The sequence below is a fragment of the Mesorhizobium quangtriensis genome, from assembly GCF_040081925.1.
Classification (GTDB): domain Bacteria; phylum Pseudomonadota; class Alphaproteobacteria; order Rhizobiales; family Rhizobiaceae; genus Mesorhizobium_K; species Mesorhizobium_K quangtriensis.
On sequence record NZ_JBEBMF010000001.1, the window covers coordinates 614473 to 723455 of the forward strand.

The following is a 108983-nucleotide window of genomic DNA, read 5'->3' on the forward strand; positions in this document are numbered from 1 at the left end:
ATAGCAGAGATCAGGGGCTCGCCCACCCCTCGCGAACGAGCCGGTCGGATATACTGGTACGACCGATACCGTATCGGCACCGAAACCCACGAGCGCTATCTCGGCGAGGACTCTCCCGCGTTGCGCGACAGGATCGATCAACATGACGCGCTGAAGTCGCAGCGCGAGTTGCGTCGCCGCGAGCGAGCAAGACTGGTGAGACTGCTTCGCAGCGAACGCTTCCTGGGCATGGACAATGCCACAGGCAGTTTGGTTGGAGCGCTAGCCAAGGCGGGCGTCTTTCGGCTCGGCGGCGTCATGGTTGGTACGAACGCCTTCCGGATGTATGAAGGCGAACTCGCTGTCCATTTGAGATTCGATCAGACGGCGATGACCAACGACATAGACATCGCGAGCTTCGAAAAGCTTTCTCTGGCGCTCGGAGAGACCATTCTGCCTTCCATGGAAGAGATTTTGACGGACTTCGAGTTTTCTCCGGTCACCAGCCTGGATAAGGGAAAAGTTTGGCGGTGGAAGCAGTCGAGGAGCCAGACGCTAGTGGAGTTTCTCACGCCGTCCTTCGACGCAAAAGAAGACTTGCGTGAGCTTGCTGCACTTGGCGTCAGTGCGCAATCCCTGCATTTCCTGAACTACCTCATCGCTGACCCGATCCACGCAGCAGGCGTTTACCGCGACGGCATCCCAGTCCACGTCCCGCGCCCCGAAAAATTCGCGATACACAAACTTATCGTCGCCGACCGACGGCGTGATGGACAAGATGGATTGAGAGCGCGAAAAGACCTGATGCAGGTTGAGTTTCTATTGACCATCCTTGTGGAAGACCGACCGACCGATCTCCTCGTCGCCTACGAAGACGCGCTATCTCGTGGGCCTGCTTGGCGTGAGCGGATAGATCGAAGCCTGGGTCGGTCTCGAAAGTCGGCCGAATTGCTTGAATCCCTCAAATGATGTCTTCGAAAAGGCAACGTCCATGATCCGTCACACCGTCGCCTTTCGCCTGAAGCATCCGCGCGGCTCCGCGGACGAAAAAGCCTTTCTCGATGCGGGCAAGGCGCTGGCTGACATACCGGGGGTGGAGAAGTTCGAGCGGCTGAACCAGGTCAGCCCGAAGAACGACTTCCATTTCGGCTACTCGATGGAGTTTGCCGACCAGAAGGCCTACGACGCCTACAACGACCATCCCCTCCACGTCGCTTATGTACGCGACCGCTGGATTCCCGAAGTGGAAGCGTTTCTGGAGATCGACTACACGCCGCTTGCCTGACCGGGGATCGACGCCGGCATAGAAGCGGTCGTCAGTCGGAAACCTTCCATTCCTCGCGCGACGAACTGCGGGGATAAACGCCGACAATTCGAACTTCCTTGGAGAAGAAGCGAAGTTCGTCAAGCGCGAGCTTGACGTTCGCGTCGTCCGGGTGGCCCTCTATGTCCACGTAGAACAGCGTCGCCGTGAAGGCGCCAAGCTGGTAGCTCTCCAGCTTCGTCATGTTGACTCCGTTGGTGGCGAAGCCGCCCATCGCCTTGTAAAGCGCTGCCGGGACGTTGCGGACGCGGAAGATGAACGTCGTCATCATCTTGGCGTCAGGCGTCGGACGTTCGGCCCATTGCTTGGACTTCGTCAGCACGACGAAGCGCGTGACGTTGGTGTCGGTGTCCTCGACATTCTCTTCCAGGATGTCGAGACCGTAGAGGCTGGCGGCCAGCTTCGGCGCCAGCGCCGCCATCGTCCTGTCCTGCATCTCGGCCACCAGTTTTGCCGCGCCGGCCGTGTCGCCTGCGACCATCGGCTTCCAGCCATTCTTGCGGATGTATTTCCGGCACTGCCCGAGCGCATGGATATGGCTGTGCACGGTCTTGATCTCCTTGCGGGAGACGCCGGGCAGGACCATCAAGTGAAAATGGATCGGCAGGAAATATTCGCCGATGATATGCAGCTTCGATTCGGGCAGCAGGTGGTGAATGTCTGCGACACGGCCGGCTATCGTGTTCTCGATCGGGATCATCGCCAGATCGGCCTTGCCGCTTTCAGCTGCGTTGAACGCATCCTCGAAGGTCGGGCAGGGCAGCGGCTCCATCGAGGGAAACATGTTCCGGCAGGCGGTGTCGGAATTGGCCCCCGGTTCGCCCTGGAACGCTATGCGGTTGGTTCGCTCTGGCGACATGTTTAATCCTGTTATTTCGCAAGCATGGCGCGGGCGCGCTCGAGATCTTCCGGCGTGTCCACGCCGAGCGGAACCGACCGAACGATCTCGGCATCGATTCGCATGCCGGCCTCCAGCGCACGAAGCTGCTCCAGCTTCTCGCGTTGTTCGAGCGGGGAGGGCGCCAGCGCGACGAAGCGCTCCAGCGCGCTGCGGCGATACGCATAGAGTCCGATGTGGTGATAAAGCGGACCCTCGCCCCATGGCGCGGTCGCGCGGGTGAAATAGAGCGCCCTCAGCCGCGTCGCGGAAAGCGCCGAACCGACGAGCTTGACCACGTTCGGATTGGTCTTTTCGTCTTCACGGACGATTTCGACGCAAAGCGTGGCGATGTCGACAGCGTCGTTTTCCAGGGGCCTGATCGCGGCTCGCACGGTGGCCGCCTCGATCGTAGGAAGATCGCCCTGCACATTGACGACGATATCCACAGCCCGGTCCGGGTCGAGCGCGCTCAGCGCCTCATAGATGCGGTCCGACCCGGACTGATGATCGGAACGGGTCATCGCCGTCTCGAAACCGGCGGCACGCACGGCGTCGGCGACCTCGACGCTGTCGGTAGCCACCACGACCCTGCCGAGCCCGCTTTCCTGCGCCCGCGCAGCCACATGCACGATCATCGGCCTGCCGGCGATATCGGCGAGCGGCTTGCCCGGCAGCCTTGTGGAGGCCATGCGGGCGGGGATCAGGACAAGGGTCGACATCTCGATCGGGCGGGTTGAAACTGGACGCGTCAAAAAGTGGCAAAAGGTCTCATGGACGAGGCCCTTATAGGTGTTGCAACGACCAAGCAAAAGCCCTAGTTTCCGCCCAAATCGGCCGGCCCGGTCGATCAAAGCAGCATGCCGTCCAGCCGACAGCCGGCTCGGAGGACAAGGGAGCCAGGGGCGGATGGATTCATTCGAATACAACAAGTTGATCGGCGCATTTCTCGGGACCGTATTTGTTGTCTTTTCCCTGAGCATCATCTCCGACTCGATCTTCGCGGCTCCGCATCCTGAGAAGGAAGGCTTCATCATCGAGGCGGTCGAGGCCCCCGCTGCTGGTGGCGCTGAAGCGCCTGCCGAAGAGCCGATCGCCGTGCTGCTGGCTTCAGCCGACGCGACCGCCGGTCAGGCCGTCGAGAAGAAGTGCTCGGCCTGCCACACCATTGACAAGGGTGGCGCCAACAAGGTCGGGCCGAATCTCTGGGGTATCGTAAATCGCCCCGTCGCCTCGCATGAGGGCTTCGCCTATTCCGGCGCGATGAAGGAGTTCTCGCAGGGTGGTTCCGTCGTGTGGGACTACCAGCACCTGAACGACTTCCTCCTGTCGCCGAAGGGCCTCGTCAAGGGCACGGCCATGGGCTTCGCGGGCCTGAAGAACCCGACCGAGCGCGCCAATTTGATTGCCTTCCTGCGGACGCTTTCGGACAGTCCCGCACCGCTTCCCGAGGCAACTGCTCCGGCAGCCGAACCCGCGTCCGCCCCGGCTGGCGAGGCGCCCGCCGCCGAACCGGCTGCACCGGCTGAAGCCGCTCCTGCGGAACCAGCCCCGGCCGAACCGACGCCTGCGGAACCCGCGCCGGCACAATGACGAAATTGTAATGCGATCCATCACGAAAAAGCCGGGTTCAGCCCGGCTTTTTTGTTACAAGGGGTTGCCCCATTTCACCGGCAAGACCGGTTTTTCGTTGTTTTAGTACGAGGCCCGCATGCGATCCACCGCCGCCCTGCTTCTCGGAACCTTTGCCGCCGTGGCTTTGTCAGTCGGCTCTGCCGCTGCGCAGGAATGGCATACGACCAGTTCGCTGATGGGCAAGTCGAAGTATGGCGAAAACTTCGAGCGCTACGACTACGTCAATCCCGATGCACCCAAGGGCGGTACCCTCAATTCGGTCGTGCAGGGCTCCTTCGACAGCCTGAACCCCTACATCGTGCGCGGAACCCCGGCAGCGGGTCTGGCGCCCTTCGGCGGCGGGCTGCTCTACGACACGCTCATGGAGCAATCCATCGACGAACCGAGCGTCAGCCACCCGCTGGTTGCGGAGGCATTCAAATACCCTGACGACTACTCCTCCGCCACCTATCGGCTGGATCCCCGCGCCAGATGGCATGACGGTCAGCCGATCACGGTTGAGGACGTGATCTGGTCCTTCAACATCCTGAAGGAACACAGCCCCTGGTATCGCCGCTACTATGAAAATGTGACGGAGGCCGTGGCAGCAGGCGACCGCGAGGTCGAATTCCGATTCGATCAGAAGGGCAATCGCGAATTGCCCAAGATACTCGGCGATATGGCCATCCTCCCGAAACACTGGTGGGAAGGGACGGACGCAAAGGGCAAGAAGCGCGATATCACCCAGCCCACCTTGGAACCGCCGCTCGGTTCGGCGGCGTACAGGATCGAAAGCGTCAGGCCCGGCCAGGACATCGTCTGGGCGCGCGTGCCCGACTACTGGGGTGCGAAGTTGCCCGTGAAGATCGGCCGGGAGAACTTCGACAAGCGCAAATACATATACATCCTCGACACCGAGGCGGCTTGGCAGGCTTTCACCAAGGGCGGTTTCGAGGACATCAACCGCGAACCGAGCGCCCGCGACTGGAAGACGAAGTACGATTTCCCGGCGCTGAAGGCGGGTGACGTCATCCAGAAGGAGTTCCAGTCGATCAGCGGCGCGAAGTTCCAGGGCTTTGCCATGAATGCGCGGCGGCCGCTTTTCGCCGACCGCAAGGTGCGCCAGGCGTTGACGCTCGCCTACGACTTCGAGACCCCCAACCGTATGTTGTCCTTCGGGCTCAACACCCGCGTGAACAGCTATTTCATGGGCAGCGACCTCGCTTCGTCCGGCCTGCCGCAAGGCAAGGAACTCGAAATCCTCGAGCAGTTCAGGAGCGAACTGCCGCTGGAGTTGTTCACGCAGGAATTCAAGCTCCCGGTCTACGCGACCCCTCAGGACGAGCGGACGCATCTGCGCGAGGCGCTCAAGCTGCTGTCCGAGGCCGGCTGGACGTTGAAGAACGGCAAGCTTGTCGATGTCAGCGGCAAACCCTTCGAGTTCGAGGTGCTCAGCGCCAACGACGGGCTTGAGGCGCCGTTCAATTTCTATGCTGAAACGCTGCGAAAGATCGGCATCACCGCACGCATGCGGATCGTTGACACGTCCCAATACACGAACCGCCTCAACGACTACGACTTCGACATGATCTTGGCGCCGCTCGCCCAGTCCGAGTCGCCCGGCAATGAGCAGCGCGAATTCTGGTCCGCGAAGGCAGCCGACACGCCCGGCTCGCGCAACTATTCCGGCATCAAGAACCCTGTGGTCGACAAGCTGGTGGAGCGCGTCATTTTCGCGACCGACCGCGACGACCTTCTGGCGGCGACGCATGCGCTCGATCGCGTGCTGCTCTGGAACTACTACTACGTGCCGCAACTGACCCGCGACGTCGATTTCTATGCCTACTGGAACAAGTTCGGCATACCGGAAAAGCAGCCCACCTATATCGGCCCCGACACCGAGTCGTGGTGGATCGATGTCGAGAAGGAAAAGGCGCTGGCCGCCAAGTACGGACGATCGAACTGATGAGCCGCCCGGGGCAGGGTATAAGTCGCCGGGAATTCCTGGCGCTCGCGGCAGGTGCGGCGCTCGCGCCCGCTTTGCCGTTCCGAGCCTTCGCGCAAAGCAAGACCGGCACGCCCCTGCATGGCGTTTCAGCCTTCGGCGACCTCAAATACGCTCCCGACTTCACGCATTTTGGCTACCTGAACCCCGACGCCCCAAAGGGCGGCACGTTGAACTTCTCGCCGCCGAACTGGCAGTTCAACCAGAACGTCACGACCTTCAACACCCTCAACACCTTCGTCCTGACCGGCGATGCGCCGCCGCGCATGGAGATGTGCTACGACGCGCTGATGACGCGCGCGCTGGACGAACCGGACGCGCTCTATGGCATGCTGGCCGAGACGGTCGAGATTTCGGCCGACCGCAACAGCTTCGCCTTCCGGCTGCGCCCGCAGGCGCGCTGGCACGACGGAACGCCTGTTACCGCCGAAGACGTTGCCTTCACCTATTCGACCTTCAAGGAGAAGGGCCATCCGGTGCTCATGCTGCCGCTCGCCGAGATGACGGCGGCCGGAGCGATCGATCCGCGCACCGTGCGGCTGACCTTCTCGGGCAAGCAGGCGCCCACCACGCTTCTGTCGGTCGCCACCTTCCCGATCGTCTCAAAGGCCTGGTTCTCGCAGAACCCCTTCGACAGCTCCCAACTCGTCGCGCCGCTCGGCTCGGGTCCCTACAAGGTCGGCCGGGTCTCTGCGGGCCAGAGCATCGTCTACGAACGAGTAGCCGACTATTGGGGTCGCGATCTCTCGGTGAACAAGGGGCGCGCCAATTTCGATACGATCCGCATCGACGTCTACCGCGAACGGCAGGCCGGCTTCGAGGCCTTCAAGAAGGGCGACGTGACCTACCGCCAGGAGTTCACCTCCCGCGTCTGGGCGACTGGCTACGATTTTCCGGCCATCAACGACGGCAGGGTCGTGAAGCGCGAGTTTCCGGGCGAGAAGAACCCGAGCATGCAGGGCTGGGCGCTCAACCAGCGCCGGCCGCAGTTTGGCGATGCGCGTGTGCGCCGCGCGGTCGCACTGTGCTTCGATTTCGAATGGACGAACCGCAACCTCTTCTACGGCCTCTATGACCGTTCGCAGTCCTGCTTCCAGACGTCGGAATTCGTCGCCGAAGGCCTTCCGTCGCCGGAAGAACTGGCGCTGCTTGAGCCATTTCGCGCCGAGATTCCCGAAGAGGCGTTCGGCGAGGCCGTCATGCAGCCGGTCTCCAATGCCTCGGGGCGCGACCGCAAGCTGCTCGGCGAGGCGTCCCGCCTTCTCGCCGATGCCGGCTGGAAACGGAACGGTGCTTTCGTCGTGAACGAGAAGGGCGAGCGGCTGAAGCTCGAAATACTCGTCAACGACGAGGTCTTCATCCGCGTCGATTCTCCCTTTGTCGAAAACATGCGCGCGGTGGGCATCGATGCATCGATACGCCAGGTCGATCCCGCGCAATACGCGGTGCGCCAGAACGACTTCGACTTCGACATGATCAGCCTCGCGCTGTCGCTTTCCGCCACCCCGACCTTCGACACGCTACAGAACATCTTCCATTCGAATGCCGCCACCACGCGGGGATCGCGTAACCTGCCGGCGACCGCCAGTCCGGCAGTGGACGGCCTGATCGCGAAAGCCGGCGAGGCAAAAAGCCGGGACGAGCTCACTGTGGCCTTGCGCGCGCTCGACCGGGTCTTGCGCGCGCGCATGGACTGGATTCCAAATTGGTTTTCGGCGAATCACCGGGCCGCCTATTGGGACATGTTCGGATTCGTCGAGCCGAAGCCCGATTACGGCTTCCCGATTGAGGCGATGTGGTGGTTCGACAAGGACAAGGCGGCGGCGATTGGCAAGGCCTGAACTGATTTCGGCGCGGCGGGGGCAGCCATGCGGCATCATGGTTTGACGAAAGGCTCCCACTGATGGGCGCCTATATCCTTCGGCGTGTCCTGCTGATGGTCCCGACCCTGCTCGGGATCATGGCGATTTCTTTTGTCGTCATCCAGTTCGCACCCGGTGGTCCCGTCGAGCAGGTCATCGCCAGGCTGACCGGTCAGGCAGGCGGCGACCCGTTGAGCGGCGGCGGCGCCGGCGATGCGGTCGGCTCGCAGGACAATCTCGGCTCCGGCGAGGGGTCGTCGCGCTATCGCGGTGCGCAGGGCCTCGATCCCGAATTCATCGCCAAGCTCGAAAAGCAGTTCGGCTTCGACAAGCCGCCGCTCCAGCGCTTCGGCATGATGATCTGGAACTACGCCCGCTTCGATTTCGGCGAAAGCTATTTCCGTGACATCTCGGTTATCGACCTCATCCTGGAAAAGATGCCGGTGTCGATCTCCATCGGCCTCTGGATCACGCTGATTTCCTATCTCATCTCCATCCCGCTCGGCATCCGCAAGGCGGTCAAGGACGGCTCGACCTTCGACGTCTGGACGAGCGCCATCGTCATCGTCGGCTATGCCATCCCGGGCTTCCTGTTCGCGATCATGCTGATGGTGTTCTTCGCTGGCGGTTCTTTCTTCGACTGGTTCCCGCTGCGCGGCCTGACATCGGACAATTTCGACCAGCTCACCTGGTGGCAGAAGATTCTCGACTATTTCTGGCATCTGGCGCTGCCGCTAACGGCGATGGTGCTGTCGGCCTTCGCCACCACGACGCTGCTGACGAAAAACTCCTTCCTCGACGAGATACGCAAGCAGTATGTGGTGACCGCCCGCGCCAAGGGTCTGTCCGAGCGGCAAGTCCTCTACGGACACGTCTTTCGTAATGCGATGCTTATCATTATCGCCGGCTTTCCCGGCGCCTTCATCGCCGCCTTCTTCACCGGCTCGCTGCTGATCGAGAACATCTTCTCGCTCGACGGGCTCGGGCTGCTCGGCTTCCGCTCGGTGATCGACCGCGACTATCCGGTCGTCTTCGCCAACCTCTACATCTTCTCGCTCATCGGCTTGTTCGTCAGCCTGATCTCCGACCTGATGTACACCTGGATCGATCCCCGCATCGATTTCGAGCGGAGGGACGTATGACGGCTGTGGTCGAGGCGACGCCCGTCTCGGAAAAGCGGTCCCGGCTGTCGCCGCTGAACCAGCGGCGCTGGGCGAACTTCAAGGCCAACCGGCGGGGCTACTGGTCGCTCTGGATATTCCTCGTCCTGTTCGTGCTCACGCTGTTCTCGGAACTGATCGCCAACGACCGGCCGATCCTCGCCATGTACAAGGGCGAACTCCTGTTCCCGGTCTTCGTCGATTATCCGGAAGAGAAGTTCGGCGGCTTCTACGCCGTCACCGATTATCGCGACCCGGTTATCCAGGAGGAGATCCAGGCCAATGGCTGGATGGTCTGGCCGCCGATCCGCTACTCCTATCGCACCGTCAACAACCAGATACCGGAAGCAGCGCCCGCCAAGCCGTCCTGGCTCTACGACAAGCAGACGCGCTGCCAGGCATTTCCGCAGGGGGTCGACGATCCCAACTGCGTCATCGGCAACTGGAACTGGCTTGGCACAGACGACCAGGCGCGCGACGTACTTGCCCGCGTCATCTACGGCTTCCGCGTCTCGGTGCTGTTCGGCCTGATACTGACCCTCGGCTCTGCCGTCATCGGAGTCTCGGCGGGAGCCGTGCAGGGCTATTTCGGCGGCCTGACCGACCTTCTCTTCCAGCGCTTCATCGAGATCTGGACGGCGATCCCAGTCCTCTATCTCCTGCTGATAGTCGCCGCCGTGCTGCCACCCGGCTTCTTCATCCTGCTCGGCCTGATGCTTCTGTTCTCGTGGACGGCCTTCGTCGGCGTGGTCCGCGCCGAATTCCTGCGCGCCCGCAACTTCGAATACGTGAACGCGGCGCGCGCTCTCGGCGTCTCGAATGGCACGATCATGCGCCGCCACCTGCTGCCCAACGCCATGGTGGCGACGCTGACCTTTCTGCCGTTCATCCTCAATGGCTCTATCACGACGCTGACCTCGCTCGACTTTCTCGGCTTCGGCCTCCCGCCCGGTTCCGCCTCGCTCGGCGAACTCCTGCGCCAGGGCCAGCGCAACCTCAACGCGCCTTGGCTCGGCATCTCCGGCTTCGTCGTCATCTCGCTGATGCTGTCGCTGCTCATCTTCGTCGGCGAAGCCACCCGCGACGCCTTCGACCCGCGGAAGACCTTCCGATGACGGAGGCTCCCCTCCTTTCCGTGCACGATCTCTCCGTTGCCTTCTCGCAGGGCGGCAAGGTGACGACCGCCGTCGATCACGTTTCCTTCGACATCGCCAAGGGCGAGACGCTGGCGCTGGTCGGCGAATCCGGCTCCGGCAAGTCCGTCACCGCGCTTTCCGTGCTGAAGCTCCTGCCCTATCCCCCAGCCAGCCATCCGTCGGGAAAGATCCTGTTCGACGGGAAGGACCTGCTGGCGCTCGGTGAAAACGACCTTCGCAAGGTGCGCGGCAACAAGATCGCTATGATCTTCCAGGAGCCGATGACCTCGCTCAACCCGTTGCACACGATCGAGCGGCAGGTCGGCGAAATCCTCTCGATCCATCAGGGCATGCGAGAGAAGCAGGCGCGCGAGCGCACGCTCGAACTGCTGCATGAGGTCGGCATCCGCGACCCCGAGAAGCGGCTCGGCGCTTATCCGCACCAGCTTTCTGGCGGCCAGCGCCAGCGCGTCATGATTGCCATGGCGCTCGCCAACGAGCCCGACCTGCTGATTGCCGACGAGCCGACGACGGCGCTCGACGTCACCGTGCAGGCGCAGATCCTCGAACTGCTGGCGAAGCTGAAGGCCAAGAAGGGCATGTCGATGCTCTTCATCACCCACGACCTCGGCATCGTGCGCAAGATCGCCGACCGGGTGTGTGTGATGACGAAGGGACATATCGTCGAGAGCGGCCCGACCAGGGAGATATTCGCGCATCCGCAGCACGAATACACCCGTCATTTGCTGGCTGCCGAACCGAAAGGCCGCCCGCCCGCCGCCGACCTGTCCGCGAAAACGGTCATGTCCGGCAGCGACATCAAGGTCTGGTTCCCGATCAAGCAGGGTTTCTTCCGCAAGGTGGTGGACCATGTGAAGGCGGTCGACGGCATCGATGTCACGGTGCGCGCCGGGCAGACGCTGGGCGTGGTCGGCGAATCCGGCTCGGGCAAGACGACGCTGGGCCTCGCGCTCGCCCGCATGATCTCGTCGCAGGGCCGTATCCAGTTCAACGGCCGCGACATCGACAAGCTTTCCTTCAGCGCCATGCGTCCGCTGCGCCGCGAACTCCAGATCGTCTTCCAGGACCCGTTCGGCTCGCTCAGCCCGCGCATGTCGGTGTCGGAGATCATCGAGGAGGGGCTCGCCATTCACGAACCGTCGCTGTCGGCCGGTGAGCGCGACCAGCGCATCGTCGCTGTGCTGGGGGAGGTCGGCCTCGATCCGCAAACCCGCTTCCGCTACCCGCACGAGTTCTCCGGCGGCCAGCGCCAGCGCATCGCCATCGCGCGGGCCATGGTTCTGAAGCCGAAATTCGTCATGCTCGACGAGCCGACATCGGCGCTCGATATGAGCGTGCAGGCGCAGGTCGTCGACTTGCTGCGCGACCTCCAGAAGAAGCACGACCTCGCCTATCTCTTCATCAGCCACGACCTGAAGGTCGTCCGCGCGCTCGCCAATGACGTCATCGTCATGCGCAACGGCAAGATCGTCGAATACGGGTCGGCCGAGCAGATCTTCGAGCATCCGCAGACCGACTACACGAAGGCGCTGATCTCTGCCGCCTTCAGGATCGAGACCGCGAATGCGGGCGCGGTCAGCGAATAGCCAGACACCAGCGAATTCGGAGGAAAAATGGCTGCGAAGGACAAGGGGCGCATCCTGCTCGCGATGACGGGTTACAACCCCCGCCCCTGGTACGACCTGCTGTCGAAGGAACGCACGGTCGTCACGCAGTCCGATGGTCCCGCCGATCCGACGATCCATTATGCCGTTGCGTGGAAGCAGAAGCCGAACCTGCTGTCGAACCTGCCCAACCTGCGCGCCATCTTTTCGGTCGGCGCAGGGGTCGACCACATCCTGTCCGATCCGACGCTTCCGGACGTTCCCATCGTGCGCGTCGTGGCGGACAACCTGACCGAGCAGATGACAAACTATGTCCTGTGGCGTGTCCTCGATCACTACCGCCGCGGTCTCACCTATCGCGCCCAGCAGAAGCGCAAGGTCTGGCGCGAGGCGCCGCCAGCCGGCGACATCACCGTCGGCATCATGGGCTTTGGCGAACTCGGCCGCGCCGCCGCGAAGGTCCTGATGGCCTGTGGTTTTACGACGAGGGGCTGGAGCCGCACGAAACAGTCATTCGATGGGGTGGAGACCTACCACGGCGAGGAGGGGCTCAAGCCGTTCCTCAACGGCACCGATATTCTTGTCGTGCTCCTGCCGTTGACGCAGCAGACGACCGGCATCGTCAATTACCGCCTGCTGAGCCAGTTGCGCCGGAACAACGGCCTCGGCGGCGCCGTCCTCATCAATGCCGGGCGTGGCAGGCTGCAGAAGGACGCCGATATCCTGCGCGCGTTGGACGACGAGACACTGATCGAAGCGAGCCTCGACGTGTTCGAGGTCGAGCCGCTGCCGAGGACCAGCCCGCTCTGGAACCATCCGCGCGTCTTCGTGACACCGCACGCCGCGGCCGTGTCCGACCCCGCCCATCTCGTCCCGCTCATGCTCGATCAGATGGACGCCTTGGAGCGCGGCAAGCCGCTGAAAAACCTGGTCGATCGCAAGGCGGGATACTGAAGACAGTCAGGCAGCCTTCGAGAGCGATTGGTTGACCTCGGCGAGGATTTCAAAGGATTTGACGCGCGCGGCATGGTCGAAGACCTGTGCGGTCACCATCAGTTCGTCCGCGCCGGTACGATTTACGAAGGCGTCGAGACCACTCTTGACGGACGCCGGCGATCCGACGATGGCGCAGGAGAGCGCGCTGGCGAGCATGCCCTTCGCCATCGGGTCCAGCGTTGCCGCATAGTTCTCGACGGGAGCAGGCAACTTGCCGGGTCTGCCGGAGCGCAGGTTGACGAAGGCCTGTTGCAGCGAACTGAAATGAAGCTCCGCCTCCGCATCAGTGTCGGCCGCGACCACGTTGAGCCCAAGCATCAGCCGGGGCTTTGACAGCCGCTCGGAGGGCTGGAAGCGCGACCGGTAGATGTCGATCGCATGCTCCAGCTCAGCCGGCGCGAAATGCGAGGCAAACGCATAGGGCAGGCCGAGCATCGCGGCGAGCTGAGCACCATAGGTGGACGACCCCAGAACCCAGACTTCGACCTGTTCGCCCTCGCCCGGCACGGCGCGCACCCGCTGGCTCGGCTCGGCGGGGGCAAAATAGTTCATCAGCTCGATGACATCCTGTGGGAAGGTGTCCACTCCAGCCTCCATGTTGCGTCGAAGCGCCCGCGCGGTCAGCATGTCGGTGCCCGGCGCGCGGCCGAGGCCGAGGTCAATACGTCCCGGATGCAGCGCCGCCAGGGTCCCGAACTGCTCTGCGATGATCAGCGGTGCGTGGTTGGGGAGCATGATACCGCCCGCGCCGACCCGGATTGTGGAGGTGCCGGCCGCGACATGGCCGATGACGACTGAGGTCGCCGCGCTCGCGATGCCCGGCATGTTGTGGTGCTCGGCCAGCCAGTAGCGGTGGTATCCCAGCCGCTCGGCGTGACGTGCCAGATCGAGCGTATTCTTGAGAGACTGGGCGACGGTGCTGCCCTCGGGTACGGGAGACAGGTCGAGGACGGAAAGCGTTGCCATGGCGTTCTCCCGCGGCGGCGTTGGAACCAGCCGTCGATATAGGATCGCCGAGGGCAGCCCGCAATGAAGCTGTATGTCTACCGCGCAGTCGTCGCGTCCGCTGGGACGTTTGCCTGCACATCGTCACCGGGGCTCGGGTTTTCCGCCGACAGGAAATTGCCGACATGTTTCCAGCTCTCGAAATGATCGCAGAAGACCTTGAAGATGACCAGTAGCGGAACGGCGATCAGCGCGCCAACGAAACCCCATAGCCACGACCAGAAGGCGACGGCGATGAAGATCGAGACCGCGTTGATCTCCAGCCGCCGGCCGACAACGAGCGGCGTGACAAATTGGCCCTCGATAATGTTGCAGATGATCACGAAAGCAGGCGCAAGCAGGGCGTAGGACAGAGAATCAAAGGTGATGAGCGAGATGCAGGCGACAAGCACGATGGTCGCCAGTGCGCCCACATAGGGAAGGAAGTTGAGCGCGGCCGCCGCCACACCCCACACGGCAGGGTTGGGCATGCCCAATGCCCACAGGCCGAGGCCGATAGCGGTACCCAGCCCGGCGTTGATGATGGCGACCGTAAGCAGATAGCGCGAGATCTCGCGCTCGACGTCATAGACGATGCGCAGCGCGCGCTTCTTTTCACTCAGCCGGGCGAAGGACTGCACGATCTTCTCGTAGAACATGGTGCCGGAGGCAAGCAGGAAGAGTGAAAGCACGAAGGTGATTGCCGCGGTTGTCGCCCCCGAGAGCACGTTGCCCGCCGCCTGCGATACTATGCCCGGTTGGGCGACGACGACGCGTTGCACACCCGGCTCCTGCGTGGTTTCGGCGACTTTTTCGACCTGCTGCGACGCCTGCATGAAGCGCTCGAAGGGGTGGCGGAATTCGGCGAGTCTCTCGCTGATACGCCGGCCTATCTCGGGTGCCTGGTTCACGAGATCACTTGCCGGCCCTGACAGGAAATAGCCGGCGCTGACGATGGCCAGAACGGACGCTAGCACGAGCAGCGTGGCTGAAATCCCTTCCGGTATGCCGCGCTTCCTCAAGAAGCGGACGATCGGCGTCAAAGTCAGGGCGAGAAGAAAAGCGAGGATCACCGGCATGACGAAATCACGGCCGAAATAGAGCGCATAGATCGCCGCCAGGATAAACATACAGATCAGCAGTTTTCGCATCAGCCGCGTATCCGAACGTATCCGGCCGAGTTCATTTTCGGCCCCTTCCGACGGAATGGCCGTCTCGGCAGGTTGCACTTCGGCCATGGTATCCCCCGTCACGCGCCCAAATCGGGCAAGGCAGTAATGCGTAAGCAGGGGCTAAAGTTCCGTCCCTGGTCAGAAATGCGGCTGGATAGGCCAATTTTCATGGGAGTCATGCAGCAAAGCGACTTGAACTCTGTCCCCCGATGCGTATTTAAGCGACGCTTGGAATATTTCAGGGACTGACATTGGCTATATACAGAGAGAAGGACGTCTTCGAGCGCCGTAACGCGGCGAACGAAGCGAAGAAGGCTTTGCTTGCTCGTTACAACTCCCGGCCCTCGGAAGACGACCCGGCGGTCGTCGCTCGCAAGGCCGAGCGGCAGCGCATCCTCGAGGAGCGCGAGAAGCGCAACATCGAGAAGGAAAAGCTGAAGCAGGAGCGGCTTGCCCGCGAGGCTGAGGAACGCGCGGTCCGCGAAGCAGCGGAATTGGCTGCTCGGCTCGAGGCGGAGGCCCGTGCGGCCGAAGAGGCAAAGGCGCGCGAAGCCGAGGAAAACGACCGTATCGCACGCCTGCTGGCCGACGAGGCCGAGCGCAAGGCAAAGCGCGACGCGCGCTACGCGGCCCGCAAGGCACGCGCCGGCCGGCACTGAGCTGCCACCACGCATGTAGCTGTCGGCATCGAGCCGGCAGCTAGGCTATTGATCATCGTTCGGGATGAGTGGCCGTTGACAGACGGTCACTTGTCCTTTTGGCGCGTCGCTGCCACAGGCGCTGCCTTCAGGGCGGGAGCGGCCACCGCCGGCTTCTTCGCATCCTTCTTCGGTTTGCGCGTTTCCTTCTTGGCTTTCATCTGACCTTTAGCCATGATTCGCTCCCTTGGATTGAGGACGCGGGAGTGAAACAAGACTTCTGCCACAACGGCAAGGGTCTGCTGCCTCTTTGACCAACGCGCGCATTCCATTTTTCCTGCGTCAAAGGGAGAAGGTATATGAAAATCGACGGTGGATGCCATTGCGGCGCAATCGCCTACGAGGCCGAGGTCGACCCTGAGATGGTCAGCATCTGCCATTGCACGGATTGCCAGACCCTGTCGGGAACGGCGTTCCGCGTCGTCGTGTTCACGCCGGCGGACAAATTCCGTCTTAACCGCGGCGAGCCGAAAATCTACGTGAAGGTCGCCGAAAGCGGCAACCGGCGCGCACAGGCGTTCTGCCCGGATTGCGGCTCCCCGCTGTACGCTGCCTCTGCCGATGAGAAGCCGACGGCCTATGGCCTGCGTGTCGGTACCATCCGCCAGCGCGATCAATTGCCGCCGAAGCGCCAGATATGGCATCGCTCCGCCGCGTCGTGGCTGCCAGACATGGAAGGGCTGGCGACGAAGGAAACCACCTGAAGCCTGTCTGACTTCAGGCTCCCTCGTCCACCACACGCAGGCGCAACTGTCCGCTCTTTGTCCCCACCGACGCGCTTTCGTTGGCAGCCGGTAGCTGACGCGACGGCGTGTCACCGGCCGTTTCCGCGCCGAGTTCCAGCGCCTCGATCTTCTGCCCGCGCTTCACGACCTTGGAGGACGACACGAGGATATCGTCGATATCCTTCGACGCCTGTCCAAAATGCCCCTGCAGCTTGCGCACACGATCATCGAGTCGGCTGACGTCCTCCATCAGCCGCACGACCTCGCCCTGTATGAGATGCGCCTGTTCGCGCATGCGCGCATCCTTCAGGATCGCCTGCACCACCTGGATCGACAGCATCAGAAGCGACGGCGAGACGATGACGACACGGGCGCGGTGCGCCCGCTGGATGACGGCTTCGAAATTCTCGTGGATCTCTGCGAAGATCGATTCCGAGGGCACGAACATGAATGCGGTGTCCTGCGTCTCGCCGCTGATCAGATATTTCTCCGAAATCGCACGGATATGCACTTCCATGTCACGTCGGAAGAGCTGCGCGGCGCGAACCTTGTCCGCGTCCGTTCCGGCATCGCGAATGGCGTGCCATGATTCCAGCGGAAACTTGGCGTCGATCACCAGCTTCGGCGCATCATTCGGCATATGGATGACACAGTCCGGACGGTTGTTGTTGGACAGCGTCCATTGGAACTCGTAGCCGCCCTGCGGCAGGCCGTCGGCGACGATCGCCTCCATGCGCGACTGGCCGAACGCGCCGCGCGTCTGCTTGTTGGAGAGGATCGCCTGCAATTGCACGACCTGGCCGGCAAGCGACTGGATGTTGTTCTGCGCGCTGTCGATGACAGCGAGCCGCTCCTGCAGCTTGGCCAGCGAATCGTGAGTCGACTTCGTCTGCTCGGTCATCGTCTGGCCGATGCGCCCGGTCATGGCGTCGAGCCTCTGGGTCAGCGACTGGGTCAGCTCGGCCTGCCGCGCGCCGAACACATCGGCCACTGCGCCGAGCCGCCCCTGCATCTCGGCCTGCGCCTGCACGATCGCGGCCAGGCGTACATCGGCTTCGCGCGCCCGTTCGGAAGCCTCCATGGCGGAAAGCGACCGGGCTCTCGACGACCGCCACAGCGCGACGCCGAGCGCCAACAGCAGCAGGACGACAATGCCGGCGGCGGTGGCGAGCGCCTGCCCGAACGTGATCGTGGTCGCGCCGAGGCGCGCGACCGGTTCGGAGAGAATCGCTGCGAGCTGTTCCATGCGACGAGCATAGCTGATTCATTCCACGGATCAAAACGAGAACATGAGCCGTTCCGCGGTGTTGACGGCTTGAAAGCGAGGTCTTAGGTGAGGCGCATGTCGATCAAGCCCCTTGTTATCCTCCCCGATCCCGTCCTGCGCCTGGTGTCCAAGCCGGTCGAACGTGTCGATGCGCCGCTGCTGAAGCTCGCCGACGACATGCTGGAAACGATGTACAACGCGCCCGGCATCGGGCTTGCGGCGATTCAGATCGGCGAACCGCTGCGGCTGCTCGTCATCGACCTCGCCAAGGAAGGCGAGCCGCCCGCGCCACAGGTCTTCATCAACCCGGAAGTGCTTGATACCAGCGACGAGCGTTCCGTCTACGAGGAAGGCTGCCTGTCGATCCCGGATTATTATGCGGAGGTCGAGCGGCCCGCCAAGGTGCGCGTGCGCCACCTCGACCGGTCAGGCAAGGAACAGGAGATCGAGGCCGACGGCCTGCTCGCCACCTGCCTGCAGCACGAGATGGATCATTTGAACGGCGTGCTGTTCATCGACCATATCTCCAAGCTGAAGCGCGACATGGTGGTGAAGAAATTCAAGAAGCTCGCCAGGGATCGCCAGCCCAAGAAGATGGTTAGCTGAGCGCCGCCAACGATGCCGCTCCGCATCATATTCATGGGCACGCCGGATTTTTCGGTGCCGACGCTGCGCGCCCTGGCGGAAGCCGGGCATGAGATCGCGGCCGTCTATACGCAGCCGCCGCGCCCGGCCGGCCGGCGCGGGCTGGAACTGACTCCCTCGCCGGTGCAGCGGGAGGCCGAGAGGCTCGGCATCGAGGTGCGTTCGCCGCTCTCGCTGAAAGGCGAGGCCGAGCAGGAGGCGTTCGCGGCGCTGAAAGCCGATGCCGCCGTCGTCGTCGCCTACGGCCTGCTGCTGCCCAAGCCCGCGCTCGACGGCACGAGGCTCGGTGCCTGGAATGGCCATGCCTCGCTGCTGCCCCGATGGCGTGGTGCGGCGCCCATCCAGCGGTCGATCATGGCCGGCGACCGTGAAACCGGCATGATGGTCATGAAAATGGACATAGGACTTGATACCGGTCCGGTTGCGCTCACTGAGCGCATCGCGATCGGACCCGACGAAACATCAGGCGAACTGCACGACCGGCTGATGCAGGCTGGCGCGGCCCTGATGGTGAAAGCTCTGGATAAACTCGAAGCCGGCACGATTGAACTGACGCCACAGCCAGAGGATGGCGTTATTTATGCAAGCAAGATTGACAAGGCTGAGACACGCATCGACTGGCGCCTGCCGGCTTCCACAGTGCATAATCACATTCGCGGTCTTTCGCCTTTCCCCGGCGCGTGGTGCGAGATGACGGTCGGCGGCAAGGTCGAAAGGCTGAAGATCCTGCGCTCGACGGTGGCGGAAGGGCGCGGCAGGCCCGGCGAGATCGTCGATGGGAATCTCACAGTCGGCTGCGGCGAGGGCGCCGTCCGCCTGCTGGAGTTGCAAAGGGCCGGTGGCCGGCCGGTTACTTCGGACGAATTCCTGCGCGGCATAAAGACAGAAAAAGGAATGACACTCTCATGAGCATGATGTCGATCAGGACAGCGACGCCCAAGGATCGCGAAGCCATCCGCCTCGTCGAGGAACACGCGTTCGGCCAGCAGACGGAGGCCGGACTGGTCGACGCACTGGTGGACAGCGGCGACACGGTGCTGGAACTGGTGGCCGAGGAAGATGGCCATGTCGTCGGTCACATCCTGTTCTCCCGGCTTTATGTCGAAAAGGGCGGTGTGCGCCATCCGGCCGTCGCACTCGCGCCGCTGGCGGTCGAGCCGTCCTTCCACGGCACCGGCATCGGCGGCGCGCTGGTGCGGGAAGCGCATCTGCGCCTCAAGCAATCCGGCGAGACGCTTGCCATCGTCCTCGGCGAGCCCGCCTATTACGGCCGCTTCGGCTACGCCCATGGGCGGGCTGCGCAGTTCGACAGCGACTACCAGTGCGAAGCGCTGCAAGCGCTGGCGTGGGGCGAAGCGCCGGAAAGCGGCAAGCTTGTCTACGCGCCTGCCTTCAGTGCGGACCTCGCGGCCTAGGCCTTGCCGCGCTATCGCCTCGACATCGAGTATGATGGCACGCGCTATGCCGGCTGGCAGCGGCAGGCCGGACCGCCTTCGGTTCAGGCGGCGCTCGAGCAGGCGATCCTGAAATTCAGCGGCGAGACCGTCACGCTACGGGCGGCCGGGCGCACCGATTCCGGGGTCCACGCGACCGGGCAGGTGGCGCATATCGATCTCGAAAAAGCCTGGTCCAACGACAAGGTTCGCGACGCCGTCAACGCGCATCTGCGGCTCGCTACCGAAGCCGTGTCGGTGACGGCGGCACGTCGGGTATCCGACGCGTTCGACGCGCGCTTTTCGGCGACCGCCCGGCATTATCTCTACCGGATCCTCAACCGCCGCGCCCATCCGTCACTTGAGAAGGACCGCACCTGGTGGGTGCCAGCCCCGCTCGACGCCGCAGCGATGCACGAGGCGGCAAGACACCTGCTCGGCCGGCACGACTTCACCACCTTCCGCTCATCCCAATGCCAGGCGAACAGCCCGGTGAGGACGCTCGACCGGCTGGACGTCACCCGCACCGGCGACCTGATCGAGGTCCGCACCTCTGCGCGCTCCTTCCTGCACAATCAGGTCCGCTCGATGGTTGGCACGCTGAAGCGCGTCGGCGAGGGCGGCTGGAGCGCGGCGGACGTGAAGGCTGCCTTGGAGGCAAAGGACCGCGCCGCCTGCGCTGGCATCGCGCCGCCCGAAGGGCTCTACCTGACAAAGGTGGACTACGGAGACGTGGACTACAGTCCCGACGCCTGATCGAGAGGCGCCAGCCCGAACGCGCTCTGCAGGATGAAGAGCGTCAGCAGCGATACGATGAACATGCCGGCGAAGACTGCCGACGCGACGCCCGCGCCCTTGCCCAGCGCCGCATTGGTCATGCGCCATGTCAGCACCATGGCGGCGACGAAGAACACCAGCGAAAGCATGTCCTCGAGTGGCCTGACCTCAGGCAGAACAAGCCCGATCAGCGCCGGCGGCAGTATGATCCAAGCGATCAGCGCGGACGCCCAGTTGCTGGCGACCACGAGATGGACGAAGCGGTCGGCGATGCCTGCGGGCTTCGCCACCGCGGCAAGCACCAGCAGCGGGACCACCCAGGCTGCGAGGTCGATTGTCGCCAACCGCAGCACGATGGACAACCGCCCGTCGAAACCGTCACCCAGCGCGCTGAGGTCGTTGGCGAAGCCGACCCAACCGACCACCAGCGCCGGCAGAGCTATGAGCATCGCATAGAACGAGTTCCAGAAGCCGTCGGCGCTGATGTCTAGCAATTTGAGGCCATCGGCCTTGCCCAGCATCATTTGCCAGGCGCCGGTCAGGTATTGCTGGATTTGTTCGCCGGATGGCATGCGCTACCCGAACCAGTCCTCGAGGAAACGGCTGTAGATGTCAGCCAATGTCTCGAGGTCGACAAGAGACACGCGCTCGTCGACCATGTGCATGGTCTTGCCGACGAGGCCGAACTCGACAACCGGGCAATAGTCCTTGATGAAACGCGCATCCGACGTTCCGCCCGAGGTTGAGAGCGCCGGCGTCTGGCCCGTCACGGCGTGGACCGAGGCCGATAGCGCCGAGATCAGCTTCTCGTCGTGTGTCAGGAACACATGGCTCGGCCTGTCGCGCCAGACGAGGTCGAAGGCGACCGGCTCCTTCCGTCCGGGGCGATACTTGCTCCGGCTACTTGCCCGGTCGAGGCGGTTGTGGATTTCCGCCTGCAGCGTCTCGGCGGTCCATGTGTCGTTGAAACGGATGTTGAAGGCGAGCGTCGCCTTCGCCGGAATGACGTTCGTCGACGGGTTGCCGACATCGATGGACGTGATCTCCAGATTCGTAGGCTGGAAGTCCTTGGTGCCGGCGTCGAGCACCGGGCTGAGCAGCGCATCGGCTAGCGTCAGCAACCCGCGCACGGGACTGTCGGCGAGGTGCGGATAGGCCGCGTGGCCCTGCACGCCGTTGACGGTCAGCAGTCCCGAGATCGATCCCCGCCGACCGATCTTGATCATGTCGCCGAGCCGCTCGGGATTGGTCGGCTCGCCGACGACGGCCGCATCCCAGCGCTCACCCTTGGACGCCGCCCATTCCAGCAGCTTGGATGTCCCGTTGATCGACGGGCCTTCCTCGTCCCCGGTGATCAGCAGAGACACCGACCCCTTGAGGCTGCCCTTCTTCTCCACATGGCGGGCCACTGCGGCGACGAAGCAGGCGATGCCGCCTTTCATATCGACCGCGCCGCGGCCGTACATCTCGCCATTATGGATCGCGGCCGAAAAGGGCGGGTGCGTCCAGGACGTCTCGTCGCCCGGGGGCACCACGTCGGTATGGCCCGCGAACATCAGGTGCGGCCCGTTGCCTGAGAGCCGCGCATAGAGGTTCTCGATGTCCGGCGTGCCATCTTCCGAGAAGACCGGCCGTTCCACCGAAAAGCCGAGTGGCTTCAGCATGGTTTCCAGCGCCGACAGCGCGCCGCCCTCGGCGGGCGTCACCGACTGGCAGCGGATCAAGGCGGCGAGGTTCTCTGCCGGATCGGTCGATAGGCTCATGCGCGCGGGATAATCCAAAGAGCGAAAAATGTCACTTGGCGGAAATGCGCCATGCCCCGATCAGCCGCCGGCGGGTGCGTTCGGACGTTGCCCGTACTGGTTCGGTCCGGGATTGCCCGGGATGAGGCAGAGCGCGATGAAGGCGACAATGGAGATGACCGGGATAAACAGCGCCGCCGCGATGATGCCGGGCTTGCCGATGTCATGCAGCCGCTTCACGGACAGTGCGATGTTGGCCCAGACCGCCACGACCATGACGATCCAGAATGCTGCGGCCCAGCCTTGGCCGGCCGAGCTTTCTTCCGGCACGAGCGTGAACCGATAGAGCAGGAAGGCCTGGATCACCGCCAGTAGAAGTCCCGCAAGGAAATAGGCCGCGCGGCTGACGCGGCCCGAAAAGCGGAAGAAAAGCCAGATAAGCTTGTCTTTTTCAGGCAAGGGGGTCCGGTCCGAATCTGTTGGCGCCCCGGTTGCCTTCGAGGATGCCGAGTTCGATGAGCATCCAGAGGCCGCCGATGATGGGAACCAGCCCGATCAGGCTCCACCAGCCCGACTTGTCGCGGTCGTGCCAGCGCTTGGCGTAGAGCGCCAGCGCGAAGTAGATCGAGCCGATGGCGACGATCGCGCCGAGGATGCCGAAGCCGCTGTCGCTGATCTGCAGGCCGAGGATTGCGTCGAGGATCGAGGCGACGATGCTGATGGCGATCAACACGCCGATGCCCGCCCAGAACTTGGCCCTGTTGATACGGCCTTCGAAGCTTGTGAAGAGATATTTCCAGTCCATTCAACCCCTCCATCCGGATATCGCGCCCAGAGACCGGCGCGCGCCGGAAAGTGCGTCGGTTTCAGGCAAAGATCAATCTCTCAGCAGCTCGTTGATCGAGGTCTTGGAACGTGTCTGCGCATCGACCTTCTTGACGATGACGGCGCAGTAGAGGCTGGGACCGGGCTCGCCATTGCCCATCGGCTTGCCGGGCAGCGCGCCGGCGACGACCACGGAAAAGGGCGGCACTTCGCCATAGGTGATCGCCCCGGTGGCGCGGTCGACGATCTTGGTCGACTTGCCGATGAAGACGCCCATGCCGAGCACCGCGCCCTCGCGCACGATGCAGCCTTCCACCACTTCGGAGCGCGCGCCGATGAAGCAGTCGTCCTCGATGATGGTTGGGCTAGCCTGCATGGGTTCCAGCACGCCGCCGATACCGACGCCGCCCGACAGATGCACGTTCTTGCCGATCTGGGCGCAGGAGCCGACCGTCGCCCAAGTGTCGACCATGGTGTTCTCGCCGACATGGGCGCCCAGATTGACGAAGGACGGCATCAGGACCGCGCCCGGCGCGATATAGGCCGAGCGGCGCACGACCGCCGACGGGACCGAGCGGAAACCGGCCTTCTCGTGGTCGGCGGCGGTCCAGCCGTCGAACTTGGAGGGGACCTTGTCCCACCACGTGGCGTTGCCCGGCCCACCCTTAACGATGTCCATCGGGTTGAGCCGGAAGGACAGCAGCACCGCCTTCTTCAGCCACTGGTTGACGGTCCAGACACCGTCCGCCTGCCGCTCGGCGACGCGCACCTCGCCCTTGTCGAGAAGGCCGAGCGCCGTCTCGACGGCGTCGCGAACCTCGCCTTTCGTGGCGGTCGAAATCGTGTCCCTGGCGTCGAACGCCTTTTCGATTGTGCTTTCGAGCCCGGACAGATTGGCCTTCGCCATGAAATTCCCCTATTACAACGTGCCGTTAAGCCTGTGGCCGATAAGCTCGGACAAGGTCGCGCGGGAACCTATGTCAACCCTCCGGGAGGGTCAATCGCGCATGCGGCATGGCACGGCGTGGAATGGCCGGACATCCGGTGTAGAGCAAGGGGTTTGGGAAATTGAGCATGAATCCGACCCAGAAGGCGGGATGGACCCCGCTGCCGCATGCGGATGAGGATCTGGAGCGCGCCAAGAGTGTGCCGGAGACGCCGCAGACGGTAGCTCCGACCTACCGCCTGGCCTGGAACGACGAGGACTTCATGACCCGCCGTGAGCTGCGCCCGGTCCGGTTGCAGCTCGAACTGATGAAGCCCGAGCTTGTCCTGTCCGAACGCGGCATCCGCTCGACGGTTATCCTGTTCGGCGGCGCGCGCATTCCCGAGCCGGGCGGAGCCGCATGGGCGGCCAAGAACGAGACGCAGAAGAAGAACCTCGAGGCCAACAGCCGCTATTACGAGGAAGCGCGGGCCTTCGCGCGCATATGCTCGCAGCACTCCGCCGCGTCATACTATCGCGAATTCGTCGTCGTGACCGGCGGCGGCCCCGGCGTCATGGAGGCTGGCAATCGCGGCGCGGCCGATGTCGGCGCGCCGTCGATCGGGCTGAACATTGTCCTGCCGCACGAGCAGGCGCCCAACCCCTACGTCTCGCCGGAGCTCTGCTTCAACTTCCACTATTTCGCCATTCGGAAGATGCATTTCATCATGCGCGCCAAGGCCATTGCCGTCTTCCCGGGCGGCTTCGGCACGATGGACGAACTGTTCGAGACCCTGACGCTGATCCAGACCGGCCGCATGGAACGGGTGCCGATCATCCTGTTCGGCGAGGAGTTCTGGCGGCGTTCGATCGACCTCGACTATCTCGCCGAGCAGGGCACCATCTCTCCCGGCGACCATGACATCATCGACTTCGCCGACACGGCCGACGACGCCTGGAAGGTCATCCAGAAGTTCTACAGTCTCTGAGAAAGCTGCGTTCCGGGGGAACGCTTCGCCGGCCGGAGCAGTTTCTCCCGCCCGTGGAGAACGACGATGGCCCGCAAACCCGAGACGCCGAGCAAGCCCGACACCGAGAAAGCGGCAGGCAAGTCACCGAGTCCGAGCGAGACGCAGGAACTGCGCGAGCGCATCGAGCGGCTCGAGGAGCGGCTGGATGAAAGCATCCTCGGCGACGACGGGCTGGCCGAACTCGATCACGGCATCGACAAGACCCAGTCCGCCGATCCCTTGCGCAAGGCTGTCCAGCGCTCCAACGTCAAGCGCGGCAGCCGCAAGGCCTGAGCCTATTCGGCGGTCTTGTCTGCTCCATCGAGCGGCTGCGGCCGGTGCACCAGCGTCACCAGCACGAAAGAGATGATCATCAGCAGGTACCATGCGCCCAGCTTGTGGATCGACACAGGCGTCCATTCGTCACCCTGCCCGGGATAGAGCCAGGCGCGCGACCACGTTCCTATGTTCTCGGCAAACCAGATGAACAGCGCCACCAGCAGGAAGCCGACCAGAAGCGGCATGCGGTGGCGGAAGCGGAAGACGCGGTAGTGCACGGTCGTGCGCAGGAACAGCACGAACGTCGCCGCGAACAGCACATAGCGGACATCCACCACGAAATGATGGGCGAAGAAATTGATGTAGATTGCCGCCGCCAGCAGAATGGTCGCCCATAGCGGTGGGTAGCGCGTGTAGCGCATGTCGAAGATGCGCGTGATGCGCGCGATGTAGGAACCGACGGCCGCATACATGAAGCCCGAGAAGAGCGGTACGCCGCCGATCCGGAAGAAGGCTTCTTCCGGATAGATCCACGAGCCGGCGGAGGTCTTGAAGATTTCCATCACCGTGCCGACGACATGGAAGATCAGGATGACCTTGGCTTCCGAAAGCGTCTCCAGCCGGAAGGCCAGCATCGCAAGCTGGATGGCGAGCGCGGCCAGGAACAGGAAGTCGTAGCGCGCCAGCCCAAGAGGCTCGGGCGACAGATACTTGGTGGCGATGATGAGGAACAGCATCGCGCCGCCGAACAGGCAGGCCCAGGCCTGCTTCAGGCCGAAGACGAGGAATTCGACCAGCGCGCCTGAGATGCCATGCGCCGGCAGCCGGTCCAGCACCTGACGCGCGGCATGGTCGATGCGCGCTTCGAGGGAGGTGAAGCGCTTCAAGTTTTCTCGACGATCGCGGCGAGGAAGGAGCCGAGGTCGTCGGTAACGAAATCCACATCGTCCTCGTAGTTCTCGTCTTTTTCCCAGATTTCGGAGAAAGTCGGCTCGAAATTGCGCGGCACCACCAGAACGGTCGTCATACCGAGCGACTTCGGCACCGAAAGGTTGCGCGCCAGGTCCTCGAACATCACCGCCTTGGGTCCGGTCACTGCGTGCAGCGCGGCGAAGCGTTCATAGGTCTGCCGTGCCGGCTTCGGCGTCAGCCCGGCTGCGACGATGTCGAAGATGTCGTCGAAATGGTCGAGGATGCCGAGTTGGCGCGCGGCGCGCTCGGCGTGGCTGCGGTTTCCGTTGGTGAAGATGAACTTGCGGCCGGGTAGCTGGTGGATCGCAGTTCCCAGCGTCGGATCGGGCACCAGCCAGGTGTAGTCGATGTCGTGCACTTTCTGCAGGAAGTCGTCCGAATCGATGCCGTGCCGCTGGATAAGCCCGGCCAGCGTCGTGCCGTATTCGCGATACAGCTCCTTCTGAAGCTTGCGCGCCTCATCGCGGGGCAGTGACAGCAGCTCGGACACATAGGCCGTCATCCGCGCATCGATCTGAGAGAACAGGTTCGAGTGATGCGGATAGAGCGTGTTGTCGAGGTCGAACACCCAGTCGGTGACATGAGAGAAGCGGGCGGTGTCGGGCAGCTGTGTCATGCGGGTTCTATGTCACAAATCCGTGTGAGCAACCACAGGCCGATCACGGCGGATTTATGTGCCCAACTGTCGCGAAAGGGTCCATCGCATAAAATTTTAAGAGAGCAGGAAAGCACGCATTCACGGCCGCCTGTCATTGACGCTCCTGGGACGCGGGAGCAGTGCATGAATCGAATTTTTCTGAAGTCCATGGCCGTTGCCTTCTCGTCGCTGGCGGCCTCTGTCCTTCTCGCCTTGATCATCGTTCCGGCAATCGGCGGCTCAATCGACGGCAACGCCTGGCTGATGCTGACCATATGCCCGCTCGCCATCGCCTGGCCTGCCAGCGCCTTCACCTTCTGGCAGGGTGAGAAGTTGAAGCGCGCCCATGGCGACCTCGCCCGCGCCCACGCGGAACTCGCCGACGCTCATGCCAAGCTGGAGGAGAAGTCGCGGCGCGATCCCATGACGGGCATGCTCAACCGTGAAACCTTTTTCGCTGCCCTCGATCGCTCGCGTCGCAAGAGCGATCGCGGCGCGCTGCTCATCATAGATGCCGACCACTTCAAGAAGATCAACGACAGTTTCGGCCATCTCACCGGCGACAAGGCGCTGCTGGAGATCGCCGCCGCGATCAGCCGCGCGGTCCGCTCCGGCGACATCCTTGGCCGCATCGGTGGCGAGGAGTTCGCCGCCTTCCTGATGGGGGCGAGCGATCAGGAGGCGATCCGCGTCGCCGAGCGCGTCCGTCACGAGGTCGAGCTCATCCGGTTTCAGCCGATGGACGAACGGGTCGTGCCACTCACCGTGTCGATCGGCGGAACGATCTGCAGGAGCGAAGCGAATGTCTCGGAACTCATGCGCGCCGCCGACAAGCACCTCTACGAGGCGAAGAACCGCGGCCGCAACCTCGCCATTTTCGATGTTCACGCTGCGGCCTGACGCATGTCTCCCGAAAGTGGTCACCGGTTTGGGATGAGGACATGCGCAGAAACCGTCAGTACGCATAAACCGGCTGCAGCCCCTCAAAACCCTTAAAGGCGGCCTCCGCGACCAATCTCGGCGGCAGGCAGAGATGTTCGAGCGCGGCCGCCGAAGCAACGCGCGGCTGGTCGAGTTCGGACGCGGCCGCGAGAAGGCGCGCGGCGTAGTTGACCGGCTGGCCGATCGCCGTGAAATCCAGCCGGTTGGCGCCACCGATATTGCCGTACAGAAAACGACCAGCGTGTATGGCAGAGCGGAAACCGACCATCTTACCGACCTCGGCCTCGGCGAGCGCCTTCTCGCCTTCCATCACCGTCTCGCTGGCCGCCTTCACCGCGCCGGCAAGCGAGATGTCCTTGCCATAGGGAAAGATCGCAAAGAAGCCGTCGCCAAGGAATTTCAGAATCTCGCCGCCATGCGCTTCCACCGGCGGCACCATAACGTCATAGGCGGCGTTGAGCAGCGTCACCAGTTCAGCGCCTGAACGCGTGCTGGAAAGCCCCGCGAAGCCGATCAGGTCGGTAAACAGGATCGCTGCGTCGATCTCCTCGCCGTCGCCGCGGTGGATGCGGCCCTGAAGGATCTGCTCTCCACTGTTGCGCCCGACATAAGCCGAGATGATCGAGGCCGCGTTCAGCCTGAGCAGATAGGCCTCCACCAGCCGCGCGAACGGCCTGCGGATGCGCTCGAAGACGGCGATAGCATCGTCGCTCCAGCCATCCGGATGTTTGGTCGACCAGGTTACGGCATGCGTCTCGCCGGTCGTGAAGATCAGCGGCTGCGCCACATAGTCGGTGAAACCTTCTGCCACCAGCTCCCTGAGGATAAGGTAATCCGACAGCATGTTGGGATTGGTCAGCCGGCGGCGGATCGTGACCTGCTTCGACGTGACCACGGGCAGCGGATTCTTGACGTATTCGTCGCGGGAATAGAGGTCGATGCCTCCCTCTGACATCGCGACCCCGCCCTCCGGCGTCCACAGCAGGCGCCGCCCGGCGATATTGGGGTGCAGGGTTCCGACAAACAGCGCGAAGCGGCCGATCGGCAGTCCCGCGCCCACGAGGCGGCGGCCGATCACGTCCAGCGTCCGGGTCATGCCACCCGGCCGCGCACCGTCGATCATCCAGTCGACCAGTTCCTCGATCGCGACCGTGTCGATCATCCGCCGTCCCGAATTGCGCCGTCGACCGAAGCCTAGCATGCCGTCGCGTTTCCGGAAGCGTTATGCAGCTTTATCTCGAACCTGATAGTCCTTGATCGCCGCGAAGCGGATATCCTTCCAGCGGTCGGCCTCGTAGTTCAGGCCGAACTCGTGGGGGGCGAGGAACACCGGGTCGCCGTCGAGGTCGCGTGCGATGTCGCCGCGATGGCTCTCGATGAAGCGCTCCACGTCGAGCTTGTTGTCGCCGGAAATCCAGCGGCAGACCGAGAAGCGCGCCACCTCGAAGTCGACCGGCAGGCCGTATTCGACGTTCAGCCGCTCCTTCAGCACGTCGAGCTGCAGCGCGCCGACGACGCCGACGATGGCCGGCGAGCCGTCTTCCGGCTGGAACAGCTGCACAACCCCTTCCTCGGCCATCTGCTGCAGCGCTTCCTTCAGCTTCTTGGCCTTCATGGCGTCGCCGAGGCGCACGCGCCGCAGGATTTCCGGTGCGAAGTTGGGCACGCCCCGGAACAATATGTCTTCGCCTTCGGTCAGGGTATCGCCGATGCGCAGCGTTCCGTGGTTCGGAATGCCGACCACGTCGCCGGCATAGGCCTCGTCGGCGGTGATGCGGCTGCGCGCGAAGAAGAACTGCGGCGCACTCAGCGACATCGGCTTGCCGGTACGCACCAGCTTGGCTTTCATGCCGCGCTCCAGCGTGCCCGAGCACACGCGCACGAAGGCGATGCGGTCGCGATGGTTCGGGTCCATGTTGGCCTGGATCTTGAACACGAAGCTGGTCATCTTCGGTTCGGTGGCATGCACCACGCGCGTGTCGGCTTCCTGGTCGCGCGGCGGCGGGGCGTAATCACCCAGCCCTTCGATCAGATCGCGCACGCCGAAATTGCGCAGCGCCGAGCCGAAATAGACCGGCGTCAGGTGGCCCTCGCGAAACGCTTTCATGTCGAAGGGACGGCAGGCCTCGCGCGCCAGTTCGAGTTCCTCGATCAGCGTCGCCCGCTCGTTTTCCGGCAGCAGGCCGGCGACATTTTCGGAATCCGCGCCATTGACCTTGGTGCGCTCGGCCTCGGCATCGCCGCGCCGCACAGCGTTCTGCGCAAGGTGGTAGGTGCCGGCAAACGTCTTGCCCTGTCCGATTGGCCAGGTGATCGGCGCGGTATCGAGCGCCAGCTTCTGCTCGATCTCGTCGAGGATCTCGAACGTGTTGCGGGCCTCGCGGTCCATCTTGTTGACGAAGGTGACGATCGGGATGTCGCGCAGGCGGCAAACCTCGAACAGCTTCAGCGTTCGCGGCTCGATGCCCTTGGCCGCGTCGATGACCATGACTGCCGAGTCCACCGCCGACAGCGTGCGATAGGTATCGTCGGCAAAATCCTCGTGGCCTGGCGTGTCGAGCAGGTTGAAGACGTTATCGCCATATTCGAAGGTCATCACGGAGGTGACGACCGAGATGCCGCGCTCCCGCTCGATCTTCATCCAGTCGGAGCGCGTGTTCATGCGGTCCTTCTTGGCCTTAACCTCGCCGGCGAGCTGGATCGCGCCGCCGAACAGCAGCAGCTTCTCGGTCAGCGTCGTCTTGCCGGCGTCAGGATGCGCGATGATCGCAAAGGTGCGGCGGCGGGCAACCGCCCGGCTGAGGTCTTCGGCCATATCGGGATTCCATTGGATGGCCGGCTATATAGCCATGCGCGACGGCCCTGTCGAGAAAGGGCAGCGCCTCTTTCCAGGCGGCCCTACCGCCGCGCCTTGTCCGCCGCCGACCGTATCGCCTCGATATTGGCGCGGTAGCTCGCTTCCGTACCGCCTTTGAAGATCGCGCTGCCGGCGACCAGCACGTCGGCCCCGGCCGCCACCACCAGCGGCGCGGTGTCGGGCGCGACGCCGCCGTCGATCTCGATCCGGATCGGCCGGTCGCCGATCAGCGCCTTGACGCGCCGCACCTTGTCGACCACCGCGCTGATAAAACTCTGCCCGCCAAAGCCCGGATTGACCGTCATCACGAGGATCAGGCTCAGCCGGTCGAGCACATATTCGATCGCGCTTTCGGGCGTCGCCGGGTTGATCGCCACGCCCGCCGTCTTGCCGAGTTCGCGGATGGCGTGCAGCGAGCGGTCGAGATGCGGCCCGGCCTCGGCATGCACCGTGATGTTGTCGCAACCCGCGTCGGCGAAGGCCGCGAGATAGGCGTCCGTCGGCGCGATCATCAGATGCGCGTCGAAAAGCTTCTTCGTCCGCCCCCGGATCGCCTTGATGATCGGCGGCCCGAAAGTGATGTTGGGCACGAAATGGCCGTCCATCACGTCGAGATGGATCCAGTCGGCGCCGGCGCGGTCGATCGCCTCGACCTCCTCGCCCAGCCGCGAGAAATCCGCCGAAAGCACCGACGGCGCAATGATCGTTTTGCTCATGCCTTCCCATGTCGCCGTCCTGCCGCCGCGTCAAGGCCTGCGCCCGGCTTTCCAGCGCGCGCTTGTGGAACAAAAGCCCGCCTGCTAAAGCGCCGGCCATGTCCACGCCCATCAAGAACATCCGCAACTTCTCCATCGTTGCCCATATCGACCACGGCAAGTCCACGCTGGCCGACCGGCTCATCCAGCTCACCGGCGGGCTGGACGAGCGCGAGATGGCGGGCAAGGAGCAGGTTCTCGACAATATGGAGATCGAGAAGGAGCGCGGCATCACCATCAAGGCGCAGACCGTGCGCCTGACCTACAAGGCCCATGACGGCGAGACCTACATCCTCAATCTCATCGACACCCCCGGCCATGTCGACTTCGCCTACGAGGTGTCGCGCAGCCTCGCCGCCTGCGAGGGCTCGCTGCTCGTCGTCGACGCGTCGCAGGGCGTCGAGGCGCAGACGCTCGCCAACGTCTACCAGGCCATCGACAACAACCACGAGATCGTCGTCGTCCTCAACAAGGTCGACCTCCCCGCCGCCGAGCCCGAGCGCATCCGCGAGCAGGTCGAGGAGGTCATCGGCATCGACGCGTCGCAGGCCGTCATGATCTCGGCCAAGACCGGCCTCGGCGTCCCCGACGTGCTCGAGGCGATCGTCAAGCAGCTGCCGCCGCCGAAAAGCGAGGGCGGCGAGAAGGCGCCGCTCAAGGCCATGCTGGTCGATAGTTGGTACGACGCCTATCTCGGCGTCATCGTGCTGGTGCGCGTCATCGACGGCGTGCTGAAAAAGGGCCAGACGGTGCGCATGATGGGCACCGGCGCGAAATACCCGGTCGAGCGCACCGGCTTCTTCACGCCCAAGATGATCCAGGCCGACGAGATCGGCCCCGGCGAGTTCGGCTTCATCACCGCCTCGATCAAGGAAGTGGCCGACACCCGCGTCGGCGACACCATCACCGAGGACCGTCGCCCGACGGCTTCCGCGCTGCCCGGCTTCAAGCCCGCGCAGCCGGTCGTCTTCTGCGGACTCTTCCCGGTCGATGCGGCCGACTTCGAGGACCTGCGCGCCGCGATGGGCAAGCTTCGCCTCAACGACGCCAGCTTCTCCTACGAGATGGAGACGTCGGCCGCGCTGGGCTTCGGCTTCCGCTGCGGCTTCCTCGGCCTGCTGCATCTTGAGATCATCCAGGAGCGGCTGGAGCGCGAGTTCGACCTCGACCTCATCGCCACCGCGCCCTCGGTCGTCTACCGGCTGAACCTGCGCGACGGCACGCAGCGCGAGCTGCACAACCCGGCCGACATGCCCGACGTGATGCAGATACTGTCGATCGAGGAGCCGTGGATCCGCGCCACCATCCTCACGCCTGACGACTATCTCGGCTCGATCCTGAAACTCTGCCAAGACAGGCGCGGCATCCAGGCCGACCTCTCCTATGTCGGCAAGCGCGCCATGCTGGTCTACGACCTGCCGCTGAACGAGGTCGTGTTCGACTTCTACGACCGGCTGAAGTCGATCTCCAAGGGTTATGCCAGCTTCGACTACCACCTCACCGACTACCGCGAGGGCGACCTGGTCAAGATGTCGATCCTCGTCAACGAGGAGCCGGTCGACGCGCTCTCCATGCTGGTCCACCGCACGGCCGCCGAAAAGCGCGGCCGCGTCATGTGCGAGAAGCTCAAGGAGCTGATCCCGCACCATCTGTTCAAGATCCCGATCCAGGCTGCCATCGGCGGCAAGGTCATCGCCCGCGAGACCATCTCGGCGCTCCGCAAGGACGTGACCGCCAAATGTTACGGCGGCGACGTCTCCCGCAAGCGCAAGCTGCTCGATAAGCAGAAAGAGGGCAAGAAGCGCATGCGCCAGTTCGGCAAGGTCGACATCCCGCAGGAGGCGTTCATCCAGGCGCTGAAGATGGGCGACTAACCCCTGATCCTCCCCCGTTCACGGGGGAGGGGGGCCATGCGAAGCATGGTGGAGGGGGTATCTGATCCTCCCCCGTTCACGGGGGAGGGGGACCATGCGCAGCATGGTGGAGGGGGCATCTGATCCTCCCCTGCGAAGCGGGGGAGGGGGACCGCCGAAGGCGGTGGAGGGGGCAGGCATGCGAAGGAGGAGCGGGCACAGCTCAACCTCCCGCCGCCTCTGCAATCATGACCAGCATTCCCTCCAGCGCCCGCTCATCCAGAATGTCGGTCGCCGCGATGCGCATCACACGAATGCCGCGCTCCGCCAGCCACCGGTCCCGTCGCAAATCGTGCAGCATCTGCTCGGGCAGGTCGTGATGCGCCCCGTCAACCTCCACCGCCAGCCTTCCTTCCGCATGAAAGAAGTCGAGAACATAGGGGCCGACCGGATGCTGCCGTCGGAAGCGCAGCCCGTTCAGACGCCGGCCGCGAAGGCAGTCCCATAGGATCACCTCCGGCAGGCTCAATTCCCGGCGGAGCCGTTTCGCGCGCTGGAATGTCCGTCGTTCCGCCCTCATCGACCGCCTGGCGCCCCCTCCACCATGCCCCCTCCACCATGCTTCGCATGGTCCCCCTCCCCCGTAAACGGGGGAGGATCACGCAAGCTTCGACAAGCAGAAAGAGAACAAGAAGCGCATGCGCCAGTTCGGCAAGGGTGAGGAGCGGTCTGCCGAAGGCAGATCGATCGACAACGATTTGTCGATTGAAGCGACGAACGCCCGGAGCCATGGCGAAGGGCCGATCCCGCAGGAAGCGTTCATCCAGGCGCTGAAGATGGGAGATTAGGGGGGCGCTTGACGTGTCACGGTCTATCGCTGCCAACGAACAACTTGACCCGGCCTAAGACCAAGGACATCCTTTCTTCAGTGTGAACTCGGGGCTGAATGAAATGAAAATTGAATCGCACGATTCAAACATAGAATCCCTCCTGACTTCCAACTTCTTTTTCATCCCAACCTTTCAACGACCGTACTCGTGGGACGACGAGAATTTGGATGACTTCTGGAAAGACGTCGCTCAATCCGATGAAGATGACTACTTCATCGGATCGATGGTTCTTTATAAGAGTGGACGTCAGCAATTTGGCGTTGTCGATAGCCAGCAACGGCTAACAACCATAACCATCCTTCTTTGTGTGATTCGGGATTTCTTCCTGACGCTAGGTAGCGATGACCTCGCGAGAGGCCTACATCAGCTTATCGAGCGAACCGACAGAGACAATCGTCGTACTTTCGTTCTCCGCACCGAAACGTCGTATCCATACTTTCAGGACGAGATTCAAAACTTTAACAACCCAGAACTTACCCACGAACCACAGCAGGAGGAGATAAGGATTAAGGCCGCATATGATCTGTTCAACGGCCGGATACTCGAAATAATGGGATCAATAGACGGGGATCCTCAAATTGCATCAAAAGACAAAATCGATAATAAGTTAAAAAGACTCAGAAATCTTAGGGACTCTGTTCTCTTTCTGAAAATAATACTTGTAGAACTTGATAACGAGGATGATGCATATCTTATATTTGAAACTTTAAATACACGTGGAAAGGACCTTTCTCTTTCTGATTTACTTAAGAACCTATTTACTAAGCTGGTAAAAGGAAAAGGCGACGTCGATGTCGTCAAAGAATTGTGGACCCGCTTGATGTCCGAGTTGTACAATTCCTCCGCCGAAATTGACCCCGATGTATTCTTCACTCATTCTTGGGCATCAAGATTCGATGCTACGACGCAACAAAAGGCTTTTAAGAAAATAAAGGCAGAAATCAATAAAACGAACGCAAAAGCTCATCTTGATGACCTAGTGGAGGATAGTATCTACTATCGTGCGATATTTGAGCCTAGTTATCTATGGGATAAAAGTGAAAAAAGTATCGCCAAATCTCTTTCAGCGTTGCAGATGTTCAAGGTCACACAACAAACTCCGGCAGTTCTTTCTTTGGTAAGAGCATACAAGAGAAAACTTATAAAGAACTCCAAAGTTCGTGATAGCGTTCATAATATCGAAAATTTCCACTTCGTATTTACCGCAGTGACATCGTCTCGCTCCTCTGGAGGCATTTCAGCGATGTATTCATCATTTGGACGAAAGTTGTTTGAATCAGAAGACTCCAATGAGGCCGGTATCCAGATACGAAATTTGACAGATCGGCTACGCGAAAAGAGGCCATCCGAAAGCGAGTTTGTCGCGTCGTTTAAAGAGCTTTCTTACACGACGGCCAACTCGAAACAGGGGGCTCTTGTGCGCTATATTTTGGAAAAGATTTCTCGTCACACTGGTCTCACATTTTCAGATGATTTTGCTGACCTCACGATTGAGCACATTTTTCCTCAATCGCAGATAGGGGAAATCTGGACTGATAGGGTTGTCGGCCAATTGGGGAATCTTATCTTTCTAACTTCGGCGCAGAACGAGCAGCTCAAGGCCACAGCATTTGATCGTAAGGTTGAATACTATAAACAATGGGACCAAACCGTTCCGCTTTTCGTACGCGAGCAGGCTGTCTGGACGCCAGAGATAGTTGCGCTGCGAACGCAGGAAATGGCGGAACTTGCTTATCGAACGGTGTGGAACATCTAGTAGGCCAACGCCTAGCCGTTTCGGGCATTCAGTAATTCATCATCCGTCTCGGCGCTGTCGCGCCGATCCACCTTCTCCCTCAAAGGGGGAAGGGCCACCACCCCTCCCATCCACCGCCCCCCAATGCTACCCTCCGCCCAACCGGAGGCCGATCTTGCGCAATTTCGATTTCACCTCATGGCAGGCGGTCCTGACCTCGGTCCTCGGGCTGCTTCTGTTCACGCTGGTCGGCATGGGGATCAGGCTCCTCATGATGATGACGATCCAGGCGCGGCGCGAGCGCCAGAACCGCCAGATCAACGAACGGCTGAAGGTGCTGATCGCGGCCTACAAGACGCTGGGCGGCTCCTTCACCGGCACGCTGTCGGTCAATCCCGCCCACATGCGCGACCTGCGCGCCGCGCCGCCCGAGGGAGCGGAAGACGCAACCGGCGAGCCCTCCGGTTCGGGCGCCACCCCCTCCGAGCGGGCGCGGCGCATCCGCGACGCGGTGGAGGCCGCGCTCTCCGATATCGTCCTGTTCGGCACCGAGGAGCAGGTGGCGCTTGCCGCCGCCGCCATGCGCGACATGGCCGCCGGGCAGCCGGTGCTCGTCCACGACCTCGTCATCTCGCTCCGCAACCACATCCGCGAAGTCCTCGACCTCCAGCCCATCCCGGCCGGCATCGTCATCCCCAACCAGGGCCCGGCGCGCCCGTCAGGCGCGGGTGGCGGTCGCGAGCGCGGCGGCGATCAGGGAGCCGGGCGCGGGGGAGCGGGCATGGGCGGAGGGATGGCCGGGGGAATGGCTGGCGGCATGGCCGGTGGTGGCATGGCCGGCGGCGTCGCGCTCGGCCTCGATACCGACGACAGACCCGACAAGGGCTGAGCCCTTCCCCCGCGCGGCGCAATCCTTTATGGCGTCCGGACAATTCTTCCGGACGCCATGAACCAGACCTCACCTGCATCCCAAACCCGCTCCCTCGGGCCCCTCTTCCTCGGAATCGACACCGGCGGCACCTACACCGACGCGGTGCTGTGGGCCGAGGGGTCAGGCTCCAATCCCGGCCGTGTCGTCGCCAAGGCAAAGTCGCTAACCACCCGCCACGATTTGGCGGTCGGCATTTCCGGCGCGGTGGACCGTGTGCTGGAGGAAGCCACGATCGACCCGGGCGCTATAAAACTCGCCTCCATGTCGACAACGCTCGCCACCAACGCGCTGGTCGAAGGGCAGGGCGGCCGCGCGGCGCTGGTCATGATCGGCTTTTCCGAATCCGACCTCGACCGCGACGGCCTGCGCACGGCCCTCGGCTCCGACCCCGTCATCTTCTGCCCCGGCGGCCATGACGTCCACGGCCGCGCCGCCGAGCTCGACCTGTCGGCTCTGGAGGCAGCACTGCCCGAACTCGGCCGCGGCGTCTCCGGCTTCGCCGTCTGCGCCTATTTCGCGACCCGCAACCCCGCCCACGAGATCGCCGCCCGCGACCTGATCCGCGCCGCAACCGGCCTGCCGGTCACCGCCAGCCACGAGCTCTCGTCAAAGCTCGGCGGCCCCCGCCGCGCGCTGACGACGCTGCTCAACGCGCGCCTCATCTCCATGATCGACCGCCTCGTCGCCGCCACCGAAGGCTTTCTCGCGGCGCGCAACATCGCCTGCCCGCTGATGGTCGTGCGCGGCGACGGCGCGCTGGTCTCCGCTGCCTTCGCCCGCCAGCGTCCCATCGAGACCATCCTCTCCGGCCCCGCCGCCAGCCTCGTCGGCGCCCGCCACATGACCGGCCTCGACAACGCCATCGTCTCCGACATCGGCGGCACCACCACCGACGTCGCCGTCCTCGATCGCGGCCGCCCGCGTCTCGACCCGGAAGGCGCGACCGTCGGCGGTTTCCGCACCATGGTCGAGGCGGTCGCCATGCGCACCTTCGGCCTCGGCGGCGATTCCGAAGTGCAGCTCGAAGCCGGCGCGCTCGATCCAAAAATCCTGCTCGGGCCCCGCCGCTTGTTGCCGCTGTCGCTTTTGGCGCTCACGCACGGCAACGACGTTGCGACCGAACTGGAGCGCCAGCTCCGCTCCCCGAACCCCGGACGGCTCGACGGCCGCTTTGCCGTGCGCACCGGCGTGCCCGAACGACTTGCCGCCGGCCTCACCGCGCCGGAGGCAAAGCTCTACGAGGCGATCGGCGCGGTTCCGTTGGCTCTCGACAGCCTGCTATCGACCACAGCGCAGCTTGCGACGCTCAACCGTCTGGTGGCGCGGGGCCTTGTCCATGTCGCCGGCTTCACGCCCTCCGACGCGGCTCACGTGCTCGGTCGCCAAGCCAACTGGGATGCCGCTGCCGCAGAACTCGGCGCTGAGCTCATGGCGCGCCGCCGCGACGGACGCGGCCAGCCGGTCGCGCAATCAGGGGAAGCCTTCTCGGAGCGCGTGCTCGCGGCACTGACCCGACAGTCGGCGGAAGTCATCCTCGAAACCGCCTTCACCGAGGACGGCTTGGACGGCGCGGCGACCGTCGCGCATGCGCTGGTGCAGCGCGCGGTCGATAGCCAGCATGGCATCGCGCGGCTGACGGTCGCGCTCGACCGGCCGGTGATCGGCCTCGGCGCTTCCGCCGGCCTGCACTATGCCGGGCTTCCGCCGCTTGTCGGCAACGCCTGCGAGGTTCCGTCCGATGCAGACGTCGCGAATGCGCTCGGCGCGGTCGTCGGTCAGGTTCGCGTCTCGGCGGACGCTACCGTCAGCCAGCCGTCGGAGGGCGTCTTCCGCCTCACGGTCGGCGACGACGCGCCACGCGATTTCGGCTTTGAGGAGGAGGCGCTGGCCGAGGCCGAGACGCGCATCCGCGTCATGGCCGCCGAACGCGCGCTTGCAGCCGGCACCGACACCGCCGAAGTCGACATCGAGCGCGACATCCAGGCAACGATCGTGGAAGGTCGGCGCATGTTCATCGAGGCGCGGCTCGTGGCCACCGCCTCAGGTCGTCCACGAATTGCGGACTAAAGCAAGCCGGCGGCTTGCGCTTCCTGCCTGAGATTCTGGCGCGGGCGCGGACCGATCTGCTGTATCACTAGCGCGGCAGCCAGTGAACCAAGGTCGCCGCAGTGCTTCAGGTCGAGGCCGGCTGTGTAGCCGTAGAGGAAGCCGGCGGCATAAAGATCGCCCGCGCCTGTCGTGTCGACCAGTTCGCGGATCGGAACCGCGTCGATCCACACCGTCTCGTCGCCGCGTACAATCACCGAACCCTGCTCAGAGCGCGTTACAGCAGCTATCGTGCAATCTTTGCGGATCGCCTCCAGCCCTGCTTCGAAGGACGATGTCTGGTAGAGCGACTTCAATTCATGGTCGTTGGCGAAGACGATATCCACGGTGCCCGACCGCATCAGGTCGAGGAACTCGTCGCGGTAGCGATCGACGCAGAAGCTGTCGGACAGCGTCATGGAAACCTCGCGACCGGCCTTGTGGGCGTAGTCGGCCGTCAGGCGGATCGCTTCCTTGGCGCGCGGCGGATCCCAGAGATATCCCTCGAAATAGGTGACCTTCGACCCGGCAGCTTTGTCAGCCTCGACATCCTCCGGGCCCAGTTCCACGCAGGCACCGAGATAGGTGTTCATCGAGCGCTCGCCGTCCGGCGTCACGAAGATCATCGAGCGCGCCGTCGGCGGCTCGCCGGTCAGCGGCTTGGTGTCGAAAGCGACGCCCTGCGCGCGGATGTCGTGTGTGTAGATATGGCCGAGCTGGTCGCTCGCGATCTTGCCGAAATAGGCTGCGCGTCCGCCGAAACTGGCGACGCCGGCCGCCGTGTTTCCCGCGCTGCCGCCTGAGGCCTCGGTCGCAGGTCCCATGCGGCTGTAGAGCAGCCCGGCGCGATCCATGTCGATCAGGTTCATGGCGCCCTTGATGATGCCGTTCTCGGCGAGAAACGCATCGTCGCACTGCGCGATGATATCGACGATGGCGTTGCCGATGCACAGGACGTCGTAGTCGCTCATGAAGGTCCCCGAAGTGAATTCCACCGCTGTTGTGGCACGGCGGCCCGAAAAGGGTCTAGCCGCTGCGGGTCTTTTTGCCTACCCGCGGCAGCGTCGTTCTTGTCGCATGCGGCTTTGCCGCCTATCTCCCTGCGGAACCGGAATGACCAGATGATATTCGACTCCGCCCGCGCCGCCGCCAGCCAGCTTTTCCTGCCGGAATTCCGCTCGGTCTTCTGGAAGACACTCAGCCTGACCCTGCTTGCGCTTGCCGCCCTGTGGTTGGGCCTGAAAGAGCTTTTCGACTGGCTTGCCCTGCCCTGGATCGATGCGCTGTTGCCCGGTTTTCCCGGCTGGGCCGGTTGGATAGGCTTCATCGCCGCGATTGTTGCCGGGATCGGTCTGGCGCTCGGGCTTGCCCTGCTGATCGCGCCGGCGACCGCCATCGTGGCCGGCCTGTTCTTGGACGATATCGCCGAGACTGTCGAGCGGACCGACTATCCCGCGGACCCGCCCGGAACTCCGGTTCCACTCCTGCGGTCGATCTTGCTGGCATTGAAGTTCTTCGCCATCGTTGTCCTCGGCAATCTGATTGCCTTGATCCTGCTGCTGGTACCGGGCGTCAACATCGTCGCCTTCTTTGTCGTCAACGGCTACCTTCTCGGCCGTGAGTTCTTCGAATTCGCGGCGATGCGTTTTCGCCCGGAGGCCGAGGCGAAGGCGCTCAGATCAAAACATGCGTGGGCGATCTTCCTGGCCGGGCTTGTCATCGCCGGCGTTCTTGCAATTCCGCTCGTCAACCTGCTGACGCCGTTGTTCGCAGCGGCCATGATGGTACATCTGCACAAGGCGATCAGCGCGCAGGAAAGCGCGGCTGGCAGACGAGCGTTGGAAGTTGCAAGTTGAGATCACCCCGTCCCGGTAGAACCGAAGCCGCCTGCTCCGCGCTCGGTGGAACCGGCAAGGCTGCGCTCCTCGACGGTCGCCCGCTCGACGGCCGCGAAAAGAATCTGGGCGATGCGGGTGCCGCGGGTGATTTCGAAGTCGTCGTTGCCGAGATTGACGAGCAGCACCTTTACCTCGCCGCGGTAGTCGCTGTCGATCGTGCCGGGTGTGTTGAGGCAGGTGATGCCGTGCTTGAAGGCAAGGCCGGAGCGCGGGCGAACCTGCCCCTCGAAGCCCTCGGGTATTTCCATGACCAGCCCTGTCGGCACCAGTGCACGTCTTCCCGGCACAATGACCAGCGGACGATCCTCCGGCACGGCCGCGCGCAAATCCATTCCGGCGGCGCCTGGCGTCTCGTAGGAAGGTAACGGCAGGCCTTCGCCATGCGGGAGACGCACCATGCCGACGACAGGGCCGGAAACGGGAGTTTTGCGGAGGGCGGTATTCATTAAAGCCGACCTATCGAAGAAACCGCCGGGCGGGTCAACATCGACGTCATGCCAATCAACTGCTTTCTTCGCACAAACTGCCCGCGAAAGGGTTCGTAACGCATGCATGTGACATGCTGACAGGATCTGTCAGGACCGCTGTGCCATAGGGAAGAAAAGGAGAGATCATGGCCGGCGAATCGACCGAACGCGCCCCCGCGCTCAAGGAAATCTTCAATCGCGAGCGTCTTGCCCATATCGCCCGCGAAACGGCTGGTGTCTGGCCGGCCTTTGATCGCAAGCGGTTCATGAAGCTGGCCACCGAAGGGCCGGACGATCTCGGCATCATGCAGCGCATGCGGCTGGTGGCGACAAGCCTGCACGAGACGTTTCCTGAGGATTTCGCGAAGGCGGTGCCGATCCTGGAAAAGCTCGCCCCGCGCATAGGACACGCCTTCACGGCGATATCGCTCTCCGAATATGTCGCACTCTACGGTCAGCAACATTTCGACCGGTCGCTGGATGCGCTCAAGCTGTTGACGCGTTTCGGTTCATCGGAATTCGCGATCCGCCATTTCCTGGTCGCCGATTTCGAAAGGACCATCTTCGTCATGCGCGGATGGGCGGATGACGACAACGAACATGTCAGGCGTCTGGCCAGCGAGGGTTCACGACCACGCCTGCCGTGGTCGTTCCAGTTGAAAAACCTGATCGCCGATCCGTCGCCTACCGGGCCGATCCTCGACGCCTTGAAGGCGGACCCCAGCCTCTACGTGCGCAAATCCGTCGCCAACCATCTCAACGACATCGGCAAGGACCATCCAGATATGCTCGTCGAGCGCGTTTCCAACTGGGAGAGGTCCGACAAGCACACGGCGTGGATCGTGCGACATGCGCTGCGGACCCTGATCAAGAAAGGTGACCCGCTCGCGCTGGCGCTGATCGGCACGACGGGCAGGGCCGAGGTCAAGGTTCTGGACTTCAGCGTCGACCCCAAGAAGATCAACCTCGGCGACCGCATCACGACGCGGGCCAAGCTGGTGTCCGCTTCGAAAACGGCGCAAAGGCTCGTCGTCGACTACGCGGTTCACTACGCGAAGAAAAACGGTCTCTCCCGCAAGGTGTTCAAGCTCAAGGAGATCGATCTCGCGCCGAAGGCGACCGTCGATCTCGCCATCAGTCAGACCGTCAGGGATTTCACCACCCGAAAACACAATGCAGGCTTCCATCGCGTGGAACTTCTGGTCAACGGTGCGGTCCTTGCAGAGAGCGGTTTCGACCTCCGCATCGGGGATAGCCGGACCCGCTAAAAAATACCGGCAGCCATGCGCCGGGCGCTCTTTACAATCGCGCGGAGTCGGCGTTCCGTCCTTACTTCAGCCAGGTTTGAGGGAGCCGAGCGATGGTTCTGGGAATGACGCTTACCGCCTACACGATCCTGCATGTCGTCCTCAGCATCATCGGCATCGCCACCGGCCTTGTCGCCGTCGGCGGCCTGCTTGCCGGCCACCGGCTGAGTATCACGACGGCGATCTTCCTGATCACCACGCTGGCGACGACGCTCGGTGGCTTTCTCTTCCCGTATAACGGCTTCACGCCTGCAATCGGTGTCGGCATCGTGTCGACTATCGTCCTGCTGATTGCGATCGCGGCGCGGTACGTATTTCGCCTGCGTGGAGCGTGGCGGTGGGTCTATGTCGGCACGGCGGTGCTCGCGCTCTACCTCAACGCCTTCGTGCTGGTGGTGCAGTCTTTCTTGAAGGTGCCTGCGCTGAACGTCTATGCACCCACAGGATCGGAGACGCCCTTCGCGGTCACGCAAGGCATCGTACTCGCCGTTTTTATCGTGCTCGGCATCGTGTCGATCTGGCGGTTCAGGCCGGCAACCGCCTGACGGTTCCCGGCCTGCCCGGCGAAGAACGGTCTAGCTGCCCAGCCCCTCGAACAGGATAGTGGACAAGTACCGTTCGGCGAAGGACGGGATGACGACAACCATGTCCTTGCCGGCATTTTCCGGCCGCGAGCCGACGACGATCGCCGCCTGTAGCGCAGCGCCCGAAGAGATGCCGACCGGCACGCCTTCGAGGCGGGCGACGAGGCGCGCATTGGCGACCGCGTCGTCATTGGAGACCTTGACGATCTCGTCATAGACGGTGGTGTCGAGGATTTTTGGTGCGAAGCCAGCGCCGATGCCCTGGATCTTGTGCGGGCCGGGCTGGCCGCCCGACAGGACCGGCGAGGCTTCCGGCTCCACGGCGACGACATGCACGGAGGGCTTGCGCTGCTTCAGCACCTGGCCGACGCCGGTGATGGTGCCGCCGGTGCCGATGCCGGCGATGAAGATGTCGACCTTGCCGGCGGTGTCGTTCCAGATCTCCTCTGCGGTCGTGCGGCGATGAATCTCCGGATTGGCAGGGCTCTCGAACTGCTGCGGAATAACGGCGCCCGGAATGGACTGGGCAAGCTCGTTGGCCTTGGCGATGGCGCCCTTCATGCCCATCGGGCCTTCAGTGAGCACCAATTCCGCACCGAGCAGCATCAGCATCTTGCGGCGTTCGAGCGACATGGTCTCCGGCATGGTGAGGATGAGCTTGTAGCCCTTGGCGGCCGCCGCGAAGGCGAGCGCGATGCCGGTGTTGCCCGAGGTTGGCTCGATCAACGTGTTCTTGCCGGGTGCGATCCTGCCATCGGCTTCCAGCGCCTCGATCATGGCGACGCCGATGCGGTCCTTGACGCTGGCAATGGGGTTGAAGAACTCCAGCTTGGCCATAAGGTTGGCGACGATGCCCTTTTCGGCCGCAAACTTGTCGAGCCTGACCAGCGGCGTGTCGCCAATCGTCTCGGTGATGGAATTGTAGACGCGACCGCGGCCGGGAACGTGAGTGGTGACGGGCTTGTTCATCGAAAGCTCTCCTCTTCGCGGGCGAAGATAGAACTTCGGATCGGGAAATCCGAGCGAAAATCTTGCTTTTTTGCGTGATCTATTGCCGCGTCGCGATCGCCGCAGCCGCGCCAGCCATGAAGGCGGCGGCGGTTCTGCTCAAACCCTTCAGCGCGCGCGGCGTTTTCAGGAACCAGCGCGCCCGCGCCGCCAGCACGAGATAGGGCAAAAGCACGACGAGCAGCACGGCGATGGTGAGCAGCACCAGAATGCCGTAGTCCGCCACCGTTATGGTGCGCAGGTCGACGATGGTCGGCGTGATGGCGAGGTAGAAGATCATCGTCTTCGGATTGCCGAGCGTCAGCGTCAGCCCGGCAAGGAAGTTGCTCAGGAAGCCGCTCTTCGCCTTGCGCGCCTCGATGCTTTCAGGCGTGATGCCCTTCGTCCAGAAGGTCCAGGCGAGATAGCCGAGCCAGGCAACGCCCAGCCATTTGACGACAAGAAAGACCGTTCCGAAGGTCTGTGCCACGAGGGCAAGCCCGAGCACCACCGCCGTCAGGTAGACAAGGTCGCCAAGGATGAGGCCGAGCGACATGTAGAGCGACGAACGGAAGCCGGAGCCGAGCGCGCGGGCGACCAGCGCGGTTATGCCGGGGCCGGGAATGGCGGCTGCAACGGCTAGGGCGCCGCAATAGGCGATGAAACCGGCAAGGGTCATGGAGGTCGTCCGTGAAATTCGGCTCTGCCGATATCAGATGCGGAGCGCGTATTCACGCGAATTGACGTGATCGATGCATCAGCGTCTTTGATGGGCGTCTTGCCTGTCGACAAACTGGCTTTGTCCGTGTATCGGGCACGTCCCTTCCGTTCCGCCACATATGAGGAAACTGCCATGCGCCCGTTTTTCGGCGGCATCGATTTCGGCACGTCCAATTCTACGGTCGGCGTCATCGAAGGCGGCCGGCCTCGGCTGACGCCGCTCGAACAGGGCCACGTCACGCTTCCCAGCGCGATCTTTTTCAACTTTGAGAACAACGGCGTGCTCTTCGGCCGCAACGCCATCACGCACTATGCAGACGACGTGGAAGGCCGCCTGATGCGCGCGCTGAAAAGCGTGCTCGGCAGTTCGCTGGTGCATGAGAAGACACGGTTGAAGGCGCGCTCGGTCACCTTTATCGATATCGTCGGCATGTTCATCGGCCACCTCAAGGGCAGGCTGGACAGCCATGCGGGTGAGGATGTGGATACTGTCGTGCTCGGACGCCCGGTTCAATTCGTGGACGACGATGCCGAAGCAGACATGGCTGCACAGGACGAACTGGAGAAGGCGGCACGCGCCCAAGGGTTCAGGAATATCGCCTTCCAGTTCGAGCCGATCGCCGCGGCGCTCGACTACGAGCAGGGCGTGACGGCCGAGGAACTGGCGCTGATCGTGGACATGGGCGGCGGCACGTCGGACTTTTCCGTCGTGCGCGTGTCGCCTGAAAGGGCGAAGGCGGCCGACCGCAAGGCCGATATCCTTGCCAATCGCGGCATCCACATCGGCGGTACCGATTTCGACCGCTTGCTCAGCCTGCAGCATGTCATGCCGGAACTCGGCTATCTGTCGGCCACGAAGGACGGCAAGCGCAACCTGCCGGCCGGCTATTTCGTCGACCTCGCGACGTGGCAGCGCATCAACCTGCTCTATACGGCCAAGGCGATGTCTGACCTGCGCCAAATCCGCTATGAAGCGTCGCGGCAGGACCTGGTGGATCGGTTGATCGCGGTGGTCGAGCATCGGTACGGCCACGCGCTGGCGACGCTGGTGGAGCGGGCCAAGATCGAGCTGACCGACCGGAGCGAGGCGACGGTGGCGGTTCGCTTGCCGGGAGCCTCGTTCGAGGCGGTCATCAGCCGCGCCGGGTTGGAGGAGACGATCCATGCCGACATCGACAGCGTCACGGCGACGGTGGCGCGAACGATCGCGGACGCGGGCCTTCGGACGGACGATATAACCGCCGTGTTCCTGACCGGCGGCTCAACTGCGGTGCCGCTGGCACGCCGGAGCATCCTGTCGCTGGTGCCGCAGGCAAAGGTGGTGGAAGGCGACGTGTTCGGCTCAGTCGGGCTGGGCCTGGCGCTCGACGCGCAGAAAAAGTTCGGATGATTACGGCGTCGCTGCCGCACGTTCGGTAATGAACTGCTTTATCCGCTCGGCCATGAACGGGTGAAACGGGTTCCAGCGCTGGCGCGTCATCATGGTCGGCGGGATGGACAGCGTGTTGTTCTCGCCGTGCAGCGCCAGCCGTCCGAGCCTGATGCCGGGGTTCTCGGAATTGGGGTCTTCGCCATAGAGCGGATCCTCCTCCGAAAAGGGCAGCGCGATGTGCGACAGCGAATAGATATCGTCAGGCCACGACAGACCGAGTTCAGTCGTAGTGGCGGTCTCTGTGCCGGCTGAGCGGCTGCGCAGGACCGCGTCGAAGCTGGTCGCGTTGCGGTTGGTGACGATATCGACGGAATAGGCTCGCGGAGGCCCGGCGACGAGACGCTCGGTCTCTATCGACCGGCGAAGCAGGCCTTCGGCCTCGTAAAAGCGGTTGACGTCGAACACCACCAGATCATGCTGTCCCGACGGCAGCCGGTCGAACAGATTGGTGACGACGGCGTTGGCGATGACCGTGGCGTCGGCCGCCGACTGGAAGGCAAGGATCGGTGCGACCTCGCCCAGTCGGCCAGTCTGCGCCAGCCTGTTAAGTCCAAGCTGGACCTTCTGTGTCATCTGCCAAGCCTGCTCGCCCGCGTTGACGGCGAAGGAATTGTATTTGTACGGGTCGAACTCGGGCAGCACCGACGACCAGGCGAGCTTTTCGAGGCCGAGGAGGTCGCTGACGCGGGCCTGCCAGTTCGAATAGGCGGCGGCGCGGGTTATGCCAATCTCCGGCTACATCAGGACGAGGCCGGCGGGAACGGGCAGGGTCGGGTCCTCGATCGCCTCGATGTCGTAGTTGAGCGCCAGGGCCGCGCCGTTGGAATAGCCGATGATGAAGATCGGCTTGTCGCCCAGCACCTCCTTCATGTGCCGCATGGCGAGGCGGACAGCGGCGGTCATGTCGTCGGCGACCGTGTATTTGAGCGCGGAGGGCGCGGTCCCGTGGCCGGGTATGCGCAAGCCGACCACATGGGCGCCGGCGTCGCGCATCATGGCGCCGAAACCACGCAGGCTGTAGGGGCTGTCCGAATAGCCGTGCAGCATGAGCACGCCGAAGGGCGCGGTGCTGTCGCCATACTCGAAGGTGTGGTTCCAGTTGGGCGTCCAGATTCCAGGATCGGAGCGGCTGCCGGTGGTGTAGCGGTTGAAGAAGGAGCGCTCGGCCTCCGGGACCTTGTCGTAGACCTCGGTCTTGAGCTCGGCGAACAGCGCGTCCTCCAGCTCCAGATATTCGCGGAAGGTCGAGATATTGGATTTCGCCGTGAATTCGCCGTCGAGGTCGGCCTTGTGCCAGACCGACAGGTCCGGCTGCGCGTTCATGTAAAGGATACCGGCGACGGCGATGGCGATGACCGCGCCGGAAACGAACAGCACGATCGCGTAGGAGGTCAGCAGGAGATAGCGCCAGATACGGCGCCTCACGCGCGGCGGAAGTTCGTCGATGACGTTGCTCATCGGGCGGTCAGGCTTGCTTGCGGGCGGGGGCGGGGAGATGCGCGATCACGTCGCGCTCCCCGGAAACCGGTCCTCGAGCTGTTTCTCCAGTTCGATCAGGTCTTCGGGCAGCGGCATGCCCATGGCGCGCAACTCGTTGAGTTTTTCGCGCACCTGTTCGAGCAATTCATGCTCGTCCTCTGGCTGGTTGACCATCTCCTGCAGCAGCAGGCTGATCTCGGCCTTGATATCTTCGAATGCCATTCTGTCGCCCCTCCGACGAGAAAGGCAGACTACATCAGGCTTGCGCCTGCCGCTAGCGCAGCATGCGAGAGATGAGCTGGGCGGTGTAGTCGACCATCGGCACGATGCGCGCGTAGTTGAGCCGGGTCGGGCCGATGACGCCGAGCGCGCCGATGACGCGCGCGTCCTTGTCGCGGTAGGGCGCGACGACGAGGGATGAGCCGGAAAGCGAGAAAAGCTTGTTCTCCGAGCCGATGAAGATGCGCACGCCCGAGCCTTCCTCGGCGAGGCCGAGAAGCTGGACGAGGCCTTCCTGCGTCTCGAGATCCTCGAAGAGGCGGCGCAGCAGCTCGATGTCAGCCTGCGCGGTGATGTTTTCCAGAAGGTTGGCGCGGCCGCGCACGATGAGGCGCGATGGCAGCCCGCCCTCCGTGCCGGCCCAGACGGCGAGGCCCCTCTCGACCAGATCCTGCGAAAGTGTGTCGAGCGCGGCGCGGGTTTCTTCCTGGATGCGCGCGATCTCGGTCTTGGCCTCGGCGAGCGTGCGGCCACGGATATGGGCGTTGAGGAAGTTCGATGCTTCGTGCAACTGCGAGACTGTAACGCCTGCCGGCAGATCGATGACGCGGTTTTCCACGTCGCCGTTCTGGGAAACGAGGACGACAAGCGCGCGCGCCGGTTCGAGCTGGATGAACTCGATATGCTTGAGCGCGACCTCGTTGTTGGCGGTCAGCACGAGGCCCGCGCCGCGCGACATGCCCGAAAGCAACGAACTGGCCTCGGTCAGCATCTGTTCGAGGCTGGCGCTGTTGCCGGAAGCCTTGACCTGCGCCTCGATGACCCGGCGCTCTTCCTCCGACAGGTCGCCGATCTCCATGAAGGAATCGACGAAGAAGCGCAGACCCTGCTGGGTTGGCAGGCGGCCGGCCGAGATGTGCGGCGCGTAGACGAGGCCGAGCTGTTCGAGGTCGCTCATCACGTTGCGTACGGTGGCCGGCGACAGCGAGGAGGGCATCATGCGAGACAGGTTGCGCGAGCCGACCGGCTCGCCGTCACGCAGGTAGGATTCGACGATGCGCCGGAAGATGTCGCGCGAGCGCATGTCCAGCATCTGCAGATTCTGATCGAGGACTGCTTTTGTCATCGCGTCCGAAACCTCCAAGGTCCAAGATATAGACAGCCTGTGCCGGAACGCAAAGTGTTGGCTAAGCATGCCGTGTGGGTAAGGTGGACGGGCAGGCTTTTCCTTTGCGCTGGTGGAAGTGGAGGGCTAAAAGCCGCCAAACAGAGATTCCAGCGGGGAAGTGCCCTTCATGCGTCCATCCAAGCGCCAATTCGACGAAATGCGCGCCGTTTCCTTCGAACGTAACGTCTCCAAGCATGCTGAAGGCTCGTGTCTCGTGAAGTTCGGCGACACCCATGTGCTGTGCACGGCAAGCCTGGAGGAGAAGGTGCCGGGCTGGATGCGCAATTCCGGCAAGGGCTGGGTGACCGCGGAATACGGCATGCTGCCGCGCTCGACCGGCGACCGCATGCGCCGCGAGGCATCATCCGGCAAGCAGGGTGGCCGCACGCTGGAGATCCAGCGCCTGATTGGCCGATCCCTGCGCGCCGTCGTGGACCTGCAGGCGCTGGGCGAGCAGCAGATCACCATCGACTGCGATGTGATACAGGCCGATGGCGGCACGCGCACGGCGTCGATTACTGGCGGCTGGGTCGCGCTCTACGATTGCCTGCGCTGGATGGAGGCGCGCCAGATGGTGAGCGTACAGAAGGTGCTGCGCGACCACGTGGCGGCGATCTCCTGCGGCATCCATGACGGGCAGCCTGTGCTCGACCTCGACTATGTCGAGGATTCGTCCGCCGGTACCGACGCGAATTTCGTCATGACCGGCAAGGGCGGCATCGTCGAGGTGCAGGGCACGGCGGAAGGCGTACCGTTCAGCGAGGCGGAGTTCCTGTCGCTGATGGAGCTTGCCAAGAAGGGTATTTCGCGGCTGGTCAGCCTGCAGCAGATGGCGGTGGCCTGAGCGACATGAAACCGTCCGCCATCCTCGAATCGGCGCTTTATGTGACCGACCTCGATGCGGCGGAGGCGTTCTATCGCGATGTGATCGGGCTCGAGCGGATCGCGAAGGTGGACGGCCGTCATGTCTTTTTCCGTTGCGGGCAGGGCATCCTGCTGCTGTTCGACGCGGAGGCGACACGGCACGCACCGCCGCCGGATGCGAAGCTGCCGGTGCCGCCGCATGGGACTGTCGGCCAGGGACATCTCTGCTTCGCAGCGACTGCGGCGGAGATCGAAGCTTGGAAGGCGACATTGGAGGCGCATGGCGTCGCCATCGAGGCTGATTTCGAATGGCCGTCGGGAGGTAGATCGATCTATTTTCGCGATCCGTCCGGCAATTCGATCGAGTTCGCCGAACCGAGAATATGGGGACTGTGATGCGCGCGCTCGAAGGCAAGAGAATCGTCGTGGCGAGCCATAATGCCGGCAAGCTGAGGGAGTTTGCCGACCTGATGGGACCTTTCGGGCTCGAGGCGAAGTCGGCCAAGGAATATGGTTTGCCGGAGCCCGACGAGACCGGCACGACCTTCGAGGAAAACGCCTATATCAAGGCTTTTGCCGCGGCCAACGCCACCGGCCTGCCAGCGCTGTCGGACGATTCGGGACTGGTGATCGACGCGCTTGACGGGCAGCCCGGCGTCTACACGGCAAACTGGGCAGAACTGCCTGATGGCACCCGCGATTTCGGCATGGCCATGCAGAGGGCCGAGGTAGCGATGCAGGAAGTCGGCGCCACGGAGCCCGCACAGCGTACCGGCCGCTTCGTGGCCGTGATCTGCCTCGCATGGCCCGATGGCGAGGCAGAATATTTCCGCGGTGAGGCGGAAGGCACGCTGGTCTGGCCGCCGCGGGGCGAAAGCGGCTTCGGCTACGATCCGGTGTTCCTGCCGGAGGGGCACATGCGTACCTTCGGCGAGATGACGGCCGAGGAGAAGCATGGCTGGAAGCCGGGACAGGCGCAGGCCCTGTCGCACCGGGCGCGGGCGTTCCAGAAGTTTGCCCGCGCCAAGCTCGGATCGGCATAAGATCAGGATGGGCGGAAGAAGCGCGTGGCCGCGATGACGCACGACAACGCACCCGGCTTCGGGGTCTACGTCCATTGGCCGTTCTGCGCGGCGAAGTGCCCCTATTGCGACTTCAACAGCCACGTCCGGCACCAGCCTGTGGACCAGGAGCGGTTCGTGGCCGCCTTCGAGACTGAACTGGCGACGATGCGCGAACGTACTGGAGCGCGCACGGTCACGAGCATTTTCCTCGGCGGCGGTACGCCGTCGCTGATGAAGCCGGAGACGGTCGGCGCGGTGCTCGACGCGGTGGCACGAGAATGGGTTGTGCCTGACGGTATCGAGGTGACGCTGGAGGCGAATCCGTCCTCGGTCGAGGCCGAGCGGTTCCGCGGATACCGCGCGGCCGGTGTGAACCGCGTCTCGCTCGGCGTGCAGGCGCTGCACGACAGAGACCTGCGGTTCCTCGGCCGGCTTCACAATGTCGAGGAAGCGCTGGTCGCCATCGATCTCGCGCGCAAGACCTTCCCGCGTCTGTCCTTCGATCTGATCTACGCGCGGCCGGGCCAGACGCCGGAACAGTGGGAAGCGGAACTGAAGGAGGCGATCGGATATGCCGTTGACCACCTGTCGCTGTACCAACTCACCATCGAGGAAGGCACGCGGTTCCACGCGCTGCATGCTGCTGGCAAATTCGAGATTCCGGATGGCGACCTAGCGGCCGAACTTTATGCTGCGACACAGGAGGTGACGGCGGCGCGCGGCCTGCCGGCCTACGAGATTTCGAACCATGCCAAGCCGGGCGCGGAAAGCCGTCACAACCTGACTTACTGGCGCTACGGCGAGTATGTCGGGGTCGGGCCCGGCGCGCATGGACGGTTCGTCGAGAATGGCCGGCGCGTAGTCACGATTGCGGAGAAGATGCCCGAGACATGGGCGAATCTCGTCGAGGCGCGGGGTCATGGCGTGGTGGACGGCGAAGTGTTGACGCGCTCGGAAGAGGCCGACGAATTTCTGCTGATGGGACTCCGGTTGGCCGAGGGCATAGACCTGACGCGCTACGAGGCGCTGTCTGGACGGGGCTTTGCGCCGGGAAGGCTGTCTGTGCTGCAAGATGAGGGGCTGGTCGCACCGATCGGCAATTCGCGGTTGCGCGCGACGCCGTCCGGCATGATCGTGCTGGACGCAGTGGTCGCCGACTTGGCGCGCTGACGAATGCGCCTGCCGTCGAGGCGGGCAATCTAGATGTCGAACCGACTCGCCACCACTGAATCAGTGAGCGATCGCGCGCCGGTCGCGACGTCTTATGATTGCGACTGGCGTTGTAAGCGGGGACGGCAGAACGATTTCGACGTCACGCGCCTGGGGCTGCTGTTTGGCGGCCGAACGCTTGTTCGTCTCACGAGACTCGTCCTCGCGCCCCGCATAGTAAGGTTCGAACGTATCGTGGATGATGAGGTTGGACATCGCGTCCTCCCCGGACGTTGTTCTTGTCGTTCATTCAACCCGCCAGCCGAACTTTCGTTCCCGATCATGGCCAAGCGATGGCAGCTTTTCGAGAAAACGAAAGGCCCAACGCGACAGGCGCTGGCGGGCCTGCATCGTAGGACGGAGCAACTCCTTACTTCGACTAAAGAGACTTGCCCGGCATGGCCGCCGGCTGATTAATGCGACGATGGACAATCAGCAGAAAACATACATTGTCGGACAGGCCGAAATTCCTGCGCGGCCGCTGGATCCGGCGCTCTATCTGGTGGCGACGCCGATCGGTAACCTTGGCGACATCACGCTGCGCGCTCTGGAGACGCTTGCAGCTTGCGACGTGCTTGCTTGCGAGGACACGCGCGTGACGCGCGTGCTGCTCGACCGCTACGGGATAAGGCAGCGGCCTGTTGCCTATCACGAGCACAACGCGGGCGAGGCCGGACCGAAACTGATCGCGGCTCTCGAGGCAGGAAAAAGCGTGGCACTGGTGTCGGACGCCGGGACACCGCTGGTTTCCGATCCCGGATTTCGCCTCGTGGAGCAGGCACAGGCTGCGGGGGTGCGGGTCGTGCCTATTCCCGGACCTTCGTCCGTGCTGGCAGCGCTGACGGCATCGGGATTGCCTTCCGATTCGTTCCTGTTTGCCGGCTTCCTGCCGGTGAAGGACGGACAGCGTAAGTCACGGCTGATGGAATTGGTTGCCGTGCCGGCGACCCTGATCTTCTTCGAGTCGCCCCGTCGGCTGGCAGATATGCTTGTTGCGATGGCCGAAGTCTATGGTGACCGGCGCGCCGCGATCGGGAGGGAACTGACGAAAACCTTCGAGGAAATCCGAACAGGGACGCTTGGCGAACTCGCAACCCACTATGCGGATGCCGCGACGCCAAAGGGCGAGGTCGTCGTCTGCGTCGGACCGCCCGAAGAAAAGGCGGACGCGCCTGAGGATATCGACCGACTGCTGGTTTCGTTGGCCGGGGAGATGCCGGCCTCGAAGGCGGCGGCCGAAGCGGCGAGGATGACCGGCCAGCCCAAGCAGGCGCTCTACCGACGGCTGATGGACCTCAGGGATGGCTGAACGGTCCGGCGACGACCTGCTGCGCAAGCGGCGGAAGGCTTATCGGCGCGGTCACTCCAGCGAATGGCTGGCTGCGGCCGCCCTGATGCTGAAGGGATACCGCATCGTGGCGCGGCGTTATCGCACGAAACTCGGCGAGATCGACCTGATCGCGCGGCGCGGCAATCTCGTGCTGATCGTCGAGGTCAAGGCGAGGAAGACGCTGATCGAGGCGATGGAGGCGATCGCCCGCGAGTCCGAACGGCGCATCGATGGTGCCGCCGACCTGTGGCTGGCGAGGCAGCGGGATTACGCGAAACTGTCGCTGCGCTTCGACATGGTGGCGGTTCTGCCGTGGCGTTGGCCCGTGCATGTTAAGAATGTGTTTTACGGCAGAATCTGAGCTTCTTCTCGCGACGCACCCAGTTATTTCGCAGACAAGTCAACTACCGACCTGCGTCACTGCGCCCATTGGGCGACCCGTCTCCGCCCCCGTTGCCCTTTCCGTTGTTACCCTTGCCTATTGACGGCGAAGGGTCAGGCGAGGGGTCGGGGGAAGGGCTGGGTGCAACGCCAGGCGTGGGTGGAGATACCGCACGCGCCCTCCTTTCAGGCGTTACCGATGCAGTAGTGACGCAGCCGGCGCCAACCCTGAACCGGCTAGACAGGCGCTGCTTGCCCGTTATGAACGGAAAAGCTTGTGCGCTTCGCATCTTTTGAAGCGCGTCCCTATCGAGGCGTTTCGGATCGGAAACGCCTTTCCCAGGCGTCGCCATGATGTAGTCGCAACGTTTGCGCAGGTCACGGCAGCCATTTGCACCGCAAAACTGAACCGACCCCTTGAGGAGCACAACGGCGGTCACGCCGCCCTGACCGATAAAAACATCGAAAGCGGTTCCACGAATGCCAATAGTGCCGGCAGGCGTTGCGATTTTGTACGCTGATGAATTGGAACCACCGCTTATCCAGCGGAAACTGCCTCTTGCAGCATTTATGGTCAGGTTCTTGACCGAACTGTCGCCGGCGTAGACAAACTTGTCTATGACGACCGAAGAGTTGGACCCAACCGCAAACTTCGTGCCATCGTTAAACAAGAACTCGCCAAGTCCAGTGTTGGAAGTCTTTATACGTTCGTTTCGATGGACGGGAGACTTGGTCGCAAGCGATGTACCGTCGCCGGTAACCGATGTAGCGATAAGCGTCGCTTTTCCGACAGGCTCAGAGAGGACAACCGAAACGGTTGCTACCATCCAAGCCACGCCGACACCAACGATGTGCATCAATCGTAGACGCATGGCCTCAACCCAACGAGACACGATACAGATCAGGGCAGGCACGACATACTTAATAAACTCCTAACGTAACCTAACGGCAGATTTTGTCAATGGACGAGCTGGTCGTGGCTCGCTATCGGAACGCTGTGCGATTTTTTGCTTTGGAGAAAGAAATGACGCTTCCCGACCGCCTGAGCAATGACCCGCGCAGCCCCTTCTATAATGAAGAGTTGCTGCTGAACGGCATTGGCATCCGGTTCAACGGCAAGCAACGGACGGACGTCAGCGAATATTGCGTCAGCGAAGGCTGGATCCGCGCGCAGGCGGGCAATTCCAAGGATCGTTTCGGCCAGCCGATGACCATCAAGCTGAAGGGAACGGTCGAGCCGTTCCTGGAGCAGGAATAGTCACCGCTTCCTCGGACTTACCCGCATGGGCAGGCCGCCCTGCGGCTGGGTTGTAAGCTTCTGCACCGGCCATGGCTTCGTTTCGGAGGTCGTGTCGAAGCGGAAGCGGTTCATCAGAACGGCGAGCGCGATGATCGCTTCCTGCATGGCGAAAGACGCGCCGATGCAGACGCGGGGGCCTGCGCCGAAAGGCAGATACTGGTAGCGGTCCATCTTCTGGCGGTTTTCGGGATGGAAGCGGGACGGCATGAAGGCGTCCGGCTTCTCCCAGAGCTTGCGGTGGCGATGCACCGTCCATGGCATGACCAGCACCGCGGCCTTTGCCGGAATATCGAGGTCGCGCCATCTTTCCGGAACGATCGGTTCGCGATTGATGGAAGGCGCCGGCGGATAGAGGCGCAGCGCCTCCTCGAAGGCGGCGCGCGTCAGCGGCATGGCGTCGAGCCATTTCGTCGGGTCGGGCTCGCGGGCGAGCACCGCATCGATCTCGGCCTCGATCGCGTCGCGTTCCCACGGCGCCTCGGCGAGGCAGAACAGCGTCCAGCCCAGCGCCCGTGCGGTCGTCTCGTGGCCAGCGCCGATGAAGGTGATGATGTTGTCCTCGATCTCGCCGCGCGTCAGGCCGTCCGGGCCTTCGGCGCGCAGGAGCAGCGTCAGGAAATCTTCGGGCACGTTGGCATCCTTCGCCATGCTGGCGCGCCGCATCTCCATCGTGTCCGCGACGATCTGGCGGAAATAGGCCATTGTCTTGCGGCCCCGGATGCGGGTGACGCGCGGCAACCATTCGGGAGCGCGCAGCAGGTCGAGCGGATCGACACGACCCATCGTCTCGAACAGGCGATCGATCTGGTGGGCGAAGCTGCCCGGCTCGCCGGCAATCTCGCCTGAGAAAAGCGTCTCGGCGAGGATGTCGTAGGTGAGGTTTGTCATGTCGACGGCCATGTCACGGACGCCACCGTCGTCGTAGCGCTCCGCGAAGGCTTCAGTGCGCTTCAGCATGGGACCGGCGAAACCGAAGATGTGGCGCGGCGTGAAGATCGGCGCCATGGCCTTGCGCGAACGTTTCCAGACGTCGTTCTCGGCAGTCAGCAGCCCATCGCGAAGGATAGGCCGGAGGACCAACTGGCGCACCGTTGCCATCCGGTAATTCTTCGCATTGTCGACAAGCACGTGCTTGATCAGAGCCGGATCATTGGCGATGACCAGCGGCCCGCCCACGCCGGTGACCGAGATATAGGGCTCGTTGTAGGAGGGCTCGCCCCATAGCTCGAGCGGGTTGCGATAGACGATCCGCATCATTTCAAGCATGGAGGGCGGTTTTGCTCGCGGCGCTGGTGCCGGCGGCACGAAGGGGGCGGGCTTTGTATCCATCACATGCTCCGTTCAGACACATGTAGTACGAGCCTCGAACCGTATCCATACGCCGGGTGATCAAACACGGTTTATCGCATCCCGAGGGCGGATGCCTCGAACGCTGCGGACTGGCGATTTTAATCACGGCCACGCGGCGCATAAATCATTGACAAGGCAGCCGGATTATTGTGCCGATCCGGGACTGCGTTGTCCCAAGGCGAAATGGCCGCAAACCTTGGAAAAACCACCATTCCGACCTATATCTCAGGCATGCCGAAGCGCGCGATTCGGGGCAATGGATCGGCGCTTTTTTCGCAGTAGTCAGACGAAAGCATTTCATGAGCGACCAGACCGAGAACACTCCCGGCGCTGCAGCCGAGTACGGGGCCGATTCCATCAAGGTTTTGAAGGGGTTGGATGCCGTCCGCAAGCGGCCGGGCATGTATATCGGCGACACCGACGACGGCTCTGGCCTGCATCACATGGTCTATGAGGTGGTCGACAACGCCATCGACGAGGCGCTGGCTGGCCATGCCGATCTCGTGACGGTGACGCTCAACCCCGACGGCTCGTGCACCGTGATCGACAACGGACGCGGCATCCCGACCGATATCCACCCCTCGGAAGGCGTTTCCGCTGCGGAAGTCATCATGACGCAGCTTCATGCGGGCGGAAAGTTCGACCAGAACTCCTACAAGGTTTCCGGCGGCCTGCACGGGGTCGGCGTTTCCGTGGTCAATGCGCTGTCGTCCTTCCTCAAGTTGAAGATCCGCCGCGACGGCAAGGTCCACGAAATGAGCTTCACGCATGGCAATGCGGACGCACCGCTTGCGGCGACAGGAACTTATGTTCCGGACAAGCAGCCGGGCACCTATGAAGGACGCTCGGGCAGTGCGATCACCTTCCTGCCGTCCACCGAAACCTTCACCAAGGTCGAGTTCGATTTTCAAACGCTGGAGCATCGTCTGCGCGAACTCGCCTTCCTGAACTCGGGCGTGCGCATCGTGCTGACCGACGCGCGCCACGCCGACGTGAAGTCGACCGAACTGCTGTATGACGGAGGGCTGATCGAGTTCGTGAAATATCTCGATCGTGCCAAGAAGCCGCTGATCGGCGAGCCGGTCGCGATCAAGGCGGAGCGCGACGGCATCACCGTCGAGGTCGCGATGTGGTGGAACGACAGCTACCACGAGAACGTACTCGCCTTTACCAACAACATTCCCCAGCGCGACGGCGGCACGCACCTGGCCGGGTTCCGTGGCGCATTGACGCGGCAGGTGACGGGTTACGGCGAGTCGTCGGGCCTGACCAAGAAGGAAAAGGTCGCGTTGACCGGCGACGACTGTCGCGAAGGTCTCACGGCCGTACTGTCGGTGAAGGTTCCTGATCCGAAATTCTCGTCACAGACCAAGGACAAGCTGGTCTCGTCCGAGGTGCGTCCGGTCGTGGAAAGCCTCGTCAACGAGGCGCTTGGGACCTGGCTGGAGGAACATCCGGCCGAGGGCAAGATCGTCGTCGAGAAGGTGATCCAGGCTGCGGCCGCCCGCGAGGCGGCACGCAAGGCGCGCGACATCACCCGCAAGACGACGCTCGGCGTCACGTCGCTGCCGGGCAAGCTGGCCGACTGCCAGGAACGCGATCCGGCGAAGTCCGAACTGTTCATCGTCGAGGGTGATTCCGCTGGCGGCTCTGCCAAGGGCGGGCGTTCGCGCCAGAACCAGGCCATCTTGCCGCTCCGCGGCAAGATCCTGAATGTCGAGCGCGTGCGCTTCGACCGCATGCTGTCTTCGGAGATGATCGGCACGATGATCACGGCGCTCGGCACCAGCATCGGGAGCGACGAGTTCAACCCTGACAAGCTGCGCTACCACAAGATCATCATCATGACCGACGCCGACGTGGACGGCGCGCACATCAGGACGCTGTTGCTGACTTTCTTCTTCAGGCAGATGCCGGCGCTGATCGAGCGCGGCCACCTCTATATCGCGCAGCCGCCGCTCTACAAGGTGAGCCGGGGCAAGAGCTCACAATACCTGAAGGACGAGCAGGCGTTCGAGGAATACCTGATTGAAACGGGCACCGACGACGCATCGCTGACGCTGTCGTCCGGCGAAGTGCGTGTCGGGCAGGACCTGCGCAGCGTGATCGACGACGCGCTCGCAGTGCGTTCGCTGATCAACGGGCTGCACACGCGCTACAGCCGTTCCGTCGTGGAGCAGGCGGCGATCGCCGGTGCGCTGAATGCGGCCTTGCTCGCCGACCTCGGCGCAGCGGGCGACATGGCGCAGGCCGTGGCGAAGCGCCTTGACGCGATCGCCGAAGACACAGAGCGCGGCTGGATCGGCAGGCTTTCGACCTCGAATGAGGGGCCGGGTGGCTATGTGTTCGAGCGGACCGTGCGCGGCGTGAAGGAGTCCGCAAGCATTGATGTCGCGCTGGTCAACTCGGCTGATGCGCGCGCCATCGATCGCTATGCCGGCAAGCTCGGCGAGGTCTATGCGCAGTCGCCGGTGCTGCGGCGCAAGGACGAGTCGCAGGCCATCTCCGGTCCGACGGCGCTGTTGGATGCGGTGTTCGCGGCCGGTCGCAAGGGCTTGACCATGCAGCGCTACAAAGGGCTGGGCGAGATGAACGCCGAGCAGCTTTGGGAAACCACGCTCGACCCGAACGTCCGCTCGCTGTTGCAGGTGAAGGTGACTGATGGCACGGATGCCGATTCGCTATTCTCGCGGCTGATGGGCGACGAGGTCGAACCGCGCCGCGAATTCATTCAGGAGAATGCGCTTTCCGTGGCCAATCTGGACGTTTGACAGCGCTGCCACGCAGGCGAATTGTCGCGGAAATCGCTTCCTGGGTCTCTTGAAGCTCTAGCGGCTAGAGAAATTATGTTGCCTGCATCGAAAACCGTCAGGTGCATGGATACAGCGTTTCAGAAAACCCGCTTTCGCATTGAAGGCATGGATTGCGCGGCGTGCGCGGCCAAGATCGACAAGGTCGCACGTGGCGCGCCCGGCGTCCGCGAGGTCAGCGTGTCGGCCACTGCAGGGACGATGCTGCTCGAGCATGACGACAGAGTCGACCTCGAAAGCATCGCGGCCGGTCTGGTCGCCATGCGCGACGAGCCGCGCGCGGATGCGCGCGAAGGTATCTGCGCGCAGGCCGACCGCATCGCCGTCGAGCAGTTCGAGGGGTGCGTGGAAAGATCGGAAAGCTCAAACGCCTTGAGAGCGAGCTTGACCGCATCGCTACGCGTTGTCATGGCGATCAGATCAAGGATTGTTACGTCATTCAGGCGCTGGCCAATCACGATCTTTGTGAAAGCGAGCACTGATGGCTTGACGTCTGCCGAGGACGTGCGCGAACTGCGCTCACCCTAGGGGAGCCGGATATGATTGCCGAAACGATCAAGTTCGTCCTGACCAATTTGCCGCTCATCCTTTTTGTGCTGGCGATTGCCTTGGGCTATCTGACGCGACGCCCCGAGGCGGCGGCGGAACGCTACCTCGCGTGGCTCCTGTTGCTATCCGTGGGTATCGACGGAATATGGGCCGGGATATTCCATGTATTCTTCCCAGGCATAGCTTCCGCGCAGATTGGCTGGACTCCCAGCCCCTTCGAATTCGAGATCGGCGTCGCCGACATGGCGTTGGGCATCGTCGCCGTCATTGCCTTCTGGCGCAGCCTGTCGTTCCAGAGCGCCATCGCGCTTTATGCGATCCTGTTTTACGTCGGCGTCACCATCGGACACTTCCAGCAGGCCTTCGCCAAGGGCGACTATTCTCCCGACAATTTCGGCGCGCTGCTGGTGATCACGATGGCGCGCGCGATATTGTTGACGCTGCTGCTGGACGCCGCCTGGCGAGGCAAAAAACCATCTGAGGGCAGCGCCCGCCCATCTTCCCTAGATTGACGTCGGACGGGGCTGGCCTAAATGGCCAGTGAGACCGACGAACAAGGGAAAATATCTTTGCAGAAGCGATCGATCGTTCTGGCATTCGCGGCGTCGTTGCAGCTTGGCCTCCTGCCGTTGCCGGCTGCCGCCCAGTGGGCTCCTCCCACGTCCTGCGATCAGAATTCCGGATACGAGTTGGAGAATTGCCTCAAGGCTGCGCTCACCGAGGCCGACACCGCATTGAACACTGCCTACAAGATAGCGCAGGCCGCGATCGAGGCGGATGCGGAATCGACAGCCGCTGCCAAGCAAGCCTGGCAGGCAGATCTCGTTGCCGCGCAACGCGCCTGGATCGCCTTCCGCGATGCCAACTGCAAGTTCGAACTGATTGCTGCCGAATGGCACAACGGAAGCGGCGCGACGTCGGCCCAGCAGGCTTGCGTGCTTGCGCTCACCCTTCAGCGGACGGAAGAACTGACCAAGCGCTACACATTGAATTGAGTGGGCTGGGACAGCCTAGACGAATTTGGGGATAGGCCCATCCTGAGGCGTCTTGCGGTCGCTGAGGTCGAGGAAGATCTCGTCGACATAACACCAACCCCAGCCTTCAGGCGGGTCGTAGCCCTCGATGACCGGGTGGCGCGTAGCGTGGAAGTGGGCCGTCGCGTGCTTGCTGGGCGAGTCGTCGCAGCAGCCGACATGCCCGCAGATGCGGCAGAGCCGCAGATGCACCCACCAGCCATTGTTTGCCAGGCACTCCTCGCAGCCCTTCGCGCTCGGCTTCACATCGCGAACCTGCTCGGCATGCTTGCATTCATAAGCCATGGGCAGCTCCTCGGATGTCACGCCGTCGACTGGCGGGTGCCGGAAAGATAGGTGTGCAGGGCGGCGACAACCTGCGCGCCCTCGCCGATCGCGTTGCCGACTCTCTTGACCGAGCCGGAGCGCACATCGCCAACAGCGAACACGCCCGGCACGCTGGTTTCCAGATGGCTGTGCGGCGACGCGCCAGTGGTGACAAAACCCGGCCGGTCCATCGTGACGCCACAATCGGACAGCCAGCCGGTCGCGGGGTCGGCCCCTACGAACAGGAAGACGTTGCGAACGTCGTGCTCGGTTTCCGTGCCATTCTCATGGCACAGCAGGCGAACGCTCTCCAGCCTGCCCGACGAACCGGCGAGCGCGGCGATTTCCGTTCGGGTACGCAACTCGATGTTGGCGGCGGCCCCGATGCGGTCGATGAGATAGCGCGACATGGTCTCGGCAAGGCCGGCGCCGCGGACAAGCATGTGAACTTTCGAGGCGACGCCGGAAAGATAGACGGCAGCCTGGCCGGCGGAATTGCCGCCGCCGACCACGATGACCTCCTGCCCGGAAGACAGATTCGCCTCGATCGGCGAAGCCCAGTACCAGACGCCCTTGCCTTCGAAGTCAGGCAACTCCGGAATGGCCGGGCGGCGGTACCGCGCGCCGCTGGCGATGACGACCGACCGCGCCCGCACGCGCTCGCCGCCTTCCAGTTCCACGGCGAAAAAACCATCTTCTTTCCGGCAGTCGAGGCTCTTCACCTCGACGGGAATCATGATGTCCGCACCAAATTTTTGAGCCTGCACGAAAGCGCGACCCGCGAGAGCATTGCCCGAGATGCCGGTCGGGAAGCCGAGATAATTCTCGATGCGTGCACTCGCGCCCGCCTGTCCGCCGTAAGCCCGTGCATCGAGCACTGCGACCGAGAGGCCCTCCGACGCCGCGTACACGGCGGTCGCGAGGCCAGCGGGGCCTGCGCCTACAATGGCGACATCATAGATTGTCGAACTCGAAACCGAACCGGCGACGCCCATCGCACGGGCCAGTTCGGCTTCGGTCGGATTGTGAAGGACGGCTCCGTCGGCAAGCACGACCCATGGCAGGTTGCGCATGCAGGAAGGAGACGCCTCGATGAGACGCGCGGCGTCGGCATCGTTTTGCGGATCGACGTGATGATGCGGCAACCCGTTGCGCGCGAGAAAGCCCTTCAGGCGCGTCACGTCCGGCAGGTCCGGCGCGCCGAGGATGAGCGGTCCGCCGACGCCACTCTGGATAAGTCCGACGCGCCTCAAGATAAGCGAGCGCGTGACGCGTTCGCCGAGATCGGCTTCCGCCACGAGCAGTGCGCGCAGGCGGTCGGGCTGGATGACGATGGCCTCGACCGCTTCTTCCGCATGCGCGTCGACCAAGGACGCCCGGCCTGAAAGCTGGCCGACTTCGCCGACGAACTGGCCCGGACCAAGATCGACGACCGCGGTGATATGGCCGAGCCCATCGCGCTGCGTGATCGCAACATGGCCGGACAGGATGAGGATCATGCCTGGCGCAAGCCGCCCGGTTTCTATGATGCGCTCGCCTTGCGAGAAGCTACTGACCTCGCCGAACTCCGCCATCCGCCGAAGCTCGGAATCCGTGAAGACCGGAAACATCTGATCGTAGCGCGAATGGAGCGGCGAGACAGGCGAGGTGGCGTATCCACTGTCCTGCGCCATCAGACCACCGTTGTCCGCAACTTGTCCGCGATCAGATCCGCGAGCCTCGTGGCGACCTCGTCCTTGCCCATTTCGGGCCATTCCTCGACGCCGGCCTTCGAGACGATCTTCACCCGGTTGCGGTCACCGCCCATCACGCCGCCCTTGGACGTGCCTGCGGGGCCGACGTCATTGGCAACGATGAAGTCCGCGCCCTTCTTCTTCAGCTTGGCCTCTGCGTTCTTCAGCACCTCCTGCGTCTCGGCCGCGAAGCCGACGACGAGGTAAGGGCGCTTCTTGTGATGGCCGACCGTGGCGAGGATATCGGGGTTCTCGACCATCGTCAGCGACGGCGGACCCTTGCCGGCAACCTTTTTGATCTTCTGGCCGGCAGCGTCCGCGGTGCGCCAGTCGGCGACCGCGGCAACGAAGACGGCGGCGTCTGCGGGCAGGAGCTGCTCGACAGCGTCGCGCATTTCTTCGGCGCGCTCGACATGGATAGTCTTCACGCCAGCGGGATCGGGGATGGTCACCGGGCCGGAGACGAGGCGCACGTCCGCGCCGAGCGCTGCGAGCGCGGCCGCGATGGCGTGCCCCTGCTTGCCGGATGAGCGGTTGGCGATGTAGCGCACGGGGTCGATCGGCTCATGCGTCGGGCCTGAGGTGACGATGATCTTCTTGCCGGCGAGAGGCTTCGGGCGGCTGTCGAGAAGCGCCTCGACCGCAGCGACGATCTCCAGCGGCTCGGCCATGCGACCGGCGCCGGCCTCGCCGCGTTCCGCCATCTCGCCGCGGTTCGGCCCGACGAAGACGATTCCGTCATTTTCGAGTTGCGCGTGGTTGCGGCGGGTGGCGGGATGCGACCACATCTTCGGGTTCATCGCCGGAGCCATCAGCACTTTCTTGTCCGTGGCGAGCAGCACTGTCGAGCCGAGGTCGTTGGCGAGACCGCTCGCGAGCTTCGCCATCAGGTCGGCGGTGGCCGGCGTAACGACGATGATATCGGCCTCGCGCGACAGGCGGATATGCCCGACATCATGCTCGTCCTGGCGGTCGAAAAGCTCGATGAAGACATGGTCGGCCGTGAGCGCGCCGACCGATAGTGGCGTCACGAACTCGGTCGCGGCCGCAGTCATGACGCAGCGCACGGACGCGCCGCGCTCGCGCAGCCGACGGATCAGGTCGAGCGACTTGTACGCGGCGATGCCGCCGCCAATGATGAGCAGGATGCGCTTGCCCGAAAGGGTCATGCCGTCACCGTCTTGCCGGCTTCAGCGCCGGTTCGATATCGGTATGGACGAAATCGTCCCCCTTGAACAGCAGCGGAAGGTTTCGTGTCTTCGCCAATGCGTATGAGAAGCAGTCGCCGAAGTTGAGATTTGCCGGATGCCTGCTACCGCGCCCGTAGCGCCGAAACGTTTCATATCCCATCCGAGCCTGATCAGCGTCGACAGGTACGATTTCGAGCGACAGACCGGCACAGAGCTCCCTCATTCCCCGCAGACCCGCCTCACCATATTGGGCTCCGACCACGATGCCGCATTCGAGTACCGACCCTGCGCTGATGCAGCGCTGCGATGCTCTGGCTATGCACGCGATCAGTTGGGAAGCGTCGGGTTCGTCCTTGAGTACGGCAATGATCGCCGATGTATCGACTGCGATCATTTCTGTTCGTCGAGGTAGTCGTACAGCCTGTCGGATTCTTCCTTCTGGTCGAATTCGACATGCGGCAGCCTTCGACCGATCGCCAGCAATTCCTCCATGCTGGCTTTCAGACGCCAGCGGGGTTTACCCATCTCCTCCGCGTCCTCCGCCCTATGCTCTTGGTCCAGGGGCTGGCGCAAGCGATCGCGCGCTTCCTGCTCCATGGACACGCCCCGGCGTGCCGCGCTGATCCGCAGATCGCGCATCACCTCGTCATCAAGTTTACGGACGGTCAGGTTGCCCAAGTCGCTACCTCAAAATCCGGAGCAGAACTGAAATATAGGAGGAATATGACGTGACCGCAATGCTAGCAATGTAAGCATTGCAGTCAATCAGTGGAGCTGGATCGCGATCCAGACGAGCGCCAGCGCGATGACCCAAAGCGCGATGCGACCCCAGCGTGTTGCGCGGGCTTCGGCCTTGCCAATGCGGCGTGCTGTGTCTTCGTCAAAGCGCAGGCCGTTCTCGGCCATGGCGTCGATCTCGCGCGACAGGCGCTCGGTCCGGTGGGCGAGTTCCGGCGCTTGCTGGGCCAGCGAGACGAGAGCGCCAACACCCTCGCGCGCGTCGTCCAGCATGCCACGCGGGCCGAGATTCTGTCTGATCCAGGCGCCGACGACGGGTTCGGAGGTCTTCCACATGTTGAAATGCGGATCGAGCGTGCGCGAAACGCCCTCCACTACAACCATCGTCTTCTGAAGCAGCACGAGTTCGGTGCGGGTCTGCATGTCAAAAAGTTCGGTGACCTCGAAGAGCAGCGTCAGCAGGCGGGCCATCGAGATGGTTTCCGCCGGTTGGCCGTGGATCGGCTCGCCGATGGCGCGGATCGCCTGCGCGAAGGCATCGACATTGTGAATGCGCGGCACGTATCCGGCCTCGAAATGCACCTCAGCGACGCGGCGGTAGTCACGCGTTATGAAGCCGTAGAGAATTTCCGCCAGGAAGCGGCGCTCCTTCTTGCCGAGTCGGCCGGTGATCCCAAAATCGACCCCGACGATGGTGCCGTCAGCCTCGACGAAAAGATTGCCGGGATGCATGTCGGCGTGGAAGAAGCCGTCGCGCAGCGTGTGACGCAGGAATGACTGGACGAGCGTTGCAGCCAGCGCCTGGAGGTCATGGCCAGCAGCGCGTAGGGCTTCGACATCCGAGAGCTTGACGCCATCGATCCACTCCATGGTCAGCACGTCGCGACCGGTCCGTGCCCAGTCGACGGCGGGAACGCGGAAACCTGGATCCGCCTTGGTGTTCTCGCCGATCTCTGAAAGGGCTGCCGCCTCCAACCTGAGATCCATTTCGATCTTGGTGGTCTGGGCAAGCGTCTTCGTTACCTCGACGGGCCGCAGGCGGCGGGACGACGGGATGAATCGCTCCTGCAGCCGCGCTGCTAGGAAATAGGACTCGAGGTCATTCTGGAACGCACGGCGCACGCCCGGGCGGATGACCTTGACGGCGACCTTGACCGGCTGGCCGTCGCGCTCGACATCTGCCTCGTGGACCTGAGCGATCGACGCGGCGGCGACGGGGTCGCCGAGCCTGAGGAAAAGCGCGCCGACGGGCTGGCCGAGCGAGCCCTCTATGGCCGCGACCGCCTCGGCCCGCGGGAAGGTCTTCATGCGATCCTGCAGCAGCGCAAGGTCGAGCGCCATGTCGTTTCCGACGACGTCCGGTCGCGTGGCGAGGAACTGGCCAAGCTTCACATAGGACGGGCCAAGCCGCGCAATGGCCGCAGCGAGGCGGTCGCTGCGACCGGCACGGCGGGCGCGACGTTTTGTGAAAAGCCGCGCTACGCGCCAGCCCAGCCGCGGCATGCCGGAAAGCTGGTCGCCGGGCAGCGCCGCCACGACACCCTCGCGCGTCATGATCCAGCCGGCCCTGAAGAGCCGAAGCGCGGCGCTGAAATCGCTCATGACGCGTATTCCGTCAAAGCTTCCAGCCTGAATGCAGAGCGGCGATGCCGCCTGTGTAATTGCGATAGGTGACGCGCTCGAATCCGGCGCGCCGGATCATCGCCGCGAAATTCCCCTGGTTGGGGAATTTGCGGATCGATTCCACCAGATAGGAATAGGGCTCGCTTTCACCGGCGACCATCTTGCCGATGCGCGGGATCGCGTTGAACGACCATGCCTCGTAGACGCGATCCAGCAGCGGCATGTCGACCTCGGAGAACTCGAGGCAGAGGATTCGGCCACCGGGCTTCAGCACCCGGTATGCCTCCGTTAGAGCTGTTTCGATGCGGGGCACGTTGCGGATGCCGAAAGCGATCGTGTAGGCGTCGAATGTCTCGTCGGCGAAGGGCAGTTGCTCGGCGTTCGCCTCGACGAAATCGACCTTGTCGGCATAGCCTTTCTTCTCGGCGCGCTCGCGACCGACGCCGAGCATGGAGCCGTTGATGTCGAGAACGGTTGCCCGCGCGTGGCCGTGCGAGTCATCCACGATGCGGAAAGCGATGTCGCCAGTGCCGCCGGCGACGTCAAGAACGCGCCAGCCGTCACGCTTCGGCGGGTTCAGCGCCGCCACCAACGCATCCTTCCACAGCCGGTGCAGGCCACCGGACATCAGGTCGTTCATCAGGTCGTAGCGGTTGGCGACCTTGTGGAAGACCTCGTTGACCAGAGGCTGCTTCTCGTTCGCGCCGACATTCTTGAAGCCGTAGGCAGTCTCCATGTCGGAGCCGGCCGTGGATCGTTGTTCTGACATTTTCGTTACCAATCAAAGGCGGCGGACCATAGCCCATCATAAACCGTGGCGCTATGGTCCGCGAAGCGGCCTCACGTCGCGCCGGGCGGGACAACCGGGAATGCCAGCATGCCAGTGAAAGCAGAACTCCACTGCCACATAGAAGGGGCGGCGTCGCCCGAACTCGTCGCCCGACAGGCGAAGAAATATGGCCGGGACACGTCGCCATTTATCCAGGACGGAGCCTTCGTCTGGCATGACTTCACCTCCTTTCTAGCCGCGTATGACTTTTCCGCCGATCTGTTCCGGTCAGAGGACGACTATGCGCTGCTTTCCGAACACTATCTCAGCAGCCTGGCGCGCGACGGCGCGATCTATTCTGAGTTCTTCATCTCGCCGGACCATGCGACAAAGGCCGGACTTTCGGCCAAGGCGTATACCGACGCGCTTGGCGAGGGCATCCGGCGGGCGAACGCCAAGACAGGCATCGAGGCGCGTATGATCGTCACCGGCGTCCGCCACGTCGGGATCGAGGCCGTCGAGCAGGCGGCGCGCTTTGCCGCGAAATCCGGGAACCCGATGGTGACGGGCTTCGGACTGGCCGGTGACGAGCGGATCGGCGAGTTCGAGGATTTCGTCCGTGCTTTCGAGATCGCGCGGGAGGCGGGCCTGGGGATCACGGTCCATGCGGGCGAACTGACGGGGTGGCAGACTGTGGAGGAAGCGCTGGATCACATTCGGCCGGCGCGGATCGGTCACGGCGTGAGGGCGATCGAGAATCCGGACCTCGTGAAGCGGATCGCAGAAGAGGGTGTGGTGTTGGAGTGCTGCCCAGGCTCTAATATTGCGCTTGGTGTCTTTGCTAGTTTTGCCGAGCATCCGTTCCCTGCCCTGCGCAGGGCTGGCTGCCGGGCGACACTCAATTCGGATGACCCGCCGTACTTCTCAACCTCGCTCAAACGCGAATACGAGATCGCGGCCGAACATTTCGCCATGAGCGAAGCTGACTTGGCAGCAGTCACAAGAACAGCCATTGAAGCGGCGTTCATTGATCGCAGAACCAAAGCAGGCCTGTTGGCAAAAGTGGACGCCAGATCGGCTCATCGCAGGCTCTGAGCGATAGGGGCGGCGAAATTGAACGCCGCCCGGCTTTACGCTAAGTCATTTAACGGTAGTAGCGATCGTCACAAGGCGCTTCGAAAACGCGTCCGGTGTCGTAGTCGCGATAGCGGCAGTACTGCTGGCCACGCGGTGCAGTTGCAGTGCCTACTACCGCACCGAGAAGCGCTCCGCCCGCCGCGCCTGCAACCGTGCTTCGGGTATTCCCACCGATGGCTTGCCCGACAAGGGCGCCACCTGCTGCGCCAACCAATGCGCCTGTCCCGGCGGACCTCTGCTGCGGCGACGTCGTTTCCGAGCAGCCGGCGAGTGCTGCAGTCAATGCGATGGCTGCGATTGCAAGAAATCTGGTATTCATCAATCTCTCCTGTGCCCCTCGGCCTGTGCTTACTAGAGGATCGAAGATGAACGCAGCCTGAGCGGTTGCGTTCCCTCACACGTCACATCCGCCGAAAACTGTGGTCTGGAAGCCGCAGGCCTTTTCCTTCATGGTCCAATGCCGCTAGGGTGCTGCACAGTCAGGGTTACCGGAGAAGACCATGAAGGGCGTTACCGTCGTCGACCATCCGCTTGTACAGCACAAGCTGACGATCATGCGCGACAAGGAGACGTCGACGGCCGGGTTCCGCCGCCTGTTGCGGGAAATCTCTCTGTTGCTCGGATATGAGGTCACCCGCGACCTGGAACTGACGACCCGGACGATCGAGACGCCGATCCAGGAGATGGAGGCGCCGACGCTGGAGGGCAAGAAGCTCGTCTTCGCTTCCGTCCTGCGCGCAGGCAACGGCCTGCTAGAGGGGCTCCTCGATCTGGTGCCAGCAGCACGTGTCGCCCATATCGGCCTTTACCGCGATCACGAGACGCTGGAAGCGGTGGAATACTTCTTCAAGGCGCCAAGCGACCTCGGCGACCGGCTGGTGATTGTCGTCGACCCGATGCTGGCGACGGCCAACTCGGCGATCGCGGCGGTCGACAAGCTGAAGGGGCGTGGAGCGACCAACATGCGCTATCTCTGTCTGCTGGCTGCCCCGGAAGGCATCGAGCGCTTCACCAAGGCGCATCCGGACGTGCCGGTCTATACGGCCTCGATCGACGAGCGGCTGAACGAAAAGGGCTATATCGTACCAGGCCTCGGCGATGCCGGGGACCGCATGTACGGCACCAAGTAGAGCATTTACCTTTCGTTAACGTCACAGGCGGAAACGCGGGCGCCCTGTCGCTTTGAAGCGCCCTCTTTAAGCATGCGCTGACTTTCGCCGGCTAGGGTGCTGGTCCAAGTCAACCGGACCTTGCCATGCTGCGCAAGCTTGTCATCCTGCTGGTCTTCGCCCTTGCGTCGGCGTCCGTGCCGTTCTTCTACGAGCGGAATCCGGAGTTGTTCGACGGCCTGATCCTGTGGTCGCTGGGCAAGCAGGAGCAGGAACTGCCCCATGCGATCGCGAAAGCCGATATCAGGACGACGCACTCCATCGATCCAGCTGCCGAGATCCTGCTGGGGCGCAAGGTGCGCATAGCCGCCAACGACGCAGGCCACTTCAACGCCGATTTCAAGCTCAATGGTCGCAGCATAACCGGACTCGTAGATACCGGGGCAACCCTCGTCGCCATGAACGTGTCGACCGCAAGACGCATCGGCATCAACATCGCGCCAGAAGATCTCCAGTACTCGGTCAAGACCGCCAATGGCGAGGCCAAGGCGGCGGCTGCCGTGATCGACAGCCTGCAGATTGGCCGGATCGTGGTCGAGAAGGTGGACGCCGTTGTGCTCGAAGATCGTGCGCTGAAGGACACGCTGATCGGCGTCAGCTTCCTCAGGCGGCTTGCGAAATACCAGGTCGAGAATGGCGCGTTGCTGCTCGTGCAGTAGTCTCGGTCATCAGGCCGCTGGCGAAATCCTGCGTACGACCGCTTTCTGCGTCGCGGGGCGGCTCGGGCCGAGCGTATAGGCCGCCTTGATAACGGTGGCTGCTTTCTCGGCATCAGCTTTCGACCGCGCATGGATGATGGCAAGCGGCTCTCCGCGTACCGCCTCGGCTCCGACGGGGAGCAGACCGGTGATGCCGACCGCATGGTCGATCAGGTCTTCCGGCGCGCTGCGTCCGCCACCAAGCGCGACCACCGCGACGCCGATATCGCGGGTAGCGATCCCGGTGACGAAACCCTTCCTGTCGCAAGTAACGGCGAGTTCGACCGGGGCCTTTGGCAGATAGGTCAGGGGTCGTTCCATGAAGTCTTTCGGTCCTCCGAGGATGGCGACCATCCGGCCGAAAGCTTCGGCGGCGCGACCGCTGTCGAGGACCTCGGTGGCGCGCGAAAGCGCTTCCTTGTTCGAGCCGGCAATGCCGGTCGCGATCAGCATCTCGGCGGCGAGCGCCAGGGTAACCTCGGTGAGCCGGCGGTCTCGCCTGCGTCCCGAAAGGAAGTCGACCGCGTTGCTCACCTCCACCGCATTGCCGGCGGCCGACGCCAGCGGCTCGTTCATGCCGGTGATCAGGGCCGATGTGCGGGTGCCGGCGCCGTTGGCGACTTCGACGAGGCTGGTTGCGAGTTCGGTCGCGTCGCGGCCCCTTTGCATGAAGGCGCCGTTGCCGACCTTCACGTCCAGCACCAGCGATTCGAGGCCGGCCGCGAGCTTTTTGGAGAGGATCGACGCGGTTATGAGCGGCACGGACTCGACGGTCGCCGTCACGTCACGGATGGCGTAGAAGCGCTTGTCCGCCGGCGCGAGCGCGGCTGTCTGCCCGATAATGGCGCAGCCGGTCGTGCGGACCGCCTTACGGAAGAGCGCGTTGTCGGGCTGGCTGACATAGCCCGGGATAGCATCCATCTTGTCGAGCGTCCCGCCGGTGTGGCCGAGCCCGCGCCCGGAGATCATCGGCACATAGGCGCCGCAGGCTGCGACAATGGGAGCGAGCATGAGCGAGACATTGTCGCCGACGCCGCCCGTCGAGTGCTTGTCGGTGACCGGGCCGGGCAGGTCCGACCAGTCGAGCGTCTCGCCGGAATCGCGCATTGCGGTGGTCAGCGCAACCGCTTCTTCACGGCTCATGCCCTTGAAGAAGACGGCCATGGCGAGCGCTGCGACCTGACCTTCGGTAACCTTGCCCGAAGTCATGCCGGCGACGAAAGTGGAAATCTCGTCGGCGGTGAGCGGCTTGCCGTCCCGCTTCCTGCGGATGATTTCCTGAGGGAGCACAGTCACGACAGCAGGCCTTCCCCGAGCGCGTGTTTCAGGATGGCGGCCAGCCGAGCGCCACCGATGGGCGCCATGTCCTTGGTCTCCTGATGCGAAAGCTCGCTGCCTGTCATGCCGGCGGCGAGATTGGTGACGACCGAACAGGCGGCGACGCGCAGGCCTAGGAAACGTGCGAGGATGACCTCCGGCACGGTCGACATGCCGACGGCATCCGCGCCCATGACGCGCGCCATGCGGATTTCGGCGGGCGTCTCGAAGGACGGGCCGGAGAACCACATGTAGACGCCCTTCGCGAGCGGAGTTCCGGTCGCTTCCGCAGAGGCTTCGATTGCCGCGCGCAGCCTTGCGTCATACGCCTCCGTCAACCCGACGAAGCGGCGTTCGCTTGGCTCCCCGAACAGGGGGTTGGAGCCGGAGAAATTGATGTGGTCGGTGATGAGCATCACGGAGCCGGGTGGAATGTCTTCGCGCAGTGAGCCGGCGGCGTTGGTCAGGATCAGCCTGTCGATGCCGATGGCGGCGAGCGCCTCCAGGACCGGCCGCATGACGCCGGCGTCACCGTGCTCGTAATAGTGCGCTCGGCCGGCAAGCAGCAGGACTGGCCGTCCGCCAAATTCCCCGGCAACAACCTCACCGGCATGGCCGCTGACGCCACTCGGCGGAAAACCGGGCAGGTCGGCATAGGGGATGCGGACAGGGTTCGAGACTTCGTCCGCGAGTGGGCCAAGCCCCGAACCGAGAACGATCGCGACATACGGTTTCAAACTGCCGAGTTTGCTTTTGAGAATATCGGCGGCGCTCATTTCAGGATGTCTCCAGCAAAACCGTAGGGCAGGATCTCGCCCATCGTGACGGTCTGCGCAATGCCGTTCTCGTCGCAGAGATGCACCTTCGTATCGGGCGTCGTGAACTCGGCGAGCCGCTGCCGGCAGCCGCCGCAGGGCGTGACCTTCGCCATGCGCTCGGCGATGACGGCGATCTCGGTGATCTTGCCACCGCCGCCCATGATGTAATGGCCGAGTGCGGTCGTTTCGGCACACCAGCCTTCCGGATAGGAGGCGACCTCGATGTTGGCTCCGGAGAAAACGCGACCGTCGTCGCAGCGCAACGCGGCTCCCACCGGAAATTTCGAGTAGGGCGCATAGGCCTTCGCCATGGCGGTTTTCGCCGCGAGGAAGAGGTCGTGGGACATGGCTGCTTTCTTTCGCTTGGCGGCTGGCCGCGCCTACCGTTCTTTTACATAGGGCACGCCGCCGGCGCGGGGCGGGATTGCCTTGCCGATGAATCCGGCAAGCAGGATGACCGTCAGCACATAGGGCAACGCCTGCATGAACTGTACCGGGATCTTGCCGATCATCGGAAGCGCAATGCCCTGGTAGCGGATGGCCATGGCGTCGAGGAAACCGAACAACAGACAGGCGAACATCGCCGGCACCGGCCGCCATTTGGCGAAGATGAGGGCGGCGAGCGCGATGAAGCCGCGCCCGGCCGACATGTCCTTCACGAAACCGGCATTCTGCGACAGTGACATGTAGCAACCCGCCAGTCCGGTCAGGATCCCGGTGCAGATGACGGCGCGGTAGCGCAGCCATGTGACCGAAATGCCGGCGGTATCCACTGCCGCCGGGTTCTCGCCGACGGCCCGCAGCCGCAGGCCGAAGCGGGTCCGGAAGAGCACCCACCACGTGAAGGGCACGGCAAGGAAGGCCACATAGGCAAGCAGCGAGTGGCCGGAAAGCAGGCCGGAATAGAGCTGGCCGATGACAGGCACGCCGCGCAGCTCGTTCGCGAAGGGCAGGGTGATCGCGCCGAAGCGACCCTCGGGCGGAAGCGAAGGCGTGCGGCCGCCCTGATTGAACCACGCCTGGCCGAGAATGATGGTCGAGCCCGCGGCAATGAAGTTGATCGCGACGCCTGAGACGATCTGGTTGCCGCGATGCGTGATCGAGGAGAAGCCGTGCACCAGCGCCAGGGCAACCGACACGAGCACCCCCATGCCCAAGCCCACCCAGGCGGAGCCATAAACCGCAGCGGCCGCTGCGCCCGCAAACGCGCCTGCCAGCATCTTGCCCTCCAGCCCGATGTCGAAGACGCCCGCGCGCTCCGAATAAAGCCCGGCGAGACACGCAAGCAGCAGCGGCACGGAGACGCGGATCGTGGAATTCAGGATGTTGATGAGGTCGTTGACGAATTCCATCTCAGGCGCGCTCCGCCTTGGACTGGGTCATGCCGACGGAGCGCGGACTGAAGCTGGCGAAGACAGCCTGCACCCACGGCCTGAACATGTGTTCCAGCGCGCCGGCGAAGAGGATGACGAGGCCCTGAATGATGACGATCATGTCGCGGCTGATGTTGGGCATCTCGAAAGCGAGTTCCGCGCCCCCCTGATAGAGCATGCCGAACAGGATGGCGGCGGGAACGATGCCGACGGGATGGGATCTCCCCATCAGCGCGACCGCGATGCCGACAAAGCCTGCGCCGGCGACGAAATCGAGGGAGAGCCTGTGCTGGTCGCCCATGATAGGGTTGAGCGCCATCATGCCGGCCAGCGCGCCGGAGATCAGCATGGTAATAATGATGATGCGCGACTCGGAGATGCCGGCATAACGCGCGGCCTTGGGGCTGAAACCCATGGTGCGGATCTCGTAGCCGAGCTTGGTGCGCCAGATCAGGACCCAGACGAGGAAGGCCATCAGCAGGGCAAGCAGGAAGGTCAGGTTGAGTGGCGCGGACGGCCGGACGGTCAGCCCGAATTCGGAGAGGATCCAGCCGAGCTTCGGCAGTTGAGCACCTTCGAGCAACTGCCGGGTCTGCGGCGCCATCGATCCGCGCGGCTTGAGCACGTCCACCAGCATGTAGACCATGATGGAGGCCGCGATGAAGTTGAACATGATGGTGGTGATGACGATGTGTGAGCCGCGTTTCGCCTGCAGATAGGCGGGGATCAGGGCCCAGAGCGCTCCAAACGCGGCTGCGCCGAGCACGGCGAGCGGAAAGGTCAGCCACCAGGGCAGGATGGAATCGAAGGCGAGGGCGACGAGAGCGACGCCGAGCCCCGCGATATAGGCTTGCCCCTCCCCGCCGATATTGAACAGGCCGCAATGGAAGGCGACCGCGACCGCCAGCCCCGTGAAGATGAAATTGGTCGCGTAGTAGAGCGTGTAAGCGATGCCCTGACCGCTGCCGAACGCGCCATCGACAAGAATGACGGCGGCATGGAAGGGGTTTTCGCCGGCGAGCAACACGACAAGTCCGGCGACAAGGAAGGCGACGGAGAGGTTGATGAGCGGGATCAGGCCGTAGTCGGCCCATGCGGGGAGCTTCGCGTAGGGAGTGCTCATTGTTTGCCGATCTCGAAACAGTTCATTTTCGGCAGACTCCGGAGGCTCAGTGGCATTTTGTCAGCGCAGTGAATGAAGTGCAGCGGGACTGGATCGTGATCCCAACTTTGGCCTTCATTGACCGACCGAGCCCAAGCACGCGCCCAACTCTCGGCTTTTGTACCCCACAGAGCCATGCCAGAGGGAAGGGAGCGAAGCAATGAAGCCGGATTCTTTATTACATAGACGGTAGCGGCAGGGCTCCGTTTTCCGGCGTGCCAATGCACATCACTCATAACATCATCGAGCGCCGCCTGGTTGCCGGCTATGGGTCGGCCGAGCGCTTTTCCGAGTTCGTGGCCGAGCTCTTCGAGATCGCGTGCCGCGCTGCCATTGATCCGGCGCACAACCAAGGATTCATCAAATCTGGTCTTGATATCCTTTTCAACGTTCTCGGCTCCTTCAGGAGACCAGTGCAGGAAAGGGGGTCCCACACGTCCGAGATCGTTTATGGAAGATGAAGCTGCCCTCACTCGGCCGCCTCCAGCTTTTCCACGCCGGCCATCAGGAGGCCAAGTTCGCCTTCGGTCGCGTCAGGCCCGCGTTCGCCGACGATGCGGCCGTCGAACATGACGAGGATGCGGTCCGACAGCGAGCGGATTTCGTCCAGTTCGACGGAAACGAGCAAGACGGCCTTGCCGCTGTCGCGCATGGCTATGAGCTGCTTGTGGATGAACTCGATCGCGCCGACATCGACGCCGCGCGTCGGCTGGCCGACGATCAGGACGCCAGGATCCTGCTCCATCTCGCGCGCCAGAACGATCTTCTGCTGGTTGCCGCCCGAGAAGTTGGCGGTCCGCAACCGGTCGTTGGGCGGCCTGATGTCGAACTTCTCGATCTTCCTCTTCGCGTCGGCGCGGATGGCCTCGATGTTGAGAAACGGGCCTTTCAGATATTGCGGCTTGTCATGGTAGCCGAGAATGGAATTCTCGTTCTCCTCGAAGGCGAGCACGAGGCCGACGTGATGGCGATCCTCGGGGACATGGGCAAGCCCGCGGTCGCGCAGCTCACCGGGATCGGCGTGGCCGGTCACATCGATCGGACTGCCGTCCAGCATAACGGAGCCGGAGGCCGCGCGGCGGATGCCAGAGATGGCCTCGATCAGTTCGGACTGCCCATTGCCCGCAACGCCCGCGATGCCGACGATCTCGCCGCCGCGCACGTCGAAGGACACGTCCTTGACCATGGTTACGCCGCGCGAGTCCTTCACGGTGAGGTTGGCGACCGAAAGCTTTACAGCAGCGGGATTGGCCTTGCCCTTCTCGACGCGCAGGAGGACGCGCCGGCCGACCATGAGTTCGGCAAGTTCCTCGACCGTCGTCTCCGAAGTCTTGCGGGTTGCAACCACCGTGCCCTGCCGCATGACGGAAACGGTGTCGGTGATCGCCATGATCTCGCGCAGCTTGTGCGTGATGAGGACGATGGTCTTGCCCTGCTCCTTGAGCTGCCGGAGGATGCGGAAGAGATGATCGGCCTCGGCGGGTGTCAGCACACCGGTCGGCTCGTCGAGGATCAGGATCTCCGCGCCGCGATAGAGCGCCTTGAGGATCTCGACGCGCTGCTGGAGTCCGACGGGCAGTTCCTCGATGATCGCGTCGGGATCGACTTCGAGGCCATATTCGTGCTCGAGCCGGTCCAACTCGGAGCGCGCGTTCGCGATCGAGCGCTTGAGCAGCGCCTCGTGTTCCGCGCCGAGAATGACGTTCTCGATGACGGAGAAGTTCTCCACGAGCATAAAATGCTGGTGCACCATGCCGATGCCGAGCGCGATGGCGTCATTCGGGGTCTTGATGGAGACCGGCTTCCCGCCGACTTTGATCTCGCCACTATCGGCCTGGTAGAAACCGTAGAGGATCGACATCAGCGTCGACTTGCCGGCTCCGTTCTCGCCGACGATGCCGAGGATGGACCCGCGCTCGATGACCAGATTGATGTCGCGATTGGCGTGGACCGTGCCGAAGCTCTTGTTGATGCCGACAAGCTCGATTGCAGCTTCAGCCATTGCGGCCGCATTCCCCATTCTTTTCTTGTCGCAAACAGCTAGCATGCCGCATACCGGCTGCCAATCGCGGCTCTACGCAGGCTATCTCGACAAATCCCGCCATGCTTGTCAATTTCCGGGGAAATGCCCCAAGGTCCGGTGGGCAGAGGATGGGTGGGTAAAATGAGGATCGTTCGATGACGACCCCGGACGAGCGGGCCGCGGACCGCCTGACGACGCTGGAAATGCGCGCCGCCGAGCAGGAAAAGACGATCGACGAACTCTCCGCGCAGCTTGCCGAGCAATGGAAGACGATCGAAGGTCTGCGGCGCAAGCTCGACCTTTTGACCGAACGCTTCCTGACGCTGGAGGAGCAGGTCGCGCCGGACGTTCCGGTGACGAAACCGCCGCACTGGTAGGAACATGAGGATGGGGGACGCAGGGGATCGGATGGACAGGGCCGGGCGCTATGTACTCGGCCTGATGGACGAGGATGAGCGCGAGCGCGCCGAGCGCGACCTCGAAGTTGATCCGGCTTTTCGCGAGGCGATGGTGCTGATCGCCGAGCGCATGCACGTCTTCGATAAAGCTAAGCCTACGGCAAGCGAGGCCTTGGCGGACAACCACGATCCCTGGCGGCTGATCAAGGATCGCATCGACGCGATGCCGCAGATGCGTCCGATCGATGGAAAACTCCTTCCGCCTCCGCCCAATGTAGCTGTCGATGCCGTGCCTCGCGGCGGGGCGGTGCCGGCAGCAAGCACTGGCCAGAAGCCTGATAGTGCCGACAAGACAGCCACTTTTGGAAGGCGCAAGACCGACGTGTTCAAGGTGCCGGTGACGGTTCAGGAGCCTGAGGTGAAGCGGATGTGGCTCGACGCGTCGCGTAGCGCGATTGCCATCAAGCTTGCTATGGCGCTGGTCATCGCTTTTGCACTTGGTTACGTTGCAGGGCGGATGTGACGCAGGTGGCGTGACATGAGCGCCATGGGCCCTTCGTCCTGCATGAATGTCTCCATCTCGGTCCAGCCGCGAGCAGCATAGAAGCGGCGGGCATCCCAGCTTTAGAGATGGAGGGTTTCGACACCGCAGGCGGCCGCCTGCCGCTCGACCGCGCTCACCAGCGCCGATCCGATGCCCTTGCCGCGATGCGCTTCGGCGACAACCAGACCTGCCAGCCACGGCGTCAGGTCGTGTGCGGCATCAAGCTCGTTTGGCACAAGGAGAACGGATCCGATCCCGTTTCCATCGATGCGCGCCACAAGCGCCTTGCCGGCTTCGTTATCCAGCAGCAACCGATGTAGCCCGGCGCAATCCTCCGCATACGTGCTGTCCGTGCCTGAGAAGAATGCTTCCATGCGCAATGCGGCGACGGTGGCGATGTCTTCTTCGCACATTGGGGAGACGGTCGGCGTCATGGCGGTCATCCAAAGAAAAAGCCGCCGGGCATGCCGGCGGCTCTCATGCTGTTGTGATCTGGAGGATCAGTACGGGCAGTTGTCGTCCGACATGTAGTCGTGGACGGTGATCGTGCCGGCGATGATGTCGGCCTTGGCCTTTTCGACGGCGGCCAGCATTTCAGGCGAGACCAGGTCCTTGTTGTTGTCGTCCATGGCGAAGTCGACGCCGCCTTCCTTGAGGCCGAGGTCGTGGATGCCGCCGGAGAAGGTGCCGTTCTTGCCGTCCATGAAGGCGTTGTAGACGGCGACATCCACGCGCTTCAGCATCGAGGTTAGCACCTTGCCCGGCTGCAGGCCGTTCTGGTTGGAGTCGACACCGATGCCGAGCTTGCCGGCATCAGCCGCAGCCTGGAGGACGCCGACACCCGTGCCGCCTGCCGCCGCGTAAATGACATCCGCGCCCTGGTCGATCTGGGTCTTGGTGATCTCGCCGCCCTTGGTCGGGTCGTTCCATGCAGCAGGCGTATCGCCGGTCATGTTCTGGAACACTTCTGTCGCGCCGGCCGCTTTCGCGCCTCCGACATAGCCGCAGCCGAAGCGGCGGATCAGCGGGATGTCCATGCCGCCGACGAAGCCGACCTTCTTGGTCTGCGACGCCAGGCCTGCCATCACGCCGACCAGATAGGAACCTTCATGCTCCTTGAAGACGACGGAGCTGATGTTGGGCTTGTCCACGACCATGTCGATGATGGTGAACTTCACGTCCGGATAGTCCGGCGCGACCTTCTCGAGGTAGGAAGCCCAGGTGAAGCCCGCCATGACGATCGGGTTGCGCCCGTCGTCGGCGAAACGACGCAGCGCCTGCTCGCGCTGGGCGTCGTTGGAAATCTCGAACTCGACATACTCGATACCGGTTTCGGCCTTGAACTTCTCGGCGCCGTTGAAGGACGCCTCGTTGAACGACTTGTCGAACTTGCCGCCCAGATCGAAGAGAAGGGCCGGCTTGGCCTCCTGCGCATGGGCCGAGAAGGACAACGCGGTGGCGGCCAGGAGGCCGAACAAAATACGTTTCATGTGATCCACACCCTGTCGGTTGTTTTTTTACTGGATACCTGACCGAGGCCGGCTTGCCCGGCTCGCTCCGGCGCATGGCAAGGGAAGCTCCCCTCCGCTCATGAAGGCAATCTGGCATGGCCCGGAACAAATTTCACGTGGAATTTTGACCTTCCGGAAAAACTGACCGGTTGTCGCGGATGCAGCGCAAAAAGTGCGCTGCGCCAGGATGAGGGCGAAAAATACGCAGATGATGGAAAGGTTGGCGGGTCAGCGCTCTGCGACGAAGCGACCGATGCGTCGTTCCGGCTTGTGGCCGATTGCATAGAGCAGGAATGCGAGCAGGCCGAAAACCAGAAAACCGGGCTGGCCGAGGATGAAGACCATGACCGGGTTCCACACAAGCGGATGCATCTTTTCCACGATGAAGGATTGCGTTTCCTCAAGCGTGGATGGCGACACGCTCGCCCAGCTTTCGCCGAGCGGCGTCAACACCAGGCGCGAGACGGCGATTGTGCGGGTGGCGTCGAGTACCGCCATGATAACGGCGACCGCGAGCGAAAAGGTGGCCATCAGCCTGAACAGGAAGCGGATCATCGCGGTCTTTCCTTGAGATCGACCAAGAGCGGAGCGTTGCGGCCAGGACTTGAGCCTGACCCGCAGGCCTCCCATCCCTGAGTGGGCCTGTAGATAGAGTGTGTGGCAGATTTCCGCAATCACCCGTAGCAAAGGTCAACTTGCCTGCGGCGGGCCATGCTGGCGTCTGGAGATCCAGACGCCAAGAATCGCTCCGGCGAGCGCGCCGACAAGCAGCCCGGCAAGGCCTATGAAGAAGGCAAAGAAGCCGCACGCGCCCTCGAAGCAACTCATGCGGGTGACCTCGGCGACCACTGCTCCGAGCAGCAGTCCGCCACCGAATCCGACCGCGCCGCCCAGGCCCAAGCCGAGGGTACCCGCGACGACCGATAGGGTGGTCGATGGTCTGTCGCCATCGGGGCGACGGCGGAGATCGACCGGTTCGGGCCGGCGGCTGACGATCCGCAGGCAAGCGAGGCCGATCACCATCTCGAAGGCGGAAAACAGCAGCCCCCGAAGGCTGAAGCCGAAATTGGGAACTACCAATACATAGGCAGCCCCGGCGACTGTCCATACGAGCACGAACATCTGCCACGGAACGAAGCGGCGTTGGAAATGCGGGGAACGAGCGACGGCGAGGCCAAGCAGATACAGGCCCCAAACCAGCACCGCGAGTCCGCAGAGCACATTCGCGACGATGAAATTGCCGACGGCCGTCGGCAGCGTGTGATCGAACAGAAGGGGAAAAGCGTTGACCAGCCCGCGTAGCACAAGCAGGAGGACCACGCCCAACCATGCGACGGGGAGATAGTTGAGAAACGTTGGCGTCCGGCCCGGTGGTGGCTCGGCGCCGTCTATCCTAAGCGGACGCGATTCGCCTGAGCCCGTCATGCAAAACCCCGTCCTGCCAGGCTGATCATGCTGGCCGGCTCCCGCCGACCGGGTCAAGATCGCACGTATCGTCGCCTCGTCCTCTTTACCGAAGCCGTCGATAGGCCGAAAGTCAAGCGGGCGCAGGCGGGACGCGCCTTGCAGCCAATACCGCATGATCGACGGTGCGTGCCGGGAAGCTCCGTTGGAATAAGTCCTGGAGGTATAAAGAAACCTGGGCTTGGCATTCCGCGCCGGATCGACTAGATGACCCCCGCGTCGGCAAAGTTCCTCACATGGTTCGGAGCCTGCGCGCGCGGAGAGGTGGCCGAGTGGTCGAAGGCGCACGCCTGGAAAGTGTGTAGGCGGGAAACCGTCTCGCGGGTTCGAATCCCGCTCTCTCCGCCACATATATCTCCTATAGGGTTGAAATTTCAATGGAAATTGGCTTGTCAGATTTCCATCCCCACTTCCGTCCCCACTTTGAGTATTTGTGCCTAGTGTCTTTGGCGCTCTTGTCCCTTCAGGCCGGCTAAAGCATTTTGGACTCTCTACGGGGAGGATGGGCATGCGCTGGCGACGTGGCTTCTTTCGTATTTGGGTACTTCTGTCGATCCTTTGGCTGATTGTCGTGGGGGTGTTTGCGTACCAGCCCATCGTGGACCCGTATGTGCGAGAGCGAGTATTTTTCTACTCATTCACCGACAAGCCCGGCCCATGGGTGAAGTATGCTGCCAAGGCCGAGCTCAATAGGCGGAATGGGATCGACCCCGAACTGCAACCGGTTAGCTTTGAGACATACTCGGACGGTTACCGAATGTTGGAAGACGGCCGCGCTTCGGGTGATCTTCAGGTGGTGAATGCCAAATCCGAGCCTAACTTTACTCTCTATGTGTCAAAAGGAACTGGGAAAGACGAGATATCCAGGCAACTCGACGAAGTGTTGCCTATCGCGAAGGAGCTCAAGCAGAGATCAATCAGCCGCAGTCGGTTGGAAGCGATCCAAGCTACGCTGGCGTCGGCCTTGATTCCGCCGATTGCACTGCTGGGAATTGGTTGGGCGGCAGCTTGGGCAATTTCGGGCTTTCGTTCCTCATGATGTGGCCGAGCTTGTGAGAGCCCGGCCACAATGTTGAGGGGTTGAGGCTTACGCCGGCTGCTTGTCCATCAGCGTTTCGATGCGGGTGAAGTCGCAGTATCTGGCATGGAGCCGCTGGGCGTACGTCTCCTGTCCGGCACCGGCAATCGCCTCGATCACCTGTTCCAGTGCCACCACGTCGAAGCTGACCAGCCCGTCCCGATGAGGGGCCAGCTGTTCCTGATATGCAGTGCAGGCGTTGGCCACTGACCGGTTGGCGGCCGGGGCGATGACGATGAACTGTCCGCTGTCGAACAGGTCGGCGTCGATCATGGACTGCATCAGGGCCATCTCGCGCAGCAACTGTTGATGCGGGTTGCCGAGAAGCGCCTTGTTGCCGGGCCGGGTCGCGAAGCCGCTTTCGCTGGCGATCTGGAGGTGGCGCGGGTTGATGTTCCTCGGCACCGCGTCATTGCAGCCCTCGCCATATTTCATCTCGACGGCGATGAACGCCCTCTCCCCGACAGGTGAGATGCCGGCAATGAAGATATCGACCGCCGTAAAGTCACCCGTGAAACGCGGATCGCCTCGGCCAGGCGAGAACTCGAACGATATGCCGGTCACCTGCCTGAAGGCGTCCGGAAACAGGCCGGCCATCATCTTGTCCGCGAACCGGGGATCTAGCTTGGCGGGGCCGAACAGGTTCAGGCAGAGCGTCTGCGAGGCCAGAAGGTTGGTCCGCAGGCGATGGGCGTCATAGAGCGCACCGATCTGTCGGAACACCAGCTCACGCGATGCGAGGTCGGCGACGGCAGGGCTCATGAAGTTGCGGCCGGCGCGCCCTGCCTTGTCGGAGATGCGGCTGCCGAGGCTATGGGCCTTGCCCTCGCGATCGATGAAGCGGCCGATTGGCAGGCCTTCCTCCTCGCGCCACAGCGCGGCCAGCAGGCGTAGCGCGCCACGGTATCGGTCGTCGGAGGCGATCAGTGTGTGGTGCTGCTTGGCGATGTCCGGCCCCACGGTCGGCACGAAGCCGGTGTCGTTGGATGGTTCGATGGTCATCAGTGTCCTCTTGGGTTTGAAACGAACATTGGAGGTTCGTTGAGGACGCCTGCGTATTGCGCGTTCGAAAAACCATCATAATTTCTGTGTCCGCCACGAGAGGACAAGAAGATGGACAGACCAGAGCGGGCGCTGACGCGCGACGACTTTATCGACGCCGAAGATTGGTATCGCTATCAACACGAAGGCGGGTTCTTGCGGCGCGTCCATCGAGGCCAGCGGTACGTGCCTGCGCTGGGCAATGGCCCGTGGGCACAGTTAGTCAACATGACCCATGATGTCAGGGAAAAGCCAGAGCGGCGGTATAGCCGGCTCTCTACGGGTTTGCGCGGCAAGGATTACGAAAGGCTCTGGAGCGCCGTCGCGCTGGCGAATCTCAAATCACATGTTCTGAACGTGCACGTCACGATCGCGTGGTCCACGGTGGGCATCAGGGGCGAGGCTGACGTCGGTGAGGCAAACGAGAAGTTTTTGGAGCGGATGCGGCATTGCCTCGACGACTTGGCGATACCGCATGCATGGATTTGGGTTTTGGAGCGGAAGTCGAAGGTCGGCGTGCATAGCCACATCCTCGTCCACGTCCCGAGCATGTATCATCATGCCTTCACCAACTGGGTCAGGTCCGGCTTTCGATCAGCAACCGGCAGAGAGCCTACGGACGCGAAGGCGAGCAAGTCCATCGTCGTCAGGCTGGCTCGCGATCGGGACTGGAACCAGCAATGGGTTTGGCTCCACTACCTACTGAAGGGTGTTAAAAGGGGTGAGGCGATTCGCGATTTGTATGACCACCGAGCACGACATGACATAGCGATGGTCGCCAAGCTGAAGCTACGCCCCCAAGGCAAAATCTCGATCAAGCGCAGCGGGTATGCGCAGGCTGTCGGACCAAAGGCCCTTGTTGAGTATTTGGCCGAATATCCGCTCGCCCTTCACGAACTTGCAGATCGTGGTCCCATCACAGCGCGCTTCCTTCACGCAGGTGAAGCATGTCGGGCGATCAGCCATATGGACATTTGAAAGAAATGGAGATGTGGAACAAAGAAATGGAGATGCGGTGCCCGCCGGCCCTTGAACAGTAAGGGAAAAATAGGTGGACTTTTGTTCTAGGCGCCCCGATTCCACTAAATAGGCCCTCCTTCCGGCGCAAAAGAGAAAGAGCGCAAGGGCGATAAGATCGTTTTTGGATAGTGATCTGATGGTGATCAGATCGAGAAGGGGACAAAGAAAAAATGCGCCTGCAGCGACTGGCTTGCAAGCGCATTATGCGGCGGTTCCCCGAGCGATCATTCGTCGTGTTCGAGAGTGAGCGTCGGTCCCGGCAGCATTTTCAAGAGGGCGTCCAAGCCCTGCCTGGTGATCTTGGGAGCGGCGTCGCGCGTGATCCGGCCGGTGGCGGGCCAGAAGTTCAGATCGCCGATCTTGAGTTGATAGATGGAGGGCCGCCAGACGGCGACCCCTCTCTGTTGAAGCGCCTTGATGGCGGACGCCATGTCGGCGGTGTCGGTGCCGTTTTGCAGCGGCAGGCCCTTCGACTTACGCGCCATGATCCGGTCCCGAGCCCGCTGCCGAATAGGCTTCAAGTTCGGACAGGAACACGGGAGCCCACTCGGGTTCGACTTGGTAGAGGTCGAGGTCGCCCTGACCTGCAAGGAACAGCAGAAGCGCTTGAACCTGCCGTGGGCACCGGTCGATGATGAGCACGCGGTCGTGGAAGTTGCGGCGTTGGGCCATGGTCAGTCCTCCATCGTGATTTCGGACAGCGGGCGGATGCGCAGCGCGTCGAGCCACGCCTGCGCCGCTGATGCCGGGATCAGCACCTTGCGCCCGGCCTTGACGGCATGAAGCCGCCCTACCGAGATTTCGTTGAGGGTCTTGGTGCGGCCGATGCCGGCCCACTGTTGGAACTCGCGGAGCGAATACGCCCCCTTGGTGATGGTGGTCATGGGTTTCTCCATCTGACCTGCGCGACCACGATGGCTGCGCTTTATGGAGCCCATATCGGTGGGGGCGGATCGGTGGAGTCAGATGGGTCGCTTCGGAATCTTCGCCGGGTGCCATACCGATGCGCGGCGCAATGAAAAGCCCGCCAGGGCGAACCGTGGCGGGCTGATCATTGTAATTGGGGTCAGGACTGGCGTGCGCGCCTGCCGGTGCGGGCCGTAGGGTGGGCGGCGATGAAGGCTCGGTCAGAAGCGATAGCCCGCTCAATGCAAGCCATTTCAGACTGGCTGAAGCCGAAGTACTTCTTGTGACGGTCCTTCCAATCAACATCTGCCTTTCGCTCGGCCGGCGTCAGCAGGAGGTCGTACTGCGCCTTCTTGGCCAATTCGAAAAGCCGGTCACGGCTGGGAAGGGGAACCGTCACCTCAACGTCGAGTGAGGACTGGCCTATCTGAAAGCTGAGGGCGCATTCAGCATCCCGTAGGGCATCATAGTATCGCTTCTTCGCTTCCGCGCGCCGCCACGGATCAAGACGCGCGCGGCGCGCCAGCATATTGTAGTGCGTGTCCAGTAGGGCATCACCTGGGATCGGATCGAGGCACTGCTCGATAAAGGTTTGAAGCGCGGTCACGCACACACCTCCTCTATACCGGCGACCGAACACGCGAGTTCCGTCAACCACGCTTGAGGGTTCCCATCTCCCGTAGCCTCGTAGTGTCTGGCGATGTATCGAACAGCCTGACCGATCTCGTCTAGTGACGAGTACCGGTGATGAATGATGGCCTGCATCGTGTCGCGTGTGGCATCGCTCGCAGCTTCCTGAGCGCCTTGCGCTGCTGCCTCGGCTTCAGTCCCCGCCACCCGATCGGTCTCCATGCATGCGGCGTCGAGCTGGCGGAAAGATTCCGCGTGTGCGTCGATCAGCAGTGCGATAGGGGACGGGGAGCATTCTGGTGTCAACGCGTGGATGAGTTTGACGGGCTCAAAATCGTCCCACTCGGAAAAGGCCTTGTCCCGCGCGAGGAAAGATGCCTTGGCTCGGGCTTCTTCGAGAGAGGTCGGACGATGGGCAAACAGCGCGTCCCTAGAAGCGTTGATCGCGGCATTTATAGCAGCTTCCTGACCTTTCCAGTCATCATCCGAGCATGCGGAGTATCTTGCCATCGCGTTACGATGGTTGGTCATCAGCGTGGCCAGCGTGTCAGTGATCCTTGGGAAGGGCGCGTCGCTCGACGCAACCGACGGAAATGCCTCCGCCGCAGCCGTCTCGAGAAATCGCAACGCTGCCTTCAGGATCGATTCTGCTGATCTATCGATCAAAGAGTCTGTTTCGAAAGCGTAGCGGATCGCTTCGTGGACGCCTCCAAGCGTACTGGGGGCAGGACATTCGTCGGTTAGCTTCCGCATAGAAGGCCCATATGTAGCGTCTACAGCGGCATCCTCACTGGCGTACCCCGGAAAGTCGTCAGGCATGGCCTCGAAGATCCGAACCTGCCGGCGATATTCGGCGATAAGTTCCAGGAGAGGATCGGAAGCGACCTCGGGCGAAGACGCTGGCAGTGCGGGACGGTCCAACAACGCTTCACGCATCTCATCGTTTGGTGGAATGTCAGCCAGAAACTCTCTCAGGAACGATGTGCGTTCGAAGCGCTCCGATTCATTGACGGGCTGATAGCGGCAAATCTTGAGAACAATGTCATCCTCAATATGGATGGCGGTGCCCTGAGCTTCGAAGGCGGCGTCGTGATCCGGTCCAGGGGCGGTGGTATCTGTCTTCTTGATCGCAGCCAGATGCTCCACACGTGCCAGTTTGAATGCATCAAGTAGCGCCGACAGCCCGCCGCCGACGGGCAACGGCCCCGCTAAATAATCCTCAATCGCGGAAAGCAAGTCGTCGTGACCTTTCTGTAGGGCATAATCCAGTTCAACACGAACCCTCGCCAGTAGGTCCCTAAGTGACGATATGGATGCGTCGCCAAGACGCTCTTCAATCGGGTTAAGGGTGGTCTCGATGAAGGCGTCACGCTCGTCGTCGGAATTGTAGCCTTCTGCGTCACGAATGACGTGGTCGGCGTGGTGCCTTGCTGCCACCCACTCTCTGTACACGCGCATTAGCGGAGTTTCGGACGCCACGATTTCGGGACTGCGCCATTCGGGAGACGGGATCGGCGCTGATGTCGTCAGGAGGGTCTGGCGATCGACATGCTGGTTCACTGCTTCATTCTCACTCTGTACTGACACTGGCGAATTTGCCGCCGGCGTTGAAGCATTGTCAGCCTCCGAAATCGACCGGTTGGAGACCTGCTTGAGCGCTGTTTTTGCCATTAGTGTTACCTCCAGTTTTTGGGTGTACGGCGATGCGGATATGATGTTGCTGGAGCGCCCTACGCGACGAGCGCAGAAAGCTCCTGTTCGAGCGCCTTGCGACGCCAGTCGATGTTCATTTGAAGCGGCTTGTATTTGAGGGCGTCGATCTCGGCTCGGATAGCCTCAGCCCGGCGTTGTGCCGGAGTCTGGCCGGACTTCGCCTGCTTCCATGCCGCCTTGAGTCCCCACGACATCAGCACGGCATATGACCACTCGCGGCCCTTGTAAGCGCGGGCGTAGCGGTGTGCCTCGCGCATGATCGCGGCACAGTCAAACTTGGGCATACCTCCGGCGTTTGCCGGAACGACAGGGTTCGGCATTTGCGACTCCAAAGCTGGGTTAAGCGACTGATAACTACTTATCACTAGACAGGAGGTGATAGCAAGTGCATCAGTGATAAAAATTGCTCAGTATGGCGAGAAGTATGAAAACCCGCATCAAGGCAGCACGCGACCTGCTCGGGATCACCCAGGCTGAACTATGCGAGGCGGCAAATATCCCGCTCATCACCCTGCGACGGATAGAAGGCAAACCGGAGCATGCTGGGCTGGTGTCTCAGGAGACCGTCGAGAAAGTGCGCCTCGCGCTTGAAGCGTTGGGTGTCCAGTTTTTGGAGATCGGCGATCGAGCGAAGGGCCCCGGTGTGGCGCTTCGGCGATGAGGGTTCGCTTACCCGCTCCCGTCGCGGCAATCTATCGAGCGGTCGAGGAATTGAGCGTTGCCTATCCGGGCCGGAAGTTCACACCGGACGGCCATCTTGTCGGCTCGATAGGTGAGGTTGTTGCCGCTGAAGCCTTGGGCCTGACTCTTTATCCAAGCTCAAATCCGGCACATGATGCCTACGATGCCGATGGCAATGACGTGCAGATCAAAATGACTGCAGGACGAAGCATATCCCTCTACGCCGATTGCAGCCGTCTCGTCGTACTGAAGGTTGTTTCTCCAGAAGAGGCTGAAATCGTCTACAATGGCCCTGGGGCACCAGTTTGGATGGCGGCCGGGAAAATGCAGAAGAATGGACAAAGGCCCATAACACTCTTCAAGCTCGCGACGATTCGCCAAGACCTCGAAGCGGCCGGCGTCGAGTTCATCGCCGAGAACGGTGGTGGGGCAGGAGTGAGGTTGAGGAAGTGAGGCCCGCCTTTTTGGCCACGTATTTGGCGGCGGGCGCTTTGGCGCTGCCGATCGAGGCTGCGGTGGCAGAGGGAAGCGTCATTGGCGTCTACACGTCTGGGGAGGCGCTGACGAAGGACTGTCGTGCGTTTTTGCGGGGGCGTCGAGATGGCGGCTTTTCATCCGCTGCGGACGCGCAGGACGCATCTGTATGCTACGGTTTTGTGGTCGGAATACTCGACAAAACATCTGTAGACGCGAAAACCAATATTGCCTCTCCAGGGGGGATACCGCCGACGTTCTGTCGCGGCGATGAAGTCAACGCCAACGATGCGGTTGAGGTTGTTGCCCGCTATCTGGACGAAACCCCGGAGAGAAGACGATTCGCAGGCTACGTTTTGGTTGCTGAGGCGCTAAAGCGCGCTTATCCGTGCCCGTGATCTCTTTGGAGGCGCTATGAGCGCGATATTCTCAGAATGTCGTCGATACAGGTATCGGCTAGATCGGACAATCGGTAGTGGTCCGCCAGTAGCGTTCCTGTTGCATAATCCAAGTACGGCAGGAGAGGTGGCGGACGACGCCACGTCTCGACGTGGGATCGGCTTTGCTCAAGCATTGGGATTTGGCCGCCTCATATTTATCAATCCCTGGGCGATGATTGCGACGAAGCCTCGTGACCTATGGGCGGCCGACGATCCGGTCGGTCCGTCAAACGACGATCACATTGCAAATGTAGCGTGCGAGATCGCCAGGGAGCACGGTGTAATCGTGGGCGCGTGGGGCAGGATTGCGCCGCCGAGCCCGAAGAGAGCAGCAGCAAAACAGAGGATTGATCATGTTCTCGAAATCGTCCTTCGGAACGGATCAGCAGTCTACGCACTCGGCATCAATATGGATGGATCGCCCAAGCATCCGCTCTATTTGCCTGCCAATGCAACTTTATGCAGGTGGAAAGGAAGGGATTCCCATACCGTTTAATTTGTGGAAAACGTCACACGCATGGCCACTAGGTGATTCGCGACGGTATACCGGTATCAGGCCGGGGGCGTGCCAAGGGGAGCTTTGCTGATCAATGTTTTCTGACGCAGATATGCTGCGCCTTCAGCAAGAACAGTACCGGCACGACCACCGCAATCATACTGACATTTTGCATTTGTCAAAGAACGACAGGTTGAAACACTACGGTCTGCATTTCGCAAAGTACGTCGGCAGGCTAGCTCGTGGCGAGGCCGATCCGATTCCGCACGATCGCACGATCATCGACACGTTGTTGGTTTCATTGAGCGCTGCCAACACGCTGCACCAGCATTTAACTGCTCCGGCACCTTTGAGTAAGGACGCGCGGCAGATCGATCCGCTGCGGACGTATGCCGACGCCGCTGGGCGCTTTGCAGACGCCTGCGAAAAGATCGACCATCTTGAGGAATTCATCCCCATCGCGCGTAAGGCAAACGCAGACATCATGACTTGGGCCCTTCACACGGCTGAAGAGCGCGAGATTGATCTGCAACAAGCGCTGCGAACGCGACGGGGGGAATTGCGTGCCAGACAATTCTACATCGCCGACTGAGCTACAGTCAGGCGGCTTCTGGAGCGGCGAAAAGCTCCTAGAGAACAAGTCTGTCATCACAGATTTCAATGAGGCCCACGTTGACGCAAATGCCTACAATTTGCGTATGGGCGATACACTCTTCAAAACAGCGGATATTTCAGGGAAGCACCAAGGCAAAGTCACGCTGAAGGATCGTGAGCCGTTTAGCATCCCTCCCGGGCAGTTCGCATTCCTCCTCACTAAGGAGGAGGTCAACATCCCATCGAATACCATGGCGTTCATATCGATGCGTACCCGCATCAAGTATCAAGGCCTCATCAATGTGTCAGGCTTCCACGTTGACCCTGGCTACAAAGGGAAGCTGATATATGCGGTCTATAACGCGAGCCCATCTCCCGTTCAGCTTTGCGAGGGCGATCCCGCCTTTAAGATTTGGTTCTGCAGCTTGGACAGGAACTCTTCTGAAAAATTCGTTTTCAACAAATCTGGCGTTTATGACATCGACAACGAGATAGTCAGAGGTATGAGCCGAGAGATCTACTCTCTCCAAGCGATATCTGAAAAGTTCCGCGATTTGGAAGCAAAGATCGATCTGAAATTCGCAGAGCAAAAGCCTACTGTCGATGGGCTCAAAATGGCTTGGGACACCATTACACGAGGCGTTGTCGTGTCACTGCTAATAGGGTTGTTGGCTGTGGTTGTCCCTATCGCTTGGGGGATTGGGAACAAGTTGCTCCCCTATATTTTGACCTGGCTGCCTGTTCAAGTGGAGCGCGTCGTGGCGCCTGCAAATCCGGCAGGGCCGAACCGAAAAGACGAGGCAGCGTCGAGCCGGAATCCAACGGAGTAGCCGGCTGCATGGTCAGGTTACAAACTTACCGTTAACCCCCATGCACCCCTTTAGAAATCTCGGATAGAACGAGTTCTCACGCTGCAGCTCGCGTGCAATCTCGATGTTGGGTGTTTGCACGGAAGCGATGAAGCGGCGGCCCGTAGCCTCGTCCATTCCCTCCAGTGTGCCGGCCTTGATTTGCTCCGCCAGCATATCGGCATATTCGGCAACGGGCATACCGACGCTGGTCTCAATCTCGCAATCGAGGGCATTCAGGGTAGCCACGATCTGACCGATGCTCATGTCGGCGTAGGCATCACCAGGAGCATGCTTCTGCTCCAGCCGTGTAAGGCGCGCTTTCAGCGTCATGACAGGGCTCCGCTTCTCAACTGATTATAGGCCAGCTTGAAATCCTTCTTCATGGAAGCGAGGAAGGCGTGGACAGATGCGTCGTCCAGCGGCGACGGCTTGCCTGCGTCAATGTCCCTCTGAAGTTGCTGGGCATACTCGGCCGCAGGCATTCCGGTCGCAGCTTCTATGGCAGCATCCAAAGACGCCATCGCTGCTTCTATCTCTTCGTCGGTGAACTCGTCGAACGGATTGGTGGGGCGCTTCTGCTCCAATCGGGATATGCGGCTCTGTAGGGTCACGATAGCGACTCCACGAAGTCCTCATGCGAGGCGAGCTTGATGGCCTCGTTGAAGGATGTGGGGCCAATCGATCCGGACACGGACAGGAGACCGGGGCGCGAGGCAAGAAGGGCGTCCTCGAACTGACGGTCAAAGTCGTCGTCATCTACGGCGATGATCACCAGCGGCGGATTTCTGCCGCCGTGCATGGCTTCCATGCGGGACAGGCGGGCATTCAGGCTCATTTCGATGCCATCCTCTGTTCAAGGGCTGCGACGCGCTGGGCAAGGTCGCTGGTTTCGATTGCCTTGCGCTGTGCATCGAGCAGTCCGACGATCAACACACCCTCGTCGGGAGACAGGTCGCCGTCTGCAACCTGCCTGTTAATGCCGGCAATGGCCGTGGGCAGCTCGTCGGCCGTTGCCACATCGGGAAGGGCGAACTGGAGACGCGCACCTTTCCGGGGCGGCCAGATGCGTTCGAGAATGGTCTTGCCGGCCTGGCTGTCGCCTTCCTTGGCCTTGTCGATCATCGCACGGACAATATCTTCAGCCTCACCCTCGGCGAGTGCATCGAGAGCGGTGAGCACCTTGGAGCGTGAACCTTCCTTACGTCCGCTCGGATTACCCGACTGGCCCGGCTTGAAACGAGTGTCCTTCTTGTCGTCTTCCTGCGTCATGTCCTGCTATTCGCCTGCTTTGTCAGAGCTTCAGTTCGCCTGCCCGGTGGTGACCGTGCTGATTGCCTTTTCGCCGGTTGATCGCTCCAGAGCCTCTACGGCGCGCGTAATGTGCGCCCACGCATACAGCGCGAAGATGGAAGCATTGGACCCCTTCGGAGTGGCCTGGATCGTCTCGGTCAGGAGATGACGGGCGACGGATACCAACGCGAGAGCGTCAGATGGCGTGTCGGCGTCGGCGGTCAGAATGTCCTCGAACGTACTGTTGAAGGCCGGGAAATCGACACGCTCCTGGATAGATGGAAGCTTAATCTTGGCATCTGCGGCGTTCATTGCGTTGCTCCATGGTGATGAAGTAGATTCCACCCGATGACGCCCGATCTACAGTTGATGCTGTTTGCCGCTGCCGCGACCATCGCCGGCAACATCGTTGCCGCGCTCGTTATCTGGCGCGTGATCGAATGGCGGAAGACGCGAGACTGGAAGAACCTGCTTGCGCCGCTCGGAATTGGAATCTGGATCGCGTTTGGGCTGTCGGTTTTGATACTTCCGTCCAAGTCACCGACCGTGTCGCTCTCACTGAGCCTAATGATCTGTGGCGGCGTAATAGGCGCACTGGTGTCCGCCCGCGCACTATTTGGTATCGTCCGATATTCCCGAGCCGAAACCGTCCTTGGCAACGAACCGCAATACAGAGGCGCGATGGGTGACGTGTTCGCATTCGTCGTTGCGCTCGCGCCGGTCGCGGCTGCGGCATTCCTGTTCTGAGCCATCACGGGCCACCTACCGGGCCGACAGTGATTTCCAGAGGCTGACGACGATCCTGCCCAAGAATGCGCGGCGGTGCTGCGGGAGGCATTTCCGCAGGCTGCGCAGATTGGCCGGTGCCAGCGACAATGCCGCCCTTGCGCATCACGTCTCGCACGCGCTGCCAGTTCTTGGCCGAACGCTGGTTCTTCATCGCCATCATCTGCATGCGCTCGATGATCTGATTTGCCACTTTGGGATCAGTGGTCGTGAGGATGTTTGCCAGTTCCTTCGCCGTGGCTTCGTTGACGACGACGGCACGGCTGAGGGCCTTGCGAACCACAGCCATGGCAGCACCGCGAATGCCGCCTGTGGCAAGACTGTTAAGCAGAGCCTCGTCAACATCCTGCGCGTCGGCCGCATCGATGACCTGGCGCGTCGTGCTGCTGTTGCCCTGAATAGCCTGCTTGGTCTTCGTCTTCTGAGCCTCACGGGTCATCGCTTCTTCGAAAGCCGTGAATGACTTCTCATCGGGGAACGCGGCCTTGAGAACAGCCCTGTGCTTTGGCGACGCAAAGATGGCCCTGACGGTGTTCGCTCCGTCCTTCATCCGCATGATGCGGTCGGACATCGCCTTGGAAAGGCCAAGGCGGGCTAGCTGCTTGTCACCCTCGCTCATGTCCGCGAGTTTGCGACGAGCAAGCTCCGGGTCGGCGTCGAGAAGCTTCTTGCCCTGCTCAACTGAATCCAGGGACTCCGAAGCTGAGGAATAGACCTTCCTCGCAGCTGCATAGTCCGGGTTCACGCGGTCGATTTCCTCCAGCATCTCGCGCTTGATGCCAAAGACAATACGGCCAAGGTTGGAGAGCTTTTCAGTGCCGTTCGGAAGGATGGTTTTCTCGCCGTCAATGATGTCATCCAGCGAACGCTTCATCAGATCCCACTGGCGGGCGTCAGGGACGCTCTCGATGGTGTAGGAGCCGTCATCTGCTATCCGGGCGAAGAACTGCTTCGAGGGAATGCCTTCGGCCTCCCCGAGGTCGCGGGCGCGCTTCAGGGCATCGCGCATCACCTTGCCGCGCCCAAGCAGGCTTTCGAGCTTTCGCGTGAACGGCACAGGCGTTTCCCATGCCTTGTCGTACAGCGGCTTCGACGCCTTTTGACGCTGGGCAATGATGTCGTCTATTGTCGCGAAATATCGACCGGGATCGTCCAGGCCCTGCTGGATTGCACCGATGATGCGCTCCGGCTGGGCAAGCTGGCGGTCATGTACGGCGGACTGGATTTTCTGCGCGCCCTGGCCCGGAATGTTGGTGGCATATTTCCCGAGACGGTGGACGTTATCGCCAGCCACATCCATCAACATCATCGAGTCGTCACCGGCATCGATAGCAGTCTGCATCCTGGCTGCGGCGTCTTCCGGCATCAGTCCGTCACGGGCCAGCGCACGGTTCGCCAGACGCATCGCATTGCCTGAAGGGTTGGCTACGCCACGGACAACATTGCCCACCGGCTTGGTGGTGAGGTAGTTGACGGCCTTGTATGCGCCGCGCGTACCTTCGATAGCGGCGGGGATTGCGACACCGATCAGCGCACCGTCACGAGCTGAAGAGAATGCGTTGTCTCTTCGATTCTCGAAGCCCCCTTCGCCACTGCCAAATCCGTAGGCTCCACCGTAGACGCCGCCAAGGAGGCTGTTCTGCGCTAGGCGGCCCCACCATTTCGAAGCAGCGCGAGGCGCGGCGGCGACGCCCGTCGCTACACCACCGCCGATCTGACCTGTGGTCCTGGCAACGGGGTTTGTTTCGGCATCGTAACGATCTTGTGCGCGCTGATAATCGAGATTGCCAGAATAGTTGCCGCGCTCCCCGGTCAAGCCGGTGACGGAATCGGCAGCGGCAGCGAACTCGTCGGCCAATCCGAAAGATGCAGTATCGGCAGCACCACGAACAGCAGCGTCGAGAGATGCATTGTCGCGGCGCATACGATCGACGGGGAGACCAATCGCCTTGCCGGCGTCGTAGAGAGCATTGCCGACGCGCTCCATGGCGCTGAGTTCCGTGCCCTGCAACTCGCCACGACGCGAGGCAGGGATGACCCTATCACCCTTAGGCGCAGGACCGCCAAAACGGTCAGCGTCAAAGAACTCCGAGGCGTCTGCCTGCTCCGGGAACTTGGTCGATTCCGATGTGCGCGCGCGATACTTCTCCCACGGCTTTGCCTTGGCGGCAGCCGGCGCGGCCTCGGTGCCGGGTTCGGCCTTGGTGCGGTATTTCTCCCAAGGCTTGCCATTAACCACGGCAGGGAGGGGGCGGCGCTCTATGTCGCCGCGCCCTTCGCTGATAGCCTTGGCAAAAATTGGATCGACTGACTTCGACGTGGTGTCCGGTCCCCACATTGCGGGAGAGCCGCCACCGATGTGCACGCCCCAGGAGTAATGACCGACACCGGGGAACTTGCCTGCTGCGTTCTTCAGGAATTTTGCATAGATGTCCTTGTGATCGCCCGGAAGGATATCTTCTCCGTCCAGGGTCAAAACCAGATCGGAAGTATGCGCATGGCCGGTGTCGTCAACGTCGTGGCGCGTCGAACCGGTGCGCTTGCCTCCACTACCTTTCGGTGACTGACCCGCCGATACGATCCGTGCTCCGAGACGCGGATCGGTGGCGCGCAGCACCGTGTCGAGATCAGCCAGATAGCTGTCCGCTACCGGCAGGTCTCGTGTCTTTCCTGTGGTGGAGTTCTCGATTCTCATTCGAGCATCTCCCAGCTTGCCTCGTCGGCCGGATCGCCACCGGTATAGCGATAGCCGTCTTGCTCTGTGCCTGGCTCAATTCCTGATCCGGAACCTTGCTGCTGTGCTGGCGCAACATTCCTCAATTCCTCGATACGCTTGGTCGCCTTTGCTCGATGCGCCTTGGCCAGCTCAAGTAGGCGGTCGATGGCCTGCTTGCGGACTTTCGGCGGCTTTGAAACATCCCCAATGATGTCCATGAAGATGCCGAGTTCCTTGTCGGTGGTGGCACCTTTCAACGCGGCAGACATGGCCGTGGCGGCTTCGCCAGTCATGATGGCCTGATATTCGGACGTAGCTTCGGACCCCGCTTTGTCGGCGACCCAGTCTGGCGTCATCCAATCAGCTGTCTTTGCGCCGACAGCGCCACGCATACCAGCGCCAAAGCCGCTGAAGGCCGTTTCGTTCAACTCAAGCGCTCGCTCCAACTGCGATATGCTGGAATCGATGCCGGGAAGGGAGTCCTCAGCTTCATGAACAGCCTTCAGTTCGGTCGCCGAAAGCTTTGGAGGCTGGTCGGCCTTGTCCTGGGCGATCCTGGTGCGATCGCGCTGGAGGTCGAGCCGCTGCCGGTTGATGTCGAGGTTGGCTGCGGCGGTCGTAAGCTCCTTGTCGAAACGCTCAAGCGACAACTGGAACTCTCGGTCTTCACGGGCCTGGCGGATTCGATCTGTGGCCGAGATGGAAGAGTCAACCAGAAGCCGCGCGAGTTCGGGTTTGCCGCGATATGGCTTAGTGTCTACGCCGAGGCCGCTCTGGTCGAGATAATCTAGGCCTTCTTCCCACATCTTGGGGTCAGCCTGTCCATCTATCTTGCCACCCATTGCTCCAAGGCCGATGGAGCCGAGAAGGTTCATGAGCTCCAGCGCTTCCTCGCGGCCCTGTTCACGCTGCTGCGTCGCCATGTTCTGGCGCGTCGCCGCCATGTTCAGCGAGTTCATTTGCTGCCGCTGAGCGGACTCCTGGCCGCGAATGAAGCTGTTGGCGATGTCGGGCGTTTCGACTCGCAATGCGATGCTGTTATCGACCACGGTCAGTTGCTCCTCTGCATCGCTGTCAGAGCAGCGCGTTCATCCACGACACGATGGCCGAAGCCCGTGGGGAGAGGTTCGATGCCGGGAAGCCGGCCGGCGCGCGCATCGGCGATGATGCCGCTGATCGGACGGCAGTCGCGCTTGTGGCGGCTCCACAGGGCCATGAGGGTCAGATCGCTCACGCGGAAACCCGCCGGGCTGCTTCCGTGGCCGTCTGGCGCAGAAATTCGGAAAGGCTCAGGCCACGACGACGGGCGATCTCGATCAATTGGCGCTTCTCGTCTCTGCCGACGCGCATCTTGATCAGTTCATTCATGGGTTCGGAAAAGCGCATCGCGACCTCCACATCGGCTGCGCACAACCTACCATAGGTCGCGTGTCCACAAAAGTCACAAAGCGTAATTAAATCAGTATGTTAACTGTCGTTCAGGGGCATCCACATACGTTCGGGACCGTCCCTGTACGTACACTTGCGCTGGCGATGCGCTTGAAAAAAAATCCGAATCTGGATCAATGGGTTGCGTGCAAACAGGCAATGAGCGGGCTGTTTTTGCGCAGTGCCGTTATTGCCTTCTTAAGGAGGATGGGCCATATCTCCCCGTAACAACACCCGCCACGCCTCGGACGAAACTTCGGTTTCGAACTGCGCACCCCGGCGGGTTTTTGTTTTTGGCGGTTCAGCAATCCCCGGTATTCCGGGATGAAGTTCACCAAGCCATCGCTTTCCATCGCGGAACAAATCGAGCGGATCGAAGCTCGCGGGATGGCTGTGCCGGATCACCGCGTCGCAACCCACTATCTTCGTCATATAAGCTATTACCGGCTCAGGGCTTATTGGCTTCCATTCGAAGACCCGGCTCCTGCTGACGGGGAACACACATTCAAGCCGGGCACCAGCTTTGACGATGTGCTGGCGCTCTACGTTTTCGACAGGCGTCTTCGGCTCCTGATCATGGACGCGATCGAGCGGGTGGAGGTATCTCTGCGCGGCTGTTGGGCGCATCACCTGGCGATGAAATACGGGCCGCACGGCTACCTCGATCCCGCGCTGTACTATCGTCCGGATCGCTATGCCGAATCGTTCACAGCCCTCATATCGGAGGTGAATAAATCCAAGGACACGTTCATCCTGCATTACAAGCAGAAGTACGATGATCCCCAGCATCCGCCTATTTGGATGACTGCGGAAATCATCTCGCTAGGTCAGCTCTCAATGTGGCTCAGCAATCTGAAAGGGCGCGCCGACCGCCAGGCAATAGCGAAGCCATATGGACTGGACCAAGTTATCCTTGTCTCGCTGGCGCACCATCTCACCTACATCCGGAATATTTGCGCTCATCACGGGCGCCTCTGGAACAAGCAGGTGACGGTCAAAATGATGGTGCCCAACTCGCCTGCAAGCCTGAAACTCGCGATGAACCCGGCGTCGCAGGGACGGATATACAATACACTGGCAGTGCTTGGTTATCTGCTTGGGATAATTGCCCCCGGTACGCGCTGGCGTCAGGAACTAATCGAGCTGATGGATAGCTCGGCGTTGGCAGACACCGTCGCGATGGGCTTCCCGCCAAATTGGAAGAAGATGTCAGCCTGGGCGGTGCAGCCGTAATCACGGAAGCGGTTCCTCGCGCTACCAGCAGAACTAGTGGTCTCGATGGGGGGTATTTCATGACCGAACGGTTGTTTGGCGACAGGCCAATTTCTCATCCTAGCGAAGACGCGTTTGGCCTTTCATCGTTCGCCGAGGCGCTGGCAAACTCGTTGCTTCAGATGAGTCCGAAGGACGGCTTGGTTATCTCTGTGGAAGGCCCGTGGGGGGCCGGTAAGAGCAGCGCGATAGCGTTGGCAGTGCGCTCTATAAAGCTTCGGGTACTGAGTGGTGCGGCGGAAGGGAGAGACGATCTCGAAAAGCTCGCCGAAGCTGGCCTCGACGCAAAATGGGCAGAAAAGGCGAGGCTTAGGAAGACGCATATTGTACGCTTCAATCCTTGGAACTTCTCCGGCCAAGAGAATCTTGTTCGCGCGTTTTTTAGCGAACTTTCTGCACAGATCGACGTAGAGCCAGAGGGCGCTCTCAAGAAGGCAATGAATACGCTAGCGGGGTATCTACCTTCAGTCGCGGGGGGCCTTGTCGCAGGCGGTTTTCTGGCAACGGGTAACATACCAGCCGCCGCTGCCGGTGGAGCCGTTGGCAAGGCAGCAGGGGAAGCTGCCAGTAAGTTGATCAGGTCAGAAAGCTCGCTTGAGGGCGCAAAGAAAAAACTAGCAGAGGCACTACGAACAGCCGATCAACGCATAATCATAATTATCGACGACATCGATCGTCTCCTGCCAAACGAAATGCGGGCGATCTTCTCGCTCGTGAAATCGCTCGGCGACCTCCCGAACGTGCTCTACGTGCTGTCATTCGACTCAGAGGTTGTTCACCTGGGTCTCCAGCAGAACGCTGAGAGGATGGATCCCGCGTTTCTTGAGAAGATCGTCCAGGTATCACTAAAATTGCCACCTCCATGGCGGGAGGAGTTGAGACAGCTTTTCTACACGCGCGTTAACGCGATCATCGGAGACGCGGTGCCGGCCGATCAGCGGAGATGGGAGTTGGCGATGAGGAGCGTCATTGACCCCTATCTTGAGACACCACGCGATGTCACGCGCTTAGCGAATACGCTGCAAGTAATTTGGCCAAATGTCGCGGGTGATGTGGACCTGACAGACCTGATCGTTCTCACGACGCTCCAGCTATTTGATGCTGGTATCTACGCCCTAATCCGCGACGAAATCGAAGTCATCACTCATGCCGATGCCCGTTTCGAAGAAGATAAGGCATTTGGTAAGCGAATGGAGCCTGTGTCTGCCACCAAACCAGACGCAGCAAAAGATGCGATGGCACTGATGTTTCCACGTCTAGCAAAGGCGTGGAACACCTATATGGCGGACGGTACCTACTACATTCTTCAGAAAGAACAGAGACGGATCAGCACCAAGGAATACCATAGAAACTATTTCGTCTTCGGTCGCGACACCCGGATGCTCAGCCGTTCAGAGGTTGAGAGATTACTGCATGCGCCGAAGCCCGCAACGCTTTTGAAGACAACGTTGAAGCGACTGGCGAAGGATGACCCGAATGGCAGGGCGCCGTCCAGGATCGCGAGCCTTTTGGATCAGATCAGCACAACGCTCTACGCAAATCCCCTGCTAACGCCAGCGCTACTGAAGGCGATTTTGGACAACTCCGATGAATTGATCCGTCGGGGCGACGTCGTGTGGGAGCTCTTTGTGACCAATAACGCTGAACGGCTGGACAGGATTGTCCGTTTGGGCACTGGGAAGCTGAATGAATCGCAGCGCGACGAAGTCCTGACGACTCTGGTCAATTATGATGCCGGCCTCCAAATTCGCACCGCTGTTGTCGAACACGATGCTCGGAACCACGGCTTTTTCGGCGGCGAAAAAAAGCACGAATCTGATCTCATCTTTGCTGCCGACAAAATTGAGGCGGCAGCCATAGCTATAAGGGATGAGATAGCTGCAGCATGCAACGATGGTTCCGTTTGGAACAATCCGATGCCGATCCGGCTGATATGGGCATGGAGGCGGATGAGCGACATGGAAACCTTGAGGCGTTGGTTCACTAAGGTTCTCAAAAGCGATGAGAAAACGGTGATGTTGGCCAACGAGCTGCCCGGGCGCTCATACCAGTCCGGCGGCGATGGAAGCCGTATAGTTCTGACATTCAGCCGTCAAAGCTACGAAGGAATCCTCGACGTGGATGCACTATTCGGTCGTCTCGAAACTTTGGCCCGCAAGAACAAGAAGGCTTCAGCGGCACTGGCGCGACTCCGCGCCGCTGAAGAGGCGAACAACCATTAGTGTCGTAGGCAGATGTCAGTAAACCGGAGGATCTCCCATAATTATTGGATCGAAGAGTTGCTGTGCGAGTGTTATTCGCTTGTCGCCATGCATGAGATGACGATTAGTGACAGCATTGATCTGCGCAGAGGGGCCATCAGCTATCACGCCGATCTACATTCCAAATTTAGGGACATGGAAATCAACACTGGTTGGCTTGCGGCATCCCTTCCAACACTGCGCACCCAGACGGCGTTGTCGGATGAAACAAAAAGGCTCGCTCGGTATGTGATTGATCGCGTGCCAGGCCAACGAATTATCGCAAATAATAGGTCGCTGGCTGATGTTCCCGTCGGCTTGCCGCTATCCGAGACTTTAGCTTTATGGATTGCGCTCGCGGGTCCAGGACCTAGCGTGCCGGGGACGCTCGCGGAACTTTCCCGCCCATGAAGCGCCATCGATATCTACATAGGCGATGCAGGTCACGCCAGATATCATGATCGCCAGCCCGACTGCATCAAAGCGAGGCTTCTGCAAATTTGCATTGGGCTGTTTCATGTCGCGCCTCCGGTCTCAGGAAAGGAAGCTGCCGTTGGTGACAAGCTCCACTTCCTCCAAAGCCCCTGCGACGTTTCCGCTGCACGACTTTCGCCGAAAAGCGCGGTCTGAGTAAAAGTCTTTTGTTTTGTTTTTGTCTTCGTCTCGTCTGGTATCCGTCTGGGTCTCTGTCTCTGTCTCTGTCTCTGTCTTGTGTGTCGACAGGGTCTCAACAGGCTCTGGACAGGCTGTCATCTGGTGCCTCCCCCTCTCATGAACCTAGTGGCAGTAAGACGGTCCTCAGGTGCGATTGAAGTGACGTTGGCTGCAGCATCCTGGACCTGCTTTAGCTTCTGGCCCCACTCGGTCTGCAAGAACTCCTCTTCCACCTTCAAACGCAGATCCTCGCCTTCGATTTTGCAGATGATCTTGCTGGCTCCCTTGGCATGGGAAATGTTGGTCGGCGGGTTATGGACGAACCATCGATCGACATAGACCTCGCTGGTCGCCGGATCGAACGTAATCAGCTGCGCGTCGGCTAGCTCTTGTCGATGCTGAACCAAGTCAGCAACCGTCCAGCCGAAGGGGGCGAAATCGGCAGCAGCATATCCGTCCGGGATGCGTGAGCACCCCGAACTGTTCGCGTGGGGTCCGGCAACATAATAGTGCCAAAGCAAAGCGGCCTCGCTATTGCCCAGCGAATGGAACCGTGGCGAGCGCCAAATCTCAGGTGACAGCTTGGAGAAGTCGCGGCTCATCAGTATACCCCCTCGCATTTGAGGCGGGCATGCTCTGCCTTGTGATGACGGCGGCAGAGCCAGACGACATCCATCGGACGATCGTAGTCAGGATGATGTGCCTCGGCCGGCTCTAGGCCGCATACGCGGCAGGGCTCCGGATGAAGCATGCCCATCTTGAGAGCGCTTCTGAGTGCACGCTGCGCCCACACCTTCTGCGGATTATTTTCCCTCCATGCCTTTTGGGACTCGAAGGACTTTTTCTCGGCCATCTCAGACATGGGCGCCTCCGATCCCCGCCATGCGACAAATCTCGCGAGAGGTGCTGAGGGTCATCTGAAACCGCGTCGCCAGCTTGATTGCGGCGTACTCGGACGTTGCGATTTCGGGGCGGTTTTGGTATGAAGAAGGCACCACACCTTTCGACGATACCGGAACGGTCAGCCCTGCCAGGCTGGCCGTTTTGCTATGTAGCTCCATGGTCGCGCCTCAAGCCGCTTCCGGCAGCGACTTGACGACGCGCTCAAGGTCTTCGACGAGGATGAGAGTGCGTTTCCCGTTCTTGCGGCGCGGCAACTTGCCTTCGGAAAACAACTTGTAGAGCGAGGTCCGGGATATGCCAGACATCTCGCTGGCTTCGGGAATGGTGACGGCGATCTTGGTCATGGGTGAGAGGTTTCCCTTCTCACTGGCGGGCCGGCCAGTACGCAACCTAGTCCGTGGGTGTACTAGGGCGTCGTCCAATTGCGCCGGAATCTGTCGCCGGTCATTTCGTCATAATTGCTTGGGGCATTATTCTGAAGTCGGCTTCTTGCGCCGTCCGCTTCTCAACCGCTCTTCATCGGCCAGCCTGCGTTGCTCTTCCAGACGGGCGCGCTCACGCAGGATTTTGCGCCCTTCAGACACAGCTTTCTGCGCGGACGGGATCTGATGTTCAGCAAATCCGAGACCAACCAAGGCTGCAGTAATAGTTGCGGTGTCGGGAAAGTCTACCATATGAGCGGCGACACGTTCAGCAAGCAGCACGCTCGATAGCTCATCCTTTATTGGCGCGCCGGCCTTCGGCTGCAAATATCCGTCAAACAATGCAAAATCTCGGAACTCGACCTCACGTTGGGCCAACACTTGGCCGATGAAGGCCCAGACGATTTCTTCGGGCTGTTCCGGACTTATCTTCAGCCGCAGCGCTAGGGCCTTCATCCGGCGTTGGCGCTCCGTAAAATACGAGAAGGGCTCGAACTCGGACATAGCCAGTCTTATCCCTGAGGGTTCGCTGTTTTCTTCCTGAACTGTGTCACGTTGCCGGCCTTCACGGAGCCGACGTAATCTGCCCAGGCCTGCATAAGCTTGCGGCGCTTCTCCAGCGCGTCCGATCGACGATAGGCCCGCTCGGTCTCATCGCCGACCTTGTGCGCAAGTGCTGCCTCGGCAACTTCACGCGGGAATGTCGTGGCATCGCCACACCAGTCACGGAATGAACTGCGGAAGCCGTGAACGGTGATGTCCTTCAGCTTCATGCGCCGGAGTAGCATCAACATCGCCATGTCGGACAGCGGCTTGTCCTCTGTGCGAGGAAACACGAATTCGCTGGTGCGATGCTCGTGCAGGGTATTGAGCATCTTCATGGCTGGTGTGGACAGCGGCACGGTGTGGGCGAGGCCGGCCTTCATCCTTTCTTTGGGCACGTTCCAGAGCTTCTCGTCAAAGTCGATCTCCGACCACGTTGCGCCAAGCACCTCGCCGGAACGGCCGACGGTGAGGACGACGAATTCCAATGCGCGGGCTGCAAGGGCCTCAGAAGCGCGGAGACGTTCAACGAACTTCGGGACATCCTGATAGCGCATTGCCGGCTGATGGCCGCGCTGGAGCTTCTGGCGCTTAGGAAGCAGGTTGCGAAGATTGCCGCGCCATGCTGCGGGGTTCTCTCCCGATCGCCAGCCCTTCACCTTGGCGAATTCCAGAACACGCTCGATCCGGCCACGAAGCCGGGAGGCAGTTTCGTTCTTGCCCAGCCATACCGGCTTGAGGACCGACAACACATCCTCGGTGCTGATCGCGGAAACCAGCTTTGGACGAAGGGAAGCGCAATAGGCATCGGACAGCGTCATCTTCCACTGCGCCTGATGCTTCTCGTTGCGCCATTCCGACTTGATCGAAGAAATGAAGAGATCGACGCATTCGCCGAATGTCGGCTCGGCCTGCTTCGCTTTCTCTGCAATGGGGTCCCGGCCGTCCTCGATCGCTACACGGCATTCTGCAGCTTTGGCGCGGGCACCAGCGAGTTTCACCGTGGGATAAGCACCAAGACCCATTTCACGGCGCTTGCCGCCCTTTGGCACCCACATGAACAGCCAGGACTTCTTACCGGTTGGCCCGACGTTGAGGTAGAGCCCGCCGCCGTCCGAATGGCGTCCGGGCTGCTTCTCAGCCTTCACCGAAGCATCCGACATTTTGTGGAGGGTTCGGGCCATCCCCACTTCCATCCCCATTTCAAAGTGGGGATAATAGCGGACGATGGCGAACGGTGAAAGATGGTACAGCCTTCAATCCCTTGGAATTGATAGGGTCGCGCGAACATCCACGAATGAAGGCGAATGATAGTTAGGCGGACGCTCTCTCCGCCATCTTGCTAATCGCAGTCTGTCGGTAAGTGATTGTAAACGCGGTGGAATACCGTGTGTCATCGCTGTTTGGCGGACGAGCTTGGCGGCTTTCCGGCGATGTTGGCGGACAGATGTTTGTCTAAAGCCCGGAACGCCGCGGGTTACGGATTCCTGCTGCACCGTCTGTCGCATCGCGCGTGATTGTCATTGGGTGCAAGCCGAATACGACTCTGTCCGTCTTTCCGGTCTTCCCGCATTGGCGGAGATAAGAGCCACAGCGATGGCTGTGATTGGGAATATTGCGGCCACCAATGGCACGAATGAGAGGCCAGGCCCATAGTCAATCACCATACCGCCCGCCCAGGCGCCGATGGCATTGCCGAGATTGCAGGCTCCAATGTTGAAACTGGATACGAGGCTTTGGCCTGCGCCCTCGGCCTTAGACAGCACCCACATCTGCAAGGGTGCGACGGTAGCGAAGCCTGCCACACCCAACAGACCGGTGAAAAGCACGGCTGCAATCTGATTGTTGAAGGCGACGGCTATGGAGCCGAGCACGAGCGCAAGCGCAGGGAGGGTCCCCAGGATGGCACGGATCAGGTTCCGGTCGCCGAGCTTGCCGCCCAGTAAGTTGCCGGCAACCAACCCCCCCGCCGAAAACCAGCAGGATCGGGGAAACCGCGCTGGCGTCAAAGCCGCTGATCTCCGTCAGTAGCGGCGCGATATAGGTGAAGACCGCGAATACGCCGGCGTAGCCGAGGATAGTCGTCAGCAGCCCGAGCAAAACGGGACGATGAGCAATGGCGCGCACATCGGCACGCCAGTCGGATGCCTCCGGGCTGGTCTCCTGAGGAGCCAGCGTGCCCGGGCGAAACCGGCGGCAGATGGCAGGGACGGCCAGCTCTTCAGGCGCCTTGGAATGCATGTCTGTCCCGATCAGCTACAGGCGCATCCATACGGAACGCCGGCTTCTGCAGTTTGATGTCCTGTTTCGCAACAGAACTGGCTGGCACACAGATTGCAGGGTAGCTGTTGTGGTCCGCACATAGCTCGCTGGGATAGGGCGGGGGCTTCTTCCCAGCGAGCAGCGGCCTGCCAGATCGCCGCCAGATCCTAGACTGCGACGACGGCCGAGTCGCTCATTAAACGATCTCAGAGCCAGCCCGCCCTCTCGGCGTCTTGCCCCAGGGGTCGCTTACTCAACCGGTATCGATCTGTCTCATGTTTCAGAAGGCTCGTCGAAACCCTGCCGAGACCGTCTGCGTCGATGCGTTTTCCTGGAAGATGCCGCTGTAGGAGATGATGCCGGACGTATTGTGCGATCAGAAAGTCTGCATCCTTCATGCTGATGCTCTCCTCGTCGACCAACCACTGAGCCATCGGGCGAGCAAGCAGCTTGCTCCGTGTTACTGTCGATCACTTATCCACGCCCGTTTCGCGGCATTCAGCAGGATGCCTTCGCACCAGCTTGCAGTTGAGAGATTATGCATTTCACGAGCTCTTGAGCGCAGGGCGCACTGTTTCCCTATACGATGTCCGAGCCGGCGACGTCGGACAGGCGCGATGGCCTGGCTCACTTCGGCAGAAGTTTCTTCTGCAAGCGGACTCCCAGTCGAAGCCATCTCACAACATCATTCCCGTGACGCAGCTGAGTATCCTGTACCGATCAAATCCCCGCTGGCAGCGTCAGGTCGGCGATACCTGTCCCGACAGTAGTGAATCGCTGCAGTACGAGCGGATCGTGACCGGGCACGATATGCTGGTCCGAACTCGCGAGCCTCTTCATTCTCTCAACGCCAAGGATGACATCGCCCAGACGGTCGAAAACCGGGAAAGGTGCCTCGCGATCCATGTTGGCGTAAAAGTGCGCGGCGTCGGAGGCGAGGACAACTGCGCCGCCTTCGGTGTTGACACGGATCACCTGCAAGCCACGTGAGTGCCCGCCCAGTTTGTGAACGGTGATGCCGGGCGCTATTTCGGATTCGGGATCGTGGAAACAAACCTTTCCGTCGAAGACGCGGCGCACCATCGTCGTCACGTCGTCCGCTTCGAAGGGATGGCGCATCGCGTGGTGGCACATGCAGCGCCCCGTCGCGAACTCCATCTCGGCATCCTGTAGGTGGAAGGTCGCGTTCGGAAAGAGGTGATGGTTTCCGCAATGATCGTAGTGCATGTGGGAGATGATGACGTCTGTCACCTTGGCGTGGTCGATGCCAAGCATGGCCAGACCTTCATCGACGGGCCTGACAACCGAACGGCCTCGTCTGTCGCCGGTGGGCTTGTCGAATCCTGTATCCACGATGAAGGTCCGCTTCGCCCCGACGATCGCCCAGACGAAATAGTCTAACGGCATCGGCACGTCGTGGGTGTCGCCGCCTAGGAAATTCTCGGTCGATCGACGTTCGAAATGCCCGTATCGGACGGCGTAGACCTTGTAGTTGTGCGATGGCATCGGTCAGCCCGCCTCTACGGTCACGTCCTGCTGCGGTGAGCGGACTTCGACATGTGCCCAGCTCTCGATGACGCGCACCATGGACGTGAAATCCGATTCCGGACCATAAAGCTGGTTCGTCACGCTCAGCATCTGGCGCACCGCGCTGCCGACCACCATGGGAACCCCGATCGCTTCCGCCTCCTCGAGGCACAGCCGCACGTCCTTGAAGGAAAGACCGGTGGCGAAGCCGAAATCGAAGGTGCGCGGTAGCACGGATTTCGGGAACTTGTCTTCCGTCGCGCTGTTGCGGCCGCTGCTGGCATTGATGACGTCCAGCATGATCTTCGGATCGAGGCCTGCTTTCACTCCCATGACGACCGCTTCTGACGAGACCGCAAGTGCTGCAGCAGCGAGCAGATTGTTGGCGAGCTTCATCGTCTGCGCGGCACCCTGCACCTCGCCCATGAAGAACATCTTGCCGAAATTCTCCAGAATGGGCCGCACAGATTCGTAGACCGTCTTCGGGCCGGAGGTCATGACCGCCAGCGTTCCGTTGCGGGCGCCCTTCAGGCCACCGCTGACGGGTGCGTCGATCATGGCGATGTTCTGGGACTTCAACGCCTCCGCGACCTTGGCCGCAGTCCGCGGGCCGGTGGTGGAGATGTCGATGAACACCTTGATGCTGCTTCCCGCCGCGATGCCGTTCGCGCCGAGCACGACAGTCTCGAGGATCTGCGGGCTCGGCAGGCTTGCGAAGACCACTTCCGCGGCGTTGCCCACCTCGGTAGGGCTGCTTGCGAGTTTCGCGCCGGCATTGCCGAGCTCCTGCATCGCTGACCGGTCGAGGTCGTAAACGGTCACCTCATAGCCGGCCTTTATCAGCCTGCCCGCCATCGGCGTGCCCATCTTGCCTACGCCGACGAAACCGACCTTGGAATAAGACATAGATATAGCTCCCGAATTTGGGGCACTGCCCCTGTCAAAACCACGGCCTGCGTGCCGCCCGTTCAATCCGGCCGTATCTCGGCCAAAAACTCATCAGGCCTCCGCCGGCCTTTCGCCGGAATCAGCAACTCCGCCACATCGACCACCTTCAGCCGATCGGATGCCCCGAGCGCGTCGACGGCGGCGGTGTACATGACCTTATCTTTCGGGCAGGCGACGACGAACAGCGCGACATCGCCAAGGCCGAGCGCCTCGCGGATCCTGTTCTCGCTCGGACGCTCGACCACGCCGTCTTCTGCCTGCCAGATGCGGCCGCCGCCAGCGCCGCAACAGAAGGATTTCTCCCGGCAGCGCGGCATCTCATGAAGGCTGTAGCCGGCAGCCGCGATCAACTCGCGCGGCGCATCGAAGCCTCCATTGTAGCGCCCTAGATAGCAGGGGTCGTGATAGGTCACGCGATTGCCGGAGGCAGCGGGTGCGATCTTGAGCTCTCCGCCTTTGACGAGCTCGGCCAGCAATGCCGTGTGATGCAGGACCTCGAAGCGACCGCCGAGGTGCTGGTAATCGTTCTTCAGCGCATTCAGGCTATGCGGATCGCTGGTCAGGATGCGTTTGAAGCTGCAGGCGTTGATCGCATCGATGTTGGACTGAGCAAGCGTCTCGAAGAGGCCTTCCTCGCCGGCACGCCGGACATCGTTTCCGCTATTGCGTTCTGCGTCGAAGAGGATTCCGAAGTCGATGCCGGCATGCGCGAGCAGTTCCGCGATTTTCCGTGTGATCTCCTGAACGCGAGGGTCGTAGGAAGCGTAGTCGCCGACGAACCACAACACATCGACCGGCTCGCTGCGCGCGTCCTTGACGGGAAAGCCAAGCTCCTTGGTCCAGCGGGCACGCATCTTGGATGGCTTGCCCATGGAATTGCCGACGCGGCCGATGTTCGCAAGCGCGTCCTGCAGCCCGGCGCTGACATGTCCCTCGTTCACGAGGTAGCGCCTCATGTCGATGATTTTCGGGAGATGCTCTATCTCCACGGGGCACTCTTCCATGCACGCCCGGCAGGTTGTGCAGGCCCAAAGTGTTTCTTCGCTGATGACGCCGCCGATCAACGGAAGGTCAGCCTGGCCCAAGGCTAGCGCATCGCGCATGTCGGTGATCAGCATCTTTGGGCTGAGTGGTAGACCTGCCGCATAGGCTGGGCACACCGCTTGGCAGCGCCCGCATTCGGTGCAGGTCAGGAGATCGAGTTGCTGCTTCCAGTCGAACGCGCT

At 62.0% G+C, this 108983-nt stretch carries 126 protein-coding genes, 1 tRNA gene and 1 pseudogene (2 of these 128 only partly in view); 55 read left to right on the forward strand and 73 right to left on the reverse strand.

All coding sequences use genetic code 11. The features are described from left to right. Together ABMA32_RS03070 and ABMA32_RS03075 are read left to right on the forward strand one after the other, a co-directional pair. On the forward strand, window positions 1-948 hold the 3' portion of the coding sequence (locus ABMA32_RS03070; protein ID WP_349012253.1) for a nucleotidyltransferase family protein. The gene continues 81 nt to the left of window position 1, outside the view; the window shows 948 of its 1029 coding nt (coding positions 82-1029); the start codon falls outside the window, past its left edge; its stop codon occupies window positions 946-948. 22 nt (window positions 949-970) lie between these two features. Next, a complete protein-coding gene (locus ABMA32_RS03075) occupies window positions 971-1264 on the forward strand; it encodes a Dabb family protein (RefSeq protein WP_349012254.1) in 294 nt (97 codons plus the stop codon). A 31-nt stretch (window positions 1265-1295) separates the two neighbouring features. Here the strand turns inward: ABMA32_RS03075 and ABMA32_RS03080 are convergent, their stop codons facing one another. Then, window positions 1296-2162, reverse strand: a complete 867-nt coding sequence (locus ABMA32_RS03080) for a prephenate dehydratase (RefSeq protein ID WP_349012255.1) — start codon at window positions 2160-2162, stop codon at window positions 1296-1298. Between the two features lie 11 nt (window positions 2163-2173). Next, a complete protein-coding gene (locus ABMA32_RS03085; RefSeq protein WP_349012257.1) occupies window positions 2174-2902 on the reverse strand; it encodes a 3-deoxy-manno-octulosonate cytidylyltransferase in 729 nt (242 codons plus the stop codon). A gap of 187 nt (window positions 2903-3089) precedes the next feature. Between ABMA32_RS03085 and ABMA32_RS03090 the strand changes: the two genes are divergently transcribed. The 7 genes from ABMA32_RS03090 to ABMA32_RS03120 all read left to right on the forward strand — a co-directional run bounded on the left by ABMA32_RS03090 (window position 3090) and on the right by ABMA32_RS03120 (window position 12536). Beyond that, a complete protein-coding gene (locus ABMA32_RS03090; protein WP_349012258.1) occupies window positions 3090-3773 on the forward strand; it encodes a c-type cytochrome in 684 nt (227 codons plus the stop codon). A 118-nt stretch (window positions 3774-3891) separates the two neighbouring features. Then, on the forward strand, window positions 3892-5760 hold the full coding sequence (locus tag ABMA32_RS03095; RefSeq protein ID WP_349012259.1) for an extracellular solute-binding protein: 1869 nt from the start codon (window positions 3892-3894) through the stop codon (window positions 5758-5760). Further along, on the forward strand, window positions 5760-7640 hold the full coding sequence (locus ABMA32_RS03100; RefSeq protein ID WP_349012260.1) for an extracellular solute-binding protein: 1881 nt from the start codon (window positions 5760-5762) through the stop codon (window positions 7638-7640). The genes ABMA32_RS03095 and ABMA32_RS03100 overlap by 1 nt, the downstream gene beginning before the upstream one ends. Before the next feature lie 62 nt (window positions 7641-7702). After that, the gene (locus ABMA32_RS03105; RefSeq protein ID WP_349012261.1) at window positions 7703-8803 is read left to right on the forward strand and encodes a microcin C ABC transporter permease YejB; all 1101 of its coding nucleotides are present in this window, start codon (window positions 7703-7705) and stop codon (window positions 8801-8803) included. Next, window positions 8800-9936: an ABC transporter permease gene (locus tag ABMA32_RS03110; RefSeq protein WP_349012262.1), complete on the forward strand. Its 1137-nt coding sequence runs from the start codon at window positions 8800-8802 to the stop codon at window positions 9934-9936. Before ABMA32_RS03105 ends, ABMA32_RS03110 begins: the two co-directional genes overlap by 4 nt. Then, window positions 9933-11564 carry an ABC transporter ATP-binding protein gene (locus ABMA32_RS03115; RefSeq protein ID WP_349012263.1) on the forward strand — a complete coding sequence of 544 codons (1632 nt, stop codon included), beginning with the start codon at window positions 9933-9935 and terminating at the stop codon, window positions 11562-11564. The genes ABMA32_RS03110 and ABMA32_RS03115 overlap by 4 nt, the downstream gene beginning before the upstream one ends. A gap of 27 nt (window positions 11565-11591) precedes the next feature. After that, window positions 11592-12536, forward strand: coding sequence for a 2-hydroxyacid dehydrogenase (locus tag ABMA32_RS03120; protein ID WP_349012264.1), 945 nt, complete (start codon window positions 11592-11594; stop codon window positions 12534-12536). Window positions 12537-12542: 6 nt separating this feature from the next. Here ABMA32_RS03120 and ABMA32_RS03125 read toward each other — a convergent pair whose 3' ends face one another. Together ABMA32_RS03125 and ABMA32_RS03130 are read right to left on the reverse strand one after the other, a co-directional pair. After that, window positions 12543-13544 (reverse strand): LLM class flavin-dependent oxidoreductase, encoded by a 1002-nt coding sequence (locus tag ABMA32_RS03125; RefSeq protein ID WP_349012265.1) that lies wholly within the window; start codon window positions 13542-13544, stop codon window positions 12543-12545. Between the two features lie 77 nt (window positions 13545-13621). Beyond that, window positions 13622-14800, reverse strand: coding sequence for an AI-2E family transporter (locus ABMA32_RS03130; RefSeq protein ID WP_425475461.1), 1179 nt, complete (start codon window positions 14798-14800; stop codon window positions 13622-13624). A gap of 185 nt (window positions 14801-14985) precedes the next feature. Here ABMA32_RS03130 and ABMA32_RS03135 point away from each other — a divergent pair, with 185 nt between their 5' ends. Beyond that, window positions 14986-15393, forward strand: coding sequence for a DUF6481 family protein (locus ABMA32_RS03135; RefSeq protein ID WP_349012266.1), 408 nt, complete (start codon window positions 14986-14988; stop codon window positions 15391-15393). 86 nt (window positions 15394-15479) lie between these two features. On the opposite strand, the gene ABMA32_RS03140 is transcribed toward ABMA32_RS03135, so the two are convergent. Then, window positions 15480-15755: a hypothetical protein gene (locus ABMA32_RS03140; protein WP_349013371.1), complete on the reverse strand. Its 276-nt coding sequence runs from the start codon at window positions 15753-15755 to the stop codon at window positions 15480-15482. On the opposite strand from ABMA32_RS03140, the gene ABMA32_RS03145 reads away from it, so the two are divergent. Further along, the gene (locus ABMA32_RS03145) at window positions 15732-16136 is read left to right on the forward strand and encodes a GFA family protein (RefSeq protein ID WP_349012267.1); all 405 of its coding nucleotides are present in this window, start codon (window positions 15732-15734) and stop codon (window positions 16134-16136) included. The genes ABMA32_RS03140 and ABMA32_RS03145 overlap by 24 nt on opposite strands. A 13-nt stretch (window positions 16137-16149) precedes the next feature. On the opposite strand, the gene ABMA32_RS03150 is transcribed toward ABMA32_RS03145, so the two are convergent. Then, the gene (locus ABMA32_RS03150; RefSeq protein WP_349012268.1) at window positions 16150-17403 is read right to left on the reverse strand and encodes a DNA recombination protein RmuC; all 1254 of its coding nucleotides are present in this window, start codon (window positions 17401-17403) and stop codon (window positions 16150-16152) included. Between the two features lie 96 nt (window positions 17404-17499). Between ABMA32_RS03150 and def the strand changes: the two genes are divergently transcribed. The 4 genes from def to truA are packed head-to-tail and all read left to right on the forward strand — an operon-like array spanning window position 17500 to window position 20258. Further along, on the forward strand, window positions 17500-18030 hold the full coding sequence (def, locus tag ABMA32_RS03155; protein ID WP_349012269.1) for a peptide deformylase: 531 nt from the start codon (window positions 17500-17502) through the stop codon (window positions 18028-18030). A 12-nt stretch (window positions 18031-18042) separates the two neighbouring features. After that, window positions 18043-18978 (forward strand): methionyl-tRNA formyltransferase, encoded by a 936-nt coding sequence (gene fmt / locus ABMA32_RS03160; protein WP_349012270.1) that lies wholly within the window; start codon window positions 18043-18045, stop codon window positions 18976-18978. Next, window positions 18975-19484, forward strand: a complete 510-nt coding sequence (locus tag ABMA32_RS03165; protein ID WP_349012271.1) for a GNAT family N-acetyltransferase — start codon at window positions 18975-18977, stop codon at window positions 19482-19484. The genes fmt and ABMA32_RS03165 overlap by 4 nt, the downstream gene beginning before the upstream one ends. Before the next feature lie 3 nt (window positions 19485-19487). After that, window positions 19488-20258, forward strand: a complete 771-nt coding sequence (gene truA, locus ABMA32_RS03170; RefSeq protein WP_349012272.1) for a tRNA pseudouridine(38-40) synthase TruA — start codon at window positions 19488-19490, stop codon at window positions 20256-20258. On the opposite strand, the gene ABMA32_RS03175 is transcribed toward truA, so the two are convergent. The 5 genes from ABMA32_RS03175 to dapD all read right to left on the reverse strand — a co-directional run bounded on the left by ABMA32_RS03175 (window position 20240) and on the right by dapD (window position 23753). Then, window positions 20240-20851 carry a transporter gene (locus tag ABMA32_RS03175; RefSeq protein ID WP_349012273.1) on the reverse strand — a complete coding sequence of 204 codons (612 nt, stop codon included), beginning with the start codon at window positions 20849-20851 and terminating at the stop codon, window positions 20240-20242. The genes truA and ABMA32_RS03175 overlap by 19 nt on opposite strands. Before the next feature lie 3 nt (window positions 20852-20854). Continuing rightward, window positions 20855-22042, reverse strand: coding sequence for a succinyl-diaminopimelate desuccinylase (dapE, locus tag ABMA32_RS03180; RefSeq protein WP_349012274.1), 1188 nt, complete (start codon window positions 22040-22042; stop codon window positions 20855-20857). A gap of 60 nt (window positions 22043-22102) precedes the next feature. Continuing rightward, a complete protein-coding gene (locus ABMA32_RS03185; protein ID WP_349012275.1) occupies window positions 22103-22480 on the reverse strand; it encodes a DUF805 domain-containing protein in 378 nt (125 codons plus the stop codon). Then, window positions 22473-22826: a DUF805 domain-containing protein gene (locus ABMA32_RS03190; RefSeq protein ID WP_349012276.1), complete on the reverse strand. Its 354-nt coding sequence runs from the start codon at window positions 22824-22826 to the stop codon at window positions 22473-22475. The genes ABMA32_RS03185 and ABMA32_RS03190 overlap by 8 nt, the downstream gene beginning before the upstream one ends. 72 nt (window positions 22827-22898) lie before the next feature. Next, the gene (dapD, locus tag ABMA32_RS03195; RefSeq protein WP_349012277.1) at window positions 22899-23753 is read right to left on the reverse strand and encodes a 2,3,4,5-tetrahydropyridine-2,6-dicarboxylate N-succinyltransferase; all 855 of its coding nucleotides are present in this window, start codon (window positions 23751-23753) and stop codon (window positions 22899-22901) included. Between the two features lie 167 nt (window positions 23754-23920). Here dapD and ABMA32_RS03200 point away from each other — a divergent pair, with 167 nt between their 5' ends. Continuing rightward, on the forward strand, window positions 23921-24760 hold the full coding sequence (locus tag ABMA32_RS03200) for an LOG family protein (protein WP_349012278.1): 840 nt from the start codon (window positions 23921-23923) through the stop codon (window positions 24758-24760). Between the two features lie 66 nt (window positions 24761-24826). After that, window positions 24827-25075, forward strand: coding sequence for a hypothetical protein (locus tag ABMA32_RS03205; protein ID WP_349012279.1), 249 nt, complete (start codon window positions 24827-24829; stop codon window positions 25073-25075). Between the two features lie 2 nt (window positions 25076-25077). Here ABMA32_RS03205 and ABMA32_RS03210 read toward each other — a convergent pair whose 3' ends face one another. Both ABMA32_RS03210 and ABMA32_RS03215 read right to left on the reverse strand, forming a co-directional pair. Further along, entirely contained in the window at window positions 25078-25947 is an 870-nt protein-coding gene (locus ABMA32_RS03210; protein WP_349012280.1) for a DUF817 domain-containing protein, read from the reverse strand. Next, complete coding sequence (locus tag ABMA32_RS03215; protein ID WP_349012281.1) at window positions 25944-26648, reverse strand: pyrimidine 5'-nucleotidase; 705 nt, start codon at window positions 26646-26648, stop codon at window positions 25944-25946. The genes ABMA32_RS03210 and ABMA32_RS03215 overlap by 4 nt, the downstream gene beginning before the upstream one ends. A 165-nt stretch (window positions 26649-26813) precedes the next feature. Here ABMA32_RS03215 and ABMA32_RS03220 point away from each other — a divergent pair, with 165 nt between their 5' ends. Then, window positions 26814-27569 carry a GGDEF domain-containing protein gene (locus ABMA32_RS03220; protein WP_349012282.1) on the forward strand — a complete coding sequence of 252 codons (756 nt, stop codon included), beginning with the start codon at window positions 26814-26816 and terminating at the stop codon, window positions 27567-27569. A 55-nt stretch (window positions 27570-27624) separates the two neighbouring features. On the opposite strand, the gene ABMA32_RS03225 is transcribed toward ABMA32_RS03220, so the two are convergent. From ABMA32_RS03225 to rpe, 3 genes are all read right to left on the reverse strand, one after another. After that, window positions 27625-28773, reverse strand: a complete 1149-nt coding sequence (locus tag ABMA32_RS03225) for an adenylate/guanylate cyclase domain-containing protein (protein WP_349012283.1) — start codon at window positions 28771-28773, stop codon at window positions 27625-27627. 60 nt (window positions 28774-28833) lie between these two features. Then, complete coding sequence (locus ABMA32_RS03230) at window positions 28834-30426, reverse strand: peptide chain release factor 3 (protein WP_349012284.1); 1593 nt, start codon at window positions 30424-30426, stop codon at window positions 28834-28836. 83 nt (window positions 30427-30509) lie between these two features. Next, complete coding sequence (gene rpe / locus ABMA32_RS03235; RefSeq protein ID WP_349012285.1) at window positions 30510-31184, reverse strand: ribulose-phosphate 3-epimerase; 675 nt, start codon at window positions 31182-31184, stop codon at window positions 30510-30512. A 98-nt stretch (window positions 31185-31282) separates the two neighbouring features. Here rpe and lepA point away from each other — a divergent pair, with 98 nt between their 5' ends. Further along, window positions 31283-33097 (forward strand): translation elongation factor 4, encoded by a 1815-nt coding sequence (gene lepA / locus ABMA32_RS03240; RefSeq protein WP_349012286.1) that lies wholly within the window; start codon window positions 31283-31285, stop codon window positions 33095-33097. A gap of 202 nt (window positions 33098-33299) precedes the next feature. Here the strand turns inward: lepA and ABMA32_RS03245 are convergent, their stop codons facing one another. After that, window positions 33300-33656, reverse strand: coding sequence for an endonuclease domain-containing protein (locus tag ABMA32_RS03245; RefSeq protein WP_349012287.1), 357 nt, complete (start codon window positions 33654-33656; stop codon window positions 33300-33302). A 118-nt stretch (window positions 33657-33774) separates the two neighbouring features. On the opposite strand from ABMA32_RS03245, the gene ABMA32_RS03250 reads away from it, so the two are divergent. The 4 genes from ABMA32_RS03250 to ABMA32_RS03265 all read left to right on the forward strand — a co-directional run bounded on the left by ABMA32_RS03250 (window position 33775) and on the right by ABMA32_RS03265 (window position 38699). Continuing rightward, a complete protein-coding gene (locus tag ABMA32_RS03250) occupies window positions 33775-33924 on the forward strand; it encodes a hypothetical protein (protein WP_349012288.1) in 150 nt (49 codons plus the stop codon). A 103-nt stretch (window positions 33925-34027) separates the two neighbouring features. Beyond that, window positions 34028-35722, forward strand: a complete 1695-nt coding sequence (locus tag ABMA32_RS03255) for a DUF262 domain-containing protein (protein ID WP_349012289.1) — start codon at window positions 34028-34030, stop codon at window positions 35720-35722. A gap of 154 nt (window positions 35723-35876) precedes the next feature. After that, on the forward strand, window positions 35877-36590 hold the full coding sequence (locus tag ABMA32_RS03260) for a hypothetical protein (RefSeq protein ID WP_349012290.1): 714 nt from the start codon (window positions 35877-35879) through the stop codon (window positions 36588-36590). A gap of 57 nt (window positions 36591-36647) precedes the next feature. After that, on the forward strand, window positions 36648-38699 hold the full coding sequence (locus ABMA32_RS03265) for a hydantoinase/oxoprolinase N-terminal domain-containing protein (RefSeq protein WP_349012291.1): 2052 nt from the start codon (window positions 36648-36650) through the stop codon (window positions 38697-38699). Here ABMA32_RS03265 and ABMA32_RS03270 read toward each other — a convergent pair. Continuing rightward, window positions 38696-39688, reverse strand: coding sequence for an adenosine kinase (locus tag ABMA32_RS03270; RefSeq protein WP_349012292.1), 993 nt, complete (start codon window positions 39686-39688; stop codon window positions 38696-38698). The genes ABMA32_RS03265 and ABMA32_RS03270 overlap by 4 nt on opposite strands. A gap of 150 nt (window positions 39689-39838) precedes the next feature. Here ABMA32_RS03270 and ABMA32_RS03275 point away from each other — a divergent pair, with 150 nt between their 5' ends. Continuing rightward, entirely contained in the window at window positions 39839-40573 is a 735-nt protein-coding gene (locus tag ABMA32_RS03275; protein ID WP_349012293.1) for a sulfate transporter family protein, read from the forward strand. A gap of 2 nt (window positions 40574-40575) precedes the next feature. Here the strand turns inward: ABMA32_RS03275 and dut are convergent, their stop codons facing one another. After that, window positions 40576-41061, reverse strand: a complete 486-nt coding sequence (gene dut, locus ABMA32_RS03280) for a dUTP diphosphatase (protein WP_349012294.1) — start codon at window positions 41059-41061, stop codon at window positions 40576-40578. Between the two features lie 167 nt (window positions 41062-41228). Here dut and ABMA32_RS03285 point away from each other — a divergent pair, with 167 nt between their 5' ends. After that, complete coding sequence (locus ABMA32_RS03285) at window positions 41229-42350, forward strand: DNA alkylation repair protein (protein WP_349012295.1); 1122 nt, start codon at window positions 41229-41231, stop codon at window positions 42348-42350. Between the two features lie 92 nt (window positions 42351-42442). Beyond that, complete coding sequence (locus ABMA32_RS03290; RefSeq protein ID WP_349012296.1) at window positions 42443-42934, forward strand: hypothetical protein; 492 nt, start codon at window positions 42443-42445, stop codon at window positions 42932-42934. Window positions 42935-42964: 30 nt separating this feature from the next. Here ABMA32_RS03290 and cysK read toward each other — a convergent pair whose 3' ends face one another. Together cysK and ABMA32_RS03300 are read right to left on the reverse strand one after the other, a co-directional pair. Continuing rightward, on the reverse strand, window positions 42965-43942 hold the full coding sequence (cysK, locus tag ABMA32_RS03295; protein ID WP_349012297.1) for a cysteine synthase A: 978 nt from the start codon (window positions 43940-43942) through the stop codon (window positions 42965-42967). Between the two features lie 79 nt (window positions 43943-44021). Continuing rightward, window positions 44022-44639, reverse strand: a complete 618-nt coding sequence (locus tag ABMA32_RS03300; RefSeq protein ID WP_349012298.1) for a LysE family translocator — start codon at window positions 44637-44639, stop codon at window positions 44022-44024. 174 nt (window positions 44640-44813) lie between these two features. Between ABMA32_RS03300 and ABMA32_RS03305 the strand changes: the two genes are divergently transcribed. Continuing rightward, the gene (locus ABMA32_RS03305; protein WP_349012299.1) at window positions 44814-46070 is read left to right on the forward strand and encodes an Hsp70 family protein; all 1257 of its coding nucleotides are present in this window, start codon (window positions 44814-44816) and stop codon (window positions 46068-46070) included. Here the strand turns inward: ABMA32_RS03305 and ABMA32_RS03310 are convergent, their stop codons facing one another. The 4 genes from ABMA32_RS03310 to hrcA form a co-directional block, all read right to left on the reverse strand. Next, window positions 46071-46685 carry a hypothetical protein gene (locus tag ABMA32_RS03310; protein WP_349012300.1) on the reverse strand — a complete coding sequence of 205 codons (615 nt, stop codon included), beginning with the start codon at window positions 46683-46685 and terminating at the stop codon, window positions 46071-46073. It abuts the gene before it with no gap. A 162-nt stretch (window positions 46686-46847) separates the two neighbouring features. Then, on the reverse strand, window positions 46848-47570 hold the full coding sequence (locus tag ABMA32_RS03315) for an alpha/beta hydrolase (protein ID WP_349012301.1): 723 nt from the start codon (window positions 47568-47570) through the stop codon (window positions 46848-46850). A 45-nt stretch (window positions 47571-47615) separates the two neighbouring features. After that, window positions 47616-47813, reverse strand: coding sequence for a hypothetical protein (locus tag ABMA32_RS03320; protein ID WP_292769994.1), 198 nt, complete (start codon window positions 47811-47813; stop codon window positions 47616-47618). Between the two features lie 52 nt (window positions 47814-47865). Continuing rightward, window positions 47866-48936 carry a heat-inducible transcriptional repressor HrcA gene (gene hrcA / locus ABMA32_RS03325; RefSeq protein WP_349012302.1) on the reverse strand — a complete coding sequence of 357 codons (1071 nt, stop codon included), beginning with the start codon at window positions 48934-48936 and terminating at the stop codon, window positions 47866-47868. A 169-nt stretch (window positions 48937-49105) separates the two neighbouring features. On the opposite strand from hrcA, the gene rph reads away from it, so the two are divergent. Genes rph through hemW form a run of 4 tightly spaced genes read left to right on the forward strand, consistent with a single transcriptional unit; the run spans window position 49106 to window position 52076 of the window. Further along, complete coding sequence (gene rph / locus ABMA32_RS03330) at window positions 49106-49822, forward strand: ribonuclease PH (RefSeq protein WP_292769990.1); 717 nt, start codon at window positions 49106-49108, stop codon at window positions 49820-49822. 5 nt (window positions 49823-49827) lie between these two features. Continuing rightward, window positions 49828-50238, forward strand: a complete 411-nt coding sequence (locus ABMA32_RS03335) for a VOC family protein (protein WP_349012303.1) — start codon at window positions 49828-49830, stop codon at window positions 50236-50238. Next, on the forward strand, window positions 50238-50885 hold the full coding sequence (gene rdgB, locus ABMA32_RS03340; RefSeq protein ID WP_349012304.1) for an RdgB/HAM1 family non-canonical purine NTP pyrophosphatase: 648 nt from the start codon (window positions 50238-50240) through the stop codon (window positions 50883-50885). The genes ABMA32_RS03335 and rdgB overlap by 1 nt, the downstream gene beginning before the upstream one ends. A 33-nt stretch (window positions 50886-50918) precedes the next feature. After that, window positions 50919-52076 (forward strand): radical SAM family heme chaperone HemW, encoded by a 1158-nt coding sequence (hemW, locus tag ABMA32_RS03345; protein WP_349013316.1) that lies wholly within the window; start codon window positions 50919-50921, stop codon window positions 52074-52076. Window positions 52077-52136: 60 nt separating this feature from the next. On the opposite strand, the gene ABMA32_RS03350 is transcribed toward hemW, so the two are convergent. Next, window positions 52137-52331: a hypothetical protein gene (locus tag ABMA32_RS03350; protein ID WP_349012305.1), complete on the reverse strand. Its 195-nt coding sequence runs from the start codon at window positions 52329-52331 to the stop codon at window positions 52137-52139. 208 nt (window positions 52332-52539) lie between these two features. Between ABMA32_RS03350 and rsmI the strand changes: the two genes are divergently transcribed. Both rsmI and ABMA32_RS03360 read left to right on the forward strand, forming a co-directional pair. Beyond that, window positions 52540-53424 (forward strand): 16S rRNA (cytidine(1402)-2'-O)-methyltransferase, encoded by an 885-nt coding sequence (gene rsmI, locus ABMA32_RS03355; protein WP_349012306.1) that lies wholly within the window; start codon window positions 52540-52542, stop codon window positions 53422-53424. Continuing rightward, window positions 53417-53806, forward strand: coding sequence for a YraN family protein (locus ABMA32_RS03360; protein WP_349012307.1), 390 nt, complete (start codon window positions 53417-53419; stop codon window positions 53804-53806). The genes rsmI and ABMA32_RS03360 overlap by 8 nt, the downstream gene beginning before the upstream one ends. A gap of 43 nt (window positions 53807-53849) precedes the next feature. Here ABMA32_RS03360 and ABMA32_RS03365 read toward each other — a convergent pair whose 3' ends face one another. Then, on the reverse strand, window positions 53850-54740 hold the full coding sequence (locus ABMA32_RS03365; RefSeq protein ID WP_349012308.1) for a FecR family protein: 891 nt from the start codon (window positions 54738-54740) through the stop codon (window positions 53850-53852). Window positions 54741-54850: 110 nt separating this feature from the next. On the opposite strand from ABMA32_RS03365, the gene ABMA32_RS03370 reads away from it, so the two are divergent. Continuing rightward, window positions 54851-55084, forward strand: coding sequence for a DUF3297 family protein (locus ABMA32_RS03370; RefSeq protein ID WP_349013317.1), 234 nt, complete (start codon window positions 54851-54853; stop codon window positions 55082-55084). Here the strand turns inward: ABMA32_RS03370 and ABMA32_RS03375 are convergent, their stop codons facing one another. Further along, on the reverse strand, window positions 55085-56455 hold the full coding sequence (locus ABMA32_RS03375) for a cytochrome P450 (RefSeq protein WP_349012309.1): 1371 nt from the start codon (window positions 56453-56455) through the stop codon (window positions 55085-55087). A 320-nt stretch (window positions 56456-56775) separates the two neighbouring features. On the opposite strand from ABMA32_RS03375, the gene gyrB reads away from it, so the two are divergent. The 4 genes from gyrB to ABMA32_RS03400 all read left to right on the forward strand — a co-directional run bounded on the left by gyrB (window position 56776) and on the right by ABMA32_RS03400 (window position 60830). Then, the gene (gene gyrB, locus ABMA32_RS03380; RefSeq protein ID WP_349012310.1) at window positions 56776-59247 is read left to right on the forward strand and encodes a DNA topoisomerase (ATP-hydrolyzing) subunit B; all 2472 of its coding nucleotides are present in this window, start codon (window positions 56776-56778) and stop codon (window positions 59245-59247) included. 105 nt (window positions 59248-59352) lie between these two features. Continuing rightward, window positions 59353-59814, forward strand: a complete 462-nt coding sequence (locus ABMA32_RS24285; RefSeq protein ID WP_425475462.1) for a cation transporter — start codon at window positions 59353-59355, stop codon at window positions 59812-59814. Window positions 59815-59825: 11 nt separating this feature from the next. Further along, window positions 59826-60347, forward strand: a complete 522-nt coding sequence (locus tag ABMA32_RS03395; protein WP_349012311.1) for a DUF6790 family protein — start codon at window positions 59826-59828, stop codon at window positions 60345-60347. Window positions 60348-60404: 57 nt separating this feature from the next. Further along, window positions 60405-60830, forward strand: a complete 426-nt coding sequence (locus tag ABMA32_RS03400; RefSeq protein ID WP_349012312.1) for a lysozyme inhibitor LprI family protein — start codon at window positions 60405-60407, stop codon at window positions 60828-60830. Between the two features lie 15 nt (window positions 60831-60845). Here ABMA32_RS03400 and ABMA32_RS03405 read toward each other — a convergent pair whose 3' ends face one another. The 7 genes from ABMA32_RS03405 to ubiE all read right to left on the reverse strand — a co-directional run bounded on the left by ABMA32_RS03405 (window position 60846) and on the right by ubiE (window position 67228). Continuing rightward, complete coding sequence (locus ABMA32_RS03405; protein WP_349012313.1) at window positions 60846-61154, reverse strand: UBP-type zinc finger domain-containing protein; 309 nt, start codon at window positions 61152-61154, stop codon at window positions 60846-60848. A 17-nt stretch (window positions 61155-61171) separates the two neighbouring features. Further along, window positions 61172-62848 (reverse strand): FAD-dependent oxidoreductase, encoded by a 1677-nt coding sequence (locus ABMA32_RS03410; RefSeq protein ID WP_349012314.1) that lies wholly within the window; start codon window positions 62846-62848, stop codon window positions 61172-61174. Beyond that, window positions 62848-64077, reverse strand: a complete 1230-nt coding sequence (gene coaBC, locus ABMA32_RS03415; RefSeq protein WP_349012315.1) for a bifunctional phosphopantothenoylcysteine decarboxylase/phosphopantothenate--cysteine ligase CoaBC — start codon at window positions 64075-64077, stop codon at window positions 62848-62850. The genes ABMA32_RS03410 and coaBC overlap by 1 nt, the downstream gene beginning before the upstream one ends. 4 nt (window positions 64078-64081) lie before the next feature. Next, a complete protein-coding gene (locus ABMA32_RS03420) occupies window positions 64082-64489 on the reverse strand; it encodes a type II toxin-antitoxin system VapC family toxin (protein WP_425475492.1) in 408 nt (135 codons plus the stop codon). Beyond that, window positions 64489-64776 carry a FitA-like ribbon-helix-helix domain-containing protein gene (locus ABMA32_RS03425; protein ID WP_349012317.1) on the reverse strand — a complete coding sequence of 96 codons (288 nt, stop codon included), beginning with the start codon at window positions 64774-64776 and terminating at the stop codon, window positions 64489-64491. Before ABMA32_RS03425 ends, ABMA32_RS03420 begins: the two co-directional genes overlap by 1 nt. An 87-nt stretch (window positions 64777-64863) precedes the next feature. Further along, on the reverse strand, window positions 64864-66438 hold the full coding sequence (ubiB, locus tag ABMA32_RS03430) for a 2-polyprenylphenol 6-hydroxylase (protein WP_349012318.1): 1575 nt from the start codon (window positions 66436-66438) through the stop codon (window positions 64864-64866). A gap of 13 nt (window positions 66439-66451) precedes the next feature. After that, complete coding sequence (ubiE, locus tag ABMA32_RS03435) at window positions 66452-67228, reverse strand: bifunctional demethylmenaquinone methyltransferase/2-methoxy-6-polyprenyl-1,4-benzoquinol methylase UbiE (protein WP_349012319.1); 777 nt, start codon at window positions 67226-67228, stop codon at window positions 66452-66454. A gap of 108 nt (window positions 67229-67336) precedes the next feature. Between ubiE and ABMA32_RS03440 the strand changes: the two genes are divergently transcribed. Beyond that, entirely contained in the window at window positions 67337-68323 is a 987-nt protein-coding gene (locus ABMA32_RS03440) for an adenosine deaminase (RefSeq protein ID WP_349012320.1), read from the forward strand. A gap of 49 nt (window positions 68324-68372) precedes the next feature. Here ABMA32_RS03440 and ABMA32_RS03445 read toward each other — a convergent pair whose 3' ends face one another. Then, window positions 68373-68684 carry a glycine zipper 2TM domain-containing protein gene (locus ABMA32_RS03445; RefSeq protein ID WP_349012321.1) on the reverse strand — a complete coding sequence of 104 codons (312 nt, stop codon included), beginning with the start codon at window positions 68682-68684 and terminating at the stop codon, window positions 68373-68375. A gap of 181 nt (window positions 68685-68865) precedes the next feature. Here ABMA32_RS03445 and upp point away from each other — a divergent pair, with 181 nt between their 5' ends. Next, window positions 68866-69495, forward strand: a complete 630-nt coding sequence (upp, locus tag ABMA32_RS03450; protein WP_349012322.1) for a uracil phosphoribosyltransferase — start codon at window positions 68866-68868, stop codon at window positions 69493-69495. A 125-nt stretch (window positions 69496-69620) separates the two neighbouring features. Next, a complete protein-coding gene (locus ABMA32_RS03455; protein ID WP_349012323.1) occupies window positions 69621-70193 on the forward strand; it encodes a TIGR02281 family clan AA aspartic protease in 573 nt (190 codons plus the stop codon). Window positions 70194-70202: 9 nt separating this feature from the next. Here ABMA32_RS03455 and deoA read toward each other — a convergent pair whose 3' ends face one another. The 7 genes from deoA to ABMA32_RS03490 are packed head-to-tail and all read right to left on the reverse strand — an operon-like array spanning window position 70203 to window position 76904. Continuing rightward, a complete protein-coding gene (gene deoA, locus ABMA32_RS03460; RefSeq protein WP_349013318.1) occupies window positions 70203-71522 on the reverse strand; it encodes a thymidine phosphorylase in 1320 nt (439 codons plus the stop codon). Between the two features lie 2 nt (window positions 71523-71524). Then, window positions 71525-72325 (reverse strand): purine-nucleoside phosphorylase, encoded by an 801-nt coding sequence (locus tag ABMA32_RS03465; protein WP_349012324.1) that lies wholly within the window; start codon window positions 72323-72325, stop codon window positions 71525-71527. After that, on the reverse strand, window positions 72322-72714 hold the full coding sequence (gene cdd / locus ABMA32_RS03470) for a cytidine deaminase (protein WP_349012325.1): 393 nt from the start codon (window positions 72712-72714) through the stop codon (window positions 72322-72324). Before cdd ends, ABMA32_RS03465 begins: the two co-directional genes overlap by 4 nt. A gap of 33 nt (window positions 72715-72747) precedes the next feature. Next, a complete protein-coding gene (locus tag ABMA32_RS03475) occupies window positions 72748-73719 on the reverse strand; it encodes an ABC transporter permease (RefSeq protein WP_349012326.1) in 972 nt (323 codons plus the stop codon). A 1-nt stretch (window position 73720) separates the two neighbouring features. After that, entirely contained in the window at window positions 73721-74863 is a 1143-nt protein-coding gene (locus tag ABMA32_RS03480) for an ABC transporter permease (protein ID WP_349012327.1), read from the reverse strand. Then, a complete protein-coding gene (locus tag ABMA32_RS03485) occupies window positions 74860-75375 on the reverse strand; it encodes a hypothetical protein (RefSeq protein ID WP_349012328.1) in 516 nt (171 codons plus the stop codon). The genes ABMA32_RS03480 and ABMA32_RS03485 overlap by 4 nt, the downstream gene beginning before the upstream one ends. Further along, entirely contained in the window at window positions 75372-76904 is a 1533-nt protein-coding gene (locus tag ABMA32_RS03490; protein ID WP_349012329.1) for an ABC transporter ATP-binding protein, read from the reverse strand. Before ABMA32_RS03490 ends, ABMA32_RS03485 begins: the two co-directional genes overlap by 4 nt. A 176-nt stretch (window positions 76905-77080) precedes the next feature. Here ABMA32_RS03490 and ABMA32_RS03495 point away from each other — a divergent pair, with 176 nt between their 5' ends. Further along, window positions 77081-77302, forward strand: a complete 222-nt coding sequence (locus ABMA32_RS03495; RefSeq protein ID WP_349012330.1) for a SlyX family protein — start codon at window positions 77081-77083, stop codon at window positions 77300-77302. A gap of 31 nt (window positions 77303-77333) precedes the next feature. Continuing rightward, on the forward strand, window positions 77334-77846 hold the full coding sequence (locus ABMA32_RS03500) for a hypothetical protein (RefSeq protein WP_349012331.1): 513 nt from the start codon (window positions 77334-77336) through the stop codon (window positions 77844-77846). 101 nt (window positions 77847-77947) lie between these two features. On the opposite strand, the gene ABMA32_RS03505 is transcribed toward ABMA32_RS03500, so the two are convergent. The 4 genes from ABMA32_RS03505 to ABMA32_RS03520 all read right to left on the reverse strand — a co-directional run bounded on the left by ABMA32_RS03505 (window position 77948) and on the right by ABMA32_RS03520 (window position 80803). Next, on the reverse strand, window positions 77948-78301 hold the full coding sequence (locus tag ABMA32_RS03505) for a GNAT family N-acetyltransferase (protein ID WP_349012332.1): 354 nt from the start codon (window positions 78299-78301) through the stop codon (window positions 77948-77950). A 66-nt stretch (window positions 78302-78367) separates the two neighbouring features. Then, window positions 78368-79357 carry a BMP family lipoprotein gene (locus ABMA32_RS03510; RefSeq protein ID WP_349012333.1) on the reverse strand — a complete coding sequence of 330 codons (990 nt, stop codon included), beginning with the start codon at window positions 79355-79357 and terminating at the stop codon, window positions 78368-78370. Between the two features lie 249 nt (window positions 79358-79606). After that, a complete protein-coding gene (locus tag ABMA32_RS03515) occupies window positions 79607-79933 on the reverse strand; it encodes a hypothetical protein (RefSeq protein ID WP_349012334.1) in 327 nt (108 codons plus the stop codon). Window positions 79934-80068: 135 nt separating this feature from the next. Further along, window positions 80069-80803, reverse strand: a complete 735-nt coding sequence (locus ABMA32_RS03520; RefSeq protein WP_349012335.1) for a hypothetical protein — start codon at window positions 80801-80803, stop codon at window positions 80069-80071. A 297-nt stretch (window positions 80804-81100) separates the two neighbouring features. On the opposite strand from ABMA32_RS03520, the gene ABMA32_RS03525 reads away from it, so the two are divergent. Together ABMA32_RS03525 and ABMA32_RS03530 are read left to right on the forward strand one after the other, a co-directional pair. Continuing rightward, window positions 81101-81190: transfer RNA gene (locus ABMA32_RS03525), tRNA-Ser, on the forward strand. 160 nt (window positions 81191-81350) lie between these two features. After that, a complete protein-coding gene (locus tag ABMA32_RS03530; protein WP_349012336.1) occupies window positions 81351-81881 on the forward strand; it encodes a hypothetical protein in 531 nt (176 codons plus the stop codon). A 48-nt stretch (window positions 81882-81929) separates the two neighbouring features. On the opposite strand, the gene ABMA32_RS03535 is transcribed toward ABMA32_RS03530, so the two are convergent. Beyond that, complete coding sequence (locus tag ABMA32_RS03535) at window positions 81930-82922, reverse strand: PGN_0703 family putative restriction endonuclease (protein ID WP_349012337.1); 993 nt, start codon at window positions 82920-82922, stop codon at window positions 81930-81932. 111 nt (window positions 82923-83033) lie between these two features. Here ABMA32_RS03535 and ABMA32_RS03540 point away from each other — a divergent pair, with 111 nt between their 5' ends. Continuing rightward, complete coding sequence (locus ABMA32_RS03540; RefSeq protein WP_349012338.1) at window positions 83034-83939, forward strand: hypothetical protein; 906 nt, start codon at window positions 83034-83036, stop codon at window positions 83937-83939. Window positions 83940-84205: 266 nt separating this feature from the next. On the opposite strand, the gene ABMA32_RS03545 is transcribed toward ABMA32_RS03540, so the two are convergent. From ABMA32_RS03545 to ABMA32_RS03570, 6 genes are all read right to left on the reverse strand, one after another. Continuing rightward, entirely contained in the window at window positions 84206-84466 is a 261-nt protein-coding gene (locus ABMA32_RS03545; RefSeq protein ID WP_349012339.1) for a hypothetical protein, read from the reverse strand. Beyond that, window positions 84456-84653, reverse strand: a complete 198-nt coding sequence (locus ABMA32_RS03550; protein ID WP_292769272.1) for a hypothetical protein — start codon at window positions 84651-84653, stop codon at window positions 84456-84458. Before ABMA32_RS03550 ends, ABMA32_RS03545 begins: the two co-directional genes overlap by 11 nt. Window positions 84654-84655: 2 nt before the next feature. Beyond that, window positions 84656-84865: a MerR family transcriptional regulator gene (locus ABMA32_RS03555; RefSeq protein ID WP_349012340.1), complete on the reverse strand. Its 210-nt coding sequence runs from the start codon at window positions 84863-84865 to the stop codon at window positions 84656-84658. A 182-nt stretch (window positions 84866-85047) separates the two neighbouring features. Further along, complete coding sequence (locus ABMA32_RS03560) at window positions 85048-85494, reverse strand: hypothetical protein (RefSeq protein WP_349012341.1); 447 nt, start codon at window positions 85492-85494, stop codon at window positions 85048-85050. Beyond that, on the reverse strand, window positions 85491-87188 hold the full coding sequence (locus ABMA32_RS03565; protein ID WP_349012342.1) for a hypothetical protein: 1698 nt from the start codon (window positions 87186-87188) through the stop codon (window positions 85491-85493). The genes ABMA32_RS03560 and ABMA32_RS03565 overlap by 4 nt, the downstream gene beginning before the upstream one ends. A 59-nt stretch (window positions 87189-87247) precedes the next feature. After that, on the reverse strand, window positions 87248-87514 hold the full coding sequence (locus ABMA32_RS03570; protein WP_349012343.1) for a hypothetical protein: 267 nt from the start codon (window positions 87512-87514) through the stop codon (window positions 87248-87250). 140 nt (window positions 87515-87654) lie between these two features. Here ABMA32_RS03570 and ABMA32_RS03575 point away from each other — a divergent pair, with 140 nt between their 5' ends. From ABMA32_RS03575 to ABMA32_RS03600, 6 genes are all read left to right on the forward strand, one after another. After that, entirely contained in the window at window positions 87655-87891 is a 237-nt protein-coding gene (locus tag ABMA32_RS03575; protein ID WP_349012344.1) for a helix-turn-helix transcriptional regulator, read from the forward strand. Continuing rightward, window positions 87888-88364 carry a DUF6998 domain-containing protein gene (locus tag ABMA32_RS03580; RefSeq protein WP_425475463.1) on the forward strand — a complete coding sequence of 159 codons (477 nt, stop codon included), beginning with the start codon at window positions 87888-87890 and terminating at the stop codon, window positions 88362-88364. The genes ABMA32_RS03575 and ABMA32_RS03580 overlap by 4 nt, the downstream gene beginning before the upstream one ends. Window positions 88365-88402: 38 nt before the next feature. Then, a complete protein-coding gene (locus ABMA32_RS03585; protein ID WP_349012346.1) occupies window positions 88403-88783 on the forward strand; it encodes a Rap1a/Tai family immunity protein in 381 nt (126 codons plus the stop codon). Window positions 88784-88799: 16 nt separating this feature from the next. Continuing rightward, entirely contained in the window at window positions 88800-89321 is a 522-nt protein-coding gene (locus tag ABMA32_RS03590; protein ID WP_349012347.1) for a DUF1643 domain-containing protein, read from the forward strand. A gap of 94 nt (window positions 89322-89415) precedes the next feature. Beyond that, complete coding sequence (locus ABMA32_RS03595; RefSeq protein ID WP_349012348.1) at window positions 89416-89913, forward strand: hypothetical protein; 498 nt, start codon at window positions 89416-89418, stop codon at window positions 89911-89913. Further along, window positions 89885-90745, forward strand: coding sequence for a dCTP deaminase domain-containing protein (locus tag ABMA32_RS03600; protein WP_349012349.1), 861 nt, complete (start codon window positions 89885-89887; stop codon window positions 90743-90745). Before ABMA32_RS03595 ends, ABMA32_RS03600 begins: the two co-directional genes overlap by 29 nt. Before the next feature lie 12 nt (window positions 90746-90757). Here ABMA32_RS03600 and ABMA32_RS03605 read toward each other — a convergent pair whose 3' ends face one another. From ABMA32_RS03605 to ABMA32_RS03625, 5 genes are read right to left on the reverse strand one after another with little or no spacing between them, the layout of a single operon-like run. Then, complete coding sequence (locus ABMA32_RS03605) at window positions 90758-91096, reverse strand: hypothetical protein (RefSeq protein ID WP_349012350.1); 339 nt, start codon at window positions 91094-91096, stop codon at window positions 90758-90760. Further along, window positions 91093-91350 carry a hypothetical protein gene (locus ABMA32_RS03610; protein WP_349012351.1) on the reverse strand — a complete coding sequence of 86 codons (258 nt, stop codon included), beginning with the start codon at window positions 91348-91350 and terminating at the stop codon, window positions 91093-91095. Before ABMA32_RS03610 ends, ABMA32_RS03605 begins: the two co-directional genes overlap by 4 nt. 23 nt (window positions 91351-91373) lie before the next feature. Next, a complete protein-coding gene (locus tag ABMA32_RS03615; protein WP_349012352.1) occupies window positions 91374-91601 on the reverse strand; it encodes a hypothetical protein in 228 nt (75 codons plus the stop codon). Beyond that, window positions 91598-92035 carry a DUF5681 domain-containing protein gene (locus ABMA32_RS03620; RefSeq protein ID WP_349012353.1) on the reverse strand — a complete coding sequence of 146 codons (438 nt, stop codon included), beginning with the start codon at window positions 92033-92035 and terminating at the stop codon, window positions 91598-91600. The genes ABMA32_RS03615 and ABMA32_RS03620 overlap by 4 nt, the downstream gene beginning before the upstream one ends. Window positions 92036-92065: 30 nt before the next feature. After that, on the reverse strand, window positions 92066-92368 hold the full coding sequence (locus ABMA32_RS03625) for a hypothetical protein (RefSeq protein ID WP_349012354.1): 303 nt from the start codon (window positions 92366-92368) through the stop codon (window positions 92066-92068). Window positions 92369-92404: 36 nt separating this feature from the next. Between ABMA32_RS03625 and ABMA32_RS03630 the strand changes: the two genes are divergently transcribed. Continuing rightward, a complete protein-coding gene (locus ABMA32_RS03630; protein WP_349012355.1) occupies window positions 92405-92803 on the forward strand; it encodes a hypothetical protein in 399 nt (132 codons plus the stop codon). Window positions 92804-92807: 4 nt separating this feature from the next. Here ABMA32_RS03630 and ABMA32_RS03635 read toward each other — a convergent pair whose 3' ends face one another. From ABMA32_RS03635 to ABMA32_RS03650, 4 genes are read right to left on the reverse strand one after another with little or no spacing between them, the layout of a single operon-like run. Continuing rightward, window positions 92808-95537, reverse strand: a complete 2730-nt coding sequence (locus ABMA32_RS03635; RefSeq protein WP_349012356.1) for a hypothetical protein — start codon at window positions 95535-95537, stop codon at window positions 92808-92810. Next, window positions 95534-96607, reverse strand: a complete 1074-nt coding sequence (locus tag ABMA32_RS03640; protein WP_349012357.1) for a hypothetical protein — start codon at window positions 96605-96607, stop codon at window positions 95534-95536. The genes ABMA32_RS03635 and ABMA32_RS03640 overlap by 4 nt, the downstream gene beginning before the upstream one ends. Window positions 96608-96609: 2 nt before the next feature. After that, window positions 96610-96792, reverse strand: a complete 183-nt coding sequence (locus tag ABMA32_RS03645) for a hypothetical protein (protein ID WP_349012358.1) — start codon at window positions 96790-96792, stop codon at window positions 96610-96612. Then, entirely contained in the window at window positions 96789-96944 is a 156-nt protein-coding gene (locus tag ABMA32_RS03650) for a plasmid mobilization protein (protein WP_349012359.1), read from the reverse strand. The genes ABMA32_RS03645 and ABMA32_RS03650 overlap by 4 nt, the downstream gene beginning before the upstream one ends. Before the next feature lie 366 nt (window positions 96945-97310). Between ABMA32_RS03650 and ABMA32_RS03655 the strand changes: the two genes are divergently transcribed. Together ABMA32_RS03655 and ABMA32_RS03660 are read left to right on the forward strand one after the other, a co-directional pair. Beyond that, window positions 97311-98219, forward strand: coding sequence for an Abi family protein (locus tag ABMA32_RS03655; RefSeq protein WP_349012360.1), 909 nt, complete (start codon window positions 97311-97313; stop codon window positions 98217-98219). A gap of 59 nt (window positions 98220-98278) precedes the next feature. Further along, window positions 98279-100480 carry a KAP family P-loop NTPase fold protein gene (locus ABMA32_RS03660; protein ID WP_349012361.1) on the forward strand — a complete coding sequence of 734 codons (2202 nt, stop codon included), beginning with the start codon at window positions 98279-98281 and terminating at the stop codon, window positions 100478-100480. A gap of 360 nt (window positions 100481-100840) precedes the next feature. Here ABMA32_RS03660 and ABMA32_RS03665 read toward each other — a convergent pair whose 3' ends face one another. From ABMA32_RS03665 to ABMA32_RS03710, 10 genes and pseudogenes are all read right to left on the reverse strand, one after another. After that, on the reverse strand, window positions 100841-101017 hold the full coding sequence (locus ABMA32_RS03665; RefSeq protein WP_349012362.1) for a hypothetical protein: 177 nt from the start codon (window positions 101015-101017) through the stop codon (window positions 100841-100843). A 230-nt stretch (window positions 101018-101247) separates the two neighbouring features. Continuing rightward, window positions 101248-101754, reverse strand: coding sequence for a hypothetical protein (locus ABMA32_RS03670; RefSeq protein WP_349012363.1), 507 nt, complete (start codon window positions 101752-101754; stop codon window positions 101248-101250). Beyond that, window positions 101754-102014 carry a hypothetical protein gene (locus ABMA32_RS03675; RefSeq protein ID WP_349012364.1) on the reverse strand — a complete coding sequence of 87 codons (261 nt, stop codon included), beginning with the start codon at window positions 102012-102014 and terminating at the stop codon, window positions 101754-101756. Before ABMA32_RS03675 ends, ABMA32_RS03670 begins: the two co-directional genes overlap by 1 nt. 208 nt (window positions 102015-102222) lie before the next feature. Next, window positions 102223-102399, reverse strand: coding sequence for a helix-turn-helix domain-containing protein (locus ABMA32_RS03680; protein ID WP_349012365.1), 177 nt, complete (start codon window positions 102397-102399; stop codon window positions 102223-102225). Between the two features lie 126 nt (window positions 102400-102525). Beyond that, window positions 102526-102981: a hypothetical protein gene (locus ABMA32_RS03685; protein ID WP_349012366.1), complete on the reverse strand. Its 456-nt coding sequence runs from the start codon at window positions 102979-102981 to the stop codon at window positions 102526-102528. Between the two features lie 8 nt (window positions 102982-102989). Then, the gene (locus tag ABMA32_RS03690) at window positions 102990-104204 is read right to left on the reverse strand and encodes a tyrosine-type recombinase/integrase (protein ID WP_349012367.1); all 1215 of its coding nucleotides are present in this window, start codon (window positions 104202-104204) and stop codon (window positions 102990-102992) included. A gap of 336 nt (window positions 104205-104540) precedes the next feature. Further along, window positions 104541-105183, reverse strand: a pseudogene (locus ABMA32_RS03695) (MFS transporter); the annotation flags it as partial. A gap of 819 nt (window positions 105184-106002) precedes the next feature. Next, window positions 106003-106788, reverse strand: coding sequence for an N-acyl homoserine lactonase family protein (locus ABMA32_RS03700; RefSeq protein ID WP_349012368.1), 786 nt, complete (start codon window positions 106786-106788; stop codon window positions 106003-106005). Window positions 106789-106791: 3 nt separating this feature from the next. Continuing rightward, complete coding sequence (locus ABMA32_RS03705; protein ID WP_349012369.1) at window positions 106792-107715, reverse strand: NAD(P)-dependent oxidoreductase; 924 nt, start codon at window positions 107713-107715, stop codon at window positions 106792-106794. Between the two features lie 62 nt (window positions 107716-107777). Then, window positions 107778-108983: the 3' portion of a heterodisulfide reductase-related iron-sulfur binding cluster gene (locus ABMA32_RS03710; RefSeq protein WP_349012370.1), read on the reverse strand. It continues 762 nt past the right edge of the window; the window shows 1206 of its 1968 coding nt (coding positions 763-1968); its start codon lies off the right edge, out of view; its stop codon occupies window positions 107778-107780.

Coding starts and splice junctions, on each gene's coding strand:
- ABMA32_RS03500 (WP_349012331.1), top strand. CDS start 77,334: ATGGACAGGGCCGGGCGCTATGTACTCGGCCTGATGGACGAGGATGAG.
- cysK (WP_349012297.1), bottom strand. CDS start 43,942: ATGAACAAGCCCGTCACCACTCACGTTCCCGGCCGCGGTCGCGTCTAC.
- ABMA32_RS03465 (WP_349012324.1), bottom strand. CDS start 72,325: ATGAGCGCCGCCGATATTCTCAAAAGCAAACTCGGCAGTTTGAAACCG.
- ABMA32_RS03320 (WP_292769994.1), bottom strand. CDS start 47,813: ATGGCATTCGAAGATATCAAGGCCGAGATCAGCCTGCTGCTGCAGGAG.
- upp (WP_349012322.1), top strand. CDS start 68,866: ATGAAGGGCGTTACCGTCGTCGACCATCCGCTTGTACAGCACAAGCTG.
- ABMA32_RS03085 (WP_349012257.1), bottom strand. CDS start 2,902: ATGTCGACCCTTGTCCTGATCCCCGCCCGCATGGCCTCCACAAGGCTG.
- ABMA32_RS03255 (WP_349012289.1), top strand. CDS start 34,028: ATGAAAATTGAATCGCACGATTCAAACATAGAATCCCTCCTGACTTCC.
- ABMA32_RS03670 (WP_349012363.1), bottom strand. CDS start 101,754: ATGAGCCGCGACTTCTCCAAGCTGTCACCTGAGATTTGGCGCTCGCCA.
- ABMA32_RS03515 (WP_349012334.1), bottom strand. CDS start 79,933: ATGATCCGCTTCCTGTTCAGGCTGATGGCCACCTTTTCGCTCGCGGTC.
- ABMA32_RS03580 (WP_425475463.1), top strand. CDS start 87,888: ATGAGGGTTCGCTTACCCGCTCCCGTCGCGGCAATCTATCGAGCGGTC.
- ABMA32_RS03680 (WP_349012365.1), bottom strand. CDS start 102,399: ATGACCAAGATCGCCGTCACCATTCCCGAAGCCAGCGAGATGTCTGGC.
- ABMA32_RS03200 (WP_349012278.1), top strand. CDS start 23,921: ATGAATCCGACCCAGAAGGCGGGATGGACCCCGCTGCCGCATGCGGAT.
- ABMA32_RS03395 (WP_349012311.1), top strand. CDS start 59,826: ATGATTGCCGAAACGATCAAGTTCGTCCTGACCAATTTGCCGCTCATC.
- ABMA32_RS03575 (WP_349012344.1), top strand. CDS start 87,655: ATGAAAACCCGCATCAAGGCAGCACGCGACCTGCTCGGGATCACCCAG.
- ABMA32_RS03115 (WP_349012263.1), top strand. CDS start 9,933: ATGACGGAGGCTCCCCTCCTTTCCGTGCACGATCTCTCCGTTGCCTTC.
- ABMA32_RS03230 (WP_349012284.1), bottom strand. CDS start 30,426: ATGGCCGAAGACCTCAGCCGGGCGGTTGCCCGCCGCCGCACCTTTGCG.
- ABMA32_RS03190 (WP_349012276.1), bottom strand. CDS start 22,826: ATGGACTGGAAATATCTCTTCACAAGCTTCGAAGGCCGTATCAACAGG.
- ABMA32_RS03250 (WP_349012288.1), top strand. CDS start 33,775: ATGCGCCAGTTCGGCAAGGGTGAGGAGCGGTCTGCCGAAGGCAGATCG.
- ABMA32_RS03265 (WP_349012291.1), top strand. CDS start 36,648: ATGAACCAGACCTCACCTGCATCCCAAACCCGCTCCCTCGGGCCCCTC.
- ABMA32_RS03625 (WP_349012354.1), bottom strand. CDS start 92,368: ATGAACGCCGCAGATGCCAAGATTAAGCTTCCATCTATCCAGGAGCGT.
- ubiB (WP_349012318.1), bottom strand. CDS start 66,438: ATGAGCGATTTCAGCGCCGCGCTTCGGCTCTTCAGGGCCGGCTGGATC.
- ABMA32_RS03650 (WP_349012359.1), bottom strand. CDS start 96,944: ATGCGCTTTTCCGAACCCATGAATGAACTGATCAAGATGCGCGTCGGC.
- ABMA32_RS03655 (WP_349012360.1), top strand. CDS start 97,311: ATGAAGTTCACCAAGCCATCGCTTTCCATCGCGGAACAAATCGAGCGG.
- cdd (WP_349012325.1), bottom strand. CDS start 72,714: ATGTCCCACGACCTCTTCCTCGCGGCGAAAACCGCCATGGCGAAGGCC.
- ABMA32_RS03690 (WP_349012367.1), bottom strand. CDS start 104,204: ATGGCCCGAACCCTCCACAAAATGTCGGATGCTTCGGTGAAGGCTGAG.
- ABMA32_RS03090 (WP_349012258.1), top strand. CDS start 3,090: ATGGATTCATTCGAATACAACAAGTTGATCGGCGCATTTCTCGGGACC.
- ABMA32_RS03075 (WP_349012254.1), top strand. CDS start 971: ATGATCCGTCACACCGTCGCCTTTCGCCTGAAGCATCCGCGCGGCTCC.
- ABMA32_RS03360 (WP_349012307.1), top strand. CDS start 53,417: ATGGCTGAACGGTCCGGCGACGACCTGCTGCGCAAGCGGCGGAAGGCT.
- ABMA32_RS03100 (WP_349012260.1), top strand. CDS start 5,760: ATGAGCCGCCCGGGGCAGGGTATAAGTCGCCGGGAATTCCTGGCGCTC.
- ABMA32_RS03590 (WP_349012347.1), top strand. CDS start 88,800: ATGAGCGCGATATTCTCAGAATGTCGTCGATACAGGTATCGGCTAGAT.
- ABMA32_RS03565 (WP_349012342.1), bottom strand. CDS start 87,188: ATGGCAAAAACAGCGCTCAAGCAGGTCTCCAACCGGTCGATTTCGGAG.
- ABMA32_RS03095 (WP_349012259.1), top strand. CDS start 3,892: ATGCGATCCACCGCCGCCCTGCTTCTCGGAACCTTTGCCGCCGTGGCT.
- ABMA32_RS03290 (WP_349012296.1), top strand. CDS start 42,443: ATGGTTCTGGGAATGACGCTTACCGCCTACACGATCCTGCATGTCGTC.
- ABMA32_RS03595 (WP_349012348.1), top strand. CDS start 89,416: ATGTTTTCTGACGCAGATATGCTGCGCCTTCAGCAAGAACAGTACCGG.
- ABMA32_RS03130 (WP_425475461.1), bottom strand. CDS start 14,800: ATGGCCGAAGTGCAACCTGCCGAGACGGCCATTCCGTCGGAAGGGGCC.
- ABMA32_RS03150 (WP_349012268.1), bottom strand. CDS start 17,403: ATGGAACAGCTCGCAGCGATTCTCTCCGAACCGGTCGCGCGCCTCGGC.
- ABMA32_RS03550 (WP_292769272.1), bottom strand. CDS start 84,653: ATGGCCCAACGCCGCAACTTCCACGACCGCGTGCTCATCATCGACCGG.
- ubiE (WP_349012319.1), bottom strand. CDS start 67,228: ATGTCAGAACAACGATCCACGGCCGGCTCCGACATGGAGACTGCCTAC.
- ABMA32_RS03285 (WP_349012295.1), top strand. CDS start 41,229: ATGGCCGGCGAATCGACCGAACGCGCCCCCGCGCTCAAGGAAATCTTC.
- ABMA32_RS03335 (WP_349012303.1), top strand. CDS start 49,828: ATGAAACCGTCCGCCATCCTCGAATCGGCGCTTTATGTGACCGACCTC.
- rdgB (WP_349012304.1), top strand. CDS start 50,238: ATGCGCGCGCTCGAAGGCAAGAGAATCGTCGTGGCGAGCCATAATGCC.
- ABMA32_RS03705 (WP_349012369.1), bottom strand. CDS start 107,715: ATGTCTTATTCCAAGGTCGGTTTCGTCGGCGTAGGCAAGATGGGCACG.
- ABMA32_RS03145 (WP_349012267.1), top strand. CDS start 15,732: ATGAAAATCGACGGTGGATGCCATTGCGGCGCAATCGCCTACGAGGCC.
- ABMA32_RS03665 (WP_349012362.1), bottom strand. CDS start 101,017: ATGAAACAGCCCAATGCAAATTTGCAGAAGCCTCGCTTTGATGCAGTC.
- lepA (WP_349012286.1), top strand. CDS start 31,283: ATGTCCACGCCCATCAAGAACATCCGCAACTTCTCCATCGTTGCCCAT.
- rph (WP_292769990.1), top strand. CDS start 49,106: ATGCGTCCATCCAAGCGCCAATTCGACGAAATGCGCGCCGTTTCCTTC.
- ABMA32_RS03175 (WP_349012273.1), bottom strand. CDS start 20,851: ATGCCATCCGGCGAACAAATCCAGCAATACCTGACCGGCGCCTGGCAA.
- ABMA32_RS03375 (WP_349012309.1), bottom strand. CDS start 56,455: ATGGATACAAAGCCCGCCCCCTTCGTGCCGCCGGCACCAGCGCCGCGA.
- ABMA32_RS03570 (WP_349012343.1), bottom strand. CDS start 87,514: ATGCCCAAGTTTGACTGTGCCGCGATCATGCGCGAGGCACACCGCTAC.
- ABMA32_RS03110 (WP_349012262.1), top strand. CDS start 8,800: ATGACGGCTGTGGTCGAGGCGACGCCCGTCTCGGAAAAGCGGTCCCGG.
- ABMA32_RS03530 (WP_349012336.1), top strand. CDS start 81,351: ATGCGCTGGCGACGTGGCTTCTTTCGTATTTGGGTACTTCTGTCGATC.
- ABMA32_RS03225 (WP_349012283.1), bottom strand. CDS start 28,773: ATGATCGACACGGTCGCGATCGAGGAACTGGTCGACTGGATGATCGAC.
- ABMA32_RS03165 (WP_349012271.1), top strand. CDS start 18,975: ATGAGCATGATGTCGATCAGGACAGCGACGCCCAAGGATCGCGAAGCC.
- hemW (WP_349013316.1), top strand. CDS start 50,919: ATGACGCACGACAACGCACCCGGCTTCGGGGTCTACGTCCATTGGCCG.
- ABMA32_RS03120 (WP_349012264.1), top strand. CDS start 11,592: ATGGCTGCGAAGGACAAGGGGCGCATCCTGCTCGCGATGACGGGTTAC.
- ABMA32_RS03350 (WP_349012305.1), bottom strand. CDS start 52,331: ATGTCCAACCTCATCATCCACGATACGTTCGAACCTTACTATGCGGGG.
- ABMA32_RS03545 (WP_349012339.1), bottom strand. CDS start 84,466: ATGGCGCGTAAGTCGAAGGGCCTGCCGCTGCAAAACGGCACCGACACC.
- fmt (WP_349012270.1), top strand. CDS start 18,043: ATGCCGCTCCGCATCATATTCATGGGCACGCCGGATTTTTCGGTGCCG.
- ABMA32_RS03405 (WP_349012313.1), bottom strand. CDS start 61,154: ATGGCTTATGAATGCAAGCATGCCGAGCAGGTTCGCGATGTGAAGCCG.
- ABMA32_RS03555 (WP_349012340.1), bottom strand. CDS start 84,865: ATGACCACCATCACCAAGGGGGCGTATTCGCTCCGCGAGTTCCAACAG.
- ABMA32_RS03305 (WP_349012299.1), top strand. CDS start 44,814: ATGCGCCCGTTTTTCGGCGGCATCGATTTCGGCACGTCCAATTCTACG.
- ABMA32_RS03205 (WP_349012279.1), top strand. CDS start 24,827: ATGGCCCGCAAACCCGAGACGCCGAGCAAGCCCGACACCGAGAAAGCG.
- gyrB (WP_349012310.1), top strand. CDS start 56,776: ATGAGCGACCAGACCGAGAACACTCCCGGCGCTGCAGCCGAGTACGGG.
- ABMA32_RS03495 (WP_349012330.1), top strand. CDS start 77,081: ATGACGACCCCGGACGAGCGGGCCGCGGACCGCCTGACGACGCTGGAA.
- hrcA (WP_349012302.1), bottom strand. CDS start 48,936: ATGACAAAAGCAGTCCTCGATCAGAATCTGCAGATGCTGGACATGCGC.
- ABMA32_RS03605 (WP_349012350.1), bottom strand. CDS start 91,096: ATGACGCTGAAAGCGCGCCTTACACGGCTGGAGCAGAAGCATGCTCCT.
- def (WP_349012269.1), top strand. CDS start 17,500: ATGTCGATCAAGCCCCTTGTTATCCTCCCCGATCCCGTCCTGCGCCTG.
- ABMA32_RS03455 (WP_349012323.1), top strand. CDS start 69,621: ATGCTGCGCAAGCTTGTCATCCTGCTGGTCTTCGCCCTTGCGTCGGCG.
- ABMA32_RS03105 (WP_349012261.1), top strand. CDS start 7,703: ATGGGCGCCTATATCCTTCGGCGTGTCCTGCTGATGGTCCCGACCCTG.
- ABMA32_RS03315 (WP_349012301.1), bottom strand. CDS start 47,570: ATGAGCAACGTCATCGACGAACTTCCGCCGCGCGTGAGGCGCCGTATC.
- ABMA32_RS03620 (WP_349012353.1), bottom strand. CDS start 92,035: ATGACGCAGGAAGACGACAAGAAGGACACTCGTTTCAAGCCGGGCCAG.
- ABMA32_RS03125 (WP_349012265.1), bottom strand. CDS start 13,544: ATGGCAACGCTTTCCGTCCTCGACCTGTCTCCCGTACCCGAGGGCAGC.
- ABMA32_RS03490 (WP_349012329.1), bottom strand. CDS start 76,904: ATGGCTGAAGCTGCAATCGAGCTTGTCGGCATCAACAAGAGCTTCGGC.
- ABMA32_RS24285 (WP_425475462.1), top strand. CDS start 59,353: ATGGATACAGCGTTTCAGAAAACCCGCTTTCGCATTGAAGGCATGGAT.
- ABMA32_RS03445 (WP_349012321.1), bottom strand. CDS start 68,684: ATGAATACCAGATTTCTTGCAATCGCAGCCATCGCATTGACTGCAGCA.
- ABMA32_RS03310 (WP_349012300.1), bottom strand. CDS start 46,685: ATGACACAGAAGGTCCAGCTTGGACTTAACAGGCTGGCGCAGACTGGC.
- dapD (WP_349012277.1), bottom strand. CDS start 23,753: ATGGCGAAGGCCAATCTGTCCGGGCTCGAAAGCACAATCGAAAAGGCG.
- rsmI (WP_349012306.1), top strand. CDS start 52,540: ATGGACAATCAGCAGAAAACATACATTGTCGGACAGGCCGAAATTCCT.
- ABMA32_RS03685 (WP_349012366.1), bottom strand. CDS start 102,981: ATGTCCGAGTTCGAGCCCTTCTCGTATTTTACGGAGCGCCAACGCCGG.
- ABMA32_RS03535 (WP_349012337.1), bottom strand. CDS start 82,922: ATGACCATCGAACCATCCAACGACACCGGCTTCGTGCCGACCGTGGGG.
- ABMA32_RS03140 (WP_349013371.1), bottom strand. CDS start 15,755: ATGGCATCCACCGTCGATTTTCATATACCTTCTCCCTTTGACGCAGGA.
- ABMA32_RS03245 (WP_349012287.1), bottom strand. CDS start 33,656: ATGAGGGCGGAACGACGGACATTCCAGCGCGCGAAACGGCTCCGCCGG.
- ABMA32_RS03410 (WP_349012314.1), bottom strand. CDS start 62,848: ATGGCGCAGGACAGTGGATACGCCACCTCGCCTGTCTCGCCGCTCCAT.
- ABMA32_RS03440 (WP_349012320.1), top strand. CDS start 67,337: ATGCCAGTGAAAGCAGAACTCCACTGCCACATAGAAGGGGCGGCGTCG.
- ABMA32_RS03480 (WP_349012327.1), bottom strand. CDS start 74,863: ATGAGCACTCCCTACGCGAAGCTCCCCGCATGGGCCGACTACGGCCTG.
- ABMA32_RS03510 (WP_349012333.1), bottom strand. CDS start 79,357: ATGAAACGTATTTTGTTCGGCCTCCTGGCCGCCACCGCGTTGTCCTTC.
- ABMA32_RS03220 (WP_349012282.1), top strand. CDS start 26,814: ATGAATCGAATTTTTCTGAAGTCCATGGCCGTTGCCTTCTCGTCGCTG.
- ABMA32_RS03275 (WP_349012293.1), top strand. CDS start 39,839: ATGATATTCGACTCCGCCCGCGCCGCCGCCAGCCAGCTTTTCCTGCCG.
- ABMA32_RS03615 (WP_349012352.1), bottom strand. CDS start 91,601: ATGAGCCTGAATGCCCGCCTGTCCCGCATGGAAGCCATGCACGGCGGC.
- ABMA32_RS03475 (WP_349012326.1), bottom strand. CDS start 73,719: ATGGAATTCGTCAACGACCTCATCAACATCCTGAATTCCACGATCCGC.
- ABMA32_RS03675 (WP_349012364.1), bottom strand. CDS start 102,014: ATGTCTGAGATGGCCGAGAAAAAGTCCTTCGAGTCCCAAAAGGCATGG.
- coaBC (WP_349012315.1), bottom strand. CDS start 64,077: ATGACCCTTTCGGGCAAGCGCATCCTGCTCATCATTGGCGGCGGCATC.
- ABMA32_RS03505 (WP_349012332.1), bottom strand. CDS start 78,301: ATGACGCCGACCGTCTCCCCAATGTGCGAAGAAGACATCGCCACCGTC.
- dapE (WP_349012274.1), bottom strand. CDS start 22,042: ATGAGCCTATCGACCGATCCGGCAGAGAACCTCGCCGCCTTGATCCGC.
- ABMA32_RS03520 (WP_349012335.1), bottom strand. CDS start 80,803: ATGACGGGCTCAGGCGAATCGCGTCCGCTTAGGATAGACGGCGCCGAG.
- rpe (WP_349012285.1), bottom strand. CDS start 31,184: ATGAGCAAAACGATCATTGCGCCGTCGGTGCTTTCGGCGGATTTCTCG.
- ABMA32_RS03660 (WP_349012361.1), top strand. CDS start 98,279: ATGACCGAACGGTTGTTTGGCGACAGGCCAATTTCTCATCCTAGCGAA.
- ABMA32_RS03300 (WP_349012298.1), bottom strand. CDS start 44,639: ATGACCCTTGCCGGTTTCATCGCCTATTGCGGCGCCCTAGCCGTTGCA.
- ABMA32_RS03370 (WP_349013317.1), top strand. CDS start 54,851: ATGACGCTTCCCGACCGCCTGAGCAATGACCCGCGCAGCCCCTTCTAT.
- ABMA32_RS03700 (WP_349012368.1), bottom strand. CDS start 106,788: ATGCCATCGCACAACTACAAGGTCTACGCCGTCCGATACGGGCATTTC.
- ABMA32_RS03635 (WP_349012356.1), bottom strand. CDS start 95,537: ATGAGAATCGAGAACTCCACCACAGGAAAGACACGAGACCTGCCGGTA.
- ABMA32_RS03215 (WP_349012281.1), bottom strand. CDS start 26,648: ATGACACAGCTGCCCGACACCGCCCGCTTCTCTCATGTCACCGACTGG.
- ABMA32_RS03080 (WP_349012255.1), bottom strand. CDS start 2,162: ATGTCGCCAGAGCGAACCAACCGCATAGCGTTCCAGGGCGAACCGGGG.
- ABMA32_RS03630 (WP_349012355.1), top strand. CDS start 92,405: ATGACGCCCGATCTACAGTTGATGCTGTTTGCCGCTGCCGCGACCATC.
- dut (WP_349012294.1), bottom strand. CDS start 41,061: ATGAATACCGCCCTCCGCAAAACTCCCGTTTCCGGCCCTGTCGTCGGC.
- ABMA32_RS03540 (WP_349012338.1), top strand. CDS start 83,034: ATGGACAGACCAGAGCGGGCGCTGACGCGCGACGACTTTATCGACGCC.
- ABMA32_RS03270 (WP_349012292.1), bottom strand. CDS start 39,688: ATGAGCGACTACGACGTCCTGTGCATCGGCAACGCCATCGTCGATATC.